Here is a 115,343-nt window from a genome sequence, read left to right as displayed (position 1 = left end):
AAATGGCTTTCATATATGTTCTTTGGGTTGCTAAGATTTTTAAATTAAGTTCATCAAATTTTGGCGCCACATTTTTAATATGTGAATCGGCAATAGTTTTTGTTATTTGAAAAGCTTTATCGTTGTTTAATTTTTCTATAACTGCTTTAACATCACCAGTTAATAATTCTTTTACTTTTTCAAAAGTTACTAATTGAGATTTTGTAAATATTTCATTAGCTAGACTTTCCGCATTTATGTTTTCTATAGAATTAGGTAAAAACTGTTTAGGATATTTTTTACTATAGATAGTAATTAACTGTTCAAAAACTTTTTGATCCACTTCAGGATTAAAATCTTTATAAAATTCACCCCAGCCATTTACTAAAGTATTTCTCCTATCGTTGAAAGCTTGTTCCCCTTTGGTTTCGTATAGTTTTTCTAATTGATATAACTTATATGCAATAGAGAGAATTTCGCCATTTCTGATAACGGTTTCATCCCAATAGGCTTTTGCTAAAGCATAATCTTTAATTTCTGCGTAATTTTTCTCAAAATCAGACAACAAATTTCCGTATTCTGTTTCCTTCCCTAATTTTAATACTTTTTCTTGAAATTCTCTCTCAAATTTTTGTTTGGCACCAATTGCATTCGCTTTTTTCAATCCTTTAATTTCTCCCATCCATTTTTTCCATGCATTGGCAATAGTGGCATTCTTAGCAGCATATTGAATTTTAATTGCATTGTCTTTTCGCATAAAGCCATCTTGAACCTTTAGCGTTACATCACGAAGCTCAATTTTTGTGGGGTCGATATTATTTACAATTTGTTCAACAGCATAAGAAGGCAGGTATTCTTGAGTAGTTCCCGGATACCCCAAAACCATAGTAAAATCATTTTCTTTTAAACCTTTGATAGAAATTGGAAAATAGTATTTAGGTTTATAGGGAACATTTTCTGTAGAATATTCCGCAGGTAGATTATTCTTGTCCGCATAAATTCTGAATAATGAAAAATCTCCAGTATGCCTTGGCCAAACCCAGTTATCAGTAACATCACCAAATTTTCCAATAGAGCTTGGTGGAGCGCCAACCAATCGGATGTCTTTATAGGTTTCGATTACAAAATTCAAATATTGATTTCCGTAATAAAAAGTCTTAATTAGGTTTTCTTGCCAGGTGTCTTTAGGCAATGTTTTTGTAAGTAACGCAATATTTTCCTGAATTTTCTTTTGTTTTTCCACTTCAGTTAATGAAGAAGTACCCTCTAAAACTTTTGTTGTAATATCATCAATACGCACCACAAAAGTGACCACCATTCCTTTGTTAAGCAATTCATCTTCCATTTTGTAGGCCCAAAAACCGTCTGTGATATAATCATGTTCAACACTAGAGTGATTTTGTATCGCATCAAAACCACAATGGTGATTGGTTAAGATAAGTCCTTTGTCTGAAATAACTTCGGCAGTACACTTGTTATCAAATTGCGGAACGCCATCTTTTATACTCGATTTGTTTATAGAATAAATTTGTTCAGTCGTAATTTTCATACCAAGGTTTTTCATTTCGCTTTCGTTCATTCCCTTTAATAAGGAAGGAATCCACATGCCACCTTGTTGCGCACTACTTTGAACAAATACAAGTAAAAGAAGTAATCTTAAAAATTTCATAGTCTTAAATATTTAGGGATCTATTATTTATTTATTGTTTTCAATTTGATTTAATATTATTTCGGTCGCGCCTTTATTCATCTGAACAAAAGTGGCACAAATATGGCCTTTTTCGTGGCGAATATCATCATTGGTAATTAAATTTGAAAAAGCATCATTCAATTCGTTTTGATTTTTAATAGAAACACAACCTTCTTGATGAACTAAAGCTATAGCTTCTGCAAAATGAGAATAGTTGGGTCCAATCACAATCGGAATTCCAAAAGTTGCGGGTTCTAGAAGATTATGAACTCCGGGATTTCCAAATCCACCACCAACATAAGCAATATCGGCGTAACTGTATATTTTGGTCAGGATTCCAATCGTATCAACAATTAATACATCATACAACATTAAATCTATAGTTGACTTTTCCGAAAACAAAATTGCTTTTTTTGTAATGGAATTTTTCAACTCTTGAATTTGTTTTGCTTTAATATTATGTGGGGCAATTATGAACTTTACTTTTTCATTACTTTTGTTAATATAATCTACCAATAAACTTTCATCTTTTGGCCATGAACTTCCAATGACAACGGTAGTGCTTTTGTTTTTGAAATTTTCAATAAAATCTAAAGAATTATCTCGTTCTAAAATAGAAACCACTCTGTCAAATCTTGTGTCTCCTGAGATTTTTACATTTTGATATCCTAATGATTGCAGTAATTTTTTTGAACTTTCATTTTGGACAAAAAAGTAATTAAAAGTTTTTAATGCACTTCTATAAAACCCACCATACCACTTAAAAAACGCCTGGTTTTCTCTAAAAACGCCCGAAATCAAATAGGTTTTGATGCCAAGATATTTTAATTCATTTAAATAATTCGGCCAATATTCATATTTGATGAAGAAAACCAAATCAGGGTGAACGAGTTCTAGAAATTGCTTCGCATTTGATTTAGTGTCCAAAGGTAAATAAACAGTAACATCAGCAATAGTATTATTTTTTCGAACTTCATAACCCGAAGGAGAAAAAAAGGTGACTATGATTTTATGCTTTGGAAATTGTACTTTAATTTTTTCCATCACCGGCAATCCTTGCTCAAATTCGCCTAAAGAGGCAGCATGAAACCAAATGGTTCTATCTTCTGGCTTGATTTTGCTCGCTAAAGTCTCAAAAACAGGAATTCTTCCCTCTACAAATAACTTTATTTTTGGGCTAAAAAGCGCCAACAATTTCAAAATCTGTGAAGCTAAATAAAGCAAAATAGTGTATAGCAAAAGCATCCTCAAAAATTTGTTGCGCTAAAATACGTTTCTTTTACCGAATAGGATATTCTACTGTAGAATTTATTACTTTTGCCACTTATATTTTAGTAGCATGAAAAAAATTCAAATGGTTGACTTAAAAAGTCAATACGATAAAATAGCAGTAACAGTTAATGCGTCTATTCAAGAAGTTTTAGATTCAACAACCTATATTAATGGACCAGAAGTTCATAAATTTCAAAAAAATCTCGAAGAATATCTTGATGTAAAACATGTTATTCCATGTGCTAACGGAACAGACGCATTACAAATAGCAATGATGGGATTGGGATTGCAGCCCGGAGACGAAGTAATCACAGCCGATTTTACCTTTGCCGCAACCGTCGAGGTAATAGCTTTGTTACAATTAACTCCCGTATTGGTTGATGTGGATATTGTTAATATGAATATTTCAATAGATGCAATAAAGAAAGCCATTACGCCAAAAACGAAAGCAATCGTTCCGGTTCACTTGTTCGGAAGAGCAGCAAATATGGAAGCTATTATGACAATTGCGGCAGCACACAATTTGTTTGTAATCGAAGATAATGCTCAAGCTATTGGTGCCAATTGCAAATTTTCTGATGGTACCAAAAAGAAAGCAGGAACTATCGGTCACGTAGCATCAACCTCATTTTTTCCTTCTAAAAATTTAGGATGTTATGGTGATGGTGGTGCAATTTTTACCAATGATGATGCTTTGGCACATACCATGCGTGGAATTGTAAATCACGGAATGTATATTCGTTATCACCATGATGTGGTTGGTGTAAACTCGCGTTTAGATAGCATTCAAGCGGCAGTTTTAAATGCTAAATTACCCTTTTTGGATGCCTTTGGAAAAGCACGTCAAGATGCGGCTCGTAAATATTCAGCAGCATTTGAAGGGCATAAAAACATTATCGCGCCAAGTATTTGTGCTATTTGTGACTGCCATGTTTTTCATCAATATACACTTCGAATTATTAATGCTGATAGAGATGCATTGATGCAACATTTATTAGATAAAGGAATTCCATGTGCTATTTATTACCCAATTCCATTGCATTCTCAAAAAGCCTATGCCGATACACGTTATAAGGAAGAAGATTTTCCGATAACCAATCAATTGGTTAAAGAGGTAATTTCCCTGCCTATGCATACCGAATTAGATGATGAACAAATTAAATTTATTACTAATAGCGTTTTAGAGTATTTTAATTAGGAGCTAGTTCCCGCTGCAACCTGCCTGTCGGCAGGCAGGTCGGGGCTAAATAATACATATGAATAAAGTTTTAGTAACAGGAGGTTTAGGGTTTATTGGTTCACACACGGTTGTTGAACTTCAAAATGAAGGTTTTGAAGTGGTTGTTATTGACAATCTCTCTAATTCATCTATTGAAGTACTTGAAGGCATTCATAGAATCACAGGAACAAAACCACATTACGAAAACATTGATTTAAGAGATAAATCAGCAGTTCAATATTTCTTCAAAAAGCACAACGATATTACTGGAATAATTCATTTTGCGGCTTCTAAAGCAGTAGGAGAGAGTGTTGAAAATCCTTTGTTGTATTATGAAAATAACATTAATTCATTAGTGTATATTTTGCAGGAACTAATACATTTAACACAGTCAAATTTTATTTTTAGTTCTTCTTGCACCGTTTATGGCCAAGCAGAAAAAATGCCAATTACCGAAGACGCCACTGTTCAACCAGCAAATTCACCTTATGGGAATACCAAACAAATTGGTGAAGAAATAATAACAGATGTTGCCAAAGTAAGCAATATCAATTCTATTCTATTACGCTATTTTAATCCAATTGGAGCACATTCTAGTGCTGAAATTGGAGAATTGCCACTTGGAATTCCACAAAATTTAGTGCCATTCATAACACAAACTGCATTTGGTTTACGAAAAGAGCTTTCGGTTTATGGGAATGATTATCCGACACCTGATGGAACTTGCATTCGAGATTATATTCACGTAGTTGATTTGGCAAAAGCGCATGTAATTGCATTACAACGGCTATTGAAAAAGCAAAATTTAGAGAACGTTGAAACCTTTAATTTAGGCACTGGAAGAGGAAGCTCGGTCATAGAAGTTATTAGTGCTTTTGAAAAAGTTTCGGGTCAAAAATTACCGTATAAAATTGTTGGTAGAAGAGAAGGCGATGTTATTGCTGCCTATGCCAATACCGATAAAGCAAATACTGTTCTTGGTTGGAAAGCCAAATCATCGCTTGAAGAAGCCTTGTCTTCTGCTTGGAACTGGGAACAAAAAATTAGAAGTTAAAACTCCTAATAGTTGGTTTAAAAAACGTCCTTGCCCAAACAGGGATGTTATTTTACTTGTTTACAGCCTCTTTTAATTTTTTTGTAGCCTTTTCTATTTTTTCAGCACTTTTTAGTTTTAAGCTGTCTACTTTGGAGTTGGCTTTGTCTTTCAAAGTATCTAGTTTAGCTTCAGCTTTTATCTTAGCTGAGTCAATAGAGGTTGTCACCTCTTTGGTTATAGCGTCTTTGGCTTCATCTAATTTTTCTTTTGTTTTGTCTTGGCAGCTGGCTAATAGAGCTACAAACGCTAGTGATAAGATTATTTTTTTCATATGTAGATACTATTTGTTTTTTTAAGGTTATATGGAATCGCTCAATTTTCATTGGTGTTTGCTTACGCAAACTTCTTGTTTATGGCGATTTCAAAATTGTATTTTTTAAATGTAGTAAGCCGAAATCGTTTCTATTTCTTTATCAATTTTATTGACCAATCCAACCAACACTTTCCCTGGACCCACTTCCGTAAAACTGGTGGCACCATCTTTAATCATTTGTTGTACTGATTGCGTCCATTTTACAGGTGCCGTCAATTGAATAATTAAATTTTTCTTGATTTCCTCGGCAGACGTGACAGCAGTGGCGGTCACATTTTGATATACTGGACAAATAGGAGTGGAGAACGTTGTTGCTTCAATGGCTGCAGCCAATTCCTCTCTGGCGGGTTCCATCATGGGTGAGTGAAAGGCACCCCCAACTGGTAATAACAAAGCGCGTTTAGCTCCAGCAGCTTTCATCGCTTCACAAGCTTTTTCTACAGCCGAAAATTCGCCCGAAATCACTAGTTGCCCCGGGCAATTATAATTGGCAGCTACAACAACACCATCAATAGACACACAAACCTCTTCTACAATTTTGTCGTCCAATCCTAAAACGGCTGCCATAGTTGATGGAGCAATTTCGCACGCTTTTTGCATGGCCAAAGCACGTTGTGAGACTAATTTTAATCCGTCTTCAAACGACAAAGCACCATTAGCAACCAAGGCAGAAAATTCGCCTAACGAATGTCCTGCAACCATATCTGGTTTGAAGTTATCTAGTGTTTTTGCCAAAATAACGGAATGTAAAAAAACTGCTGGTTGGGTAACTTTGGTTTCTTTTAATTCTTCAGCTGTTCCTTCAAACATGGTATCAGTAATTCGGAATCCTAGAATATCGTTGGCTTTTTCGAAAAGTTCTTTGGCTAAAGCCGAATTCTCGTATAAGTCTTTACCCATTCCGGTATATTGTGCTCCTTGTCCAGGGAAAACGTATGCTTTCATTAATACTGAATTTATTTCAGCATCTCTTCGATACTGAAAGGTTATTTGCTGTCTAAAAGTAAACAAAATTACTAATTTAAAACATACAATCAATAGTAGTAAACAGTTTGGTGTAATTTATTTTCTATTTTTTTTAAACACATAGAAACATAGATTTTCTGAATTTTAAAAGGCGTTGCACTTATATTAAGAAAATCATAGCTATCTGAACCCATGAAATGGGCTATATCACTCTTATTTTCTATGTTTCTATGTGTTTAATTTTTTTTAACTTATTCTTTAATAATTACACCCAACGGGTGTAGTGCTATATTTATGATTAATTGTAACTTTTTAATTAGTAAGCGACGTATAAGCATAAAAATATCAATCATGAAAAAAGCAGTACTTATTTTAATTCTTTTAGTTATTGGGTTCTTGTTATTTTATTTAAACTTGCCTGTTTTGCAATACGGTTTCTATGGAATAGGATTCATAACGTTATTGTTATTGTTTATTTATTTTTTCATTTCTCTTGGAATTAAAGTCGACAATTCTGGAAAGAAATTTACAATAGGTTCAAGACCTGGTAAATACTTGCTAATCTTGATGGGTTTGATTTTGGTATATCTAACCGTAATTCCATTATTTACTACGGCGACAATTTTTCACACGGGTAGTTATCAGAAAATGATTGGAAAGGTTGAAAATGGTCAAAAATTATCAAAACATATTGCTCCAATTTCATTAGATAAAATTCGTGTTGTAGATCAAGATTTGGCATATTTATTGGGTGAAAAAATCATTGGTTCACAACCTGCATTGGGAAGTCAAATTGAGTTAGGGAAGTTTTCTATTCAAAAAGTTAATAATGAACTCTATTGGATTGCACCATTATTGCACTCAGGATTTTTTAAATGGCTCAATAATAAAGAAGGAACTCCCGGATATGTAATGGTTTCGGCAACAAACGAACGCGATGTTAAGTTAGTGCAAGAAATAGACGGAAAACCATTGAGAATAAAATTCCAACCGAATGCTTATTTTCAAAGTGATATTCACCGACATGTTTATTTTAATGGATTTGCATCTGTTGGTCTAGCCGATTTTACTTTTGAGATAGATGAAAAAGGAAATCCTTTTTGGGTAATTACAACTTATACTAAAGAGATTGGATTTTCGGGAAAAAATACTACTGGAATTGTTGTAGTTGATGCTCAAACGGGCGCAATTCAAAATTATTCTATTCAAAACTCGCCAAGTTGGGTCGATAGAATTCAGCCAGCAGAATTTATCGAAGATCAATTGAACGATTGGGGAGAATATGTCAATGGATATTGGAATTTTTCAAACACCAATAAATTACAAATCACCGAAGGTTTGACTTTAGTGTATGGACAAAATGATAAATCCTATTGGTACACAGGATTAACCTCGGTAGGAAGTGATGAAAGTGCCGTTGGTTTTGTATTGGTTGATACACGAACCAAAGAAACTACCTTTTACAAACAAAGTGGCGCAACCGAATTTGCAGCTCAAAGTTCAGCAGAGGGCAAAGTTCAAGAAAAAGGATATAAAGCATCGTTGCCAATTCCCTATAATATCAATGGAATTCCAACCTATGTAATGACTTTGAAAGACGATGGCGGTTTGGTAAAAATGTATGCAATGGTAGCAATAAACGACTATACCATTGTTGGAGTTGGAAACTCGATGCGCGAAACGCTTACCTTGTTTAAAAGCGTATACAATATGGCTGGAAACAAAATTAATCCATCGAATGTTGCTTCTAAAAAGTCAATCTCATCGGTAATTAAAAGAATTCAAAGTGATGTAAAAAACGGTAATAGTTTCTACTATTTTACTATAAAAGATTACCCCAATATTTTTGTGGGTTCGTCACAAGTTTCTAACGAAATTCCAGTTACTGTTGTTGGTGATAGTGTCAAAGTTTCTTTTGATATTGATAACGAACAAGTAATTGATGTGACTAGTTTTGACAATTTGAATTTAAAATTGAAGTGATACCAATTTCCCCTATAAAATAGCCCAATATAACTGTTTTTTCGCAATTGCTTCCCCAGTTAGCTATTGCTCGTGTCTTATTCAAAACTAATTGCTTCACTAGTACGCTTGCGATTATTGTCCGTAGCACAAGCTTTGCCATAATTTGTGTGCATTGGTGAAATTTGGGTTTAATTCTTTTGTACTCATTCACTCCATTTTTTGTCATCAGAATATAAAAATTGACTATAAATTTTTTATGGAATTAAGGTAAAATTATAGTTACTTAAAAAATATTTTGTAACAATTTTCTTTTTTAAACGTCTTTTAAGTAATCATCAATCAAAAAAATCAAAAATCAAAATGAAATCATTATGTACCGCTGTTCTCGTTCTAGTATCCACCACCTTTTTTGCTCAAGAAACCGAGAAAAACAAAGAAAACACTAGTGTAAACGACACTATTAAAAACAAAAACATCAACGAATTGGAAGGTGTTACCATTTATGGCAACAAACGACAATACATTAAAGTTGAATCGGACAAAACTACCATCAGCATTAAAGAAAATCCAATGCTTAGCACCGGAAATGCTTTGGAAGCAGTAAAAAAACTTCCGGGTGTAATTACCTCTCCTAATGGTGGATTGACTTTAAATGGAAAAGGTGTTGCCATCTATATTGACAATGCTCCCAGCACTTTGACTGGTCAAGATTTGCAAAATTATCTTTCCTCGTTACCAGCAAATGCCATCGAAAAAGTGGAACTGATTTACAATCCAGGTGCAGCTTTTGATGCCAATGCCAGCGGTTCTATCATCAATATTATTACAAGTTCCAAAAGGTTGAAAGGAATAAATGCCAGTTTTAATCTCAATTACAATTTTAATAAATACCAAAAACCAAGCCCACAAATTCTTTTGAACGGCAAAGAAAAAGACTTGAGTTGGCAGACTATGCTTGGCTATAATTATATTGACAGCGAAAACAGAACAATTAGCGATCAAACCTTTACGGCTTTTTCGCCTGATATAGTAATGCGGCAAGAAAATTTTTCGGTAACAACACAACGAAATCTGTACTGGCGAACTGGAACAAATTATAAGCTTTCTAAAAAAAGTAATATTCTCTTAAATTATAATATGAATTTGGGCAATGATAGAAACGTTTTTGATGCCACTACCCAATCAGATGACATTGATTATCTAAATAATGGGGTAACTAAAACTAAAAACCAAAATCACGAACTGAGTATTCAATACAAAACAAAGCTAGACACTATTGGAAGAACGTTGGATGTCACAGGTTTTGGAAACTTGTTTCATAGAAATCCAATTTCAACTTCGGATGCAACAGATTTAATTTCGAATGAAAGTTTCTTTAACGATGGAAATTCTGATTTTGATTTAAAAAATTATTATTTGAAATATGACTTTACAATTCCATTTGAAAAATATAAGTTTTCGATTACCACAGGTGGGAAATACAATATTTTGAAAGTTGATAATATTGGCGATTATTTTATCAATAGCCCAACGGTAAACAGAATAGTTTTCGATTACAGCGAGAACAACTTAGCTTTTTATGCGGAAGCAAGAAAAAAAATCAAAAAATTCAATTTTACTTTAGGGCTTCGTTTTGAGGATTTTAATGTAGAGCGAATTTCGAGCACTGTTGACGGAAAAATTAAATTTAGAAATACGAATTTGTTTCCTAACATTAGCGCAATTTATGAAGTCAATGACAATATAAATGTAACGGCAAATTATTCAAAAAAAATCAATCAACCCAATTATTTCACTCTAGATCCCAACAACAGTTCTAGTTTTGATCAATACAATACTTCGCAAGGAAATATATTTTTAGACCCAACTTTTTTTGACAATTATGAGGTTAAAATTACCGCATTGCAATTCATACAACTTGGTGCCAATTTTACTCGAACCAAAGACAATAATTTATTTATTTTTAGTGCCGATGCCGATGCAACCGAACCTATAAGCAATCAAACCTTCCAACAATTTGATCGATTTGATACTTTTAGCGCTTACTTTAGTTTCCCAATTCCTTTAGATTATTTTTTCAAAGGAAAGGAAGAATTCCAAAAACGAATGAATTATATAGACAAGATGAATTACATTTTTGTAAACATCAATTATGTAAAAAACGACATTCGTGGATTTGACTTTCCTTATTCAAACGAAGCCATTTGGAGCTATTCAACACAAGCACAGTTTATTTTGCCTTGGGATATCAAAAACACCATTAGTTATTTTATACTTGACCGTGGAAATTGGGAAATCTATAAAATCACCAAACCAATTCAACAGTTTGACATTTCATTCAACAAAGAATTTATGAATAATAAACTCAAAGTTGGATTGCATTGTTTTGATGTTTTCAATTCAAACGAAATAAATGCTTTAGTTGGCGGGAATAACTTGAACACTAACTTCTATCAAAAACAGGACAGTAGGGTTTTTAGAATATCGTTGACGTATAATTTTGGAAACCTAAAACTACAAAAAGAAAACACCGATATTGAGGTTGAAAAAGTAAAAAGTGGTGGCGGTTTAGTTAAATAGAAATCAAAAATAGGGTTCTACTACGAAACTAGTGGATATTATAAATTAGAAAACATTTATAAAAAACAAAATTGCAACAATAAAACCATTAAGAAATTAAGTTTCATAAAGCCTTAATTAGCTTAATTCCTTAATGGTTTGTTATCTATCCTTATTTTTTAAAAAAACCCGTTCAAATAGTGTTAGAACTAAAAATATTCACAATCTCCATCAATTGATTTTTCAGTTCTGGGTTGATTATACCTTTTACAGAATCAAAGTTTTCATTAAAATTAGGCAACGAAAAACTGCCTTTCAAATCCGCACCTTGAAACGGAAATCTAATTTTCGCTATTTCCAAAACCGTGCTTCCACCTCTTGCTCCTGGCGAAGTAGCCAATAATAACATGGGTTTTTGCTGAAAGGTTTTATTATTTATTCTTGATGCCCAATCCAAAATATTTTTGAAAGCCGAAGCATAAGCACCATTGTGTTCTGCCAAAGAAATAACCAATAAATCGGCAGTTCCTATTTTATCGTAAAATTGTTGTGCCAATGGGTGAATACCGTTTTCTTTTTCTCGGTCAACAGAGTAAATAGGCATTTCATAATCATTCAAATCTAATAGTTCTACTGTTGCATTTGAAAATAAATTGGCGGCATAAACAGCCAATTGTTTGTTGATGGAATTCTTGCTTGACGAACCGCCAAACGCGATTATTTTTTTCATTTTACTTTTTATAAGTCATTTTATTGTTCCATCGGAACTTCCATCAGCAAAACTTCCGTATCCGAAGTAGCTTCAAAAGAAACTTTGTCAAAATCGGTTATGCCTAAACCATCGCGTTGTTCTAATTCTTGACCATCAACTTTTACGCTTCCTTTGATTACAAAAACATACAAACCGTTGCCTACTTTTTTTCGATTGTAATCGATAGTCGTTCCTTTGTCTAAATTACCCATGTGAAACCACGCGTCTTGATAAATCCAAACGCCAGCATCATCAGCATCGGGTGAAAGAATTTGTTGTAATTTGTTATGTCTATCCGAAGTGTCTAACGTAATTTGTTGGTAACGTGGCGCCACATTTCTAACTTTTGGAAACAACCAAATTTGAAATAATTTTGTATGGTGATCGGCATTCGGATTAAACTCGCTATGCTGAATTCCAGTTCCAGCACTCATCACTTGTATATCGCCAGTTTTAATGGTTTCGGCATTTCCCATACTGTCTTTGTGTGCCAAATCGCCTTCAAGTGGGATGGTAATGATTTCCATATTATCATGCGGATGGGTACCAAACCCCATTCCAGATGCAACAGTGTCATCGTTTAGAACGCGCAAAACACCAAACTGAACGCGTTCTGGATTGTACCAACTTGCGAAACTAAAACTATGATACGCATTTAGCCATCCGTGGTTGGCATGACCGCGCGTGTTGGCTTTGTGTAGAATTATATTTTTCATGGTGAATTTAATTAATTTGGATTAAAAAAATGTCCCGATTTAGTCGGGACGATTGTACTTTTTTAATGTTTATGACCTTTATGGTCATCATGGCCTTCTACTGGAAGAAGTTTAAAACTTGAAGCTATAAATTTGTTGTCTTTAACCTCACCAACCACTTCTGCTTTTCTAATTGTGGAACAAAATCCGTCTGCGGCATGAGCATCACCATGAGAATCCAGTTTGGTGCCTTCAACAAAATAAGATTTCCCGTCAATTCGAACAGCTAAATCACATCCTTTTTTGTCTTTCATACCAAATTGGCATTGACCACAAGATGCTTCTACAATTTGTGTTTTTGGTTTATCCTGAGCATTTGTAGCAATGCAAACAAAAAGGAATACGGTTAAAAAAATATTTTTCATAGTATTAAGGTTTTACGGTTACTAAACTAGCAGCTCTTTTAGCTTTTTTTACCACTTCTTCTATAGGAGTTTCAAGAGTGTCATAAGTTAGTGCAACACCCATTCTTCTATATGGTCTTGAAGTTGGTTTTCCAAAGATACGAAAATCTGTTTTTGGTAAAGCGGCAATTTCTGAAATTCCTGAATAGGTTGGATTAGTTGAGTTTTCGGAAGCTAAAATTACTGCACTAGCTCCAGCTTTTTCTAATGTGATTTCTGCTATAGGTAAACTCAAAATGGCACGCAAATGCAATTCAAACTCGTTGAAGTTTTGTGTTCCTGCCAGAGTAACCATACCCGTATCATGAGGTCTTGGAGAAAGTTCAGAGAAATAAACGCCTTCATCAGTCAAAAAAAACTCCACGCCAAAAAGTCCTGCACCGCCTAGAGCTTGAGTTACTTTTCGAGCCATTTCTTGAGCTTCTTGTATGTCTTTTTGGGAAACATTGGCTGGTTGCCAACTTTCCTGATAATCGCCACGCTCTTGCCTGTGGCCAATAGGAGCACAAAATAAAGTTGGATTATTGTTTTGAGTTACCGTCAATAACGTAATTTCTGAATTAAAATTTACGAAAGCTTCTACAATAACTTCCACAATATCGCCACGAGAACCTTCTTCGGCATAGTGCCATGCTTTTTCAATACTTGCACTGAGCGCAGTCGAGCTTGCACTGAGCGCAGTCGAAGTGTCGCCTTTTATAGTCGATTGTCCTTTTCCAGAAGAACTCATAAGTGGTTTAACTACACACGGAATGCCAACTTCAGTTACGGCTTTTTTCAGTTCTTCCAAAGATGTAGCATACCGATAATTGGCTGTTTTTAATCCTAATTCTTTCGATGCCAAGTCGCGAATTGCTTTTCGGTTCATTGTAAAATTGGCTGCTTTTGCCGATGGAACAACGGTTATTCCCTGCTTTTCGTAATCATAAAAACGTTCGGTACGAATGGCTTCTATTTCGGGAATAATAAAATCAGGTTGGTATTTGGCTACAATGCGGTCTAATTCCGAACCGTCTAACATATTAATCACTTCAAATTCGTGAGCGACTTGCATTGCAGGAGCGTTTTCATAACTATCTACAGCAATAATATATTGGCCAATTCGTTGTGCAGCAATTACGAATTCTTTTCCTAATTCTCCAGAACCGAGTAATAGTATTTTTGACATGATTTTATATTTTAAACACAAATTTCACAGATTTACACAAATAAAATCAGTGCAAATTTGTGAAATCAGTGTTGTTTTATTTTAAGCTAAAGCTTCCTTAATTCTTTTGAATGCTTCGGTTAGTAATTCTTCACTGGTGGCATACGAAATTCGGATACAATTTGGATTTCCAAAAGCGTCACCTGTTACTGTGGCAACATTGGCTTCTGATAATAAATACATCGATAAATCATCGGCGTTATTGATTAGTTTTCCTCCTAGAGTTTTTCCAAAGAAAGAGGAAACATCAGGAAAAACATAAAAAGCTCCTTCGGGAACATTAATTTTTAAACCCGGAATAGATTTGGTTAAACCAACCACTAAATCTCTACGGTTTTTGAAAGCAGTAACCATTTCGTTCAATACTTTCGGATCTGCATCAACGGCTGTGATAGTTGCTCTTTGTGCAATAGAATTTGCTCCAGATGTCACTTGTCCTTGCATCTTAGTACACGCTTTAGCAATAAATTCGGGTGCGCCAATATAGCCAATTCTCCAACCGGTCATGGCAAAAGCTTTGGCAACACCATTCACGGTAATAGTTCTTTCAAATAAACCGGGAATAGAACCGATGCTGCAAAATGTTCCTGAAAAATTGATATGTTCGTAGATTTCGTCTGAAACGATATAAATATGTGGATGCTTTTCTAAAACTTTACCAATTGCAGTTAACTCTTCCCGATTATAAACCGAACCACTCGGATTACAGGGCGAACTGAACCACATCATTTTGGTTTTAGGAGTGATGGCTTTTTCTAATTGTTCAGCGGTCATTTTAAAATCGGTTTCAACTGAAGTTGGTACTTCAATAGGAATTCCACCCGATAATTTAATAATTTCAAAATAGGAAACCCAATACGGTGCCGGAAGAATAACTTCATCTCCATCATTCAACATTACTTGAGCAATATTATACAACGATTGTTTGGCACCAGTTGAAACTACGATATTGGCTGGCTTGTATTCTAAGTTATTATCGCGTTTGAATTTTCGGCAAATGGCTTCTTTTAACTCTAAATAACCATCTACAGGAGAATAGGTGCTGTAGTTTTCATCGATGGCTTTTTTTGCCGCTTCTTTTATAAAATCAGGGGTATTAAAATCGGGTTCACCCAAACTCAAACTGATAATGTCTTTTCCTTGGGCTTTTAATTCTCTAGCTAAGGCAGCCATTGCCAGCGTTTGTGACGTTGATAAATTATTTATTCTATCCGATAATAGGTTGTTCATGTTGTGTTGTAATTAAATATTTTATCTTTTAAAATAAAAACCATTAAAGTATTAAGAAAATTAAGATTTTTGGTGCTTAATATTGCTTAATATCTTAATGGTTAAAAAATCTTCATTTAAAATTTTAGGCTAATTGAGGTTGTCTTCCCAATTCTTTTAAATGTTTGAAATGAGCAATAACAGCACTTCGCATTGTTCGGTATTCGTGATAAGGTAAATTACATTCTTTAGCAGTTTCTTTGACAATTTTCGCTATTTTTCCGTAATGTATGTGGCTAATGTTTGGATAAAGATGGTGTTCAATTTGATGATTTAATCCGCCAGTATACCAATTTACGAGCCAATTTTTGGGAGCAAAATTTACGGTGGTAAACAATTGATGAATAGCCCATGTATTTTCCATTTCACCTTCTTCATTAGGTTTCGGATTTGAAGCATCTTCAATAACATGTGCCAATTGAAAAACGATGCTCAAAATTAATCCTGCTGTGTAATGCATAACAAAAAAACCAATTAAAACTTTCCACCACAATACTCCTAAAATCATAGGAAGTACAATCCAAATCGAAAAATAAATAACTTTTGTAATTACCAAAGTCGTCCAAAGTATTTTAGGAGATTTAACGTCGCCATAAGATAATTTTCTTTTCAAATAAGCTTTCATCTGTTTAAAATCAGTTGTTAATGACCAATTGAAGGTCAATAATCCGTACAAAAAAACAGAATAATAATGTTGAAATTTGTGAAAACTATACCATTTTGCATCTTTTGTAAAACGGATAATTCTTCCCGCATCTAAATCTTCATCATGCCCATGTATGTTGGTGTAGGTATGGTGCAATACATTGTGTTGTACTTGCCAATTGTATACATTACCAGCCAAAATATATATAGTTCCTCCCATAAATTTATTAATCCAATTTTTATTAGAATAGGAACCGTGATTTCCATCGTGCATTACGTTCATTCCTATTCCTGCCATACCAATTCCAATGACGATAGAGAGTAAAATGAAAACCCAAAAAGGCATAGAAGTTAATGTAATTATTAAAAAGTAAGGAGTTAGGAAAACAGTAAACAAAATAATCGTTTTCAGGTGTAATTTCCAATTTCCAGTTTTTTGAATATTGTTTTCTTTAAAATAGTTATTAACTCTAGAATTTAGGGTTCTAAAAAATTTTAAACTATCGTTTTTAGAAAATACAGGTGTTGTGGTATCCATTTAAACTATTTTAATTTTTGTCCAAATATAATTATTATAATATTTAAAGATTATAAACAAATCATAATTATTAACCAAAAGCAGTATTTTTGTTCAAAATTCATTTTATGGAAGAAATTATCAAACAATTTCCTAATCTTACTGAAAATCAAATACAACAGTTTCAAAAACTCGAAGCGTTATATCAGGATTGGAATGCCAAAATTAATGTGATTTCCCGTAAAGACATTGATGCATTATATATCAAACACGTTTTGCATTCGTTGGCTATAGCCAAAATACAACCATTTGAACCCGGAACCTATATTCTTGATGTGGGAACTGGTGGTGGTTTTCCTGGAATTCCCTTAGCGATACTTTTTCCTGAAACCCGTTTTTATTTGATAGATGTTATTCTGAAAAAAATAAATGTAGTAAAAGCAGTTGCCGAAGCATTAGCATTAAAAAATGTAAAGGCCGAACAAATGCGTGCCGAAAACGTAAAAGGCGATTACGATTTCATTATAAGTCGCGCCGTAACCAATATGCCTGATTTTGTTTCATGGATTAAATACAAAATCAAAAAACAAAACAAACATCAATTACAAAACGGAATACTTTATTTAAAAGGTGGTGATTTAACAGAGGAATTAAAAGACTTTCCCAAAGCAAACGAATATAACATCTCTGAATTCTTTAAAGATGAATTTTTTGAAACCAAAAAAGTGGTGCATTTGCCGCTTAAATGTAAAGCATAAAAAAAGTCCTCTCATTTTTTCAGAATGAGAGGACTTTTTTAGTATTAATTCTTCACAATTTTCTTTGTCACATTTCCACTTTCATTTCCAATTGTAATGAGATAAACTCCTTTTGTCAAAGAAACAGGAATTTCAAATGTTCCATTGATATTGTTGTTTTTTGACTGATAAATGGTTTTGCCTAACATATCTGAAATTGAAACCGATGCATTGTCAATAGCATAGGAAGTATTTATTTCAATAGTATTTGAAACAGGATTTTTTATCCAAAGTGTTTCAAAAACAGGATTCACTGTAGTTAAAGTGCCATTTAAAATTTCATTCAAAGCAAAAGCTACATTATTTGCATTCAAAGTAACGTGATTTTCATTTACTGTTGGGATTAAAGATGCGGCAAAAGGTGTTGTTGTAGATGAAGTTATTGGCGAATATAAGTTGTTTGTATTTCCTACAGCCATAGCGCTCCAAGTTGGGATGAAAGTAAAATAGTCTGCATTGAGATTATCAAAAAATTGTGTTAAGATAGGGTCAGTTCCAAGTCCCTTTGAAAAACCAGTTATATCAAATCGTCCTCCTGGTGCAGTATCTAAGCCGGCTGTAAATGTTGGAGCTTTTGAATTGGCCAAACTTTCAAAACCAGTAATCCAAAAAAGCACAACATATTGTTGGCCTCTAAAACGACTTACTTGATTTGTTTGATTTGCAGCTGGTGTAAATCTTAAATTAATTATTGCTCGTTGTGTTGGCGTTATATTTAATGTATAATTCATTACTTCAAAATCTGGGCTGTAATTGTTTGCCCCATTTCCAGCTCCGTTTGAGATAGAAACATTTCTTGTATTAAGCGGAAAACCCATTGAGTTTAGCTCATTTTGGAATTCTGTTCTATAATTTGGAGCACCAGTGGGTAAAAGAGAATTTGAAGCGGTGTTAAATTCAAACAAACTACCCGTTTGTAAATGACCTTCCATATGATCAATTAGCATTTGTCTTGCAGCAGGACTTTTTATTAATCCGTTTACAACTGGTTGTACAGTTACATTTCCAAGTGGACCATAAGCTAAGTAATTGAATAAATGTTGAAATCCTATTGGAACATTAGCGCCTTGATGCGGTGAATCAAATGAAATAAAAAGTCGTGTATCATGATTAATATTATTCATTTCCATATAACGTAATGCATACCTCGAAATTAAACCACCCATACTAGGGCCAATAACCACGTTTTTTTGATTTCCTACTTTTTGAGCGTTTATTTGATTGATTAATGATACCAGCACAAAAGCGTTTCTTTGAATAAAATCTACACCACCATCGACTACTGTTGTGGTATTAGGTCTTGTGTATGTTGGAAAATTTAAAAGAACAATGTCAAATCCTTGTGTTCTTAAAAAATCAGCTAGATTTTGATTAGTTCCATAATTAAGTCCAGCATAAATAGCAGCAATATTTCTGCTATCACCAGGATCAAAACCATCAACTAGAAAGATAGGCTTGTCTAAAATGCCGTCAACAGTATCAGGAAAAATTTCATATTCTCCTTGCCCAAAAAAAGCTGTAGTTTCACCAAAACCTTGATAGGGAGTTGTTGCTGTGATTGTAGTTACTGCACTAGGTTGTAGGTTTTGCGAATTATCTTTATTGGCTGTTCCGTTATTTTGATCTTCAATAGTAATAATGAAAGACTCATAAACAACGTCACCAGTAGATAATATAATTTTACAATTTACAGTTTGTTTTCCATTTTCAGAAAAATTGATTTGGAAAGGAACATTAGTCGAAATTGTTTTCCAATTTTCATCTTTTTTTGCTTGAATAGCAATACTTGTAATATTTCTATTGGTGGTATTAAAAATCAAATTATCTTTTAAAACAAAAGTCACCTGACTGGATTTTGATTTTAGCGCAATAGGAGAAATTAAATTTAGACTATGTTTTTCAAAAACATTTTGAGCATTTCGTCTTAATTGAAATTGACGGTTTTCATTTAAAAATAAATCACCATTTTCAGAAGTAGTTTTACTGATTTTTTCAAAATCTGAAATTAAAATACTCAACGGAATTTGATTCTGAGCAAAACCAATATTGGCTTGTTCTCGAATAAAATCGAGTTTTGGCAATCGATTTAAAAAATCGGCACGTTGCATTTCATGATAAACCTGCATGAAATAATTTGCCGTTATTTCTGTTTTTCTTTGTTCTGTTGCATTTGAAATCCCAAAAACTCTGTCATAAAGAATCTTAGTTTCTGTTTTGTCTTTCAATAAATCATACGATTTGTCCTGTGCAAAGCTTAAAAGTGAAAAGAGAGAAAAAAGCAGTAGTGTAATTTTTAATTTCATAATCAGAATTATAATTTATTTTTAAGTTATCAAATATACAAAGAATCTATTTTCAATGGAATAAAAATTTTATGTAAAAGCTTGAAATTTAATACGATGGTTGAAAAAAAACCTATTCCCCCAAAAACGGATAACGATAATCTTCTGGAGTCACAAAAGTTTCTTTGATAGTTCTTGGTGAAACCCAACGCAATAAGTTTTGCATGGAACCCGCTTTATCGTTGGTTCCTGATGCTCTTGCACCACCAAAGGGTTGCATGCCTACGACGGCACCGGTTGGTTTATCATTAATATAAAAATTTCCAGCACTGTTTTGTAAAGCCAATGTTGCTTCTTCAATAGCGTAACGGTCTTGGCTGAATACTGCTCCAGTTAATGCATATTCTGAAGTGGTGTCAACTAATTCTAGTGTTTGTTTCCATTTGGCATCTTCATACACATAAATTGTCATTATTGGTCCAAAAAGTTCGGTTTCCATAGTAGCATACTTTGGATTGGTGGTTACAATAACTGTTGGTTCGATAAAATATCCTTTGGATTTATCATAATTTCCACCCACAATGATTTCGGCATCACTGTCTTTTTTGGTTTGGTCGATATACTTTGCCAATTTATCAAAAGATCCTTCATGAATTACAGCGGTAATAAAGTTTCCAAAATCTTCTGGCGAACCCATTTTCATTGATTTTACATCAGTAATCAATTGTTCTTTCACTGCGGGCCACAAACTCTGAGGAATGTAACCTCTTGATGCAGCCGAACATTTTTGTCCTTGAAATTCAAAGGCACCGCGAGTGATTCCGGTAACGACTTGTTTTACATTGGCACTGGGATGGGCTAAAACAAAATCTTTTCCACCTGTTTCGCCTACAATTCTTGGGTAGGTTTTGTAGGTATGAATGTTATTTCCAATTTTTTTCCAAATTTCTTTGAATACAAATGTTGAACCAGTGTAATGAACTCCAGCAAAATCTGGAGAAGCCAAAACGGTATCGGTAATCATTACTGGGTCACCAAAAACAACATTAATAACGCCATCAGGAACACCCGCTTCTTTGAAAACATCGATAATAATTTTGGCTGAGAACACTTGGCTATCACTTGGTTTCCATATAACCGTATTTCCCATTAAAGCAGCGCTTGCAGGAAGATTAGCAGCGATAGCTGTAAAGTTAAACGGGGTTATCGCATACACAAAACCTTCCAATGGTCGATATTCTACTCTATTCCAAACATCGGAAATTGATTTGGGTTGGTCGTTATAAATTTGGGTCATGAATTCTACGTTGTAACGTAAGAAGTCAATCAATTCGCATGAAGCATCGATCTCGGCTTGAAATATGGTTTTAGACTGGGCAATCATGGTTGCTGCATTGATTTTGGCACGGTAAGGTCCAGCGATTAATTCAGCTGCTTTCAAAAAGATAGCGGCTCTTTGTTCCCAAGCCATGTTTGCCCATTGTTTCCTAGCTTCAAGTGCTGCGCTAATAGCTTGTTCGATATGTGATTTTTCCGCAAGATGGTATGTTCCCACAACATGTTGATGATCATGTGGTGCCGTCATTTTTCTGGTATTTCCAGTACGGATTTCTTGGTTGCCAATATAGTTTGGAACATCAATAGTTTCGTTCCACATTTTTTTGTATGCTGCTAAGACTGCTGCTTTTTCTGGAGAGTTTGGGGTGTATGATTTTACGGGTTCATTAACCGCTTTTGGGACATGAAAAAATCCTTTTGGCATAATATATAAAGATTATTAAATTTGATAAATGAATGATCTTGTGGATTCTTTATTAAGAATTTCTAAATTTCACACAAAAGTACAAAGGAATTTTTGAATTTTTAATAAGAAGTAATTAAAGATTGCGTTGCTATTTGCAATGAAATTAATTCAATGCGAAAGGTGCGCTTAATTTAAATGTAGGCACAATCACCTTGAATATTTTGGTCGTAGTAAAATTTATCATATTGAAGTAACCACTCATGGCTCCAAAAGGAGACGATAATAGACAACCAGAATTATACGTATGTGTTTCTCCTGGCTTTAATACCGGTTTTTTCCCAATCACACCTTCACCGTCAACTATTTCAATATCATTTAAAGCATCTAATATTTCCCAATGACGGGTGTTTAATTGAACAGAATCTTTACTGTGATTTTCGATGGTAATTTCATAACTAAAGGCAAAATGAATCTTGTAGTTTTTAAAGTAAGTACCTTCAAAACTAGTTAAAACTGAAATTTTTATACCTCTTGTTATTTGAGTAACCATAATTAATGTTGTGAATCGGTGTCAAATTTACAAAAAATAGTGTTCAAGAAAATTATTTAGTGTTAATTTTTAGTTAGTTATATCTACTGAACTAGCAATTCCTTTTCCAATGATTCTATCAAAACGTTGATTGTTTTCTTTGTAATAAACTAAAACAATATAATTGTCTTCCGTTTGAAAAAAGTTTCCATCAATTGCATTTTCTTCATCAATTTTCCCGTTGCTATCAGCAATTACATATTGAAAATTGACAAAACCTTGTTTAATCAGTAGTGCTTTTTCATAGATGCCTTTTTCTGCATTGTATTCCATTTTATTTTCTTCTCCTATAGCAAAGTTGTTGAACATGCCATTTACATAAATGGATTTTTTAGCATAAAATGAAGGTGCTGAAAGCGAGAAGAATATCCAAGCATAATCGGCTTCAATCTCGCTGTTCTCTCGTCCAATATTTTTTACCACATAATTTCCGTTAATATCGGGATAAAAGGTATATGGTGAATTTGCCCGTGATTGTGACGGGTAAAGGTAGGCATTATAGAGTCCGCCTTTAGTATCTATTCGCGCTATTGTGTTGTTTGCAGCTAGTATATTTTTGTTTTCAAAAAATAAAAATTCATTTCCAGCCCAGAATTGAGTTTCTTTATCGTAACGGTAAATTAAGTCATTACCAATCGTAAATTGAGGTTTTATATTGGTAATTGCGGTATCAAATTTTCCGTTTTGTAATAACATTACTTTTACATTTTGCAATGGACTTTGGAAAGTTATAACTGCCGATTTTATTGAAAATTCGACATTGTGCTTTTTTTCAACAACAGTAACGTTTCTAGCTCTTCTTATTTGCATTGGAACCGAAACTAATTCTTCATAAAGGATAAACTTTTTAGTAAAAACAATGTTTTTATCATCGTCTAAAATTTTAATCATATAATTTCCACTAACTCTAAATTGGGTAAGTCTGTTGGGAAAGCTTATCCGATAATGAGAATACAATTGTAGTGTAGTTAATGAATTAGTATAATCTTGAATTCGTTGGTCGTCAAATCCATTTAAATATTCTTGTTTTGCTAATTGAGACGGCTTCCAATCGTAATCACAATGTGTTAACGTATAAAAATAATTCGCTTCTGTTCCATACAAATCATCAAAAACGAATTGAAAAGAATCACCCAATCTAAAAATTGGAATGGCATTTTGGCCATTTTGAAGAAAACTAACAGTTTTGAATTGGTAGGGTGGAATAATTTCTTTTTCAACTTGAGAGAAAATAAATCCTGAAATAAAAAGTAAAACAAAAGCAACAAAGTTTTTCTTAAACATAGTTATAATTTTTTTGAACTGTAAATGTAATAATTTATTGGAACACTAATTCTACCTTAATACAGAACATAAACGTTAAAGATTTCCAAATAATATATTGGAATTAAAAGATTCAATTAATTTCACAATAAATGTAATAAAAATCCGTTATTCATTCTACAAACTAAAATAATAAAATTAATATGAATTCAATTTTAAAAACACTCTTCTTATTTTTTTTAGTTCCAATTGCAGTTTTTGCACAAGAACTAAAACCTACAGATTTAATTCCTTTTGATCCCAACGTAAAAAAAGGAACCCTAAAAAATGGACTAACTTACTACATCAGAAGAAACACGAAACCCGAAAACAAAGTTGATTTGCGTTTGGTAATCAATGCAGGTTCCATTCTCGAAACCGACGAACAACAAGGATTGGCTCATTTCATGGAACACATGTGTTTCAATGGGACAAAGCGTTTTCCAAAAAATCAATTGGTGGATTATTTACAAAGTATCGGAGTAAAATTTGGGCAGCATTTAAATGCCTACACAAGTTTTGATGAAACGGTTTATTTTCTTCCAATCCCATCGGATAATCCAGAGAAACTAGAAAAAGGATTTCAAATTTTAGAGGATTGGGCCTTTAATGCCAATTTAACTCCAGAAGAAATTGACAAAGAAAGAGGAGTTGTGCTTGAGGAATATCGTCTCGGACTTGGTGCCGATAAAAGAATGGAAGACATGTATATTCCGAAAATGATGTACAATTCCCAATATGCCAATCGTTTACCAATAGGAAAAAAAGAAATTTTAGAAAACTTCAAATATGATAAATTGATAAGTTTTTATAAAGATTGGTACCGACCCAATTTGATGAGTGTAATTGTTGTGGGTGATATTGATGTGGCAGCTATGGAGAAAAAAATTAATGACCATTTTGAAAGCTATCAAAACCCAAAAAATGAAAAACCCAGAAAAACTTTTGATGTGCCAAATCACAAAGAAACTTTTGTATGTATAGAAAGTGATAAAGAAGCAGCTCAAACACAGGTTCAATTACTTTATAAGGACTATGGTACTCGAAAAATTAAAAAAACTATAGCCGATTTAAGAGATGTTGCAATCGAAGCATTATTTACAACGATGTTGAACAATCGATTGAACGAATTAACAAATTCACCCACACCTCCTTTTACTTATGGTTTTACTTATCACGGTGAAACATTTGCAAGGAATAAAGAAGCATTCCAGTCTTTTGCCATGATAGATGAGAAAAAACAAATAGAAGCTTTAAAGGTTTTGGTTTCTGAAAATCAAAGAGTTAAAAAATATGGCTTTAATACAAGTGAATTTGAAAGAGCTAAAAGTGATCTCATGTCAAGAGCAGAAAATCAATATAAAGATAAGGACAAAACAGAGTCTGAAAATTTTGTTTGGGAATGTCAATCAAATTTCTTGAACCAACAACCTATGTCAGGAATAGCTTGGGATTATGAATTTGGTAAAAAACTCATGCCAACGATTACTTTAGCCGAAGTAAACAGTTATATTAAAGACTACATAAAAGAAGATAATAGAGTAGTAGTTATTACTTCACCCGAAAAAGAGGGATTGAAAAAAGTAACCGAGCAAGAAGTATTGGCAGCTATTGCTGTAAATGCTAACGATTTGAAACCCTATGAAGACAAAGCAGTTGCCGCCAGTTTGTTGCGCAATCCAGTAAATGCGGGTACCCTAGTAAAAAAAGAAACTAATGATAAAATTGGAACGACCACTTTAACTTTATCAAATGGAGCCAAAGTAACCTACAAGAAAACCGATTTCAAAAATGATGAAATTCTTTTGGAAGCATTAAGTTTTGGTGGATCAAATTTATATACCAACGATGAAATGAAAAAGGTTCAATTTGCTAACGGTGGATTAACCGAAGCAGGTTTTTCGGGATTAGACCAAAATGATATTGACAAATTTATGGCAGGGAAAATAGCCACTGTATCGCCATATATTAGCAACACAACAGAAGGTTTTAGAGGAAGTACTACTCCAAAAGATTTAGAATATGCCTTTCAGATGTTATATGCTTATTTTACAGATTTAAACTTTGATGCCTCTGCTTTTGAAGGTTACAAACAAAAACAATCGAACTTTTTTGAAAATATGATGTCTCAACCGAGTTTCTATTTTCAACAAGAATTTTACACTTATTTGAATAAAGAAAATCCAAGATGGAACGGCATAGTTCCTACCGCTGAAAAGTGGGCTGAAGTAGATTATCAAATGGCTTATAACAAATACAAAGAACGTTTTGCCAATGCTGGAGATTTTGAATTTTTCTTCGTAGGAAATGTTGACGATGCCACAATGCAGGATTTTTCTAAAAAATATATCGCATCTCTTCCTTCAAATAATGTTAAGGAAAGTGCTAAAGATTTAGGTTATCGATTGTTGAAAGGAGATATCAAAAAAGTAGTCAAAAAAGGGAAAGATCCAAAAAGCAATGTGACTATTATGTTTTATGGCGATGCCACTTACTCTCCAAAAGAAGCTATAGCTATGACAGCACTTGGCGAAGTATTAACCATTAAATTGATTGAAGAATTAAGAGAAAACGAAAGTGGTGTTTATGGTGTAAGTGCTCGTGGCAGTATGAATAAAGTGCCTTACGGTTCCTATAATTTCAATATAGGATTTCCTTGCGGACCTGAAAATGCCGAAAAATTAATTGCATCTGCTTTGGCTGAATTGGATAAAATAATCAAAAACGGGCCAGAGGAAAAAGATGTTAATAAATACAAAGAAGCCGAAGCTTTGGAGTATAAAAAGAAAATGAAAGAAAACCGGTATTGGATGACTAATTTCACTAAATCTTTTACGAATGGTTCAAGCCCTGACGATATTTTAGTTGCTTCTGAGAATGTGAAGGCAGTAAGCGCAAAAGAAATTCAGGATGTGGCTGTGAAATATTTATCAAAAGATAAAACCATCGGTATTTTAATGCCTGAGTAGGTTTTTGTGATTATATAAAAGCCAACATGCTGTAAAAGTGTGTTGGCTTTTTTATTTAAAACAAACAGGAATAATTTCTCCTTTGGCTAAGCAGTATTTCTCCACTAATTCAGGTGAAATTTTGTTGGTATAATCTTCCTCGACTACTTTAAAACCAATACTTCTTAGCTTGTCAAAATAATCTCTTCCATAAACGCGAACGTGGTCGTATTGTCCAAATATTTTGGCACGTTCTTTTTGGTCAACAATCGTATCGTCTGAAAAAGTGGTGGCTCTAGATAAATCCTGCGGAATTTGAAAAATCCCCATTCCGCCTGGCTTTAAAACACGATACAATTCCTGCATGGCTTTGGTGTCATCTGGTATGTGTTCTAAAACATGGTTGCAAAAAATAATATCATAGGCATTATCGTCAAAAGGTAAATTACAAATATCTGCTTTTACATCAGCCAAGGGCGAAAGTAAATCGGTTGTGGTATAGTCAATGTTGGTTTGCTTTTTGAAACGTTTGTAAAACTCTTGTTCGGGCGCAAAGTGGAGAACTTTTAATGCTGAATTCGTCTCAGCATTTCTTAACTTTATTCTTTTATTTTTTGAGATAGGAGAATCTGAAACAAGTTCATTAGAATCTGAAACAAGTTCATTAAATTCTGAAACAAGTTCATTAGATTCTGAAACAAGTTCATTAGATTCTGAAACAAGTTCAGAATAAAAAAAATCGGTTTCATTTTGCAAATACAACCACAATAAACGATGTCTTTCTAACGAAAGTGTACTTGGCGATAGCACATTGTTTCTTTGGGTTCCATAACCATAGGGCAAAAACATCCGAAAACTTTTACCGTCAATTGGGTCAGTATATCGACTTCCTTTTAAAAAAAATGTCAATATTGGTCGAACCACGATACTTAATCGAATGAGTATTGGTCGAGGAATGGTATTTAGGATAAATTTAAACACAGATTTCACAGATTTCACAGATTAAATTAGAGAATAACTCGTTTATATTTTAAACTGTCCTCACCAAAATTGATTAATAATCCTAATTTATTTTTTGAAGCAGCTAAATAATTTAATGTTTGTTTTATTTCACTACTTGATAAACTTTCAATAGCTTTTAATTCTAAAATGATTTCATCAAAAACAGTAAAGTCTGAAAAATAATATCTAGGAAGTATAATTTCTTTATACTCAATATTATATTTTTTTTCTCTTTCGTATTTTATATTATTCATCTTAAACTCATATTCCAAGGCATCTCCATATACATTTTCACTATGTCCTTTGCCTAAAATTTTATGGACTTCCATACACAGGCCAATTATTTTATATGTTTCCTCTTTTAAATAAAAATCTTCCATTTACAATCTGTGCAAATTTGTGAAATTTGTGTTTCTAAACTCCTCTTCCTCATTACTGACAATTCCCAAAGCTTTATAAACATAATCAAAAGTGGAGAGCAACTCTGGTTTTCCATCAATTAGCGCCACATTATGTTCAAAATGAGCACTTGGTTTTCCGTCGGCAGTGAGGATTGTCCAGCCGTCTTTGAGTTGTTTTATGTTTTTGGTTCCCATATTAATCATGGGTTCAATGGCAACAACCATGCCTTCTACAAATAGTTTTCCTCTTCCTCGTTTGCCATAATTGGGCATTTCGGGATCTTCGTGCATTTTTGTTCCTAGTCCGTGACCAACAAGTTCGCGAACCACTCCATAACCATTTGACTCACAATATTTTTGAATTGCATTACCTACATCTTCCACACGATTTCCAATTTTGAATTCACGAATTCCAACGTAAAGACTTTCTTTGGTCACTTGAAGTAGTCTTTTAACCTCGGGCGCAACTTCTCCAATTTCAAAAGAGTAAGCATGGTCGCCATAAAATCCGTTTTTCAAAACACCGCAATCTACCGAGATTACATCGCCTTCTTGCAGCGGATTATTATTAGGAATACCATGAACGACTTGAGCATTCGGACTCATACAAAGTGAGTTTGGAAAACCGTATAATCCTAAAAACCCTGGCTCAGCACCATGATCTCTAATAAAAGTTTCGGCTAATTTATCTAAATATAATGTGGTTACGCCAGGTTTTATTTCTGAAGCAATCATGCCTAATGTTTTGGAAACAATTAAAGCACTTTCGCGCATCAATTCAATTTGTTCTCTTGTTTTTTGTATTATCATTTGCTTTAATATCAGTCGGCAAAAATAACTATTTTACAACTATCTATTCAGGATTTGCCATGATTTTAAATAGCTCGGCATTTGAATTAAAGTACCGATTTTCAATAGTTAGTTGGGAAATTTGTACGTTGACTAAATTATTTTCTCGTGTATTGATTAAAAATAAAGAGCTTTCACCAAAAGTAAACAAGCGCTCTTCGGAGTTTAACATCGTTTGGTTGTCTTTAACAAGATCGTCAATAAGTTTTTTTTGTTTTTCGAGAGATGCAATTTCAGTTTGTTGCGCGATTATTTTATTGGTTAATTGAACCCTTTCGAGGTCAAGATTGAATTGTGCATCTTGCATTTTGAATTTTGTAATTTTCAAACTTCCTCTTTCTTTTCTCAAGAATAATGGAAAATAAAAATTAAGTCCCACTTTATAATCTTGAAATTTATATTCATCAAAGGCACTTGGTTCAGATAGATAAGAATAACCAAGATCAATTTTAGGCAAGAGCATATTGGCTTTTAATTTTCTTTCGACATCGAGCATTTGAATTTTATTTTCCAATGCATTTATTCTTGGATGATTTGTGATGGATTGATTGGCAATCATTAATTCATTGGTGCGCAAAGTTTCTTTCACGGTAAGTAATAAATTTTCCTCAGGAATAATACTATCCTGTAATTCCATAGGAATATTGTTTTCTAGCCACAAATAGTTGGAAAGTTCTAGCTTTGCTTTCGCTAATTTTAATTGACTGTCTTCTAAACTTAATTTTCTATTTCTCACGATGATTCCTGCTTCAACACTATCTATAGCAGGTTTATCACCTTCTTTAATTAAATTTTCTATTCCTTTATATCGTATATTGGCATTAACTAGGTAGGTTTCATACATTTTTACTTCATTGAAATTTCTTTTCCAATTAAAGTAAGCGATAGATGCATCATAGAGCACCGCGATTGCCATTAAATTTCGCTCAGCTTGACTAAGACTTACTTGTATCTTGGCTTTTCGTAAATCGGCCATTCTTTGATTAATAAATAATCCTTGACCAATGGGAACATTAATTCCCAAAGAAGTCAAACCTTGATTGGGCATTGTATTTTCGGGATTTAAAAAAACTCCTTCACTGTTATCAAACCCAGCTTTTATTTCAATTCCATACCAAGTTGGGATTTTAAAGCTACTGTTTAAAATAGAATAGTATTCGCTGTCTTTGAATTTTTTTTGTTCAAAATCAACTTCAATTTTAGGGTCAAAGCCACCACGAGCCATCATCATATTTGCTTGTGCTTGACTAATTTCAAGATTGGCACTTTTGACCAACGGATGGTATTTTTTTACGTATCCTAAATACTCATTGAAAGTGAGTTCTTTTTGAATTACATTTTGTCCAAAAAGACTAAAGCTGATAAAGAAAAGTATGTAAAAAAGTTGTTTCATTATTTTTTATCTTTTGTTCCCGTTTCTTTAGGTTGATAATAATTTGGTGGGAATCCGTTGAGAGTTCGCCATAATTCAAACCATACCGGAACATTGTCTAATAAAGCTAATGTTTGTGCGCCTGAGCCAATACTCACTTGTTTTGGCCATGCTTCCTCTTCTGAGTCTGGTGCAATAAGAACTCTAAACTTTCCGTTTGAACTAATAAAGTTTTCTACTGCAACAATTTTACCGCCAAAAGTACCGTAACTCATTCCTGGCCAGCCAGAAAAAACTACAGTAGGCCAACCATCAAACCAAACCCTTACTTTTTCCCCTTTGTGCACTAACGGTAAATCGGTTGGTGATACATAAGTCTCAACTGCAATATCATATTTTGAAGGCATTATACTTACTATTTGTGTCCCTTCTTTTATAGTTTCGCCTAGTCCAGATTGCAATGCTCTGTTTACATAACCGCTTTGGGGTGCTTTTATATAATACATTCCATTTCGGATTTGATAATTCACAACTTGGTTTTTCAACTTATTTACCTGCGCTTCGGTGTCAAATTTATTGCTCAAAGCGGTGAATTGATCACTTCTTGCTTTTTGCTCTTTTTCATTATACTCAGCACTAATTCTGTTGATTTCAACTTTGGCATTAATTAGTTCGTTTTTACTGGTTAATAATTTGTTTTCTTGGGTAATTATTTTAGCATCAGCGTCTTGTAATTTCAATCTTTTTTCTTCTACATCAGTCATAGGTTTTAAACCTTCTTTGTTCAATGCAATGGCTCGATTATACTGCGTGTTTGCAATTTTTACTTGTGTTTTCACCGCTACTAAATCGATACTATCACTGGTTACTTTTAAAACGCCTTGACGAATTTTGTTTTGAGCTTGCTGTAGTTTTAAATTGCGTTCTCTTTTTATTGCTTCTATCTGAGATTCGAGTGTGGTAACTTTATCGGCATAAGAAATTTGAGACATTTCTTTAGCTTTCATTTGGTTTTCGGTGTTCTTAACCAAATCAGGATCAAGATAATCTTCTTTCGTTTCTGAAATAAATAAAATAGTATCACCTTTGTTTACATAATCACCTTCTTTTACATACCATTTTTCAATTCGTCCTGCAATTGCGGTATGAATAGTTTGTGGTCTTTGATCTGGTTTTAAAGTTGTTACTGCTCCAGAACCAGAAATATTTTGTGTCCAGGGTAGAAATAATATAATTAAGCATAAAATAGACACACCAATAATTATTTTATTTAAAATTTTGTAATGAGGTCTTTCACTTAAATATTTTACAGTGCTATACTTTTCAATATTTTCTGTTATAGGATTTTTATTAGAAATATTAAGCATAATTAAATCGTTTTAGTATCGTTAATTATTGTTCCTTCTGTCATAGTAATTGTTCGTGTACATTTTTCTTTCCAATAGGAATTTTTTGACGATACAATCAATGTCCATTTGTTTTCCTTAGCTGTTAGGAAATCTATTACTTCTTTTGCTATTTCTGTGTCCATTTTGTCCAATGCTTCTTCGAAGAAAAGTATTTTTGGATTATTAATAATACTTCTTGCTAATAGTATTTTTTGTGCATTTGATGAAGATAATTGTTTTCCTTCTGGAAGTATTTTTGTGTCTAATCCATTGGGCAAAGATTTAATAAAAGAACCCAGTTTTACACTATCGATCGCCCATTTTATTTGGTCTTGTGTAATTGATGGATTTTTAAAGGTAATGTTTTCTAGTATGGTACCTTCAAAAGGAGTTTCTCCAGTAAGAATTGTTCCAATTTGTGAACGATATTGTTCCAAATCAATTTTTCGGTAGGTGTCGTCATTGATAAATAGCGATCCGGAGACAGGGTCTAATAATCCGCAAAGTATCCTAATCAAGGTAGTTTTACCAGAACCGTTGTTTCCATCAAGTAGTATTTTTTCTTCGTTTTGTATTTTTAAATTGATGTCATTCAATATATAATCGGGTGAATCAGAAAATTTATATTTAATGTTTTCTGCTTCAAGAGTTATGTTATTGTAACAAATTTCATTTGTGGTATCTTGAGAAACTTCTATTTGAAGATCGGTGATTTGCCCAATCTTTTCAACAGCTGTTAATACATCATAAAATGTTTCCAATCCAACAACTATTTTTTCCACCGAATTTATTACTAATAAAATTATAATTTCTGCCGCCACGAATTGTCCAATATTCATTTGTTGATTTAAGACCAAAAAACCACCAATTAGTAGCAAACCCGCCGTAATAATTACTTTAAACACGATAAGTTGTGTGTATTGTCTTTTGATAATGGAAAAATGCCTTTCACGATATTTTAGGTATTCACTCACTAATTTGTCGTTCTTTTTTAATGCAAATTCATAATTGTTTTTTTTGCGGAAACTAAAATTATTTCTTGCAATTTCTTGAAGCCATCCAACAACTTTATATTTGTATTTTGATTCTTTCATGCTTGTATCAAGCCCCGATGCAAATGAAAATTTAAAAATGATATACAATAATGAAATTAATACAAGTCCGAAGAATATAAAAACAGGATGGTATAAGGAAAGAAGAATAATTCCAAATATGATTTGTAAAAGAGCTGTGGAAAAATCGATTAACAACTTTGAAGCTCCTTTTTGAATGGTTATGGTATCAAAAAAGCGATTGGCTAATTCTGGAGGATATTGATTGTAGTATTCCTCAAATTTTATTTTAGGTAATCGGTAGCTAAACTCAAAAGAGGAACGAACAAATATTTTTTGTTGTAAATTTTCGGTTATTCTTAGTTGCATGATGGATAAAATACCTACTAAGGCTACACCAATAATAACAATCACCACAAGCACGATCCAGGAAACACTTACCCTGCCTGATTGAATTAAATTGATAATTGCTTGAATGCCTAAGGGTAAAGATAAACTCACTAACCCAGCAAAAATGGCATAAAAAAACACTTGTAAAATATCTTTCCTATCTAACTTTAATAAATTTGTTAAACGGTTTAACGGCGTTAATTTCATGATTACGAATTTAAAGTTTTGGTAACTAAATTTATATAAAATTCAGTTGGTGAAACATTTTGATTGCAGTTCGTTATTGTTTTCAAATGATTTTTTAGAAAATGCTGATGCAAAGCACCTTCAACAATAGACGAAGCCAAACTTTTTGAAAAAGTATAATCAGAGTTTACAGCTTCAATCATTTGTACTAATCTATTGATGACTCTTTTGTATATTAGAAAAAATCCTTCTTTATTTTCTTCATCAACTTCTTTAGTAAGCAATGTTTTAGTAAATTCTGCAATAATGATTTTGTTAAGTAAAGACTCATTTATATGTTCAGTAGAAGAGTCGTCTTCTATTTTTTCTGTAACTATCGCGATAGCTTTTCTTAGTTTCTCTATTGGGTTTTCGATATTATTTGTTGAAAAAACCAATCGATATTCTATCCAACCCCAATACCAAGAGGAAAGGTATACAAGTAGTTTGTGTTTACTTTCAAAATACCGATAAATGGAACTCTCATTGGAACCAATTCGTTCTCCTAATTTTTTGAAAGTGAAATTTTCAAATCCAATGTCATCAATTAAAATGATACTTTCTTGAATAATTTTTCTTCCAAGACTTGATGTCTCTGGGTCTTTGACATAAATTTTGTCATTGACTTGTATTTTTAATGATAATAATAAATCGTTCATATTTTTAGTTAGTCATTTGTTGATGGATGAAAATCGTGTTTCTCTTTTTTCTTTAAATCAAAATTGTATAAAAGTGTTAAGTTAAAGAAATCGCGTCCTGTTTCATCATTAATTTTATAATCAAATTGATGGATATAACCTGTTTGTATGGCTATATTTTCAGAAAACTCATATCCACCTCCAATGAAAAGTCGGTTTCTTTCAAAAAAAGGTTCGTTGTCGGTAAAGAAAATTTCATTCCAAGCCGACAGATAAAAAGTTTTAGGTTCTATTTTTTTTCCTTGTAATGGAACCACAGCTGATAATCGATACCTAAATCTATTTCGGTATCCGTATGAAGTAAATCGTTGTTCCGCTCGGTATCGATGTTCAAAAACGATATAATCGAAAGGGTTTTTTAAATTGACTTGAGCCCAAGTTCGAATTTCATTGTTTTGCATTGGCTTTTCAAAATTCCCGCCTTCGCTATAGGTATTGTAATCTCCAATTCCTGTTGTAACTGAAAAATTTGGTTTTATTTTATAGGTTGCACCCACTTTTATTTCATAATAATGAAATTGATTATAAAATGATAGACTCCGAATTTGTCCTTCCGAAAAAACACTCCATTTTGGATTTATTTTCATAGTAACATTTAGAATATTCCAGGAACCAAGGCCATTTTGTGCAAGCGACTTGCAAACAATAAAAAGAAATAAAACACAAACATTTTTTTTCATTTTTATGAAACTGTTTTATTTGGTTTTATTGTTTTCATTTGTATTACATCCACTAAAAATGCAAAAGCCATTGAGAAATAGATGTAACCTTTTGGAATTTCAAAATGAAATCCTTCGGCAATTAGCGAAACGCCAATCATCATTAAGAAACATAATGCTAATACTTTAAACGATGGGTGTTTTGAAATAAATTGACTAATAGGTTTTGAAGCGACCAGCATGATTAGAACTGTCACAATTACAGCGGTATACATGATCCATAATTCCTGAACCATGCCTACTGCGGTTATAATTGAGTCTATAGAAAATACCAAATCCAAAATGATCACTTCTCCTAATAGTTTGCCAAAACTGCCTTTTTTTGGTAATTCTGTTTCGGGAGTTTTGAGGGCTTCTGTTTTATGATAGATTTCTTTGGTACTTTTATAAATCAAGAACAAACCTCCAATAATTAGAATGAGTCCTTTTCCTGAAAAATCTACATCAGCTATCGTAAATAATGTTTTGTCTAATTTTAATATCCATGAAATTAATGCCAGTAAACACAATCGCATTACCATTGCTAATCCAATTCCCCAATAACGAAGTTTGTTTCGTTGGCTTTCGGGTAATTTATCTGCTAAAATGGAAATAAATATAATATTGTCTATTCCTAAGATAACTTCTAAGGCAATAAGTGAAAGTAAAGGAATAAGTGATTCAATCATTATGTTTAATTTAAAGTATTATTTTAAAGCCAAAATTCAGGTTTTCTAAATCTCGTAATTCTGGTTTTATTTGATTCTTTCTTAGGTCTAGATATTGAAGATGGTCGAGACCTTTTAACTCTTTGGGTATTTCTTTAAATTTATTGTTGTTTAAAAATAGCGTTTCTAAACTCGTTAACTTAAAAATATTTTTTGGTAACTCCTTTAAGTTATCGTTTTCTAAATGCAATACTTTTAGATGAGTCAATTGGCTTATTATTTCAATGTTTTCGGAAAGTTTTAAATTTTTTTCATCATTTAAATAAAGCACTTCTAAGTTTGACAATTCTTTAATAGATTTTGGTAGTATTTTAAAATCATTCCCGCTTAAGTCAAGAACTTTCAGATTTTTTAAAAGTCCAATTTCATTAGGGATTTCTTCTAGGTGATCGTTTTTTAAACTTAAAAATTCTAGGTTAACAAATCTGGACCAATCCGTATTGTTTACGTTTATCTTTTGATTACTTAAATCTAGTCGATATACTTTTTCTGGATTTTTTAGTGCTTCTTCAATTGTATTGTACTCTTTTTTAATTTGTGTTGAATCGATAGTAACTTGACTAACTACCAACTGCGTATATAAAGCGGAAATCATAATAAAAAATGATATTGTAGTTTTCATGACTATTGATTTTGATTAATTAATTGCAAATATAATAGTAATACTATCAAAAAAGAAAATTTAACTTTTATTTATATCTTTTTTGTTTTCTCAAAATGAGTTTTATCATGTTTTTCGTTAATTTAGAACCCTACCTTTGAAATAAAAATTTTAGTTATGAGCAAATATGTAACTGCAGCCGAAGCTGTAAAAGTCATCAAATCAAACGATAGAGTTTATGTGCAAGCCGCCGCGGCAACGCCTTCCATTTTAACCAAAGCTTTAGCAGAACGCGCAGCTGAATTGCGCAATGTTGAGGTTTGTCATTTGCATACCGAAGGCGAGGCACCCTATGCCAATCCGGATTTAGCCGAAAGTTTTCACGTCAATTCTTTTTTTATTGGTCCCAATGTGCGTCATACGCTTGCCGCTGGAAACGGTTCTTATACTCCAGTTTTTCTAAGTGAGTTACCCAATTTGTTTAGGAAGAATGTCTTGCCTATTAATGTGGCTTTTATTCATGTTTCACCTCCTGATAAACATGGGTATTGTTCGCTTGGAGTTTCTGTCGAAGCTACTGTAGCGGCTATTGAAAACGCGAAAATTGTCATCGCCCAAGTCAATCCACAAATGCCGAGAACTTTTGGCGACGGAATATTGCACGTTTCCGAAATTGACTATATGGTGGAAGTTGATGTGCCAATTTATGCCCATGAAGTGGTTCCTTTTACAAAAGAAGAAGAGAAAATAGGAGGATTTATTGCCTCTTTAATTGAAGATAGAAGCACGTTGCAAATGGGAATTGGTTCTATACCTGATGCCGCATTAAGTAAACTAAAAAATCACAAAGATTTAGGAATACATACTGAAATGTTTTCCGACGGTGTGATTGATTTGATCGAAAACGATGTTATCAACTGCAATTACAAAGGCACTTTACGAGGTCGAGTTTTAGCTACTTTTTTAATGGGTTCCAAACGATTGTATGATTATGTTAACGATAATCCGTTTATCGAAATGAAGGAATCATCTATGGTTAATGATACGGCACGCATTCGTAAAAACTCCAGAATGGTAGCCATCAATTCCGCTATAGAAGTGGATGTAACCGGACAAGTTTGTGCTGATTCTATTGGAGCCAAAATGTACTCTGGAGTAGGCGGACAAATGGATTTCATTCGTGGAGCTTCTTTAAGTGATGGCGGAAAAGCCATTATTGCCCTGCCATCAATAACCAAAAGAGGCGAAAGCCGAATTGTTCCTTATCTTAAACAAGGCGCAGGTGTGGTTTCCACTCGTTCTCATGTGCAATACATCATTACCGAAAATGGCATCGCCGATTTATATGGCAAAACCTTGAAACAACGCACAGCCGAAATGATTAGGATTGCACATCCTAACCATCAGGAAAGTATTGAAAAAGCGTATTATGAAATGTTGAAATAAACCAATACGGAATTTAGGGGTTAAATTTTTTGTTTTAGGTTGCATGTAATTGCGTTATTATTTTATTTAATTTTACCACTGTCTAAACAGCAATACAAATGCAACCTTCTAATAATCAAATTACAATTATAAAAGATTTTTTTTCAAAACAACCCGTTTTGAAGGCCTATCTGTTTGGTTCCTATACTAAAGGGAGTTCAACTGAAAATAGTGATATTGATTTGTTAGTGGAGTTAGATTATAGCCAACCCATAGGGTTAGAGTTTATCCAAATGCAATTAGACTTACAGCAACTACTCTCTAAAAAAGTAGATTTGGTTTCAGCCAGAGGATTGTCAAAGCACATGCAACCTATTCTTGATAAAGAAAAACAACTTATTTATGCTCGATAGATTAGGCGATAAAGTACGACTTCTACTTTTCTAAATACCTTATAATAAATCTAAACCCCTTAACCAAGGGGCTTTTTTTATAATCGTACCAATAAAGAATACCCTGTCATTACAGCGGGTTTTTCAACGCCCATCAGTTCAAGGATGGTAGGAGCAAGGTCGCCCAGAACACCAATAGCGTGGATTTGCAAAACCCGTCCCCGTCGGCTCGAATTTGTTCAACTCCAGAGAACCGATTTGCAACCCGATGCAATAAAAAAGGTAAAATTATTGTTTCGAAACAAATAATGTTATTACTTTGTAGCTACTTTAAATAAAATCAAAAAATGGAATTAACAGTAATCAACATAGGAAACTCTAAGGGAATTAGATTTTCAAAAACCATCTTGGAACAATATAACATTAGTGATAAAGTAGAATTAATTTTGGAAAAAACACAAATAGTAATAAAAGCGAAAACAGAGCCAAGAAAAAATTGGGAACAAGCTTTTATGCAAATGCATAAAAATGGAGACGATCAACTTTTGATAGATGATGTTTTTTGCGATGAATCTTTAGAAGAATGGAAATAAAACAATATGAAATTATACTTGTAAATCTTGATCCTAGCATAGGAAGTGAAATGAAAAAAATCAGACCTTGTGCAGTTATTTCTCCAAATGAAATGAATAAACATTTACAAAATGTAGTTATAGCGCCAATTACCAATACTTCAAAATTTTACCCAACTCGTTTAGAGCTTAAAAATAAGGAAGTTACAGGTTGGGTTGTATTAGATCAGATAAGAACAATTGATAAAACTAGAATTATAAAAACAATAAGTAAGTTATCGCCAAAAGAAACTATACAAGTTAAACAAATATTGAAAGAAATATTTGTTGATTAAATAAAAAACTCCCCCGCTCACAATTCCTTCCCCCTCTGCGAAGCATCCTGACTTAGTAGCCAAAAAAAATCCGTTTAATCCGCGAAATACGTGGCAAAAAACCATTGCGTACTTTGCGTAAAACTTTGCGCTACCCTAACTGCCGTCAGGCAGGCAAATCACATAACATAACAACTAATGAGATTCCTACGGAATGACAACTAGGCGCGTAACTTTCTGCCGACAGGCATGCTGGCGAAGCAATGACAAGTTAGTGCTTAACGTAATGACATTCTCCGAGCGTCAACTTCTCGGCAAATAGGCAGTCGAGTGCTTTTTTTATAATCGTACTAATAAAGAATGTCCCGTCATTACAGCGGGTTTTTGAACGCCCATCAGTTCAAGGATAGTAGGAGCAAGGTCGCCCAAAACACCATCGCGCACCGGCAGGTGGTCTTTGTCAACCAAAATAATCGGTACAGGGTTGGTGGTATGCGCCGTGTTTGGAGAACCATCGGGGTTGATCATCGTTTCACAATTGCCATGGTCGGCAATGATGATGGTGGTGTAATTGTTTTCTAATGCTGCTTCAACTACTGCTTTCACACATTTGTCAACCGCTTCGCAAGCTTTAATTGCAGCAGCCATAACGCCGGTATGTCCAACCATATCGCCATTTGCAAAGTTGAGGCAAACAAAATCCACTTTCCCTTCTTTAAGTTCGGGAATCAGCGCGTCTTTGAGTTCATAGGCGCTCATTTCGGGTTGTAAATCATAGGTAGCCACTTTGGGAGAGTTTCTTAAAATTCGGGTTTCACCCTGAAAAGGTTGTTCTCTTCCGCCCGAGAAGAAGAACGTAACGTGTGGGTATTTTTCAGTTTCAGCAATACGAATCTGTGTTTTGTTGTTTTTTTCCAAAACTTCACCAAGAGTTTCGGCGATGTTGTCTTTGTCATAAATAACGTGAACGTTTTGATAGGTATCATCATAATTGGTCATGGTAACATAATACAAATTCAGTTTGTGCATGTTGAATTCGTGGAAATCTTTTTGAGAAAGGGCTTCGGTCAATTCTCTTCCTCTATCGGTTCTAAAGTTGAAGAAAATCACCACATCGTCATTTTGAATGGTGGCAATGGGTTTATCAAATGTGTCAACAGCGGTTAAGGGTTGGATGAATTCATCGGTAACTTTTTCGGCATAACTATCGGCGATGCTTTGCACCAAATTAGTGGTGGGTGTGCCAGTACCATTTACCAGTAAATCATAAGCCAACTTAACTCTTTCCCAGCGTTTGTCTCGGTCCATAGCATAATACCGACCAATAACAGAGGCAATTTTAACCGAAGTATTTTGAATATAGTTTTCTAAATCTTGAATATATGTTTTTCCTGATTTTGGGTCTACATCGCGACCATCTGTAAATGCATGAACGAAAACTTTGTTTAAACCAAAGTCCTGCGAAGCATCTATCAAACTGCGCAAATGCGAAGTATGCGAATGCACACCACCATCAGAAACCAATCCTAAAAAGTGAACTGCTTTGTTGTTATTTTTGGCATAATTAAAGGCATCAATTAGCGGTTGTTCTTGGCTCATGGTTTTGTTTTTTACAGCCAAATTGATTTTGGCCAAATCCTGATACACAATTCTTCCGGCACCAAGATTCATGTGACCTACTTCAGAGTTTCCCATCTGACCTTCGGGTAAACCTACATTTAAACCATCGGTTCTTAGTTGTGCGTTGGGATATTGAGTGTAGAGCCCTTTTATAAAAGGAACATTAGCATTATCAATGGCAGAAACTTTTGGGTCAGGAGATTTTCCCCAACCGTCTAAAATCATTAGAATTACTTTCTTGTTCATCAGGAAATATTTTGAACAAAGGTACGGCTTATAATTAGTTTTAGAAATGGATTTTCTCCTTAGGTTTGGTGAAAGTTTTGGAAAGGCTTGAATTTTTTAACGAGTTGTAGTCAATAAAATAGCGAATGCTTATTGAAAAGATATGATCTAATACACTATCATTTAAATTTGATTTTAAATTATCTAAATAGTTTTTTTCTAAAGTAGTGCCAAATTCAGAAATGAAGGAATTGTTTCGGTATAAAATAGAAATTTGACTACCAGGGGCAAACCACCAAGAGTAGGATAAATCTAGATTCCAAGTGGAAAAACTGATATCATTATTAGTTGTATAAATTGGGTTTATTTGCAAACTTCCATCATCCAATAATGTATAATACCTGTTGTATTCAGCATAGGAAAGATAGTGTCTTACAGATAAATTGATATTCATAACTTCATTGATAGTATATTTACTCGTTAATGAATTTGAAAAAGTAGTTCGGTCTCTTCTTCCCATATATATTTCATTGAGAGAGGTGTCATCATCTACATATCCTATGTTGTTTTTTTGAACGTTATAAGAAAAACTATAAATCAATGAAATGTGATCATTAAATCGATACCGTGGACTCACGAAAAAGTTGTAACCAATGCGTCCTTTTTCATCAACAAATCCAATAGATGGATTAAAGTCTAAAGCAAATTTTCGGTTATAATTAGACGAAAAATAAAAAAAGCTATTAAAACTTTTTGGAATAGCTAAAAACCTCTCATTATTATCACTTCTTGGCTCATAAAAATCATATATTGTTACAGGTCTTATATTTATGCCAAAATTAAAGAAGTCATTTTTTTTAGAGGTAAAATTAGATTGTAAACTAAGGTTAGCTCCTTGAATTCTGGTAGTTCTATTATCAAATTCGGAATACGCATTAAAATACACCCCAAAAGAATTAAAGATTTTGGTTGGATTTAAAATACGATAACTGGCATTACCATAATAGGATTGATAATGACTTTGAAAATTAATTCCTAAATCGTTGTTATCCCAATCTTCTGAGACGTATTGAGCACCACCACCATATCTGTATTTGCCTTTTGTTTTTGCTAAATAAATAGAGGTATTATAGCCTTTTTTATTTTCTAATGATTGATAATCATTAACATAACTATATTTATAGTCGCCGCTTACCTTAAATGAGTTTGATTTAGTGTTTAAATCGTAAGCCAAAGCGGTAACATTAGCATCTCTAAAATCGCCATTTCGCGTCACATTAGTATTAATTAACGAAATAGAGGAGTTTTTTCTAAAACGCTGATCCAAAACAAATACATTATAATTGGCAATAGGTTCTGTTGTCACAAAACGTGTTTCTCCTGTTTCTATATTTCTTATTTCATCAACAGTTTTATTTGTTATAGCATTAAGAATTCCAATTCCCAAACCATTTTTGGTTCTTCCGGATATTTTCAAAGCATTTAATAGATTGACAACTGAGGGATTTTCAACATACACTTCATTGGCATTGAGCTCGGAGTTTAAGGAAGGATTACCACCAATTCTTCGTGAATATACCAAATCACCAATATTAAAAAGTTCAGTGCCTTCCGTAAAAAAAGGGCGGTTTTCACTAAACTGTTGTTCAAATGGTCCGAGATTTAATTCCACTCTATCAAAAGCAGTTTGACCAAAATCGGGAACAAGAATAGCATCTAAGGTAAAAGCATCGTTGATTCCGTATTTGATATCCAACCCACCTTTAAATTCTCCAGTCGTTTTTTGACTATCATTAGCATTTATGTATTGAGAAGAATAGGGAATAAAAAACAATCGGGTTGGAGTTTTAATGTTTTCTATACCTTCAAGTATTCCGGCTTGATTGGCTTCGTTATTGATGTTATTGTTGATTAAATTCCATGTAAACTGTTGCCTGTCTCGTATGATTTCTCTATAAAAATTTATTCCCCAGGTTTGCTTTGCATCCGAAGGAAAGCGTAAAGCTGCATAAGGTATTTTCATTTCTATAACCCAACCTTTTTCGGTAATGGTTGTTTTACTATCCCAAATGGCATTCCAAGAAAAATCTTCGCCATTATTTTCGGTATATACGCAATCCATTTGAACACCAGCAGCACTAACAAAAAAGCGAAACTCTTGTTGTCCGTCATTGTATCCGTTTATTAGAACGCCAAAATGATCAGCAGTAACAAAATTGTCTCTTAAAGCTAACTCTTTTCCAATTTTTGAAGGCTCATTATCACTTAAAGTGGCAGCAATGTATAGTGCTTCATTTGTGTATATTATTTTTACTTCAGACTTTCTTTCTGATTTTTCGGGTTTCCCGTTGTCTGGATTTGTCATCAAAAAATCTGTAGCAATTTCAGCATCTTTCCATGATGCTTCGTCAAACTTTCCGTCAATTACTATTTTTTCTGAAGTGAATTTTGTGTGAAGTGTCTTTTTCGGATTTTGACTAAACAAAGTGCCTGTAATGAGGAATACAATACAAATAGAATATATAGAATATTTGGGCATTGGGGATTTGGTTAGTCGAGCAAAATTAAATATTAATTTGGTTTATGCAACTCAGTTTAAGATAAAATCATTCACACACAATAACTTAAAAAAGATTAATATTATCTTAATAAAGGCAAAAATATTTTTATTATATAAAATTTATTTTATGTTTGCACGACCAAATCTAACGATTAAAACCTATTTACTCTATGAATTATAAGTTTTTACCTATGTTTTTTGTTCTTTTGCTGATGTCGTTTACGAATCTTCCAAGCAACGAAAACTCCAAAAAAAATAGTATTGTTGTAGAAGCTAAATCAGTTTCAAAAAATGTATCTATTTACAATCAGTTAGATGCCAATTCTTTTGCATTGCCAAGTTTTGAAAGCTTTACCCTTGCTTTGGATGGATTTTATATTCTTAAAGAAAAAGGGCTAATTAAAAAAAATATTTTAACACTTGTCGATTTTAGTTTGTCTTCAAATACTAAAAGAATGTGGGTGATTGATTTAGAAAAAAACACCGTTTTGTTTCAAACATTAGTGGCTCATGGAAGAAATACAGGCGAAGAATTTGCTAAAGAATTTTCAAACAGAGCAGAGTCTTACCAAAGCAGCATAGGGTTTTATGCCACAGCTGAAATTTATAATGGTAAACACGGAATGTCCTTAAAACTTGATGGTTTGGAAAGAGGATTGAATGACAAAGCAAGAGAAAGAGCTGTAGTAATTCACGGTGCTGACTATGTTTCTGAGTCATTTATTAAACAAAACAAAAGATTAGGAAGAAGTCAAGGTTGTCCTGCTGTTCCAGTAGAACTGAATGCAAAAATAATAGAGGTAATTAAAGATAAATCTTGTTTATTCATATATCATCCTTCTGCCAAACAAGAAATTTTAGCAAAATTAATTTCTTAGGTTCTGCTTAACTAAATGGTTTTGTTTGTTTTATAATTCCGAAAGTTTTCAAATAATATTTTCCCAAAAAAAATTTGCATCAAAGCAAAGTTATTCTTTATATTTGCACTCACAAAATGCGGAAGTAGCTCAGTTGGTAGAGCTCCAGCCTTCCAAGCTGGTTGTCGCGAGTTCGAGCCTCGTCTTCCGCTCTAAACCTCAAATGAAAGTTTGGGGTTTTTTTATTTTCCTAAAAAAGCTAAATCCGTTTCAGGTTCTACTTCTATTGAAGTATTATTTTGTTTGAAAACTCTAGCGGTTAAATTTCCTTTTAGGATTATTTTTTCGCCAGTAACTTGCAGCCAACTACCTTCGCGCAACCCTACAACTGGAATAGTGTTAAAAGCATGAAATTCTTTTATTCTCGTTTCGCGTGTTTCTCCCATGTGTTTGCTTTGCAAGTCAGCATCGAGATAATGTGGGTTTAAATTAAAAGGTAGTAAGCCCAACGTTTTAAAACTCGGAGGATAAATAATGGGCATATCATTGGTAGTTTGCATGGTCAAACCAGCAATATTACTTCCAGCACTAGAACCCAAATAAGGTGTGCCATTCTCAACCACCTGTTTTAAGCGTTCCATTACTTGATTTTGATACAACTGAGTTACCAATAAAAAAGTATTACCTCCACCGGTAAAAATGCCATGTGCATTTTCAATAGCATGAATTGGGTTTTCAAATTCGTGCAACCCTTTTACGGTTTTATTAATTTTGGCGAAAGCCAAACGAACGATTGCCGTATAATCATCATGCGATATTCCACCCGGACGAGCATAAGGAATAAATAGTATTTCACTACAATCTTTAAAATGGATTTCCAAAGTGGGTACTAAATATTCTAAATAGTTTCCACCATGAAGGGTTGAGGTGCTGGCAATTAACATTTTTTTCATTTTGCAGGATTTGCTTTTTAATATCAATAAGTTTAACAAAAGATTATATGCTTTTAGGAATCTAATCCGCTATTTTTACAACGTAAATTTAGAATAATGAAGTTACTTATAGTTATGTTCTTGTTTTTATTTTTTGTACCAACTTTTGTTCAAAGTCAATCATTATCCTTATTAAAAGGTAAAATAACTTCTCAAATTAAGGAACTTAACGATATTTATGTAAGCAATCTTCGTTCAGAAACAAATACAGTTACTGATAAAAATGGAAACTTTTCAATGTTTGTAAAAGTGGGTGATACGATACAGTTTTCGGGTTTGCAAGTGGATACCAAAAAAGTAATGATGGATGAAAACGATATTACAAAAAAGCTCTATGTAATAAATCTAAAAGCAAAAGTAATTCCACTTAAAGAAGTAGAAATAAAACTTTATCCAAATATCAATGCGGTTTCATTAGGAATTTTAGACAAACCCGCCAAAAAGTATACTCCAGCTGAACGAAAATTGAAGACTGCATCCAATTATTACCCAACGGCAGATGCCGGTTTAATGATGGGAGGTTCAATAGGTTTAGACCCAATTATTAATGCGATTACTGGTAGAACTGCGATGCTGAAAAAAGAACTCCAAATCGAGAAAAAAGAATATTTACTTCAAAAAATAGAACACCTATTTAAAGAAGAATATTTTACAGATAATTTAAAAATCCCTAAAGACTATGTTAGAGGTTTTTGTTATTATGCTGTTGAAGACCCAAAATTAATTGAGGCTTTAAACTCAAAAAACAAAATGATGGCGCGCTTTATTTTTTCCGATGTTGCAACGAAATATTTAGAATTGTTAACTACAAAATAATTAGTTTTATTACTTTTAAAGAATGACAAGAAGTTTTAAATTCTCTTTTTTGCTGTTAATTTTTATAATGCTGACTGCTGCAAGCTTTCATCGTTTTTACACCGCTATTTTTCAAATAAATTATGTGGCTGAGAAGAAAATGGTTCAAATTACTACTCGAATTTTTCTTGATGATTTTAATGATGCTTTAAAAAATAAATATCATAAAACCACTTTTTTAGGAACAGATAAAGAAACGCATGACGATATTAATTTGATGAAAAAGTATGTGTCGGAAAAGTTTAAATTAACCGTAAATGGTAAATTTGAAACCATGAATTATTTGAGCAACGAGAAAGAGGATAATGTTCTTATTTGTTATTTTAAGATTAATGATATTTCAAAATTAAAATCACTTAAAATTGAAAACTCGATTCTTACAGAAGTTCACCCGGAACAGCAAAATATTATACAGTTTAACAATAATGGTTCTAAAAGCAGTCTTCTTTTGTCGGGCGAAACAACAAAAGGAATGTTAAAATAATTTTCTTACTATTATATCCATTAAATTAATTTTACTTTTACTCCATATATCTCTAGTTTATGAAATTAACACCTACTTTATTTTCTTCTTTATTTTTAATCACAGCTAGTTTTACTCAAGCTCAAGAAACAACCAAAACGACAAAAACAGAGGAACGGAATCCAGATAAATTCAAACAAATGTACGATTTGTTTGCAACACCCAATATGTATCGTACTGCTTCTGGTGCACCCGGACCAGAATATTATCAGCAACAAGCCGATTATAAAATTGATGTCGAATTAGACGACAAAAACCAAAAATTGTACGGTACTGAGACTATCACCTATACGAACAATGCCAAAGAATCATTAGACTATTTATGGGTACAATTAGATCAAAATGAAAAAGCAAGAAATTCTAATTCTCCTCTAGTAGAAAGTAATAAATTAGATACAGCTTTTTCAGGGCAATCATTTTCAAGAAAATATTTAGAGGAAGATTTTGATGGTGGTTTTAAGATTGAATACGTAAAAGATTCACAAGGAAAGGCAATGCAATACACCGTGAATCAAACAATGATGCGAATAGAATTGCCAAACGTTTTAAAATTTGGCGAAAAAATTTCTTTCTCGATAAAATGGTGGTATAACATCAACAATTATACGATTGATGGTGGACGTTCGGGTTATGAACATTTTGAGAAAGACGGAAACAACCTCTATGTTATTGCACAGTTTTATCCGAGAATGGCGGTCTATAATGATGTAGAAGGTTGGCAAAACATGCAGTTTTGGGGTTCGGGCGAGTTTGCTTTGCCTTTTGGAAATTTTGAAGTAAATATTACCGTTCCAGCCGATCATATTCTAGAAGCTACAGGAACATTACTGAATAGAAGTGAAGTTTTTACTGTTGAACAGGTAAAAAGATACCAGTTAGCCGAGCAATCTTTTGATAAACCTGTAATCGTGGTAACTCAGGCAGAGGCCGAAGCTAGAGAGAAAGGATTTTCAACCGCTAAAAAAACATGGAAATTTAAGGCGGAAAATGTGCGCGATTTTGGAATTTCTACCTCAAGAAAATTTATTTATGATGCGATGGCTGTTAAAACAGGAACTACTACAGCAATGGCAATTTCTTTGTATCCAAAAGAAGGAAATCCGCTTTGGGAAGAATATTCAACACGAATTGTAGCACACACTTTAAAGAGCTATTCCAGTTATACTTTTGATTATCCTTATCCAAAAGCCATTTCTATCAATGCTAGAGATCAAGGAATGGAATATCCAATGATTTGTTGGAATTTTGGACGTCCTGATGAAAACGGAAAGTACACCGATCAAACCAAATACGGAATGCTAGGAGTGATTTGTCACGAAATTGGACATAACTATTTTCCCATGATTGTAAATTCAGATGAACGCCAATGGACTTGGATGGATGAAGGATTGAATAGTTTTTTAGAATATTTAGCTGAAATATCTTTTGACCCTAATTTTCCAACTCGAACAGGACCAGCAAAAAATATTGTTCCTTATATGAGTGGTGATCAAAAAGGATTAGAGCCAATTATGACCAACTCGGAAAGTATTCGTCAGTTTGGAAACAATGCTTATGGGAAACCTGCAACAGCATTGAATATTCTACGTGAAACCATAATGGGACATGAGTTATTTGATTATGCGTTTAAAACCTATGCCAATCGTTGGAAATTTAAACATCCTACACCTGAAGATTTTTTTAGAACAATGGAAGATGCTTCTGCAGTTGATTTGGATTGGTTTTGGAGGGGTTGGTTTTATACTACCGATTATAATGATATTGGAATTAAAGAAGTGAAAAAATATTTTGTAAGTAACGAACCATCAAAAGAAGTAGCTGATTTTATGACGAAAAGACGCCGACGTGATTCTAAACAAGGCGCAATGGTATATATGGTATCGGAAGGAAGTGAAGATTATAAACCAGAAATGAACAAACCCTTTAAGATTGTTGATTATAAAGTTTTAGATGAATTTGTAAATCAAAATTTTTCAGCAGAAGAAAAGGCAAAATTAAAAGAGCCAAAGTTTTTTTATCAAGTGACTTTTAATAAACCCGGAGGATTAGTAATGCCCATAATTGTAGAACTTACTTTTGAAGATGGAACAACAGAAAATCATTATTTTCCAGCTCAAATTTGGAGAATGAATGATCAAGAAGTGAACAGAACTTTTGCAACTCAAAAGGCCATTACTAAAATTCAAATCGATCCAAAATTAGAAACAGCTGACATCGATACTTCAAATAATTCATGGCCAAAAACTATTGAAAAATCAAAATTTGACTAACAGAAGTTTGTAACTTTGCAACTCATTTAGATAAACAATACAATTATGTTTGGAATTGGCGGTGGTGAACTACTATTCATTATTTTCATAGCATTAATGCTTTTCGGATCTGATAAAATTCCAGATGTAGCTAGAACTATGGGTAAAGCAATGGCACAATTTAAAAATGCCACTAACGAAATTAAGAGTGAAATTCAAAAAGGAGCAGATGCCAATGTAATAGATACTTCATTAAAAGATTTGACTTCTTCTTTTTCTTCAGAAGTAGAAAAAGTGAAAGAAGGTTTAGACTCTAATTTGACCAATCCAGTTCAAAAAGCTACTCAAGATATCGAAGATTTGACAGGTCCAATAAAAAGACAGTTGTAATGCTCGAAAAAATCATCCATTTAGATAAAGAGTTTCTTGTTTTCTTAAACGGATTGGGGTCAGAACGCTTTGATGGATTATGGTTAATCATAACAAAACAAGTATATTGGACACCAATTTTTTTACTATTTTTTTATCTTCTACAGAAAAAAGTAGGGTGGAAAAACTTTGGATATTATGTCCTTTTTACTGCAGTTTTAATACTTCTTTGCGACCAAACGGCCAATCTTTTTAAAAATGGTTTTCAACGGTTACGACCTTGCAATGATGAAGAAATTAAGGGAATTATCAGAATTGTAAAGTCTAGTAGTTCGTTCAGTTTCTTTTCGGGTCATGCGACAAACTCAATGGCAACAACCGTTTTTACTTTTATGATTTTGAAGAAATACTATAAACACGTTTACCTCTTGTTTTTATTTCCTTTAATCTTTGCCTATAGCCGAATTTATTTAGGATTGCATTTTCCAACCGATATTTTGACGGGTTATGCATTTGGAGCTACTTTTGGGTTTATTTGCTATAAAATTTATCAAAAATATATTTTTAAGAACGCTTAGCGGTTTAATTTATTTGTGGTTTGTCGAGTAATGTGATTATAATAAAAGACAAAAATAAAATTAGTGTCAGAGTAATGAATACAAACTTGGCTTTTAATTCCCTTTTGAAAATATTTTTCAAAATGCTTTTAAGAATAAGAGACCATGTTCCACAGAGTAGAACGGCTACGAAGGCGTAAAATACAATAATTCCGATTGATAAGTTTTCGAAGTAAAATTTCATATTGTAAATTAAATAACCCTCGAAACCGTCAAACCGTCACGAATAGGTAATAAAACAGTTTCAACTCTTACATCATCTTTCAGTATTTGATTGTATTCCAATAAAATTTGGGTGGTAATATCTCCCTGTTTTACTTCTTCCAAAACTTTTCCACTCCACAAAACATTATCGGAAAGAATGATGCCTCCTTTGTTCATCATCGGAACTATCAAGTGAAAATAGTTGATGTAATTTTCTTTATCGGCATCAATAAAAACCAAATCGTATTTTTTGTTCAGTGTTGGAATAATAGCTAAAGCATCCCCTAAATGTTGAGTTATTTGGTTTGCCCAATTGGTTTTATCAAAATAATTGCGCTGAAAATCTACTAATTCTTCTTCGTTATCAATCGTGTCAATAGTACCGTTTTTGGCTAATCCTTCTGCAAGACATAGTGTGGCATATCCCGTGTAGGTTCCAATTTCTAATATGTTGTTCGGATGAATAATTTTTGAAAGCATACTCAAAACTCTGCCTTGAAAATGACCACTCAACATGCGTGGTTGCAAAATTTTTTGATGGGTTTCTTTATTCAATTGCGCCAATAATTCGGGTTCATTTTCGGAATGATTGGTTACATAAGTGTCTAATTCGTCGGAAATGAAGTTCATTTTTTTATTTTGAATTTAAAAGTATTTTTTTTAATTTTTTAGGATTTTGAAGGTTATTCCAAAATAAATAAACTACAATTTCTGTTGGCTTAACTTTGTAAAAGAAACTCACATTTTCGTGAATAAAACCTTTTCTAAAATCAGGATTAGATTCCCATTTCTCAAAACAATTTGGATTGTTTTCAATGATATTCATTGTTCTTTCAACTTCTAATATGAAATCCTAAGCGATTTTTATATTCCAAAGTTCTAAAATGAATTCAATGTTTTTGTTATATGATTTTTTTGCAAGTAGAGTCCAAATTAGCGTCATTTTCCGAAATAAATGGCTTTACTTTCTTTTACAATCTTTGTATAAGGTTCGGTTAATCCTTCTTTATAGTCATTTTCACTAATCTCAAGAAGCTCATCAATAATACCGTCTGTTGTTCCTTCATCTTTATAATAGTTATCAAAAACAGAAGAAACAATCTTTAGTATTTTTTCATCTGCACTTTCAACTTGTTGTTGGATTTTATTTTTTAATTCAGGAAGTCCCATTTTGCAAAGTTTTGAAAAACAAAGTTATAAAAATTATTCATAATACTCATTACCTTTGCGTCATGGAAATCAAGAAAAAAGACATCCGAAGTTTAACCAAAGAGCAATTACGCGATTTTTTTGTGGCCAATGGTGACAAAGCTTTTCGTGGCAATCAAATATATGAATGGTTGTGGAGCAAAGCTTCTCATAACTTTGAAGATATGACCAATGTTTCTAAAGAAACCCGAACAATGCTCGAAAACAATTTTGTAATTAATCACATTAAAGTGGATACGATGCAACGTAGTGAAGACGGAACCGTAAAAAATGCGGTTCGTTTGCACGATGGTTTGATTGTGGAAAGTGTCTTGATTCCAACAGAAACCCGAACAACAGCTTGTGTTTCTAGTCAAGTAGGATGTAGTTTAGATTGTAATTTTTGTGCAACCGCACGTTTAAAAAGAATGCGAAATCTTGAACCGGGAGAAATCTATGACCAAGTTGTTGCCATTGATAGAGAAAGTCGTTTGTATTACAACCGACCACTTTCGAATATTGTTTTTATGGGAATGGGAGAACCGTTGATGAATTACAATAATGTGATGAAAGCGATTACTATGATTACATCTGAAGAAGGGTTAGGAATGTCTCCAAAACGCATTACTGTTTCTACATCGGGTGTTTCTAAAATGATTAAAAAGATGGCTGATGATGAAGTAAAATTCAAACTGGCTGTTTCGTTGCATTCTGCTATTGAAGAAACCAGAAATCACATCATGCCTTTTACCAAAAACTTTCAATTGCCCGAATTGAAAGAAGCGTTACAGTATTGGTATCAAAAGACTAAAAGCAAAGTTACCTATGAATATGTAGTTTGGAAAGGAATTAACGACGATAAAGCTTCGATTGATGCCTTGGTCAAGTTCTGTAAATACGTTCCGTGTAAGGTCAATTTGATAGAGTATAATCCAATTGATGATGGTGGACCTGACTGCCGTCAGGCAAGTTTTCAACAGGCTTCAGACGATACAATCAATAACTACATAAAAGAATTAACAAAAAATGATATTGTTGCCAAAGTTCGCCGAAGCCGAGGAAAAGATATTGATGCAGCTTGCGGTCAGTTAGCTAATAAATCATAATTTTATAATTTCCTTTAGTTTTATCACTTGTAAGCGATTTCAAATTAATTATCTTTGAAATCGATGAACATCACTTCACAAATAAAAAAACCAATCCAGACAGAGATGGAGCTTTTTGAAAAAAAGTTCTATGAATCAATGACTTCAAAGGTAGCGCTTCTTAATCGAATTACCTATTATATTGTGAATAGAAAAGGAAAACAAATGCGACCAATGTTTGTTTTTTTAGTTGCCAAATTGCTTTCCGATACTAATGAAGTAAATGAACGAACCTATCGAGGTGCTAGCGTTATCGAATTAATTCATACGGCTACGTTGGTTCATGATGATGTGGTAGATGACAGTAACAGGCGTCGCGGCTTTTTCTCAATCAATGCGTTGTGGAAGAACAAAATTGCGGTCCTTGTCGGCGATTATTTATTGTCAAAAGGATTATTACTTTCAATAGACCACGGCGATTTTGATTTACTCCGAATCATCTCTGTAGCTGTACGAGAAATGAGCGAAGGGGAATTATTGCAGATTGAAAAAGCACGTCGATTGGATATTGTAGAAGATATCTACTATGAAATTATCCGAAAAAAAACAGCCACTTTAATAGCGTCTTGTTGCGCACTTGGAGCTAAATCGGTTTCAGAAGACGAAGCGTTGGTTGAAAAGATGCGTCTGTTTGGAGAACTCATTGGAATGGCATTTCAAATTAAAGATGATTTGTTCGATTATACAGATGATGCTATCGGAAAGCCAACAGGAATCGATATTAAGGAACAAAAAATGACTTTGCCTTTAATTTACGCTTTAAATAATTGTTCGAGTAAAGAAAAAAGTTGGTGCATTAACTCGATCAAGAATCATAATAAAGATAAAAAACGTGTCAAGGAAGTCATTCAATTTGTAAAAGACAAAAACGGCTTACAATACGCCGAACAAAAAATGGCCCAATTCCAGCAAGAAGCACTTCAAATTCTAGAAAAATTTCCCCAATCGGACTATAGAGATTCACTTTCACTTATGGTAAATTACGTTATCGAAAGAAAAAAATAATTTTTTTTAAAATTATTTCATTTGTAAAGCGTTGATTTATTGGTGTTTTTCATTTTCAAATTTTCAATCCGATATTTTTTCAAATTACCATGCAACCATTTTTCAACCAATCTCGTCTATGCAAATAGAAGTCTTAATCAATATCAAAAATCAATGACAGTTTCAATGTCAATTTTTTAAATTGAATTTTGACATTGCAATTGAATTTTGACATTTACTATGAAAATAATCAACTTACATCAAGAAGAAAAAGAATTAATTGAATTGGCTGTCGAAAATAATCGACATGCACAACATAAATTATATTCTAAATTTTCCCCAAAAATGTTGAGCGTTTGCCGACAGTACATAAAGGATTTGCATTTGGCTGAAGACGTGATGATTACCGCTTTTATGAAATCGTTTACCAATCTAAAAAACTTTGAACATAAAGGAAGTTTTGAGGGTTGGATACGAAGAATAATGATTAACGAATGCATATCCTATATCCGAGTTCAGAAAAAAGTAACGTTTATTGATGACGAGAATTATTTCGAAGAACGGCATAACGACATTGAAAGCCAATTCGCTGTTGAAGATATTCAATTTCTAATTGACAATTTACCCGACGGTTACCGAATGGTTTTTAATCTTTATTGTATCGAAGGATTCAAACATCAGGAAATTTCCTCAATGCTCGGTATCAATGAAGGAACTTCCAAATCGCAGTTGTCTCATGCCCGCAAAATGCTTCAAGACACTATTATTAAATTAAAAAATTACAGTAATGGAACAGAATAATGTTGAAAACCAAATAAGAGAAAAGTTGAATGCCAGAGAAATTCAACCTTCACCTCAAGCTTGGGACAGATTAGATGCTATGCTTACTATAGCCGAAGAAAAAAAAACAAAGCGTTCTTTTTTTCTTTCCTTTTCTTTTATTGGAATTGCTGCCAGTGTTTTGGTTTTCGTAACACTTGGTTTGCTTTTGTTCAATCAAAACACTACCAAAATCAAAACTCAAAACGCAGTTGTTGGAACAGAAATTAAAAAAGACAACGTAGAAATTCCAAATTCCAAATTCCAAATTCCAAGTACTAAAGATAAACAAGAAAATGAAGAAGTAGCAACTTCGGATGTTCAACCAACAACCGACAACCGACAACCGATAACGAATCATCAAGGGGTTTCAATCAATAATCAAGAAATAATAATTCAAAAAACGAACAGTAATCAAAATCAAATCATCAAAGAAAAAAAAATAGAATATGTAATAACTGAAGATGTTGCGTTAAAAGACTTACCAAAAATCGAAACAAGAAAAGAAATTGTTGTTCAAGGGTATAACAATGCTAAATCAGACGAAGCGCTTTTAGCCGGTTTAGATAAAGTTGCCAAACAATCCACCAACCAAAAATCAGGGGTAAAAGTCGATGCTAAAAATTTACTTTCTCAAGTAGATGGCGAAGTGGAACAAACGTTTAGAGAAAAAGTTATTACCAAAATAAACAAGAATTATAAAGAAGTTAAAGTGGCTCTGGCCAACAGAAATAACGAATAACGAATCATTAATCAAAAATAAATCACAAACATCATGAAAAATTTTATTATTTATTTAGCCATAACTGCATGCCTAATCGCAAGTAAATTATCTGCACAAGAAACTTTTGAAGACCGTGTCAAAGCTATTTCCGACAAGATTGAACTTATTACCAAAGAAGAAAAATCGGCTTTAAAAATCGAATTGGAAGCCGTGAACAAAGAATTGGAAGCAGGCACCATTACCAAGGCTCAAGCCGATGAGAAAAAAATGAAATTGGCTGAAACGCGTTCTAAAAATATCGAAACCCGAATAGCTCAAGCCCAAGACGAATTGAAAGAGTTGGTTAAGCAAAAAGTAGATGGGAAAATCAATGATAAATACGGGTATGTTTATGGAATCCGAATTAAAGTAGATAAGAAACAAGATTCCATTAGAAAAAGTAGAGGCGAAAGAAGAACTACATCTCAATTTGTTTTCGCAGCCGGAGTAAACAATTTAGTTACGGATAGAGCAGTGGCTCATTCCGATTTCAGATATTGGGGTTCGCACTTCTATGAATGGGGTTTTACTTCGAATACACGACTTTTTAAAAACGATAACTTATTGCATTTGAAATACGGAATGTCATTAATGTATAATAATTTACGTCCAACAGATAATCGCTTATTCGTAGTAAACGGAAATCAAACTAATTTGGAAACCAGTACGGTAAATTTGAAAGACTCGCGATTCAGAAATGTGTATTTAACCGTGCCGCTTCATTTAGAATTTGATTTTACAAAGGCTAAAGACAAAGACGGAAAGAAAATTTTCAGAACCCATGAAAGCGTTCGTTTCGGAATTGGCGGTTACGCTGGTTTTAGAGTAAAATCGAAACAAAAATTATGCTATGAAATTGATGGTAATGAATTCTCTTCTAAAGAAAAAGGAGATTTCAATGTGAATGATTTTATTTATGGAGTTAGCACTTATATTGGGTATAAAGAAACAAGTTTGTATTTGAAATACGATTTAAATCCGTTGTTTAAAAACAATGCTATCGACCAAAATAACATCTCTCTTGGTGTAAGATTCGATTTTAATTAAAATTAATTTCTTATATGTCACACTGAGCGTCTACCTGTCGGCAGACAGGCAGTTTAAGTGTTGTTGGGTAAGTATTTAACACTGTCAGAGTTTAAAACCCTGACAGGGTTTTTAAATAGAAAAACTTTGTAACTTTAAACCCTTAAACAATTTTAAACTAAAGATTTGATATCTAGAGAAACCATCGATAAAGTTTTTGAAACTGCGCGGGTGGAAGAAGTCATTGGCGATTTCGTCCAACTAAAGCGTGCCGGAAGTAATTACAAAGGATTGAGTCCGTTTTCGGATGAACGTTCTCCTTCGTTTATGGTATCGCCTGTGAAACAAATTTGGAAAGATTTTAGTTCGGGTAAAGGCGGAAGTGTGGTGACTTTTTTAATGGAGCATGAGCATTTTACCTATCCGGAAGCCATTCGGTTTTTGGCCAATAAATACAATATCGAAATAGAAGAAACCGAAACGTCTCAAGAAGATAAAATGGAGGCCAATGAAAAAGAAAGCATGTATTTGGTTTCTGAATTTGCCAAAACCTATTTTCAAGAAACACTTTTAAATTCTGAAGAAGGCAAAGCCATTGGATTAACCTATTTTAAAGAAAGAGGATTTACCAATCAAACTATTGCCAAATTTGGATTAGGTTATTCACCCGAAACATGGGACGCTTTTACAAAAGAAGCACTGTCTAAAGGGTACCAATTAGAATTTTTAGAAAAAGTTGGATTAACCATCACTAGAGAAGACGGCAAACATTTTGATCGTTTTAAAGGAAGAGTGATGTTTCCCATTCAAAGTTTGTCGGGTAGAAATTTAGGATTTGGAGGTAGAATTTTAACCAATGATAAAAAAGCAGCCAAATACCTCAATTCACCTGAGAGCGAAATCTATCATAAAAGCAAAGTGCTTTACGGAATTTTTCATGCCAAACAAGCCATTGCCAAACAAAATAATTGTTATTTGGTGGAAGGATATACTGATGTAATTCAATTGCATCAAGCCGGAATTGAGAATGTCGTTGCTTCTTCGGGTACCGCTTTAACTCCCGATCAAATTAGATTAATTAATCGATTGACCAAAAACATCACGGTACTTTTTGATGGTGATGCTGCTGGACTTCGAGCTTCCATTCGTGGTATCGATTTGATTTTGGAAGAAGGAATGAACGTAAAAGTGTGTACTTTCCCTGATGGCGATGATCCCGATAGTTTTGCTCGAAAAAATTCGTATGAAGATTTGGTTTTTTATTTAGAAAATAATGCCAAAGATTTTATTCAGTTCAAAGCTTCATTATTGATGAATGAAGCGAATAATGACCCAATCAAAAAAGCCGATTTGATTCGCGATATGGTGGTGAGTATTTCTAAAATTAATAACACAATAAGTAGAGAATCTTATATCCGAGAATGTTCAAGAATAATGGATGTTTCGGAACAGGTTCTTTTAAATACTTTAAAACAAATTGATGTAAAGAACAAAGATGACTTAAATAAAAAGTTAAAGCAGAGCCAAAATGCTGATGGAATTCGTAAAGTAGAAGACAATCCTAATGATATAAAAGTTGTTTTTGAAGTAGATATTAAATTTGAATTAGAACGTAAGATTATCGAAATGCTATTGCTTTATGGTTCTCAAGAAGCTGATTTTGATGATTTTATTTTGAAAGCGAATGAAGAAGGTGAAATGATAGAAGAGAAAGAAACCAATACTGTTAGAGTTCATCAACGGATTTATTTGAGTTTACATGAAGACGAAGTTGAATTGGCTAATCCTTTATTCAAAGAAATCTACAACGATTTGATTGAATATTATAATCAAAACGAGTCATTTAATATTGAACATTATTTGATGCAATTATCGCCAGAACATTCCCAAGTAGTTACCGATATTTTGATGTTAGAAGAAAAAGAGTTACTTCATAACTGGGAGGCAAAAAATATATATGTAAAAAGTAAAAATCAAAATGTAAGTCAATATGTTTCTGAAACTATTGTTTCGTTGAGAGAATACCTAATCAATAAATTAATTATGGATTTGATGAATAGTTACAGTGCAAATGAAGCTGAAAATGATTTAGAAGAACTAAAAGCAACCATCAATGATTATAACAAGTTAAAAGTAAATCTGACCAATAAAATAGGTAGAATACGATCAACTTATCTGTAAAAAAAACACACTTTTGTCATTCCGACGAAGGAGGAATCACATTATGATAGCTTTTGTATATGAGATTCCTTCTTCGTCGGAACGACAAATAATAACACTACGTATCTTTTAAACAAAAAAATCCTGCTTAAACTAAACAGGATTTTTTATTTGATAAGTGGTACTATTAATAAAACTCTGCTCTGTTATCTTGAATATCAGCATCGTTTTTCAACGCTGGCATAACTCTTCCTGAGTAGTTTGTTACTTGTTGTTTTATTTTTGTAACATACTCATCATATTTCTGAATTTTTGGCGCTTTTGTTACCGCTTTCGTATTTACTACAAATACACCAGCATTTCCTTCAATAGGTTTTGAAAGCTGACCAATTTTAGAAGTAAATGCATTTCCCACTACTTTAGGTTCAAAACCGGCACCAGGAACGTTTGGATTTTCGATAGTTAAATCAATAGCATTCACTACAGTTACTTTATTAGTAGCAGCGATAGCATCTAAAGACGCACCTTTCATTTTGGCAATAATTTTAGCAGCTTTCTTTTTGTTTTTCAATATGTTTTCAACCTGTGGTCTTGCTTCATCTACAGACATTAACCCTTTTCCATTAATGCTTTTTAGTTTAGCAATGACGTGACCAACATTTACAACTTCAAAACGTTTTACGCTCCCAATTTTGGTATCGCCTTCAAAAGCCCATTTCACGATTTGTCTTTGATTGCTTATAGATCCAAAACTTTCGTCAATAGCTTTTACTCTCACTGCAGGATTTGAAGTTAACTTCTTTTGTTTTACTAAAGCAGCAAAATCTTTATTTGCAGCGTCCATTTCAAATTTAGTTGCTTCTGTATAAGTTTTGTCATTTGTAGCTTCAGATGGTTGAATTTTTTGAGCAATGGTTGCTAATTTAACAGCATCTTGTTTGTCAGTTACATTAATAATGTGGTAACCAAATTGCGTTTCTACCAATCCAATTTTTCCAACGGGATTATTAAAAGCAAAATCATTAAACGGTTTAACCATTTGCCCAGGAGCAAAATAGCCTAAATCACCACCTTGGTTAGCAGATGAATCATCCGAATTTGACATGGCTAACATCATAAACATTCCGGGATTAGCTAACGCTTGAGCTAACAAACCATCTGCTTTAGCTTTGGCTTGTTCTTTAGTTCTTTTTTCTTTTTTGTTTGGAACTTGTGTTCCTTCCCAACTAATTAAGATATGACTTGCTTTTACTTTTGCACCCGATTTTCTGCCTAAAGATTTTGATATACAATAGTAGTTCTCTTTCATATAGGGACCAAAAACTTCTCCAGTAGGTAAGTTAAACAATTGATCTGCAAATGCAGCAGGTAAATCTTGTTTAGCAATGTAAGTAGAATCAAAAGGAACATCTGAATTTGCATTTACAAAATCACCATTGTTTGTTACCAATTTGAAACCTTGAATAGTATCATTTTTACCATCTTTAAATTCTACATGTGTAGTTAGTAATTTATCAATGTTAGATTTAATTTCAGCTTCATCCTGAGCAGATGGTTTTTCTTGAATTAAAACATAATCCAATTCACGTGACTCTTCCGATTTGAATTTTTTCTCCTTGGTTTTCATGTAAGCAAGGATTTCATCATCGGTTACTTTTACATCGCTATCTTTTATGGATGCATATTGCACCATGACAAAGTCAAAGTTAACTTTATTGGTTTCGGATTCGTATTTGAATTTTCCTTCGCTTGCAGTAGTATACATAGCACCTTTTACCAAAGAATTATAGATTTGATATTTTGCGTTTAACTCAGCATTTTTCTCTTCCTCTCTTAACATTTTTATCCCTTCTGGAATTGCTTTGAAATAATCCTTAAACTTGTTTAAATCAAATTTACCTACTGCATTCAAAAACGATGGGTTTTGAGCATATCGTTGGTCTGCTTTCAACACTTCAAGAATGTGTTTTTCACCTACTCTGATGCCAAGTTTTTCAAATTCAGCTGCAAGTAACGCTATGTTTACTTCTTGACTCCAAACTTGATTTGAAGCTTGCATAGAAGTCATGTTCTGACCTTGAGCATTTTTTTCTGTATTTGCAACTTTAACTCTAAATTCGTCAAAAGAAATATCTTTGCCATTTACAGAACCTACATCAGTAGAGACGCTTTTCATTCCACTGTTAAATAAATCTTGTATTACAAAAGCCAATAAAGCAAAACCGATTGCTAATAAAAGTAATCCCGAACGATTTCTAATTTTTGATAAAACTGCCATTTCTATTTTTTGTTAATTTTATTTCAGTTTGCGAAAATACAATTATATGTCTAATAACAAAACACACAACCTCATAATTTCGTTTAAATGTGGAATTTTTACGAGAAATTAATCCATTACGGTCATTTTTACTAATTCGATTTTCTTATTTGTCGCTTCTTCAATGATAAATTGAAAGTTACCGATGTTAATTTGATGTCCTTTTTGTGGAATTTCTTTAGAAAAATCTACAATGAATCCACCTAAAGTTCCATAAGAATCATTTTCAGGGATATTGAGTTTGTATTCTTCGTTGAGGTATTCTACGTCTAGTCGTGTCGAAAAAAGGTACGTTACTTCATCTACTTTCGTTTCAATTAATTCTTCGTCGGAATCGTGTTCATCTTCAATTTCTCCAAACAGTTCTTCGACAATATCTTCTATAGTTACAATTCCAGAGGTGCCGCCATATTCATCCAAAATCACAGCGACACTTTTTCGTTTTTTGGTTAACAAATTCATAGCATCTTTGATTAAAATTGTCTCTGGAACAAATTCGACAGGAATCATAATAGACTTAATACTTCTTGGTTTTTTAAACAATTCAAATGAATGAACATAACCCACAATATCGTCAAGTGTATTAATATAAATCAGAATTTTAGAATATCCAGTTTTAATAAAAAGGTCTCTTATATCGACCACAGAGCTATACAAATCAACGGCAACCAGTTCAGTTCGCGGCGTCATAATATCTCTAGCTTTCACTCCCGAAAATTCCAAAGCATTTTGAAAAATCTGAATTTCTGAGTCTACAGTTTCGTGGTCTTGAACAGAATTCATTTGTTCAGAAATATAGTTACCTAATTCTACTTTGCTAAATGAAAGATTAATTTGGTCGCCTTCTGTTTTGAAGAATTTTCGCAATACAAAATCCGATATCCAGATCAAAAATGAAGAAATGTAATAAAAAAGTTTGTAGAAAAAATAGGCTGGTACTGCAAAAATTTTGATAAAACTGTTGGCATAAATTTGAAAAAATACCTTTGGCAAAAATTCCGAAGTCATCAAAACAATCAACGTTGAAATCGTCGTTTGTAACAATAAATTAGAAAAAGGAGTGAGAGTAAGGCCTACGCTTTCAAACCAACGCATTAACAAATCGCCCATAAAAAAGCCATAGACAACCATTGAAATATTATTGCCAACAAGCATGGTGGCAATGAATTTAGATGGTTTTTGAGTAAGTTTTGTTAAAATTTTAGAAATAAAATCATCTTGTTTTTTCTCAATTTCAAGATAAATTTTATTTGAGGAAACAAAGGCGATTTCCATTCCAGAGAAAAAAGCGGAAAGTATCAAGCATAGAATGATTACTCCGATTTCCATGAATTAGGGTTTTTTATTTCTTTCTTCAAATTTTTTAGCAAATCTTCTTCTAAAGAAAAAAAGAAAAAGACAAACAGCAGCAAACATGCCGCTGATAGTGTAGCTTTGATGAGAGCTCCATTCTACGAATGCATTAATTGTAAATAGAATTCCAGCAAGTAAATAAGCGTATTGGGTAAATTTTAAATAGTTCATAGTTATTATTCAGATTGAATTTCTCCTGATATTTTTTGTGAATTTACTTTTTTGAAATCTTTGCTAAAATCAATTCCTTCTCCATAAGAAACTCCTTTAGATGAGGTAAATTTAAACTTTTTTTCGGTATAAAACCATTCATTCTTTTGGTCGTAGTACAATTGCTCCGTTTCAAGCATTTCACCGTTTTGATTCGATATTTTTACGTTGTTTTGCAAATCGATTAGATTGGTAGTTTTATGTGATACTGCATACTTGGCGTCAATATAGGTTTGCTTGCCGTTTTTATCAAAGAGTGTTAAATGGATTCCTTTTGGGAATTCGGTAAATGGGTATTCTACAGTGGCATAATCCAACATTTTTGGACTAATAAGAGTAGCGGTAATTCTGCCAGAATCGGTATATTTTAAATTGATTGCATCGGCATCACCACTTGGGGAAAAGGCTGCAAAACCCATTTTCTGAACATCACGAAAATTGCTTTCGCAAGCCATTATTACTAAGCTAAAAAAAGTTAAAAATAAAAAGACGCTATTTTTAGTTAAAAATTTCATTACTTGACAGGAAAGGTAATGGTTTCATTAATCCAACATCCAATGGTTATGGTTTTTCCATTCATTTTGGCTTTAGATATTTCCGATGGTGAAAGTGTTTTTTGAGCAAAATCTTCTACCATTTTATCAGCAGTTGGTTTTAATCGTGGCTCAACAATTCCCGCTTTTTGAGCTGTTTGAATTGCGAGATAATAAACCGCTTTTTTTTCAAAATCGGTTTTTCCACAGTCATTAGATCCGTTACCATAAAGTTGAGCTAAAAACAAATAAGCTTTCCCCATTTTCGGGTCAGCTACCAATGCTTTGTTTAAATATTCCTTTGATTTAGGGAAATCGTTAGCCAATAAGCCAGTTGCAAGAGTGTAAAATAATTTGGCTTTTTCTGTTGGATTGTTTTGTAATTCTGCTGATTCGTTATAGAATTTAATGGCTTCTGGAAATCTTCTTTGTTTGATATTTGCCAACGCCATGAAATACGCTGATTGTTGAGTTACTTTGATGGAATAAAGCTTTTCAGCTAAAGTTTGAAAGATAGGTTTGGCAGCACAATTACCAGAAAGACTAACTAAAGCAGAAGTTATCCAATCATTATTCTCTATATTTTCAGCATAGTTTTTAGTATAAAAATCTGCTAAATTTTCACAAGTTGCGATGTCTTTAATTAATTCATCTATAGCTCTCTGAGCAGTTTTATACTCTATATTTTCAGGTTGCAATCCTTTTAGTTTATTAAGAATAGTATTGAGGGAAGTATATTTTGCTAGAACTAAATTTGGAGTAATTTTTTTATCACCATCATTAAATCTTTCACAACACATACTAAAATAGGTATATATAGCATTGGCATCAGTTACATTTTGGGATGCTTTGGCAAAACCACTATCTAATAAAGAAAAAATTTCTTCTTTGGAATCAATTTTATTTGTGACTAAAGCCATAGCCTTTTTAATTTCAAAATCTGGAATGGCTACTGGGAAGTTCGTATTGTATTGGTCATAAAGTTTTACGATATCGCGAACTGATTTTTCTTTTTCTTCTTGGCTTGCTTTGTCAATTTTGTACTGTAAAATTTGAATTCCATCAATATAAATGGCTTCTGTTTCTTTCGGACAATTTTTCCGAACGTCATTCCAAATATCATATGATTCAGTTATTTTTTTTGCTTGAAGGAATTCCTGATAGGCCTTTGTTTTTGAAGTACAATCTATTTTTTGAGCATTACTATGGGTAACAAACAAAATTCCAAGTAAAAATATAATTACCTTCATAATGTAAAAGTTTTAGTCGTATTTACGTTTCACAAACCATTTATCACTTAAAGATAAACCTACGCTAATGTTGACGTAGTTTTCCTCTACTAAGTTATTATATTTTGTGCCACGTTTGCCAATTTCAAGACCAATATTTATGTTCGAAAAAGTTCCACCTAAAGGCAGTCCTAATCCAAAAGTACCTGCAAAATCAGTAATTGATTTGTTTTGAAGTACTAGACCAGTATTTTCATAACGTAAACCACCACGATATACAACTCTTTTGTAATACTTAGAAAAGGAATTGTAATTAGGAATATAATAGCCACCTAAACTATAACGAATAGAATTTTCAAAAACGGAATCTTCTATATCATTAAAACGATTTGACATCACACTGTTCTGAATAAAACTAATTTCACCACCAATTAACCATTTTTTAACTTGACCAAAGCCAGAACCTATAGAAAGTTTTGACGGGAGTTTAATTGTAGTGTCCTCTATCGGTATTGATTGTATTTCAATTACTCTTACTGCACTTGTGGATAAAAGTTCTATAACTTGAATATCACGAGTATTCCCTAGTGTTAGTTTTGACTCTGGGGTATAAGACAAACTGCTAAAAAAAGTATTTTTTGAGTTTATTTTAGTCTGATATGTTAATCCAAAATCAAAATTCACACCACTTAAGTCAGAAGTGTTATTTTCTCTAGAGCCGTATTGCAAATCAGATTGATATTCCAAATTACTGGTTTCGATCGACCCGAAGTTGTATTGAATATCGGCGCCAATGTTTATTTTCTTTGTAAGCTGATATCCAATACCAACGAAAACTTTGTTAACGCCACCAATTCCATTATATCGTGAAAACTCACTGCGTATAATAGTATTGTTGCTATCTCTAATGTCAGTTACATTTCCTATTTTATACCCAACAGAAGAATATGGCATAAGCCCAAAACCTATACCTAGTTTTCCAACCGGTAACCCAACAACCAAATAGTCTAGTGATGTTCTTCTGGATTTAGCTTCCTGTGTTTCAGTAATGGATTTTGTATTGGCATAGGTTCCACCAATACTAAAACCGGTCAATTTTAAACTTGCAAAATGAGCTGGATTTTGAATATTTATGTGGATACTATCTGGAAAAACTGAGATACTCCCCATGGAGCGGTTTTCAACTGTGCCTTTAAATTTAATATCACCAATTCCGTAAAATGAATAAGGAGAGGATGTGCCTTCTTGTGCAAAAATTGCCAATGAAAAAAGTAAACAGATGTTTACTATAATATTTTTAATCATTTTTGATTGTATTGAAATGTTTGGTTCAAACTTTCAAGCAGAAAATTTGAATTGGCAAATATGGTATTTTTTAATCTCTTAGCCAAAAAATCTGAGTCACCACCCGTTAAAATTATGATAAATTTAGCGTATTGAGTTGCGTAAAGTTCAATAAAGCCATCTATTTCAAAAGCCACACCATTAATTACTCCAGAATGAATAGATTCTTGAGTGGAATTTCCAATAAAGTTATCAGGATATTTTTTATTTAGTAAGGGCAATTTTTCTGTTTGATGATGTAACGATTCATAACGCAATCGAATTCCAGGAGAAATAGCACCACCATGATAATTGTCGTTTTCATCAATAAAATCGTAGGTTATGCAAGTCCCAAGATCAATAATTAATCGGTTTTGATTTGGAAATTGAAGTGTTGCACCAGTTGCTAAAACCATTCTGTCGATACCTAATGTAGTTGGCGTAGCATATAAATTGTTGAAAGGGAATTTAGTTTGATGTGTCATAAAATGGATTTCAACTCTGTGTTTTAGTGTTAAAAAAGCTTCTTCCGAAATAGTTCCAACACTAGAAATAGCTACATGTTGAATTTTATCAAACCGATTTAGAATATTTTCTACTTGAAAAATCAGTTCCTCTTGCGTAAAAATAATAATTTCAACCATCTTATTTTGTTCAAAGACAGCAGCTTTGATTCGGGTATTTCCAACGTCTATAGTTAAAAGCATAATACTATTTTGAAGTGTCAAAGTTACGAATAGTTTTTTTTTAGCATTTGTTTTGGATAAATTAAAAATCGTCCTATATTTGCACCCGCATTAAAAAGGTACCTTAGCTCAGTTGGTAGAGCAATGGACTGAAAATCCATGTGTCCCTGGTTCGATTCCTGGAGGTACCACTTAAACCCATCGCTGAAAAGTTGATGGGTTTTTTGTTTCTAAGAATCTAATTCCCAATCTTTTTCTAAAGTAATGATTTTTTAAAAATTGCATTTAACACAAAAAAGTGCTGTTAATTGTAAATTTTTCACTAAAATTGACAGTTTTTATAAAGAAAATTAAACTATTCAAAACCAAACTAAAACGATAAAAAATGAGTGAAACAGCAGTAAAAACAGGGCATCCAAAAGGACTTTGGGTATTATTTGGAACAGAAATGTGGGAAAGGTTCAACTTCTACGGAATGCGAGCTATCTTAACCTTGTTCCTCGTAAATTCTTTGATGATGAAGGAAGAAGATGCTTCTTTAATTTATGGAGGTTTCTTAGGACTTTGTTATTTAACACCTATGTTGGGCGGGTTCATTTCTGACCGTTTTTTCGGAAATAGAAATTGTATTTTATTGGGTGGATTAATGATGGCATTGGGACAATTTTTATTGTTTTTTAGTGCTTCTGTATTTGGTTCAAATATTAGTTTGGCAAACACCTTAATGTGGTCAGCATTGGGAATTATCATTTTTGGTAATGGATTTTTCAAACCAAATATTTCAAGTATGGTAGGTAGTTTGTATCCTAAACAAGAAAAATCAAAGCTAGATACTGCCTTTACTATTTTCTATATGGGAATTAATTTAGGTGCTTTCTTAGGTCAATTAATTTGCCCAATTGTAGGTGATGTAAAAGATGCCGATGGAATTAGAGACATTCACGCATTTAAATGGGGATTCCTAGCAGCCTCAATGGCAATGTTAATAGGAACAGCCGTGTTCTACTTCTTAAAAAACAAATATGTAATTACTCCAGAAGGAAGACCTCTTGGTGGTTTGCCAAAACATAATATTTCTGATGATTATGAAGAAGGTGAATCTCAAAAAGCTGTTTTCTCTCAAAAAGCTTTGCTTGGAGCTGTTGTTTCTTTCTTCGTTTTAGGAGCTATTTTTCACTACGTAGTCGATCAAAACTGGATATACACTGTAATCTATTCAAGTGGTATTACATTAGCTGGATTAATTATCTCCGATTCCTCTTTAACTAAAGTAGAAAGAGATAGAATTTTGGTTATTTATATTGTTGCCTTCTTTGTGATTTTCTTCTGGGCTGCATTCGAGCAAGCAGGTTCTTCATTAACTTTTATTGCCGACAATCAATGCGACAGAAACTTCTTTGGCTACAACATGCCACCATCGATGGTACAAATTTTTAACGGGTTATTTGTTGTTGCTTTTGCAGTTCCGTTTAGCATGCTTTGGGATTATCTAAGAAGTAAAGGCAGAGAGCCAATTTCTCCTGTTAAACAAGCCGTTGGTTTAGCATTGATTGCCTTAAGTTATTTTATCATTGCTTATAATGTAAAAGATTTGGGTAATAGCGGATTATTAGCTATCAAATGGTTAATCCTTTTATATTTAATTCAAACCGCAGCAGAATTGTGCTTATCTCCAATTGGCTTGTCATTAGTTGGTAAACTATCTCCAAAACGTTTCTCTTCTTTATTGTATGGAGTGTTCTTTTTATCAAACGCATCAGGATACGCATTAGCTGGTACTTTGGGTTCTATCTTACCAGCAACTGGAGATAAGTTTAAAAAAGCCTCTGAACTTGGAGTTGATTTGCAGGCTGTTCTTGATAAAAAAATCACACCAACAGCTGAACAATTAAAAGTTTTGGCAGACAATCAAATTTCTGACCATTATCCTAATTTTGCTGGTTTTGAAATTCATAACCTTTTTGAATTCTTTATGGTGTTTGTAATTCTTACCGGACTTGCAGCTGTAATTCTGATGGCATTAACGCCTAAGTTGAAAAAAATGATGCATGGCGTTCGCTAGTCATCTTTAAAAATAATTTTATATCTTTCAAACCTCCAATTTGCCTTGGAGGTTTTTAAATTTTAAACACAAATGGAACAAAATCTGACTTTAGATCAAATTCAAAATTTTAAGGGTAAATACCCAAAGCAATTGTGGTATTTATTTTTCTCAGAAATGTGGGAACGTTTTTGTTTTTACGGCATGCGTGGTATGTTAGCCGTTTTTATGGTTAACGTATTGGTAATGGATGAAAAAACAGCTAACCTGCAATATGGCGCAACGCAAGCTTGGGTATACGCTTTTACGTTCATAGGAGGATTATTTGCTGATAAAATTTTAGGGTTAAGAAAGTCACTTTTTTGGGGAGGAATCCTGATGATTATTGGAAGTGTTATTCTTGCTATCGATCCCAAAAATTTCTTTTTTATAGGTATTGGATTTACCATTGTTGGAACTGGTTTTTTTAAGCCAAATATTTCATCCATGGTAGGGCAATTATACAAAGAAGACGATCCAAGAAGGGATGCTGGTTTTTCTTTCTTCTACATGGGAGTTAATCTCGGAGCTCTTATAGGAGGATATATTTGTATCGCTGTAGCAGAAGGCTCTTTATGGCAATCATTAGTTCCTGAAAATCTTCGTTGGAATGTTGGATTCGGATTTGCCGCTGTTGTAATGATAATTAGCCTCTTAACCTTTACCCAAACACAAAAAAGTCTTGGGATAATTGGATTATCACCTCTAAAAGATGTATTGGATTCAAAAAGAAAACAATTAGAAATTGTAACTTATTTGGGTTCGCTATTAATCATTCCGGTAATTATTGTAATGGTTGCCAATACGATTTATACCGATTATTTTATGATGATAATTGGGCCTGCATCCATACTGTATTTGTTTTATGAAATGAAGAATTTCTCAGCTGTAGAAAACAAAAAATTATTGGCTGCATTAGTATTTATTATTTTCTCTATTTTCTTTTGGGCATTTTTTGAACAAAGTGGAGGTTCTTTGAGTTTATTCGCAGCAAATAATTTGAATAACGAAATTTTAGGGGTTCAATTAAGTCCAAATGGAGTTAATAATTCTGCTAATTCATTTTTTGTAATAGGATTTGCAGCCCTAGTTGGATTGGTTTGGTTGTGGATGGCTAAAAGAAAAATTGAGCCAAATACTGTGATCAAATTCGGACTGGCATTCTTATTTCTTGCCGCCGGTTTTTGGATTTTCTATTACACTAAGTTCTTTGCCGACTTAAACGGAAGAACTTCATTAGGGATTTTTACCTTCGGTTGGTTCATCATTACATTCGGGGAGTTGTGTCTATCACCAATTGGGATGAGCGCCATGACCAAATTATCGCCACAAAAGACGCAAGCAGTTATTATGGGTATGTGGTTTTTGGCTAGTGCTTACGGACAATATTTCGCAGGATTGTTAGGGGCGAACATTGCAGAAGCCTCCGAAAATGCAACCAACAAGGATAAATTAAATGTATATGCTGATGGATATTACCAATTAGCTATATATGCTTTGATTGCTGGAGTGATTTTATTACTGATTTCTCCACTCGTTAAAAAACTAATGCAAGGCGTTAAATAAACCAATTTATATGAATCAAAATTCAACCGATCAGTTTTTTAAAAGTACTGTTTTAGGGCATCCTTCAGGATTATTCGTTTTGTTTTTTACAGAAATGTGGGAACGATTTTCATTCTACGGAATGCGCTCTTTGTTAATCTTATTTCTAACATCATCTGTAGTTGATGGAGGATGGGCTTGGACCCGAGAAAATGCTTCAGCATTGTTTGGGTCGTATGTTGGATTAGTCTATTTATCAACCATGCTTGGCGGTTATTTTGCGGATAAAGTTATTGGATTCCGTTGGGCAGTAATGCTTGGGGCATTACTAATGACTATGGGACATGCTGCTATGGCAGTTGAAACTCATTTTTCAATTTACTTAGGTTTGGTTTTACTAGTTTTCGGAAACGGATTTTTCAAACCCAATATGGTTTCTATTATTTCTGAAATGTACAAAGACCGACCTGAGAAAAAAGATGGAGCGTACACCTTATTTTACATGGGTGTTAATGCCGGAGCATTTTTTGGGATTTTACTTTGTGGGTATTTGGGAGAAAAAGTAGGCTGGGGCTATGGTTTTGGTTTGGCCGGAATTTTTATGTTTTTCGGAATGATACAATTTTGGTTGTCTCAAAGCATCTTTGGCGACATCGGACTAAAACCGAATAAGGAAAGCAAAGCAATAAAAGAAGCTTTAGATGATGATAAAAGAAATCCCTTTACGGCTTGGCAATTAATTGTTATTGGCATTTCGGTTACCTTAGGTTTACTATGGATAATCAATGCGCCAGCATCTAAAATATCAAAAGGGGAAATCGATGTCTTTGCATTTTTGGGAAGTAATGGAAATGCAATTGCAATTTTGACTGCCTTAGTTCTTTTTATCATTTTATTGATTTATCGATTTACACAATATTCTAAAATCACTAGAGAAAAATTAGTGGCAGTGACCTTTTTTGCTTTCTTAGCAATCTTCTTTTGGGCCATATTTGAACAATCACCTAATAGTTTAACTATTTTTGCAAAGGATTATACCGATAGGGTTTTACAAGGAAGTTGGAGTACTATTTTCCTAGTTGTCAATTCTTTGATTACTATTTTACCTTTAGCTATTATTACTTGGTTAATGTTGAAGATGTTTAAACAAACGTTTAAAAAATATGCTGTTGCTAGTTTAATTTTGAGTTTAAGTTTTATTATCATCTGGAGTATTGCTATTTGGATGTTGCTTAAAGATTTTTATACTGCTGGAATAGTATCTTTTTCAGATAGCACACTAGTATTATTGAAAATTGATAAAGTATCAGTGCCTCTTACCGAAGTTCCCGCAACGTGGTTTTCTACTTTAAATTCTTTGTTTATTATATCTTTGGCACCTTTATTTTCTAAATGGTGGGAAAGTAAGTACAATCCAAGAGCCAACGTAAAATATGGAATTGGAATGTTGTTTCTTGGCATAGGAATGGCTTGTGTTGCAATAGGAGCCACAGGAATTGAACCAGGAGCAAAAACGGCATCAGTAAGTATGATTTGGCTTATTTTAGTATACCTTTTTTACACGATGGGAGAATTGTGTATTTCACCCGTTGGATTGTCTTACGTAAGTAAATTAGTGCCCGCTCGAATGATAGCATTTATGTTTGGAGTTTGGTATTTAGCGGTAGCCATAGGTATGAAAGGAGCAGGAATTTTTGGCGAAAATATAGATGCCATAGCCAATGAGCATGGGTTAAGTTATTTCTTTTGGCTATTAACAATTATTTCTGTGGCAGTTGCCTTATTGTCTATACTAATGTCACCAATAATTAAAAAATTCATGCATGGTGTCAGATAGATGACATTTATTTGGCATTCTTTTTGTTATATTTGAAAAAAATTTAGAACAATGAAAAAAATAGCAATTACTTTATTTTTAGTCTTGGGTTCCTTAACAATACAAGCACAAGAGCTAACATGGCAAACGGATATGAACAAAGCTTTAGAGATTTCTAAAAAATCTAAAAAGCCATTATTTTTATTTTTCACAGGAAGTGATTGGTGCGGATGGTGCATACGTTTACAAAAGGAAGTATTCAAAACACCAGAATTTGCAAAATGGGCAAAAGACAATGTCGTTCTTGTTGAATTAGATTTTCCAAGAAGTACACCACAACAGCCCGAAATTAAAAAACAAAATGCAGAATTGCAACAAACTTTTCAAGTACAAGGTTATCCAACAGTTTGGTTCGTAAGTGGTTCAAAAAAAGCCGGAAAAATTAATCTTGAAAAAATAGGAAGTACAGGGTATCTTGCCGGTGGACCATCAGCATGGTTAGCTGCCGCTGATAAAATTTTAGCGAACAAACCCACAAAAACGGCTTATACAACAAATTAAAGCTTATAAAATCCCTTTTCATTAGTATTGTGAAAAGGGATTTTTTCTTTTCTGCAGGTTGCTTCCCATAACCGAATATAACTCTTGTAATTAGATCCGTCAACGATAACTTCTTTTGGCTTGTAAACGTTAAGTAAGCGTTGAATGTTTAATTTTGGGGATTGTATTATTACTATAATATCAGGGTTTATTTTCTTAGGAAAAATACACATGCTATCAATAATCAACACTTTTTGGTTTTTGAAATACATGAAATTTTCTAATTTTTTTTTATTTGTGATTTGACAAAAATTACCAACTAAATAGGATTGTATTACTAAATCGTTTGTAGTGTTTTCTAATAGACTATCATTACTATATACGGTTACACCGTCACCGTTTCTTTCCGTAATTAGTGTGTTTTTCTTGTAATTGAACACAATTAATTCTTCCTTGTTTAAGGTTTCCTTTTTTTGAAAAATAAAGATACTTTGTAAAAGGATTACACTCAAAAAAACGAAAACAAGTTGCTTAAATTCAGGCTTTTTAATCCAAAGAATCACTAGAATAATAACGAGATAAGAACCGATAAGCATTTCTTTTGAAAACGAAATGTTTTTTATGACAAAGCTGTCGATTGAAGCTACCAAATGAATAATTTCATTAAGAAGTTTAATCAGAAATTCAATTGGCACGGCAATAAAAACAGGAACAGTTTCAAAAGTGGCAATTAATATAGCAACAACTCCAACGGCCATTATTATTCCCAATAAAGGAAGAATAAGCAAATTAGTTATAAAAAATAATCCAGGGAATTGATGGAAATAGTAAATACTTAATGGCATAGCACCAATTTGAGCGGCAAAGGAAACGGTAATAATATTCCAAATATATTTAATAATCTTGTTTTTTGGCGACCAAATGTTCGACAAAATAGGTTGTAACCAAAGGATAAAAAACAATGCGAGATAACTTAATTGGAAACCAACATCAAACAAAAAAGAAGGTTTAAATAATAAAATCAAGAGCATTGAGACCAGTAACGTGTGATAAATAGTAACGGTTCTTCTTAAATGAACCCCAATTGCAATAAATGAAAACATTGTGGTAGAACGTACTATTGACGGAGATAAACCAGCCAAAACAGCAAAAGCCCAAAGCGATACAACGATAATCAATAATTTAAATAGTGAACCTTTTCTTGAGTTTCCGATTGGTTTTAGTAGAAAGGTAATAAAGAGTAAAATGAATCCTACATGTAATCCAGAAACAGATAAAACATGTACCGCACCAGCATATTGATAATCTTTAAGTGTTTCGGGTGAAATGTCTTGTTGTTGCCCTAAAATTAATGCATTTAGTACATTCAGTTCTTCTTTCGAAATATCAGAATGTTCTAAGTTTGAGATAATAGTTTCCCTAAAATTGGAAAAACTTGCCCATAAGCTTGACTCATAATTTTCAACTGTAATTTGTTTATGTTTAGTATAAACCTGAGCATATATTTCTTGATTTTCGAGATATTTTCCATAATCAAACAAATTAGGGTTTTGTGGATTTCTATTTTTAAAAATGGTTCCATTTACTTGTAGCAGTTCTCCAATTTTTAGATTTGTAATCCTATTTGCCTTAGAAATATTTAAAATAATTTTTCCAAAACTGCTCTGTCCATCAAGTATTTTTATTTGGCCAACATAGCGGTTGTTTTTTGCATTGTTTTTTAATTTTTCAACCAATAATAAATGCATCTTATGAGGTTTTTCATAATCTTTAATTTGATTGATATAATGGCTTTGGCTTCGGTTTTCCTTATGAATTAAAGCTGTAGAAATTCCCGTTAAGATTGAAGTTAAAACAACAAAAAAGCCAAAAACATAGCTAATAGAATTATGCTTTTGACTGTAAAAATAAAACACAAATAATCCGATTAGATTAAGTGTTACTGCGATAAATACGAATACAGAATTACTACTCACTATTCGAAATAAAAGTATCCCAAATAGAAATCCAATAAAAATCTTCGTTAACGGAAACTGTACTATTTTCACATAATATAATTACGCAAAAATTCAGTTAATTGTGGGAGGGAAATTATTCTATAATTCTGTTAATCTGTTTAAATGTTCTCTCGTAATACGATTCTTTTAACGAGGAGATAATCACACCACTTTGGGTTGAAGAATGGATGAACTTTATATCATCTCCGTTTATCTCTACAATCATGCCAACATGGTTTATCCTTTTTTGACCTCTATTAATAAAGAAAATTAAATCGCCTTTTTTAGCTTCACTTATGTTTATTTGAGTTCCAACCTCTGCCATATCATGTGAAGAACGAGGAAGTAAGATGTCAAACTTACTGAATGTTGCATACATTAATCCGGAACAATCAAAACCGTTTGTTGTTGTTCCTCCTCCACGATATACGATTCCTAAATTATCAGAGGCAACATTTATAAGCTGCTTAACTATATAGCTTTCATTTTCAGTATCAATAAAAATATCATCTTCATTTTTATCGTTAAGATATTTTTTTTTTCTAGAATCGGGTTTCTTTGGGTCAGTAATAGAATTTTTTACGGTATCATTTGAAACCAAATAAAGAATTTCATTTTTTTTATTTAAAATAGAATCAAACAAACCATTTGCCGCAAATGTACTGCCTGAGCAAACAATCGAGAGAATGACTATTTTAAGTATGTTTTTCATTTATTTATATATAAAAACAAATATACTTTTTTTAAAACTAAAAACAACTAATTCAGTTCTTTTAAGATTAATTTGGCTGTTTTTTCACTTGCACCTATACCGCCAAGTTTTGATTCTAAATCGTCATATTTTTTTAACAAAGCTTCTCTATGTTTACTATCTAATAGTTTTGAAAGCTCTATTTTTAGGTTTTTAGAATTGAATTTTTCTTGAATTAGTTCAGTAACCACTTCTTCATTCATAATTAAATTCACTAACGAAATATATTTAAGTGTAATGATTCTTTTAGCAATTTGGTAGGATGCCCAGCTTCCTTTATAACAAACTACTTCTGGAACTTTAAATAAAGCAGTTTCCAGAGTTGCAGTTCCTGATGTCACCAAAGCAGCGGTTGCGGTACTTAATAAATCATAAGTCTTATTTGAAACGAATTTTACGTTTTTATTGTTTAAGAATTGTTCATAGAAATGATATTCCTGACTTGGAGCACCAGCAATTACAAATTGATACGCTGGAAAATCACTAACAATACTAAGCATAACACTGAGCATTTTTGAAATTTCTTGTTTTCTGCTTCCGGGAAGTAAAGCAATGATGGGTCTTTCGTCTAGATTGTTTTCTTTTCGAAATAAAGTATTTTCTTTTTTTGATCGATTATGAATTGCGTCAATTAGTGGATGACCTACAAATTCAACTGGGAAGTGATGTTTTACTTCAAAAAAATCTTTCTCAAAAGGAAGAATTACAAATAATTTATCAAAATCTCTTTTTACGGCTTTTATGCGATTTTCTTTCCAAGCCCAAATTTGTGGTGCAATATAGTAGTGCGTTTTTATCCCTCTTAATTTAGCCCATTTGGCAATCCGCATGTTGAAACCAGGATAGTCAATAAAAATAATCACATCGGGACTAAACTTTTCGATATCCGCTTTACAAATTTTTATATTATTTAAAATGGTTTTTAAATTCATCACAACTTCGGCAAAACCCATAAACGCTAATTCTTTATAATGCTTTACCAAAGTTCCTCCTTCACTTTGCATTAATTCGCCACCCCAAAAACGAATATCAGCTTTTGCATCTTCTTTATAAAGTGCTTTCATCAAGTTAGAACCATGTAAATCTCCCGAAGCTTCGCCAGCAATGATATAATATTTCATTTTACGTATGTTTATTTGATATTAGTGTAAAATGCAGTCGCTAATGCTCGTGTCATTTTTTGCTTGTTTATTTTTTTTGGTAAAAAATGCAGTCGCTAACGCTCGTGTTATAGTTATAAATTAAAAATCCCAAGAATTCAATTGCTGAATGGCATGATGAGCTGTTAAATCATACTGAACCGGAACAATAGAGATGTATCCATTAGAAAGTGCCCATTCATCGGTGTCTTCGCCCTTGTCTTGGTTGACAAATTCTCCAGTTAACCAATAATAATCTTTGCCATAAGGGGTTTTTCTTTTGTCGAATTTTTCCATCCAAATAGCTTTCGCTTGGCGACATATTTTAATTCCTTTGATTTCGTTGGATTTTAACTTTGGAAAGTTAACATTCAAAATCGTGCCTTCGGGTAATCTCTTGTTTAATACTTCCACAGCAATTTTTTTGATAAAGGGTTTTATTTGCTCAAAATCAGCATTCCAATCATAATCCAAAAGCGAAAAACCAATAGCTGGAATTCCTTCAATTCCTGCCTCCACAGCAGCGCTCATCGTTCCCGAATAAATAACGTTTATTGACGAATTGGAGCCGTGATTCACACCTGAAACACATAAATCAGGTTTCATTTTCAACAATTCGTTAACTGCCAATTTTACACAATCAACAGGAGTACCAGAACAACTATATTCTGTAATTGCTGCATTTTCTGTAGAAATTTTATTTAAATACAGAGTACTGTTTATAGTAATAGCATGTCCCATGGCACTTTGTGGACTGTCTGGGGCAACTACAATAACATTTCCAATTTCTGACATAACCGCGATAAGCGCACGTATTCCTGGAGCATTTATTCCGTCGTCATTGGTAATTAAAATGGTTGGTTTGTCGGGCATATTTTTAAATTAGATACTATAGCATAGTTTTTGTGTGTTAATGCTGCAGGCAAAATTAAACTATTTTTAAGATTTTATAAGCTGCATTTTAATAACTTTGAGCCAGTATGCCATGCAAATCAATGGCATTAGTGATTTTTAACAAAAATTTATCGGAACAACAAATTCTTAAATTATAATTTTGTCTACTTTAGACCAATAATTAATGAATAAAATACTTCAATTTATGAAAAGGAACTATAAAATACTTCTGGTAATAATAGCTTTAGCTATTGGTTTATGGAGTTTTATACCAAAAGAAAAATCTTCTGACCCAGAGAAAGATAAAATGCTGATTGAATTATTAACCTTTGTTATCGAAAAAGGGCATTATAATCCAGCGAAAATTGACGATACATTTTCAAAAGGAATCTATAAAGATTACATTAATGCATTAGATCCATCAAAACGATTCTTTTTACAATCGGATATTGATGAATTTGCTAAATATGAAACTCAAATTGACGATCAAATTATCAATAAAGAGTTGACTTTTTTTGATTTGACGTATTCTCGTTTAATGAAAAGAATGGAAGAATCTAAAGGATATTACAAAATAGCTTTAGATAAACCTTTTGATTACAAAAAAACGGAATCTATCAATACAGATTATGAAAAGTTACCTTTTGCTGTAAACACGCAAGAGTTAAAAGAAAGATGGCGTTTGCAAGTGAAGCTTTCAACGTTATCTTCTTTGGTTGAAAAACAAAAGTTGGAGGAAGATTTGGTTAAGGATAAAAGCAAAACGCTAGACGAAAAACTGAAAACGTATAGAGAATCAATGGGAGATAAAATCACTCCTGAACTAGAAAAGAAATTTATTGCTGATACAGAGAAAAAGAAAAATCAAGCACCAAAATCGTATGAGCAGTTAGAAAAAGAGACGAGAGAAAGTACGTTAACTTCCTTGAATGACAATTTTAATTTTATTAAAGATTTGGATAGAGAAGATTGGTTTTCTATTTATGTAAATGCCATAGCATCGCGTTTTGACCCACACACTTCTTACTTTGGAGCAAGTGAAAAAGAGAAGTTTGATGTAAGTATGAGTGGTAAATTTGATGGAATAGGTGCTCGTTTACAGAAGAAAAATGATTTTACTGAAATCACCGAACTAATATCGGGTGGGCCAGCATGGAGAGGGAAACAACTTGAAGCGGGCGATACTGTTTTGAAAGTTGCTCAAGCTGATGCTGAGCCAGTTGATGTAGTTGGAATGCGTTTGGATGATGTTGTTAAGAAAATAAAGGGACCAAGAGGAACGGAAGTTCGTTTAACCGTAAAAAAACAAGATGGAACAATAAAAGTAATCAGTATCGTCAGAGATCAGGTAGAGGTTGAAGAGACTTACGTAAAATCGAGTGTTGTAGAGAAAGACGGATTCAAATACGGAATTATTTATCTGCCTAAATTCTACATTGATTTTGAAGATCAAAACAGTCGTGATGCCGGTAAAGACGTAGCTATTGAAGTAGAGCGTTTAAAAAAAGAAGGCGTTCAAGGAATCGTGATGGATGTTAGAGATAATGGTGGTGGTTCGTTAAAAACGGTAGTAGACATTGCTGGATTGTTCATCAGTCAAGGACCAATCGTTCAGATTAAGTCGGCAGCTGGAAAAAAAGAAGTATTGTTTGACAGAGATGCCAAAGTGCAATGGGATGGTCCATTGGTAGTTATGATTAACGAATTTTCAGCTTCGGCTTCAGAGATTTTAGCTGCAGCAATTCAAGATTACAAACGTGGCGTAGTTATAGGAAGTAAACAATCTTACGGAAAAGGAACGGTTCAAAATGTTATCGATTTGAATCAGTTTGTTCGCGGAAGTACTTATGGTGATTTAGGGGCATTGAAAACGACTACTCAAAAATTTTATAGAATAAATGGTGGTTCTACACAGTTAGAAGGAGTAAAAAGTGACGTTGCTATTCCGGATCGCTATTCGTATCTTAAAATGGGTGAAAAAGATATTGAAAATGCCATGCCTTGGGATAAGATAGATGCAGCGGATTACAAAATTTGGGACAAACAAAACAATTTTGATTTAGCCATTCAAAAAAGTAAAGAACGAATGAGTAATAACGCTCAGTTGAACCTGATTGATGATAATGCTAAATGGTTAGACCAGCGAAATAAAGAGACTGTTTATAGTTTGAATATTGATAAATTTAAAGCAGAACAAAAAGCATTGGATGAAAAAAACAAAAAATACAAACCAATTTTAGATTATAAAAATGCTTTTGATTTCAATTCACTTCCTTATGAAGTTGAAGAAACTAACAAAGATTCAGTGTTAAAAGAGAAGCGCGACAGATGGCACGAAAGTTTATCAAAAGACATTTATATTGAAGAAGCAATTCATATTTTGAATGATTTGCAAACAGAGAATACCAAAGGATTAACTACAAAAGTTAAGAAGGATAAATTAGTAAAATCATAATTTGATTGTGTTTTATTTTAAAAAAGGAAAGCCACCAATTGGTGGCTTTCCTTTTTTTATCGTAATCGATTCAATTACCATTCATTTACTTTATTGGCATCCATTTTCAAAAAGATAAAAAGTAAAATGGTAAACCCCCATAATCCAGAACCTCCATAAGAGAAGAACGGAAGCGGCACTCCAATAGTTGGGAAAATTCCAGCAACCATAGCAATATTTACAAAAAAGTGTATGAATAAAATTCCGGCAACGCAATAGCCGTAGACCCGACTGAACTTTGTTTTCTGGCGTTCCGCCAAGTAAATAATTCGCATTATCAAACCAACAAAAAGTGAAATTACAAGAATGGAACCTAGAAAACCCCATTCCTCACCAACAGTTGTGAAAATATAATCAGAATGTTGCTCTGGTACAAATCCACCTTTAGTTTGGGTTCCCTCAAGATATCCTTTTCCAAATAAACCACCAGATCCAATGGCAATTTCTGATTGATTGGTGTTGTAACCGATACCTTTCATATCTACTTCTTTTCCGAGCAGAATATTGAAACGATCACGATGATGCTGTTTAAAAACATTTTCAAAAACATAATTAACCGAAAAGGCAAATCCACTTACTGAAATAAAAATTATGGCGCTGGCAATCCAATTACGATTAATGATTCTGCTTCTCAAGTAAATTAAAATTATAACCAATAAAGCAATGCCGGATAAAACTAAAGGTTTAATAATTAAGGCAAGAACAAAAAGAAGTAATGCTATAAATCCTGTCCATAAGTACCATGAAGGCAAGCCTTCTCTATAAAGTACCAAGATAAAAACACTAAAAATCAAAGCACTTCCGGGGTCATGTACTGCAATCATTGCCATTGGGAGGAAGATTATTCCAAGTGCCTGAATCTGTCTGTTTATATCTTTTAGATTAATTTGGACATCACTCAAATATTTAGCTAATGCTAAAGAAGTTGCCGCCTTTACAAACTCAGATGGTTGTAATCCAAAGGAGCCAAAAGAATACCAATTGGCTTGTCCTTTGACAGTTTTCCCAAATACAAATAAACCAGCTAAAGCTAATAATCCGATAATATAAATAACACTTGAGAATTTTTCATAAAATTTTCCGTCTACAGAGAGTACAATAAATATCAACGGAAAGGAAAGTACAATGAACAAGAATTGCTTACCATAAATTTGTGAGATATCAAAGATGGAAGTCTCATCGGGAACAGAAGATAATGAGGATGAATAAATATTGAGCCAACCTAAAATTACCATAGTAATATAGATGCCGATGCTGATCCAGTCCAAATTATTTGTTACACTTTGATTTTTCATTTACTTAGGAGATTAATTTCCCTGTGAGTCTTTTTGTTTAATTTGTGGTTTTTCAGATTTTACTTCTGGTTTTATTGTTGGTGCTTTTACACCCGAATCAATTTTAGATTTAAGCGTATCCACAATTGGTTTTGATAAGTATTTATTGTATTCCGCTTGTAAACTTCCTTCCAACATTCTTTTTTCTAAATCGGTTCTTGTAATTTTCTTTTTGATGTATTTTTCAATCATTAAGCTGGTAATCGGACCAGCCCAACGTGATCCCCAATATCCGTTTTCAACAAATACTGCAATCGCAATTTTTGGATTATCTTTTGGAGCAAATGCCACAAAAATAGAGTGATCTTGAAGTTTTACTCTTTTTCCGTTGATTTTCGCAAAGTTCTCGGCTGTTCCGGTTTTTCCGCAAATTTCGATACCCTCAACATTTAATCCGTGTGCGGTTCCTAAATTATAAACGTCGAATAATCCGCTAATCATCGGTTCAAAATATTTCTTATTTACCGTTGTAACATGTTTAGTTCTAAATTTCTTATCGATAACACTGCCTTTTATTTTTTTAATAATATGAGGTGTGTAATAGTATCCTCTATTGGCAACAGTTGCAATCATATTGGCTAACTGAATTGGTGTCATCAGAACTTCGCCTTGTCCAATGGCATTTGAAACGATAGTTTTACTAGACCAGCCCCAACCAGGATACATTTTTTTGTAAGTTTTAGAAGTTGGAAGACTGCCCTTTTTTCCTGTAGGTAAATCATAACCCATAAATTGACCTAAACCAAAACTTTTTAAGTGATTGCTCCATACGTCAACCCCTTTTGGTGGATTTCCATATTTGTCGATTGTTTTCATGTAGGAACTCGAAAAGAATGTATTACATGACTCGTATATTCCTCGGTGTAGTTGTAAACCTCCACCATGACAGTGACACTTCATAAAACGTCCTGGAGCATAACTAAAACCATGACGACAGAAAAAAGTCGAAGTCTCGTCTATAGCGCCTTCTTGTAAGGCTACTAAACCTGTTAATATTTTAAAAGGTGAACCTGGCGTATATTCAGCTAATAAACCTCTGTCATAAAGCGGCTTTGCAATAGAATCATGATAAAGCATCGTGTAGTTTTTAGAACGTTGTCTTCCAACTAAAATGGCAGGATCATATGACGGAGCCGTAATCAAAGCCAAAATTTCTCCAGTTTTAGGTTCAATAGCCACAATTCCGCCACGCTTATTGATCATTAATTCTTCACCATATTTTTGAAGTTCAGCATCAATAGAAAGCGTAATGTCTTTTCCTTGCACTGCTATAGTGTCAAATTTCCCTTCTTTATAAGAACCAATTTCCCGATTGTACTTGTCTTTCTGAATGTACTTTACACCTTTTACACCTCGCAAAAAGTCTTCGTAACTTTCTTCAACACCTTGACGCCCAATTAAATCGCCACTATTGTAATATTTATTTTTTTCGATTATTTTGTCATTTACCTGAGTAATAAAACCGAAGACGTTAGCGCCGTAAGCTATCTGATAATCTCTAAGAGCACGTTTTTGAATATAAAAGCCATTAAATTTTCTTTCTATTTCCTGAAAAGCCGCATACTCTTTTTTGTTAAGTTGCGACAGGAAAACCGAAGGAAGTCTTGGACTGTATACTTTTGCTTTAGCAATTTTATTAATGAATTCTTCTTTTGTGATTTTAAGTAATGAACAGAATTCAATAGTGTCTAGCGTTTTGACATCTTTTGGGATAACCATAATGTCATAGGAAGGTTGATTGGCAACTAATAGTTTGCCATTTCGATCATAAATATAACCCCGTTCTGGATAGTCGTAACTAATTTTAATCGCATTGTTATCTGATTTTAACTTTAAGGTAACGTCAATTACCTGAAGATAAAAAAGCCGTAATACAAGTAAAATTGTGGCAATGAAAATAATTGTAGGCAACAAAACTTTTCTCATCGTTTGCGTGGCTTAATGATGTAGATTATGATAATGCATGTGAGAATTGTGAAAATCGTACTAAAAACAGTTCGTACTAAAATATCCCAAAGAAAAGTAATTTTGAAAACTTCAAGTACAAACAGTACAAAGTGATGTAATACAACAGCAATCAATAGAAATGAAAATCGTTCCGGAGTTAATACATCATTAAGTTTAACAGTTTGATATTCGTAACTTAAACCAAAAGAAAATTTAAATATAGCGGGTCTGTAATAGGCAAGTACTAAACAAGCTGCAGCATGAACGCCACCAGAATTCCAAAACATATCCATTAGTAATCCTAAGAAAAAACTAGCTACTAATAAACCGCTTTTGTTTCCGTTTACAGGATAAAGAATAATGAAAAGTATGTATGGAAATGGATTTATAAAACCAAAAAGATCAATCCTATTGAATAGGAAAACCTGTGCTGCAAGCAAAAAGATAAAGCGGGCGATATTAGCTAATAATGCACTATTCATCTTTCTTACCTTGATTTTCTAAATTTTCAATTTCTTCAGCGTCTTTTTGTTTAATAATATACACATGACCTAAATTAGTCATATCATTAAATAACTTAATATTTAGCGTATAATAATTAGTTTCTTCGTCAGTGTATACATTTTCAATAGTTCCGATACCAATATTTTCAGGGAAGATGGTAGATTGTTCCCCAGTAACGATAGTGTCGCCTTTTCGAACGCTTGCCAAACGAGGTACATCAATCAGCTGAACATAACCAGTGCTTTTTCCGTTCCAGTTTAGTGTGCCAAAGTGATTTGATTTTTTAATCTTCGCATTGATTTTTGAATTCACATTCAAAATGCTGATAACTGTTGCAAAATTTTTAGAGGTGTTATCAATGATTCCAACAATTCCGGCGCTGTTAATTACACCCATATTTGGTTTTATACCAGAAGCCACACCTTTATTAATTGTCAGGTAATTTTCGAGAGTGCTATAGGTATTCCGAATTACTTTAGCTACAATAATATTGGTTTTTTTAACTCCTTTAATCGAATCAATCTGAGGGAGTTTTGTGGTATCTTTTAAATTAAAAAGAATCGATTTTAAACGCGCATTTTCTTGGGCTAATTCTTCATTTTGAGCTTTTAAACCGAAATATTCATCAACAGCATTAACCCTTTGATAAATTCCACCCGTAAAGAAATTGGCAGAGCTAATAATTTTACTTTTGTGATAAGAATGCGACTGGATGGTTAACGAAAGGGATATTATCAAAAGCAGCAAAAACAGTAAGCGATTACTGTTTTTTAGTAAAAAATTAAAAATTTGCTGCATCGTAAAAAATTAAAATTTTTAAAAAAAATAAAATCTCAAAATCCAAATTCCAAAGCAACATCTTAAAATCTCTATATTGGAATTTGCAATTTATTTTATTTGGAATTTATTTAATAAGTATGCTTCTGAATTTTGGTATGTTTTTAAGCGCCATTCCTGTTCCTCGAACTACAGCTCTTAATGGATCTTCTGCAATATAAACCGGTAAATCTGTTTTTTGAGAAATACGCTTGTCTAATCCTCTTAACATTGAACCTCCACCAGCAAGATAAATTCCGGTGTTGTAAATATCTGCAGCTAATTCAGGAGGTGTTTGCGATAACGTCTCCATAATAGCATCTTCGATCCGTTGTATCGATTTGTCTAATGCTTTAGCGATTTCTCTATACGATACCTCTACTTGTTTTGGCTTTCCAGTTAATAAATCTCGCCCTTGAACGGACATGTCATCTGGAGGTGTTTCTAAATCGTCTGTAGCTGCTCCAATAGTAATTTTGATTTTCTCTGCCGTGCTTTCACCCACAAATAAGTTGTGTTGCGTTCTCATGTAATACACGATGTCATTTGTAAAAACGTCACCTGCAATTTTAACCGATTTATCACAAACAATTCCGCCAAGCGCAATTACTGCAATTTCTGTAGTTCCTCCACCGATATCAACAATCATGTTTCCTTTTGGTTGCATTATATCGATACCAATTCCAATTGCTGCAGCCATCGGTTCATGAATTAAGTATACTTCTTTTCCGTTTACACGTTCACAACTTTCTTTTACTGCACGCATTTCTACTTCTGTTATTCCGGATGGAATACAAACTACCATTCGAAGTGCTGGTGTAAACATTTTTTTCTTTAGGGCCGGAATGCTTTTAATGAACATGCTAATCATTTTTTCAGACGCATCAAAATCGGCAATAACCCCATCTTTTAAAGGACGAATGGTTTTTATATTTTCATGAGTTTTCCCTTGCATCATGTTGGCTTCTTTTCCAACAGCAATAATTTTCCCCGATATTCGATCTCTAGCAACAATTGAAGGGCTATCAATTACAACTTTATCATTGTGTATTATTAGAGTATTTGCGGTACCAAGGTCAATAGCGATGTCCTCAGTCATGAAATCAAAAAATCCCATAGGTTTTTGTAGGGTTTAATGTTTATAAAATTTTAACGCACAAAGTTAATCAAATTAATGTTTGAAATGACGTGTTCCGGTAAATACCATTGCAACTTTATTTTCGTTACAAAAATTAATACTCAATTCATCTTTTATTGATCCACCAGGTTGAATAACAGCAGTTATACCTGCGTTGTACGCCATTTCGACACAATCCGGAAAAGGAAAAAAAGCATCACTTGCCATCACGGCACCATTCAAATCAAAACCAAAAGTTAATGCTTTTTCAATCGCTTGTTTTAAGGCATCTACTCTGGAAGTTTGACCCGTTCCTGAAGCTACTAATGTACTGTTTTTTGCAAATACAATGGTGTTTGACTTCGTATTTTTACAAACTTTTGAAGCGAATAATAAATCGTCAATTTCCTGCTCGGTCGGAGCCTCATTTGTCACGATTTTTATATCTTCTTTTGAGTCGGTAATCGTATTTCTGTCCTGAACTAACAATCCGTTTAAACAAGTTCTCACCTGACTATTTGGCAAATCCACTTCGTGCTGAACTAATATTATCCTGTTTTTCTTTTCAGATAAAATTGCCACCGCTTCTTCATCAAATTCAGGAGCAATCACAACTTCACAAAAAAGCGAATTTATTTCTTTGGCTGTCGCCGAATCTATGGTGGAGTTAGCAATCAAAACCCCACCAAAAGCGGAAGTTGGATCACAGGATAAAGCTGCCAAATAAGCATCTTTGATGTTTTTTCTTGTGGCCAAACCGCAAGCGTTGTTGTGTTTTAAAATGGCAAATGTTGGTTCATTGTTTTTGAACTCTAAAATCAGATTTACCGCTGCATCAACGTCTAGTAAATTGTTATACGATAATTCTTTGCCGTGTAATTTGGTAAACATGTTATCAAATTCGCCAAAGAAAAATCCTTTTTGGTGTGGATTTTCTCCATATCTCAATATTTGACCATCGGCTATACTAGTTTTAAAATACGATTCATCTGTATTGAAATAGTTGAAAATTGCTGTGTCATAATGCGAAGAAACATGGAACGCTTTTGTTGCTAAAAGTCTTCTTTGTTCTAATGTTGTTTCGCCGTTTTGTGAAGAAATCAAATCTAACAACATGTCATATTCATTGACTGAAGCTACAATAACAGTATCTTTAAAGTTTTTTGCGGCTGCTCGTATCAATGAAATACCACCTATATCTATTTTCTCAATAATATCTGCTTCATTTGCTCCTGAGGCAACTGTTTTTTCAAACGGATATAAATCGACTATTACCAAATCAATTTGCGGGATTTCAAATTCTCGCATTTGTTGCACATCCGTTTCGTTGTCTTGACGGTTTAAGATTCCCCCAAAGATTTTCGGGTGCAACGTTTTTACCCTTCCGCCAAGAATTTCAGGAAAAGAAGTAACATCCTCTACAGGTACTACAGGAATGCCCAAATTAGTAATAAACTCCTCTGTTCCTCCAGTTGAATAAATAGTAACGTTTTGTTCCTGTAGTTTGCGAACGATTGGCTCCAAACCCTCTTTTGAAAAGACAGAAATCAGCGCCGATTTGATAGTTTTTGTAGTACTCATTGTGTAGTTGTATTTAAACTCACAAAAGTAGTTTTTTTGAATCTCAACATGATTCAGATTTTCAACTTTTTTGTAACAATATTCATTTTTTTTACACCAATAATCCAATCAATAAAAAAATAGTGATATTCATTATTTTTTATAGAAATTTACCAAATCAAATAATTAGCAATACATGTTACTCTACTTAAGACTGCTTAAAGAAAGTTTTGCTTTTGCAATGAATGCATTACGCAATAATAAATTGAGAACGATGTTGTCTTTACTCGGGGTCACCATTGGAATTTTTTCAATTATCGCTGTTTTGGCAGCAGTGGACTCTTTAGACAGAAAAATAAAAGCAGATTTAAGTACATTAGACAAGAATACCATTTATTTAACCAGTCAATCATTTGGACCAAGTGATATTCCACGTTGGAAAAGAGAGCAATTTCCAAACGTTAAATATGAAGAATATCAATTTTTAAAAATCTCTTTGTCTAATGTTGAAAACTCTTGCTTTCAATACTTCTCAAATTCACAGAACATAAAATTCGAATCGAAAACGATATCAAATGTAAATGTTGTTCCGGTAACTTTTGAATTTGTTGATGTTCAAAGAATGGAATTTGCCCAAGGGAGATTTTTTAATGAATTGGAGTCAAACTCAGGCAAACAAGTTGTAATTGTTGGTTTTGATATTGCAGAACAACTTTTTGAAAATGCTGATCCTATTGGAAAAACGGTTCGAATATATGGAAAACGTTTTACCGTTATTGGAGTAACAAAAAGGAAAGGGTCAGGTATGGATATTGGTGGTGGTGATGATACTTCAGCCTTCTTTCCATCTAGTTTTCTTAGAAGTTTGTATGGAGATAATAATCCAAATGTTTTGCCAGTAATTGTAATTAAACCAGAAAAAGGAGCAGACATGGCTGCGTTGAAAGGAGAAATTTCTCAAAAGCTACGTAATTTAAGAGGTGTAAAGCAAGGAGAGATCGATAATTTTTTCATCAACGTACTATCAGGATTTACAGATTTGATTGATGGCGTGATTTCTAACATGAAATTCGGAGGTTGGATTATCAGTTTATTTTCTCTTTTGGTTGGAGGCTTTGGAATAGCAAATATTATGTTTGTTTCTGTTAAAGAGCGAACCAATTTAATTGGAATTCAAAAGTCATTAGGTGCCAAAAATAAGTTTATTCTTTTCCAATTTTTGTTTGAAGCGGTTATTCTTTGTGTTATTGGTGGAATTGTAGGATTGCTTTTAGTTTGGATAACGGCACTCATTTTAACCAAAGTATTAGATTTTGATTTTGTACTGGGTCTAGGAAATATTATTCTTGGAACTAGTTTAGCTGCATTTATAGGATTGATTGCAGGAATCCTTCCAGCTATTTCTGCTTCGAAATTAGATCCTGTGGAAGCAATTAGAAGCGGAATGTAATTATAGTGAATACGTTGTAAAATAAAAAACTCCGCAATTGCGGAGTCTTACTTTTTTAAACAATCTCTAATGTTTTGGCTTTATTAACAAGGTCAACTAAGTTCGTTACATTAAGTTTCGTCAAAAGGCGAAGCTTGTAAGTACTAATGGTCTTTTCGTTAAGGGCTAAAATTTTAGCAATTTCATTGTTTTTTTTGCCATCACTTAGGAAGCGAAGTACTTCAATTTCTCGATTAGAAAGCTTGCGATACAAACGTTCCGATTTGTTTTGTTTAGCAATCAATGCTAAACTTTTCTTGATCTCGTCATTTAGAATAATTTGCCCATGACTTACTTTGACAATAGCAATTCCTAAATTTTCAAGCTTTGATGTCTTATGAACATAACCTGCACAACCTGCTTTAATGGCGTTTGGTGCGTAGATCTGCTCAGACAAGCTACTAAAAACGATAACTTTAGTTTTTGGAAAATTTTTAATGATAGACTTAAGTTCATAAATACTTTTTAATCCTTCAAGCTCTAAATCGATAATTAAGACGTCAATTTCTTTGTTTCTTAAAGCATCTGGAACCATAAAAAAGTTTCCTACGTTTGAAACGATGTTTATCTCAGGATGATCCTTAAAATAAGCTTTCATTCCGAAGTGTACTACGGGAAAGTTATCGGCAATACATACATTTATCATAATTGTGGTTTTTGATAAAAATTAATAGAAGTTATTTACAAAGTTAAATAAATATATTCAAAAGTTGTTATTATTTTACACAATTTTTGCATTCCATGGGTATCAAACACAAGGGAATTGGGTTCATTTTATGTTGATTTATAGCATTCAATTTACTGTAAATCTCAAACACTTCTTTTTCTCTTCCCATGAAGTTTTCTGCTTTTTTATTCTTTTCTGCTTCGAGCATTGCCCATTCTAATTCATCATAACTTGCTCCTATTTGTTCCTCATCGGTTCTTGAATCGCCAAACAAACCGTCGGTTGGAGCAGCATTTTGAATTGATTCAGGGATTTTTAAATAGGCACCCAACGCATATACATCACTTTTCATTAAATCCGCAATCGGACTCAAATCGACTCCGCCATCGCCGTATTTAGTATAAAACCCAACGCCAAAGTCTTCGACTTTATTTCCTGTTCCAGCAACTAACAATCCTTGAATTCCCGCAAAATAATACAAAGTAGTCATCCGTAATCTTGCTCTTGTATTTGCCAATGCTAAATCTAATTTTGTATTATCATTACTACTAGGTACATTGCTTTTAAACGTTTCAAAAACGGTTGTCAAATCAGACGCAACACTGCTCACATTTGGAAAACGCTTTTTTAATTGCTCAATATGTTCTCTTCCTCGACTTACTTGCGAGTTATGCTGATGAATTGGCATTTCTAAACATAAAGTTGTTAATCCTGTTTGCGCACATAAAGTTGAGGTTACTGCCGAGTCTACGCCTCCCGAAATTCCGATGACAAAACCATTTACATTTGCATTTTGCGCATACTCTTTCAACCATGAAACAATCAACGTGTTTACTTCCCCTACCTTAATAGTGCTTTTTTTTGCCATTTGTTATGAATTTTTTTAGAAACTGCAATGTATATTTGCAAAAGTAAAAAAATCATAAGATTTTTAAGTTGGTTTATGGATTAAATATCATATAAAATGAAAAAATATCTAGTTTTTCTTTTGATTGTTGTTGCTTTTTTTTCTTGTGATAAGAAATCGAAAGTAGAAAAAGCGGTTGAAGAAATTCCGTTAGAACTAAAAGTATATCGTTTTGACAAAGCCTTTTTTGAAACACCTCCAAATGAGTTGCCAAACTTAAAAGCGGAATATCCTTTTTTCTTTCCTAAAGGAGTTTCGGATAGTGTTTGGATCGAAAAAATGCAAAATCCACAATGGAGAGAGTTGCATCAAGAAGTAGAGAAAAAATACAATGATTTTGGAAAACAGACTTCAGAAATAGAAGACTTATTTAAACATATAAAGTATTATTTTCCTAAAGCTACAATGCCCAAAGTCTATACTGTTATAGCGGAAATGGATTATAATAACAAAGCTATTTATGCTAATGATAAATTAATTATTGCGTTAGAATTATATCTTGGATCCCAGCATAAATTTTATGAATTTCCAAAGTATTTGGAACAAAATTTTGAAGAAAGACAAATGATGCCCGATATTGTTACGAGTTTTTCTCTTGGAAAAATTCCGCCTCCAATAGAGAAGACCTTATTAGGTGAAATGATTTATTACGGCAAACAGTTATATCTTAAAGATGAGTTATTGCCCGAATACAATGATGCCGAAAAAATAGGGTATCTGCCAGAACAAATAATATGGTGTCAGGAAAACGAAAGCTACATTTGGCGCTATTTTATTGAAAAAGAATTATTATACAGTACCGATTCTAAATTGCCTAATCGGTTTACCAATTTGGCCCCTTTTTCTAAATTTTATTTAGAAATTGATAACGAATCTCCAGGCAGAGTTGGGCAATGGACTGGCTGGCAAATTGTCCGTTCGTATATGCAAAATAATGAAGTTACGTTGCAAGAAATGCTAAAAATGGATACTAAAGAACTATTTGAAAAATCAAAATACAAACCCAAAAAGACCGATGAGTAAAACGATAACTTCTGAAATAAAGTTCCTAGTTGAATTAGATGAAAACCGAGTTCCCGAAAAACTAACTTGGTCAGCACAAGATGGTGGTGTAGAACTTGAAGAAGCCAAAGCAATGATGCTTTCTATTTGGGACGGCAAAGTTCAAGAAACACTTCGTATTGATTTGTGGACCAAAGACATGCCAGTTGATGAAATGAAACTCTTTTTTCATCAAACCTTAGTGGCGATGGCTGATACGTTTCAACGTGCCACACAAGATGAAAAAATGGCGGACACCATGAAAGATTTCTGTGATTATTTTGCTGAGAAATTGGAATTAAAATAATAGTTCCTACATTTGGCAAACTAATTTTAACAATCCAATTATGAAATTTTTTTTAAAAGGAGTGCTTTTAGCTTCTGCATTTCTACTTTTTTCTTGTAGCAGTAGTGATGATGGTGGGTCAAATGGTGACTGTGATTCTGACATTACTTTTTTGCAAACAGGTAAAACACTTAAGTACTCCATTTCTCAATTCGGATTTCCGGCTGGAGGAATGAAACTGGAATTTGGTGGCTGTAACGGAAACGGTGTTTTTTCGGTGACAAGAAGGTTTTTTGATGTCAATAATGCGCAAACAAGCTCGCAAGTTGATAAAATAAAAATCAATGGAGCCTATATGGAAATTGATGTTGCCAATACAACCGAGGTTTTTTGGGAAAGACTTTTCAAGAAAAATGCTCAATTAAATGACGTTTGGAGTGATACCAGAGCCGATGGAACTGTATATACTCGTGAAATTATTGATATGGATTCAATTGTTACAGTGCCTGCAGGAACATTTAATTGCAAAGTTTATAAGCAGACTTCCTCAACTGCGATCGGAGAAAATTATATTTTTTGGAACGATGAGGTTGGTGAAATTATGGAAGAATCATTATTACTGACATTGAAACTAACAGAATACAACTAATAAAAAAGCGGTCATTTGACCGCTTTTTTATTTAAAATGTATATCCGATTCTAAATGAAAATTAATAGCAATTTATTGTCAACTTGAACTCCAATGCCTAAACCAAGTTCGCTTCTTAAACTCATTTCATTTGACAATCGGGTTTCGTAAAGTAACCAAACGTTAAGAATTTCGAAAATTGAATTTTCAACAGAAATAATTTTTTTGGGAAAATGCAAATGTTAAAATGAGCAAAATGGTTAATTTGAAAAATTTTCCTTATCCAATTATTAAAACTCATTAAAACTTTTAAAAACCTCCTCGTTCACGCTATCTATATAACCTAAAACAGTATCTCTACCAATACTTTCAGTAGCCGAGGTCACAAAATGCTGAGGCATTTCTTCCCAGTTATTAGCTAGTAGTGCTTTTCGGTACCCAGCAATGTTCGAGTCAATTTTACCTTTACTTATTTTATCGGCTTTGGTAAAAATGATACAAAAAGGAACTTCTATTTCTCCCAAATAGGTGATGAATTCCAAATCAATTTTTTGAGCTTCCAGTCTAATATCAATTAAAACAAAAGCACAAACCAATTGTTCTCTTTTCTCAAAATAATCAGTGATAAACTCCTGAAAAACTTCTTTGGTTCTTTTCGAAACGCGAGCATAACCATAACCAGGTAAATCAACTAAAAACCAATTGGAGTTGATTTTAAAGTGATTTATTAACTGCGTTTTTCCCGGTTTTCCCGATGTTTTTGCCAAATTTTTATGATTGGTCAGCATGTTGATTAAAGAGGATTTACCAACATTAGAACGACCAATAAAAGCATATTCAGGCAAACGTTCAAGTGGACATTTGCTTACATCTGAATTGCTGATTATAAATTCGGCAGTGTTAATTTTCATAATTATTTTAAAAATAAAAGCCCTTTAAAAGGACTTTTTGATTATAAGTGGGCTTTTTTCAACCATTTATGAAGCAATCGATTAAACTCATCGGGATGCTCCATCATCGCTGCATGTCCGCATTTTTCAATCCAATATAATTTTGAATTTGGCATCAACTTATGAAATTCTTCTGCTACTTCAGGAGGAGTAACTTGGTCATTTTCACCCCAAATAAGACATGTTTTAATATGCATTTTTGGCAAATCTTTTGCCATATTATGACGAATAGCACTTTTGGCAATGGTCAAGGTTTTTATCACTTTTATTCTATCATTTACAACTGAAAACACTTCGTCAACCATTTCTTTTGAAGCTACTTTTGGGTCATAAAAAACTGCTTCTGCTTTTTTCTTGATATATTCGTAATCGCCACGTTTCGGGTAACTATCTCCCATAGCACTTTCGTATAGTCCGGAACTTCCCGTCAGTACGAGTCCTGCAACTTTCTCAGGATATACTTTGGCATGATACAAAGCAATATGTCCACCAAGAGAATTTCCCAAAAGAATTACGCGGTCAAAACCCTTAAAATTGATAAAGTCTTTCACATATTTTGCAAAAGCCTTGACATTAGTTTTTAATATGTTTTGAGAATAAAGGGGTAACTCTGGAATGACTACTTTGTAGCCATGAGTAGAGAAATAGTTTGCAACTCCATTAAAGTTACTTAATCCACCCATCAATCCGTGAAGGACTACTATTGGCGTGCCTTCTCCGGCTTCAAAATACGAGTATCGCCCTTCTTTAATATGTTTTCCTTCCATGTTCTTTTTTTGACTTTTACATCGGCAACAAATATATGATTTTATACATAACAACCCATTCATGTTTGGTTTATTTAATGTTATAATCAAGAATTTATCTACACTCTTCAGATTCTTATAAAGCATTCAATATCAACAAGAATGAAAATAGTTTCAACACAAATTGAGAAAACTAAAATTTTAAAGATACATAATTATGACCCTATTTACTGTCATTTTTCAGGATTTAGCAATGGTCTTAGATAAATACTAATGCAAGGTTTTGCTGAGTTTTTAAACGAAAATGGGTTGAAATGGTAAAACTTATTAACAAAGTGGTATTATGTGGTAAATTGTGGTAAATTATTTTATATTTTTGCTCATAACGAAACCAAAACCAATTGAATACCATAATCGGAACATATGAATGTAAAGTTGATGCTAAAGGAAGATTGATGATTCCTTCAGCGTTGAAGAAGCAACTTGCCAGTTCTATTCAAGACGGCTTTGTCTTGAAGCGTTCCGTTTTTCAACCTTGTTTAGAATTGTATCCAATGACAGAGTGGAATTTGATGATGCAAAAAATCAACAAATTGAACCGCTTTATAAAGAAAAATAATGATTTCATTCGACGTTTTACCGCCGGTGTAAAAGTGGTAGAGGTTGATGATTTAGGAAGATTGTTAATTCCAAAAGATTTGGTGGCTTTTAGTAAAATATCAAAAGACATTGTACTGTCTTCAGCAGTGAACATCGTTGAGATTTGGGATAAAGAGTTGTACGAAAAGTCAATTGCCGGCGATGATATTGATTTTGCTGATTTGGCTGAAGAGGTAATGGGAAATACTAATGATGATGGAGACTGCATATCATAACCCTGTTTTACTGAAAGAAACTGTCGATGGATTGAATATCAAACCTGATGGAATTTATGTAGACGTGACGTTTGGTGGTGGCGGACATTCTAAAGAGATTTTAAAACGATTAGGACCAAACGGAAAACTATTCGGATTTGATCAAGATGAAGATGCTTTTACAAACGCTTTTGCTGACGAAAGATTTGTATTAATCCCAGAAAACTTTAGGTATATCAAGCGCTTTTTGAGGTTTCATGGTGTAAAAAGTGTTGACGGAATTTTGGCGGATTTAGGTGTTTCATCGCATCAATTTGATGTTCCAGATAGAGGTTTTTCTACTCGATTTGATGCTGATTTGGATATGAGGATGAGTAAAAAAAATGAATTGGATGCCTTCAAAGTAGTGAACGAATACGATGAAGTTCATTTAAAGAAAGTTTTTTCAGATTACGGAGAGTTGAAAGTGGCTCCAGCAATAGCTAGAACAATTATAGAAGCAAGAGAAAATAAAGCGATTGCCACAACAGATGATTTAAAAATGGTATTGTCAAAATACTTGCCAGAGCAATTCAAAAATAAAATTCTGGCTCAAATCTATCAAGCGATCCGAATTGAAGTAAACCAAGAAATGGATGTATTAAAAGAGTTTTTAGAACAATCTCTTGAAATATTAAAACCTGAAGGAAGGTTAAGTGTGATTTCGTATCACTCGCTCGAAGACAGATTAGTTAAACGTTTTATGAAAAACGGATTATTTGAAGGAGAACCAGAACGTGACTTTTTTGGGAATTTTTCAGTTCCGTTTAAAAGTATAGAAAAATTAATTGTGCCTAGCGAAGCGGAAATAAAAAGGAACAACAGGGCAAGAAGTGCAAAACTAAGAGTTGCTGAGAAAAAATAGAACATGAAAAAAGGCGTATACGGCATATTAAAAGCGAGGTTTTTGGTGAATGAAGATGCCACTAGAAACTGGCGTTTTATAGTTTTCCTTTTCATTCTAGCGCTCTTAATGATTGCTAATACACATCGTTTTGAGCAAAAAGTTTTTCGCATAACCGAATTGACCAATGAAGTAAAAGAATTGAGGTCAGAATTTGTAGACAAACGCTCCGAGTTAATGAAGTTAAAAATGGAATCGACTGTTTCAGAAAAAATGGAAGAAAGAAAAATTTTCCCATCGTCAGTTCCTCCACAAAAAATAAAAATAAAAAAACCAGTAGAAAAAAGTTTCTTTCAAAAATTATGGCAGTAGAAGATAAACATATCTCTTACCGAATTTATTTAGTTGCATGCTGCATCTTTATAATGGCGGCATTAATCACTTTCAATTTGACCAAGATTCAATGGTCTCAAGGTGATTACTACAGACAATTAGCGAAAGAACGAACCGTAAGAAACTTTATTATTCCAGCCAATAAAGGAAATATTTATTCTGCTGACGGTAGCTTGCTCGCAACATCGATTCCGAATTACAACATACGATTTGATGCTGTGGCGCCAAAAGGAGATTCTTTCGAAAAAAATGTGAAGCCATTATCCGATTCATTATCGAAAATGCTCGGCAAACCAAGCTCTTTTTATCACACGCAATTGCGTATAGCACATACCAATAAAAACAGGTATTTATTAATTGCACGTGATTTGAGTTATACCGAATATATCAAAATTAAAAGCTTCCCACTTTTTAATTTGGGCGCGAACAAAGGCGGAATGATTACCGAACAGGAAACGGTTCGTGAACATCCAATCGGGAAAATTGCTGAAAGAACCATTGGTTACGATCGTATTGACGAAAATGGAATGCGTGTTGGTAAAGGAATTGAATGGTCGTTTAGAAAATACCTGAACGGAAAAGATGGCAAAGTCCTAAAACAAAAAATCGCCAAAGGCCAATGGAAACCTATTCGCGATGTAAATGAAGTGGATCCGCAAGATGGCTATGATGTGATTTCTACAATTGACGTTTACATACAAGACATAGCGCACCATGCTTTGTTGAAACAAATAAAAGAATTCAAAGCTGAACACGGTTGTGTGGTTGTAATGGAAACCAAAACGGGAAAAATTAAAGCGATTTCCAATTTAGGGAAGTTAAAAGAAACCGATTCAACTTATTTTGAAACCGAAAATTATGCAATAAAAGAATCTCACGAACCTGGTTCAACTTTCAAATTGGTGGATATGATTGCTTTGCTTGATGATCATAAAATTGACACTAGTAAAGTTTATGATTGTAAAGGAGGAGTAATAAGTTACCCTTCCTTTAAAGGTAAAAAAGTAAGAGACTCTCACGAAGGAGGTTGGGGTCGTATTTCATTAGCAAAAGGATTTGAAGTTTCTTCAAATACTGTTATGGTTCAGGCCGTTTACGAAAATTATAAAAATAACCCAAAAGAATTTGTTGACAGAATCGACAAAATGGGTTTAAATAAACCTTTAGGATTACCATTTCAAGGAGAAGGCAAACCTTATATTCCACAACCTGGTGATAAACATTGGAGTGCTATATCGTTGCCATGGATGGCTTATGGCTATGGGGTTTCTGTAACACCTTTACAAACGTTGACTTTGTATAATGCTATTGCCAATAATGGCGAAATGGTTAAGCCACAGTTCGTTTCTGAAATAAAAGAGTGGAATAAAATCATCAAAAAATACGACAAGCAAGTTATAAATTCTAAAATCTGCTCCGATGAAACTACCAAGAAATTGAAAGCCATTCTGCAGAATGTAGTTAAAAAAGGAACAGGTTCAAAACTGTATTCTAAAGATTTCTCTATGGCTGGTAAAACCGGAACAGCGCAAGCCAATTATGGAAAAAATGGTGGAAATGACAAACATTATATTTCCTCTTTCGTTGGTTTTTTTCCCGCAGATAACCCTAAATATTCTTGCATTGTTGTGGTTCACAAACCAAATACTACGGGCAATAATTATTATGGTGCCGATGTTGCCGGACCTGTTTTTAAACGCATTGCCCAAAAGATTTTTACCGATTCTCCATCAACAAATGAAATAAAAAATCTAAACAAGAAAACACAAAAACAAGAACTAGCTTACAATCAATACGGTATAAAAGCATCGTCAGAAATCAAGTTTATTCCAAACTTAAAAGGAATGAGCGGAATGGATGCGGTGGCGCTGCTAGAAAACTTAAAGTTAAAAGTAAAAGTTATCGGCGTTGGTAAAGTAAAAAAACAATCGATTCCAGCTGGAGAATCATTAAACAAAAACAAAACAATCATACTCGAATTATCGTGATTATTTTAAAAGACATATTATATAAAGTTGCTATCGAAGCGGTTAAAGGTTCGACAGAAATGTCTATCAATAAAATTGAATTCGACTCTAGAAAAGTAGTTCAGAATGATGTTTTTGTCGCCATCAGAGGAACTGTTTCTAATGGGCATGAATTTATTGAGAAAGCGATTAATCTTGGTGCTACCGTAATTGTTTGTGATACACTACCAGAAATTATTAGCGCCGGAGTTACCTATATTCAAGTAAAAGACACTAATTCGGCTCTAGCATTTTTGGCAGCGAATTATTATGGAAATCCATCACAAAATTTAAAGCTAATTGGGATTACAGGAACTAACGGTAAAACAACCATCGCTTCTTTATTGTACCAATTATTTCAAAAAGCAGGGTATAAAGTGGGCTTATTGTCAACCGTGAAAATCATGGTTAATAGTATAGAATATAAAGCTACCCACACAACTCCAGATTCATTGACAATAAATTATTATTTGGCCGAAATGTTCGAAGCAGGTGTTGAATATTGCTTCATGGAAGTGAGTTCACACGGTGTTCATCAAAAAAGAACAGAAGCATTGCATTTTGCAGGTGGTGTTTTTACCAATTTGTCACACGATCACTTAGATTATCATCCAACATTTGCGGATTATCGAGATGTAAAAAAATCTTTTTTTGATCATTTACCAAAGTCCGCCTTTGTTTTAACCAACATTGATGATAAGAATGGTTTAGTCATGATTCAAAATACTGTCGCACGGAAACTAACCTATGCTCTAAAATCTTACGCCGATTACAAAGCACAAATTTTAGAAAACCAACTATCTGGATTGTTGCTAAAGATTAACGAAAGTGAAGTTTGGGTTCGTTTAATAGGAACTTTTAATGCCTATAATTTATTAGCTATTTATGGTACTGCAGTAGAATTGGGAATGGATAAGTTAGAAACTTTAAGATTATTATCTGAATTAGAAAGTGTTTCTGGTCGTTTTCAATTTATCGTTTCTAATGATAAAATCACGGCTATTGTCGATTATGCGCATACTCCAGATGCTTTAGAGAATGTACTAAAAACCATCAATGATATTCGAACCAATAACGAACAATTGATAACTGTTTTAGGTTGTGGTGGCGATAGAGACAAAACAAAAAGACCAATTATGGCGAACATTGCCACGTCTATGAGTAATAAAGTAATTATCACATCTGATAATCCAAGAACGGAAGATCCTATCGATATTATATCTGATATGGAAGCGGGTGTTGAACTCCAAAATCAAAGAAAAACATTGTCAATTGTTGATAGAAAACAAGCCATAAAAACTGCTTGTCAGTTGGCAAGTACAAATGACATTATTCTAATTGCTGGAAAAGGGCACGAAACCTATCAAGAAATTAACGGCGTGCGACAGGATTTTGACGATATGAAAATTGTAAAAGAAATTTTAGAACAACTGAACAAATAATTAAGTAAAGTTCCGAGTTGCGGGTTTAAAGTTTAAACTCCCAACCCGAAGCTCCCAACCCGAAACTATAAAATATGTTATACTACTTATTTGAGTACCTAGACAAAACAATGGATATTCCTGGGGCAGGAGTTTTCCAATACATTACTTTTCGTTCCGCTTTAGCATTGATACTTTCACTGATGATTTCTACCATTTATGGAAAGAAAATCATCACTTTCTTGAGAAATCAACAAGTTGGTGAAACGGTTAGAGAGTTAGGATTAGCTGGTCAAACTCAAAAAGCAGGAACGCCAACAATGGGTGGATTAATCATCATCGTTGCTACCTTGATTCCCGTTTTGTTGTTAACCAAATTAAATAATATTTACATCATTCTTTTGATAGTAACCACATTATGGATGGGAACTATAGGGTTTATTGATGATTATATCAAAATTTTCAAGAAGGACAAACAAGGTTTAAAAGGTATTTTTAAGGTAATTGGTCAGGTTGGTTTAGGGGTAATTGTAGGTTCGGTATTGTATTTCAATCCAACGGTTACTGTCAGAGAAAGATCAGCAACTCCAATATCTTTTAATCAAACTGAAAATGTAATTACAGAAACCCCAGCCGAAATTAAATCGACAGTAACCACAATTCCATTCACAAAAAACAATGAGCTAGATTATGCCAAAATCATCGAATGGACAGGTGAAGGGTATGAAAATTGGGCATGGTTGGTCTTTATTCCCATCGTAATTTTCATCATTACTGCCGTTTCAAATGGAGCGAATTTAACTGATGGAATTGATGGATTGGCAGCGGGAACTTCGGCTATTTCTGTACTCGCACTTGCGATTTTCACTTTCGTTTCGGGTAATATGATTTTGTCCAATTATTTGAATATCATGTACATTCCAAATTCTGGAGAAATGACGGTTTTTATTGCCGCTTTTGTCGGATCCTTAATCGGATTTCTTTGGTATAACTCCTATCCCGCGACCGTATTCATGGGTGATACAGGAAGTTTGACTATTGGTGGAATCATTGCGGTATTGGCTATTTCAGTTAGAAAAGAAATGTTATTGCCTGTATTGTGTGCCATCTTTTTTGCAGAGAATTTATCGGTTATCATGCAGGTTTCTTATTTCAAATATACCAAAAAACGATTTGGTGAAGGAAGACGGATTTTCCTGATGTCGCCATTACACCATCACTATCAAAAGAAAGGCTATCACGAAAGTAAAATTGTAACGCGTTTTTGGATTGTGGCAATTTTATTGGCTATAGTTTCTATTGTGACTTTAAAATTGAGATAATGCAACGGTTGGTAATACTTGGTGGAGGGGAAAGCGGTGTTGGAACAGCCATTTTAGGGAAGCAACAAGGATACGATGTTTTTGTTTCTGACTTTGGAAGAATAAAGGACAACTATAGAGAAGTTCTTAAACTTTATGAAATTAAATGGGAAGACGAAACCCATACAGAAAATCTGATTTTGAATGCAGATGTGGTTATGAAAAGTCCAGGCATTCCCGAAAAAGTAGCAATAGTAAAAAAGTTGATAGAAAAGGGAATTCCAGTGATTTCAGAAATAGAATTTGCAGCGCCATTTACAACAGCAAAAACAATCGGAATTACAGGCAGCAATGGTAAAACAACGACAACGATGTTAACCTATCATTTGCTAAAAGAAGGTGGGTTAAATGTAGGATTAGGAGGGAATATAGGGAAAAGTTTCGCCTGGCAAGTAGCTGAAGAAAAGTACGATTATTATGTATTAGAATTGAGTAGTTTTCAATTAGATGGAAACATAAAATACAGACCAGATATAGCAATACTAACAAATATAAGTCCAGATCATTTAGATCGATACGAATATAAATATGAAAACTATATCGCATCAAAATTTAGAATAACGATGAACCAAACTGAAGAAGATTACTTCATATATGATGCAGATGACAGCGCCATTTCAGAATGGTTAAAACAAAACAAAACAAAAGCCCAATTAATTCCTTTTTCATTAACAAAAACATTTGAAAACGGAGCCTTTATAAAAAACGACACTATGGATATTATCATCAACAACGAGGAATTTGAAATGAAAACTGGAGAAATTTCTCTAGAAGGAAAGCACAATATGAAAAACGCTATGGCGGCAACATCGGTTGCTCAACTGATGAAAATCAGAAAGGAGACCATTCGTATGAGCTTGTCCAATTTTCAAGGGGTGGAGCATCGTTTGGAAAAAGTGCTTAAAATTCAGAATGTGCAATACATTAATGATAGTAAAGCGACCAATGTAAATGCTACATTTTTCGCTTTAGATAGTATGACCGCACCAACCGTTTGGATCGTTGGAGGTGTTGATAAAGGAAATGATTACAGCGAAATAATGTCTTTGGTAAGAGAAAAAGTGAAAGCCATAATTTGTCTTGGTGTTGACAATAAAAAAATTATTGATGCTTTTGGTAATGTAGTTGATATGATGGTTGAAGTAAACAATATGCGTGATGCTGTGATAACTGCAAAACATATTGCAGAAAAAGGAGATGCCGTTTTATTGTCACCAGCTTGCGCCAGTTTTGATTTATTTCAAAACTATGAAGACAGAGGAAATCAATTTAAAGCAGCCGTACAAAATTTGTAAAAATTTAGATGCTAGTTTCGGGTTTCGAGTTACACTTGAACCCGAAACCCGAAACTCGCAACCCAAAACATATTCATAATGAAAGAACTACTAAACAGTTTAAAAGGAGATAAAGTCATCTGGGCATTCGTTGTCTTGTTGGCACTATTTTCGTTTATGCCTGTTTTTAGTGCAAGTAGCAATTTGGCCTACATGCGTCATGGTTCTGGTAATGCTTTCACCTATTTGCTTAAACATGCTGCACAAGTATTGGTTGGTTTCTTTATTCTATACAAGGTGCATAAAGTTCCGTATCATTATTTTAAAACCATTTCCAAAATTTTATTACCTGTTGTTTGGGGCTTGTTAATTTATACATTGCTCAAAGGAACTATTATAGATGGTGCCAATGCGAGTCGGTGGATTCAGATTCCCTTTATAGGCATAACCTTTCAAACATCAACTTTAGCATCAATTGTATTGTATGTTTTTGTTGCCCGTTATTTGTCTAAAAAAAGAGAAATGCCTATAACGTTTAAAAACTCCCTTTGGGAATTATGGACACCTGTTTTTGTTACGTTAATTTTTATTCTTCCAGCTAATTTTTCTACAGCAGCCTTAATATTCTCAATGGTAATTATGTTGGTTTTCATTGGAAAATATCCGTTGAAATATATCGGAATCATACTCGGAGCCGGAATAATTGGATTAACATTTTTCATCCTAGTAGCCAAAGCGTTTCCCGATGCTTTTCCAAACCGCGTAGATACTTGGATTAGCCGAATAGATAATTTCACTAGTGACAAACCCGATGAAGATGATTACCAAATAGAGAAAGCGAAAATCGCTATTGCCTCCGGTGGTCTTTATGGTCTGGGACCGGGAAAAAGTGTTCAAAAAAACTTCTTGCCACAATCTTCTTCCGATTTTATCTATGCCATTATTGTAGAAGAATATGGATTAGTTGGTGGATTATGCGTTTTAGGATTATACCTTTTGTTATTATTCCGATTTGTAGTAGCAGCACACAAAGCCAATTCGCTTTTCGGAAAACTCGTAGTGGTTGGATTGGGTTTTCCCATTATTTTTCAGGCATTGACCAACATCGCTGTTGCAGTTGAATTGCTGCCCGTAACCGGACAAACCTTACCATTAATTAGTAGTGGCGGAAGTTCTATTTGGATGACGTGTATCGCCCTTGGAATTATTTTAAGCGTGACCAAAAAAGATGAAGAAATAGCAGAAGAACAAGCAGAAAAGCAAAAACGTGAGGATGCTTTACAAAAGCTAATCGATAAACAATTAAAGGAAGACGAAGCAGCGGAGTTGGAAGATTTTTCAATTGTGGATGCTGCTAATCCGATGAATGTTGTTTTAAATAAAAAGTAAAATGAGCAAACTAAAATTCATATTAAGCGGCGGCGGAACCGGTGGACATATCTACCCAGCCATTGCTATTGCCAATGAATTAAAATTGCGTTTTCCAGATGCTGATTTTCTTTTTGTGGGTGCTAAAGACAAAATGGAAATGCAAAAAGTTCCTCAAGCAGGTTATAAAATTGAAGGACTTTGGATTGCAGGTTTACAACGAAAGCTTACAATGCAAAATTTGATGTTTCCATTGAAATTGATCAGCAGTTTAGCGAAAGCTCGAAAAATAATTAAACAATTCAAACCCAATGTTGTAATAGGAACAGGAGGATTTGCTAGCGGACCATTATTGCAAATGGCAAATAGTATGAACATTCCAACACTAATTCAGGAGCAAAATTCCTATCCCGGAATTACCAATAATTTGTTGAGCAAAAAGGCCAATTCGATTTGTGTGGCCTATGAAAATTTAGAGCGCTTTTTTCCGGCAGCTAAAATTGTTTTTACCGGCAATCCTGTGCGTCAAGATTTATTGAATGTTGAAACGAAAAGACAAGAAGGAATTAACTATTTCAAATTGGATGCTAAAAAGAAAACCCTATTAATTCTCGGCGGTAGTCTGGGTGCCCGAAGAGTAAACCAATTAATTGAAAAAGAATTAGATTTTCTAGTAAAAACTGGTGTTCAGGTATTTTGGCAATGTGGCAAATTGTATTATGAAGACTATAAAAAGTATAATTCAAAAAATGCGCAACCCGAAACCCACAACCCGCAACTCGTAACTGTAGTTTCATTTATTGACCGAATGGATTTGATTTATGCAGCTGCCGATTTTGTGATTTCGCGTGCAGGAGCATCATCGGTCTCAGAGTTATGTTTGGTAGGAAAACCAACTATTTTTATTCCATCACCCAATGTAGCCGAAGATCATCAAACCAAAAACGCTAAGGCAATTGTCGATAAAAAAGGAGCAATCCTTCTAAAAGAAACCGAGTTGGATGAAAAATTTGAAACAGTTTTCACTGATTTAATTTCTAATGAAAATTTACAGCATGAATTAAGCCAAAACATAAAAAAATTGGCAAAGCCAAATGCCACAAAAGATATAGTGGAACAAATAATAAAACTAATTAAATAACAAATCAAAAACTTTGCGCCTTTGTGCCTTAGCAGCAAAATAAAAACCATAATGAATCATTTTAGTAAAATTAGTAATCAAATAAAATAAATCCCTTTCCGTTTCGGCTCCCCTCTCCTTTGGAGAGGGGTTGGGGGTGAGGCAAATGAACCTAAACCAAATACATAACGTCTATTTCATCGGAATTGGTGGCATCGGAATGAGTGCCTTGGCTCGTTATTTCCAGAACATTGGCAAGAATGTTGCAGGTTACGACAAAACGCCAACCATGCTCACAGAGGAATTAATTAAAGGCGGCATGTCAATTCATTTTGAAGATGCTATTAGCTTAATTCCAACTGATTTTTATGTCGAAAATACTTTGGTGATTATCACACCGGCAGTTCCAATAACACATTCAGAATGGAATTATTTTATAGAAAGAGATTACGTAGTCAAGAAACGGGCGGAAGTTTTGGGCATTATTACTAAAGATACTTTTTGTTTTGCCGTTGCCGGAACACACGGGAAGACCACAACATCAAGTATTCTTGGACACATTTTATATGAGAGCGGAGCTGATGTTACTGCTTTTATAGGTGGCATTGTAGAGAATTATAATTCCAATTTAATCGGTGAAGGTAAAACAGTAACTGTAGTAGAAGCAGACGAATTTGACCGTTCGTTTTTGCAATTGCATCCAAATATTGCCTGTGTGACTTCAATGGATGCCGACCACTTGGATATTTATGGAGATGCCACTGCGATTGAAGAATCTTTTAGAGAGTTTGCGGATAAAGTTGAAGATAAAAACAAAATGTTTGTTCCAAAAGGATTGCCGTTAGAAGGATTAACCATCGGAATAAATGAAAACGCCACTTTCAAAGCGTTTAATATCCGAATTGAAAATGGTTATTATGTTTTTGATGTGCAAACGCAGTCTGAAACAATCGATAATTTAAAATTTGGTTTGCCTGGAAGACACAATTTAATGAATGCCTTGATGGCTTTAGCGATGGCTAAGACTTATGGTACCCCGACCGAGTCCATTGCTAGAGCCCTGGCATCATTTAAAGGAATTCAGCGTAGATTTTCGTATCAAATTAAAACAGATAATTTGGTATACATTGATGATTATGCTCATCATCCAACTGAAATTAATGCGGTACATCAAGCGGTTCGAGAGTTGTATCCAAATGAAAAAGTATTAGCAATTTTTCAACCACATTTATTCAGCAGGACTAAAGATTTTGCAGACGATTTTGCCAAAAGTTTATCACAATTTGACGAGATTTTATTATTAGATATCTATCCAGCACGAGAATTACCCATGGAGGGAATTTCTTCAAGTTGGCTGCTTTCAAAAATAGAAAATTCAAGTAAAAAATTAGTTTCAAAAAGCGATGTAATTCCGTCAATTTTAGCAAGTAAAGCCAAAATAATTGTAACAATCGGGGCAGGTGATATTGGTGAATTAGTTCCTAACATTAAACAAGGGTTGTTATGAAAATTTTCACTTGGACAAATATTCGATTAGCATTGATGATTGCAGTCGTTATCTTCCTGTTTTCGTTCACTTCTTATCGAAATGCGATGCGCAAAATCAAGAAAACAGAGGTTGTTTTTGTGGGAGAAAATGTACTTTTTTTGAAGTCTGAAATGGTTAATAAATTGTTAATAGAAAAAAATCAAGACCTAAAAACAATCAATAAAGTTGATTTAGATTTGAAGAAATTGGAAGCTTCTGTCGACAAACAAGAATTAATCCAAAAAGCAGATGTTTTTGTCAGTGTTGATGGTGTTTTAAAAGCGGTGGTGAAGCAAAAAACACCAGTAGGAAGAGTGTTTGATGAGTCGGGTTCTTTTTACATTGACAATGAGGGAAATAAGATGCCGTTATCAGATAATTATTCAGCGAGAGTGCCACTACTATCGGGGGAAATTACAGTAGTTAAGAAGGAAAAATTATCTCAAGTTCTAAGGATAATTAATGAAGATGATTTTTTGAAAAAAAATATCATCGGTATGCAAGTTTTGCCTAACGGTAGCTTGATTATGGCGAACAGAAATTATGATTTTCAAATTGATTTCGGGCGGACTATTAACATTGAGAAGAAATTTAGAAATTATAAAGCATTTTTTCAGAAGGCAGTTTCGGATAGTACCTTGAAAAAATACAAAAGGATTAACCTGAAGTTTACTAAGCAAGTAGTTTGCATTAAATAGAAGATTATGGAAAAAGAGAATATTGCAGTAGGATTAGACATTGGAACAACCAAGATTGTTGCCATGATTGGCAAGAAGAATGAGTATGGCAAGTTGGAAATTTTGGGTGTTGGAAAATCCAAAAGTCTAGGTGTGGCTCGTGGCGTTGTGAATAATATTACTCAAACCATACAATCAATTCAGCAAGCAGTTATTGAGGCAGAAGCAAACTCAGGCTATAAAATTAACGATGTCGTGGTTGGTATTGCTGGGCAACACATTCGAAGCATTCAGCATACAGATTATGTGATTAGAACCAATCCTGAAGAAGTAATAAGCGGAAGAGATATTCAATTGTTAATTGATCAAGTAAATAAATTGGCAATGCTTCCTGGAGAAGAAATTATTCATGTATTACCACAAGAATTTAAAATTGACGGGCAATCTGAAATTAAAGAGCCAATCGGAATGTACGGTGGAAGATTGGAAGCGAGCTTTCATGTGGTTGTTGGTCAGGCATCCTCTATCAGAAACGTGGGACGATGTATTCAGAGTTCAGGAATTGAATTATCTGGATTGACTTTAGAACCTTTAGCTTCGGCTGATGCAGTGTTGAGCCAGGAAGAAAAAGAAGCTGGTGTTGCTTTGATTGATATTGGCGGAGGAACAACAGATTTAGCCATTTTTAAAGATGGAATTATTCGTCATACCGCTGTAGTTCCTTTTGGTGGAAACGTGATTACAGATGACATCAAAGAAGGTTGTTCAATCATTGAAAAACAAGCCGAATTATTAAAAACAAAATTTGGTTCAGCATGGCCTGGTGAAAATAAAGACAACGAAATCGTTTCGATTCCAGGATTACGCGGAAGAGACCCAAAAGAGATTTCATTAAAAAACTTGTCTAAGATTATTCATGCTCGTGTAGTTGAGATTATTGAGCAGGTTTTCACCGAAATAAAAGCGTACGGACATGAAGACCCACGCAAGAAACTGATTGCCGGAATTGTATTGACTGGCGGAGGTTCACAATTGAAACACATCAAACAGTTGGTCGAATACATCACCGGAATGGATACGAGAATTGGGTATCCCAACGAACATTTGGCAGGCAATTCAAGCGAAGAAATTTCAAGTCCATTATTTGCAACAGCAGTTGGATTAGTAATGAACAGTATCGAAAACAATTCGAATAGCGCTTATAAAATTGAATTAAAAGAAGTTATAGTCGAAGCTCCGAGACAGGTTGTTTTTCAACAAACAATAGTGGAAGAAAAAATGGAAACGGTCTCCGATGCCATAGAAGAAGAAATTAATCTTGAAACAGAAACTACTGAAAACAAAATTAAAAGATCATTTTTTGACCGTTATGTGGAAAAGATTAAAGATTTTTTAGATAACGCTGAGTAAAAGTGATGATTGGTCATTTTCCTGCCTTTCGGCAGACAGGTTGGTGATCAGAAGGCACTGGAAGATAAAAACAGAATTTAGAATATATAATACCTAATAAAACCAAGAAGTATGATAAGCAACTCAGAATTTGGAAACATCTCATTTGATTTACCAAAAAATCAATCAAATGTGATTAAAGTAATCGGAGTTGGTGGCGGCGGAAGTAACGCTATCAATCACATGTTCAAACAAGGAATCAAAGGCGTTGATTTTATTGTTTGTAATACCGACTCACAAGCACTTCAAAATAGTCCAGTACCTAATAAAATTCAATTAGGAGTTTCCTTAACAGAAGGACTTGGAGCTGGTGCAAACCCTGATGTTGGTCAGCAATCAGCCATAGAAAGTATTGGCGACATCGAAAAAATGTTGGATACCAATACAAAAATGGTTTTCATAACAGCAGGAATGGGAGGCGGAACCGGAACCGGAGCTGCTCCAGTAATCGCTCAATTGGCCAAAGAAAGAGGCATTCTTACCGTTGGAATTGTCACAAAACCGTTTCAATTTGAAGGAAAAGTGCGGTATGAACAAGCATTGTTAGGCGTTGAAAAGTTAAGAAAACAAGTAGATTCTTTGATTGTTATCAATAACAATAAATTGAGAGAAGTATACGGAAATTTAGGTTTTAAAGCCGGGTTTTCAAAAGCTGACGAAGTTTTGGCTACTGCTTCACGCGGAATTGCGGAGGTAATTACGCACCATTATACTCAAAATATTGATTTAAAAGATGCTAAAACAGTATTATCCAATAGTGGTTCAGCAATCATGGGTTCTTCTACTGCAACTGGTGAAAATCGTGCAAAAGAAGCTATTATTTCAGCTTTAGATTCTCCATTATTGGATGATAATAAAATCTCAGGAGCCAAAAACGTATTGTTGCTTATCGTTTCAGGTTCTAGTGAAATTACTATTGACGAAATTGGAGAAATCAATGACCATATTCAATCAGAAGCCGGACACGGTGCTAATATTATTATGGGTGTTGGAGAAGATGAAACACTAGGTGAAGCTATTGCGGTTACTATTATTGCTACTGGTTTTAATGTAGAGCAGCAAAACGGAATTGTAAATACAGAAGCTAAGAAAATAATTCACTCATTAGATGGTGAACATAAATTAGAGCGTGATTTGACGCAAAAACCAGTTGAAGTTTTCCAAGCGATTGATACTAAGGTAAAAGAAGAAAAAATTATTTTCGAGTTAATCGAAGATGACTCGAGCGAAAGCGTACAGGTGCAGCTAAATCCTGCGGCCATAACTTCTATCGACGAAAACGAATTGATTGCTATGAATCATTTTATCAGAAACCTTGACGTGACTTTTGAAATCATTTCACCAATAAATGATATCGATTTCAAAGTAACAACTCCAGAGGTTAAAGACTCGAGCGTTAGCGAACAGGTGAAGCAAATGAAAGTTGTTGCCCCAGTTATCGATGAGAACCTGAAACAAGTTCAGGTTGAAGAAGAACAAATCACTTTTACTTTCGATATGCCGGCAATGCCAACTTTTGAAAGGGTTGCGGACATTGAAAAAATTGAAGCTGTAGAAGAAAGCAGAATCGTTTTTGATTTGTCTGAATCTCCAAATGATATTGAAGTGAATCAGCCAGTACAATTTGTGCCAATGACCGAACTTAACGAAGAAGGAATTATCAAGTATTCTTTGGAGGAATATATGGAGTTAGAAAATGACTTGTTGAATTCAAAACCAGTGGCTGCAGCTATTGTTGAAGAGCCAATCGCTGAAGAGTTGAAGTTAACAATGAAAGTGGAAACTACCGAAAAACCAACTTCAATTGTAAGCCATTTTGAAGATATTTCGCCAGTCGAAATGACTATCGAGGAAACCTTGAAACACAGAGCAGACGATAGAAGAAAGAAATTAAAAGAATTCAATTATAAATTCCATAACAATCCTTCAAAAATTGAAGAAATGGAAAAAGAACCAGCCTATAAAAGGCTTGGTTTAGATTTGTCAAATACTACGAATACCGATACAAACTCAAGAATGTCTATAGGAACGGATAGCAACGATGATGTGCAGTTGCGTTCTAACAATTCTTTCTTACATGATAATGTGGACTAGTCTAAAGATTAACTCAAAATCCTTAACCCGAAAATCATTGTGATTTTCGGGTTATTTTTTTACCTTAGCAATTAAATTCAACGTGTATATCATGAGAACAAGATTACCTCTATTCTTTTTATTGGCATTTTCGACCAATTTTTTTGGTCAGATAGGATTTGATGAAAACATTGTCACAGGTTATTCTTATTCTACTGTTTGGGCACAGGTGGTCAAGACTGCTGATCTTGATGGCGATGGGGATTTAGATGTCATTGCTTATGGAAAAGGCTTAAACTGGTATGAAAACATTGATGGTTTAGGAAATTTTGGAGAAAAGAAAATCATCTCAGCGGAAATCAGCAATTCTTCGGAGAACCAGATATTATATACTGCAGACTTCGACAACGATGGCGATATTGATTTGATGGGTTCAAGAGACAATAATCTAACGGTATATGAAAACAGCGATGGACTGGGGTCTTTTACAGTTATGCGGCTTTTTACGTTGGGTGCATCCTACCCTGCATTATCAGCAATGCCTATAGATATGAATGCCGACGGCAATATGGATATTTTGGTTTTTTACACCAACGGAGGCGGCGCATTCCAAGGTTGGATTTCGTGGTTCGAAAATGACGGTACCGGAACTTTCGCAGCACAGCAAATTATCAATAATAACAGTAATGATTTAATTTACGGCTCACATTTATTCGCCGATGATATGGATGGCGACGGCGACCCCGACATCATCCTCGGATATAGAAACTACAATAAAATTGCATGGTTTAAAAATAATGGAAACGGTACCTTTAACGCACCAAACACAATATCTACTACTGCTAGCGGAATAAACTCTGTTACAACAGCGGACGTTGATAACGATGGCGATAAGGATATTGTTGTTACACAGCCAACTGACAACCAGGCGGTCTGGTATAGAAATTTAGACGGGTTAGGTACCTTTAGTAATGAAAACGTATTTACTTCCAATGCCACAGCTACCAAAGCAGTTTTTGTAGGCGACATCAACAATGACAACCTTAATGATATTATTTATACCGGTACAAACGAAATAGGATGGATTGCCAACAACGGTTCAGTTAATTTCGGAAGCACACAAGTCATTACAAATAAAGCTTATGACGTACGCTATGTAATAATGGCCGATTTAGATGGCGATGGAATAAAAGACCTCATTTCGGCATCTTTTGCTGATGACAAAATAGCGTGGTATAAAAACCTCGGGAATACCAATTTTGGCAGTCAGGTAGTCATAGCGCGTAGAATAGATAGTCCAAATAATGTTTATGCGGGTGATTTTGACGGCGATAATGATATTGATATATTGGTAAACTCTATTTATGATTCCAAATTAACTTGGTTTGAAAATGTAAATGGAATTGGTTTTTACGGAAAAGAACATCTTATCTACGAGAGTGTAACTACTGGTAACATTATGCCGTATTCCTATCCTGCCGATTTTGATGGAGATGGGGATTTAGACATCGTGACAGTAAGGAATTCGATATTGTTCTGGTACGAAAACGACGGGCAAGGAAATTTTAATGTCGAACACCTAATCGACTCTACCAGTTCAGCAACGATCATCCGTTCAGCAGATATAGATGGCGATGGTAAAAACGATATAGTATGCGGGGTTTATAGTGCTGATCAGTTATCATGGTACAAAAATATTGGATCAGGCAACTTCAGCACTGAGCAGGTAATTGCAAATCTGAGCGGTACTAATGGTGCTCTGACTTCACTCGAAATAGCAGATATGGATGGGGACAACGACATGGATATCATTGCGTCGTCATACACCTGGACTATGTGGTATTATAAAAATACTAATGGTTTAGGAGCATTTACACTTGTAACTAATCTTACATTTAGATCGAACATGGCGGTGTATCCGGCCGATATAGATGGTGATGGCGATAAGGATATTGTGGCTGTAAGCTCTTTGGGCGGTGGTGGTTTTGATGCAGTAGTTTGGTTTGAAAACACAACCGGGCTTGGGAATTTCAATACCAAGCATCCAATTTCAACATTGTCAATCCATGGGGAGTCAATCCATGCGGCTGACATTGATAATGATGGTGATATGGATGTTATAACTGGTGGCGGAACTACCACTGAACCACAATTTGCATGGTATCCTAATAACGGCAATGGTACGTTTGGGACGAGGCAAATCATCCAGAACCTTTTGAATCTCACAGATGGTGAATGTGTGACTACTTCCGATATTGACAACGACGGCGATTTGGATATTATAACAACATTTAATTACTCACCAAATTCGACTATTGGGAAAGCTTCTGTATTTGAGAACCTGGGACTTTTGGGCAATACAATACAAGGAAGAGTAGTGATTGATTCCGATTCCAACGGATGCTCTGGCGATGACATCAAGGGAAGTAGTCTTATGGTAATTTCAGATAACGGAGCCCATAGTTTTTCTACCTTTACAGATCAAAACGGATCGTATCATGTGGCTACTACAGCAGGTAATTTTACAACGTCAATTACCTCACAGCTCCCAGACTATTTTGTTTCCAATCCAGCCTCATTTGCCATTAATTTTACTGGTCTTAATAATCCGGCGGCGATAGGCAATTTCTGTGTGGCACCTGTTGGTGTAGCAAACGATTTGGATATCACAGTATATCCGTTAAATATTCCACGTCCCGGATTCACTTCACGTTATCGCGTAATTTACAGAAACAAAGGTACAATATCCTTAAACGGTACTGTGAATTTTGAGTACAATAATATGAAAATAGCTTTCGCGAGTGCAAGCCAGAACATTTCAGCACAAACCGCAAACAGCCTAGCTTTTGATTTCACTAATCTACAACTTTTTGAAACAAGAACAATTGATGTAAACTTTACGGTTTTCTCTCCGCCTGTAACCAATTTAAATGACCTACTTTTCAGTATGGTGACCATACACCCTGTCTCTGGAGATAATAGCCAGGAGGATAACAGTGCTACGTTGAATCAAAGAGTAATAGGTTCCTATGACCCAAATGACATTACGTGTCTTGAAGGCAATCAGGTGCTAATTGCTGATGGTGATGAATACCTTCATTACATCATCCGTTTCCAAAATACGGGGACAGCAAACGCCATAAACGTAAGGGTAGAAAATATTTTGGACAGTAAACTGGATTGGACCTCAATGCAGCTCGAAAGCTTGAGCCATAGCGGCAGAGTAGAGATAAACGATGGAAGTGAGGTCAAGTTTATCTTTGATAACATCCATCTTCCGGCCAGTACGATAGATGAGCCACGGTCGCACGGTTTCATTACATATAAGGTAAAGCCACGAAGCAATGTTGCTGTTGGGGATATTGTCAATAACACGGCTGATATCTTTTTCGATTTCAATCCGGCAATCGTCACTAATATCGCTGCTACCCAGTTTGTAGATGTATTGTCAGTTGCGGAAAACGACGCCAATAAATTTACAATCTACCCAAACCCAACAACCGGATTGTTAAACATCGAGGGAAACAAAATGATTGATAAATTGACCTTAATTGATATTAACGGAAGAATCCTTAAGGAATTTCCTTTTGATACCCCAACATCAGTTGCGCAATTAGATATAACCGATTTGACAAGAGGGATTTATTTCCTGAAAATTAGTTCAGATCAAGTCAATGTCAATATGAAAATCATCAAAAGATGACCCACTTCAATACAATTTCCAATGTGAATGACTTGGTCCACTAAGATTAAATCCTAACCTGAAAATTTCATTGAAATTTTCAGGTTATTTTTTTTACCTTCGTGAAACTTATAATAGTTTCAAAATCTGTTAATCTAAGTATATAATATTATAACAATTTAAATTATGAGTTTATCAACCCAAGTAATGGACGAAATGAAAAATGCAATGCGTGAAAAAAACACTATTGCTTTAGAAGCGCTTCGTGCCATTAAATCAGAGCTTTTATTAGCGCAAACTTCATCAGGATCTAAAGAAGAAATCTCCGAAGCTGATGAAATCAAAATATTGCAAAAGTTGGTAAAAATGCGAAAAGACAGTGCCTCAATTTTTACCGCACAAAATCGTCCTGATTTAGCGGAACCTGAATTAGCTCAAATTGCTATTATAGAAAAATTTCTTCCAGCGCAACTTTCAGAAGTTGAAGTTGAAGCCATTGTTGCTAAAATTATTGCAGAAACTGGAGCATCAGGAATAGCTTCAATGGGGAAAGTAATGGGATTAGCTTCAGCACAACTTGGTGGAACTGCAGAAGGAAAAACCATTTCGACCATTGTAAAAAAATTATTAACGTAATTTAGATTGTTGGATTGTTAGATTATTTAAAAATCTAAAAATCCAATAATCCAATAATGGCCTCGTAGTTCAACTGGATAGAATATCAGATTTCGGCTCTGAGGGTTGGGGGTTCGAACCCCTCCGAGGTCACGAATAAAACAAAACAGCGAATAAAAAAGCAAAGTTCACTTTAGCTTTTTTATTCGCTGTTTTGTTTTTCAAAGCGGAGCTTTGAGGGAAGTTGCGCAGCAAAATCCCTTATATTTTCAAAGCGGAGCTTTGTCTGGCAAGACGGAGTCACCCCTGCCGGAGTCAAAAAAAGCTCAAAATATAATGAGCATTTTTTATATCTTTCCAAAATGGAAATTATTTTTATTCTAGTAATAGTAGCAATTGTTGGTGCTAGCTTTCTTTACACTTTAATGTTTTTCATTAGTTTGATGGATGACGTGAGCATTTATTTATTTAACAAACCGCTCTACATTCATTTTTACCTTAATTCCAAAAAATTAGTTCCAGAACAGGAATATATCCTTGGACAAAAATTTCAATTTTATAAAAAACTTACCGATAAACAGAAAAATTACTTTCACCACAGGATTGCCTGTTTTACCGATAAGTATCAATTTATACCTAGAGAAGATTTTAAAGTAACTATGGAGGCAGAAACCCTTATTGCTGCTACTTATGTAATGCTAACGTTTGGAATGAGACGTTATTTAGTTGATGCTTTTGATAAAATAATTATTTATCCCGAAGAATATTTATCGACTCAAACTCAGGATTATTTCAAAGGGGAATTCAATCCAAGAATGAAAGCCGTAGTTTTTTCATGGAAGGATTTTATAGAAGGTTACGAAATTGATAATGACAATTTAAATCTTGGAATTCATGAGTTCTCTCATGTTGTACATTTTCATAGTATGAAAAATAATGATGCGAGTTCCTTAACTTTCAGAAAATACTACACGCAACTTAGTAAAGAAGTAAATCATCCGCCAAATAGAGAAAGACTAATTGAATCGGATTATTTCAGGATTTATGCCTACACGAACCGCTATGAATTTGTTTCTGTAATCATTGAGCATTACTTTGAGACCCCAAATGAGTTCAAAAGAAAATTTCCAGAATTATTTCAAAATGTTAGCCGAATGTTAAACCACAAACCGTAACAGTACCTTCGTAAATTTATTAACTATTCAAATAAAAAATCCGTCTGATCAATAAGATGAGACGGATTAATTTATTTAAAATAAGTATAATTATTCTTTAACTATTTTCTTAACCAAAGTTCCTTTGTCAGAAGTTATTCTTAACATATATACACCTTGTGAAATATCAGAAATGTTAATTTGAGTTTCGGTTGTATTAGCAACTTTAATAGTTTTGATGCTTCTTCCATTGATATCAATTAATTCTATATTTTCAATAGAAGCATCCATAGAATTGGAAATGTTTAAGATATTTTTAGTTGGAATGGGGAATACAGAAAATTGTGAATCCAAGTTATTATAATTTATTCCTAAAACTTCAGTCACAGTAAAATTATCAATGATTAAAGCATGTGTTCCAGTTGCAGTTATTGGAGAGAAGTTTCTGAATCCAAAGTAGTACACACCTGTTGTAGGTGGAGTAAAATTAACTGTTTTTTGAGTGAATGCAGCAATATTTAATCCCGTTTCAGATAATAAAACTGTAGTTTGCGCAGCACTAGTTTGCGCATTACCAACAGTAAAATCTAGACTTCCTGTTGTTGTTGCAGCATTTTGGAAGTTACTTACATAATAAGTTATTGTAACATTACTTCCAGCCGTTAAGTTCACTCCTCTAGAAAACATCCAGTTATTAGCTGCTGCTGTATTAGGAGTAATTGAAACTACAGATGAAGTACCATCTTGCACTAAAGCACCAGCACCATAATTTCCTGAAGCCCAATCGCCGATTGCAGGGACCAAAGGATTTGGAACTGCCCATCCAACAAATGCTAAAGTCTCTTGTTCAAAACTTGTGTTGTATGGAGGAGTTGAAGGAGTGAAAACAGTATTTAAAGCATATGGACCATTCCAAGCACTAAAAGTAGCCCCTCCGCAATTTTTTCTAATGTATACATCATATACACTACTAGCAGAAAGTGAGGTAATTGTATACGGAGAACCAGTGATTCCGGTTAATACAGTACCAGCTGTTACTGGGTCAAAATTGTAA

General features: G+C 33.7%; 99 protein-coding genes and 3 tRNA genes (2 of these 102 cut by a window edge). 50 read left to right on the top strand and 52 right to left on the bottom strand.

Annotated features, from left to right (window positions below; all coding sequences use genetic code 11):
* Together ACIQ2L_RS01030 and ACIQ2L_RS01025 are read right to left on the bottom strand one after the other, a co-directional pair.
* Positions 1 to 1,648, bottom strand: partial view of a S46 family peptidase gene (locus ACIQ2L_RS01030; protein ID WP_396155568.1) — the 5' portion only. It extends 500 nt beyond the left edge of the window; 1,648 of the gene's 2,148 nt are visible here — the first part of the coding sequence; its start codon is at positions 1,646 to 1,648; its stop codon lies off the left edge, out of view.
* 27 nt (positions 1,649 to 1,675) lie between these two features.
* Positions 1,676 to 2,914, bottom strand: a complete 1,239-nt coding sequence (locus tag ACIQ2L_RS01025; RefSeq protein WP_396155566.1) for a 3-deoxy-D-manno-octulosonic acid transferase — start codon at positions 2,912 to 2,914, stop codon at positions 1,676 to 1,678.
* A gap of 94 nt (positions 2,915 to 3,008) precedes the next feature.
* On the opposite strand from ACIQ2L_RS01025, the gene ACIQ2L_RS01020 reads away from it, so the two are divergent.
* Both ACIQ2L_RS01020 and galE read left to right on the top strand, forming a co-directional pair.
* A complete protein-coding gene (locus ACIQ2L_RS01020) occupies positions 3,009 to 4,139 on the top strand; it encodes a DegT/DnrJ/EryC1/StrS family aminotransferase (protein ID WP_396155564.1) in 1,131 nt (376 codons plus the stop codon).
* 58 nt (positions 4,140 to 4,197) lie between these two features.
* Positions 4,198 to 5,214: a UDP-glucose 4-epimerase GalE gene (galE, locus tag ACIQ2L_RS01015; RefSeq protein WP_396155562.1), complete on the top strand. Its 1,017-nt coding sequence runs from the start codon at positions 4,198 to 4,200 to the stop codon at positions 5,212 to 5,214.
* Positions 5,215 to 5,266: 52 nt separating this feature from the next.
* On the opposite strand, the gene ACIQ2L_RS01010 is transcribed toward galE, so the two are convergent.
* Together ACIQ2L_RS01010 and fabD are read right to left on the bottom strand one after the other, a co-directional pair.
* Entirely contained in the window at positions 5,267 to 5,527 is a 261-nt protein-coding gene (locus ACIQ2L_RS01010) for a hypothetical protein (protein ID WP_396155560.1), read from the bottom strand.
* Between the two features lie 105 nt (positions 5,528 to 5,632).
* A complete protein-coding gene (gene fabD, locus ACIQ2L_RS01005; RefSeq protein WP_396155558.1) occupies positions 5,633 to 6,514 on the bottom strand; it encodes an ACP S-malonyltransferase in 882 nt (293 codons plus the stop codon).
* A 372-nt stretch (positions 6,515 to 6,886) separates the two neighbouring features.
* Here fabD and ACIQ2L_RS01000 point away from each other — a divergent pair, with 372 nt between their 5' ends.
* Together ACIQ2L_RS01000 and ACIQ2L_RS00995 are read left to right on the top strand one after the other, a co-directional pair.
* Positions 6,887 to 8,518, top strand: coding sequence for a hypothetical protein (locus tag ACIQ2L_RS01000; RefSeq protein ID WP_396155556.1), 1,632 nt, complete (start codon positions 6,887 to 6,889; stop codon positions 8,516 to 8,518).
* Positions 8,519 to 8,860: 342 nt separating this feature from the next.
* On the top strand, positions 8,861 to 11,080 hold the full coding sequence (locus ACIQ2L_RS00995; RefSeq protein WP_396155554.1) for a TonB-dependent receptor domain-containing protein: 2,220 nt from the start codon (positions 8,861 to 8,863) through the stop codon (positions 11,078 to 11,080).
* Between the two features lie 172 nt (positions 11,081 to 11,252).
* Here the strand turns inward: ACIQ2L_RS00995 and ACIQ2L_RS00990 are convergent, their stop codons facing one another.
* From ACIQ2L_RS00990 to ACIQ2L_RS00965, 6 genes are all read right to left on the bottom strand, one after another.
* Entirely contained in the window at positions 11,253 to 11,789 is a 537-nt protein-coding gene (locus ACIQ2L_RS00990; RefSeq protein WP_396155552.1) for an NADPH-dependent FMN reductase, read from the bottom strand.
* Between the two features lie 20 nt (positions 11,790 to 11,809).
* Positions 11,810 to 12,526 carry a pirin family protein gene (locus tag ACIQ2L_RS00985; protein WP_396155551.1) on the bottom strand — a complete coding sequence of 239 codons (717 nt, stop codon included), beginning with the start codon at positions 12,524 to 12,526 and terminating at the stop codon, positions 11,810 to 11,812.
* Positions 12,527 to 12,588: 62 nt separating this feature from the next.
* On the bottom strand, positions 12,589 to 12,930 hold the full coding sequence (locus tag ACIQ2L_RS00980) for a DUF6370 family protein (protein ID WP_396155549.1): 342 nt from the start codon (positions 12,928 to 12,930) through the stop codon (positions 12,589 to 12,591).
* Positions 12,931 to 12,934: 4 nt separating this feature from the next.
* A complete protein-coding gene (gene purT / locus ACIQ2L_RS00975; RefSeq protein ID WP_396155547.1) occupies positions 12,935 to 14,137 on the bottom strand; it encodes a formate-dependent phosphoribosylglycinamide formyltransferase in 1,203 nt (400 codons plus the stop codon).
* Positions 14,138 to 14,218: 81 nt separating this feature from the next.
* Positions 14,219 to 15,406 (bottom strand): pyridoxal phosphate-dependent aminotransferase, encoded by a 1,188-nt coding sequence (locus tag ACIQ2L_RS00970; protein ID WP_396155545.1) that lies wholly within the window; start codon positions 15,404 to 15,406, stop codon positions 14,219 to 14,221.
* A gap of 124 nt (positions 15,407 to 15,530) precedes the next feature.
* Positions 15,531 to 16,628 carry a fatty acid desaturase family protein gene (locus tag ACIQ2L_RS00965; protein WP_396155543.1) on the bottom strand — a complete coding sequence of 366 codons (1,098 nt, stop codon included), beginning with the start codon at positions 16,626 to 16,628 and terminating at the stop codon, positions 15,531 to 15,533.
* Between the two features lie 107 nt (positions 16,629 to 16,735).
* Between ACIQ2L_RS00965 and rsmG the strand changes: the two genes are divergently transcribed.
* Positions 16,736 to 17,365, top strand: coding sequence for a 16S rRNA (guanine(527)-N(7))-methyltransferase RsmG (gene rsmG / locus ACIQ2L_RS00960; protein WP_396155541.1), 630 nt, complete (start codon positions 16,736 to 16,738; stop codon positions 17,363 to 17,365).
* A gap of 44 nt (positions 17,366 to 17,409) precedes the next feature.
* Here the strand turns inward: rsmG and ACIQ2L_RS00955 are convergent, their stop codons facing one another.
* From ACIQ2L_RS00955 to ACIQ2L_RS00940, 4 genes are all read right to left on the bottom strand, one after another.
* Positions 17,410 to 19,707, bottom strand: a complete 2,298-nt coding sequence (locus ACIQ2L_RS00955) for a T9SS type A sorting domain-containing protein (protein ID WP_396155539.1) — start codon at positions 19,705 to 19,707, stop codon at positions 17,410 to 17,412.
* Positions 19,708 to 19,819: 112 nt separating this feature from the next.
* Complete coding sequence (pruA, locus tag ACIQ2L_RS00950) at positions 19,820 to 21,448, bottom strand: L-glutamate gamma-semialdehyde dehydrogenase (RefSeq protein WP_396155537.1); 1,629 nt, start codon at positions 21,446 to 21,448, stop codon at positions 19,820 to 19,822.
* A gap of 145 nt (positions 21,449 to 21,593) precedes the next feature.
* Positions 21,594 to 21,980, bottom strand: a complete 387-nt coding sequence (apaG, locus tag ACIQ2L_RS00945; RefSeq protein WP_396155536.1) for a Co2+/Mg2+ efflux protein ApaG — start codon at positions 21,978 to 21,980, stop codon at positions 21,594 to 21,596.
* Positions 21,981 to 22,049: 69 nt separating this feature from the next.
* On the bottom strand, positions 22,050 to 23,303 hold the full coding sequence (locus tag ACIQ2L_RS00940; RefSeq protein ID WP_396155534.1) for a DUF5103 domain-containing protein: 1,254 nt from the start codon (positions 23,301 to 23,303) through the stop codon (positions 22,050 to 22,052).
* A gap of 182 nt (positions 23,304 to 23,485) precedes the next feature.
* Here ACIQ2L_RS00940 and ACIQ2L_RS00935 point away from each other — a divergent pair, with 182 nt between their 5' ends.
* Positions 23,486 to 26,290 carry a M16 family metallopeptidase gene (locus ACIQ2L_RS00935; protein WP_396155532.1) on the top strand — a complete coding sequence of 935 codons (2,805 nt, stop codon included), beginning with the start codon at positions 23,486 to 23,488 and terminating at the stop codon, positions 26,288 to 26,290.
* 51 nt (positions 26,291 to 26,341) lie between these two features.
* Here the strand turns inward: ACIQ2L_RS00935 and ACIQ2L_RS00930 are convergent, their stop codons facing one another.
* The 10 genes from ACIQ2L_RS00930 to ACIQ2L_RS00885 are packed head-to-tail and all read right to left on the bottom strand — an operon-like array spanning position 26,342 to position 35,694.
* Complete coding sequence (locus ACIQ2L_RS00930; RefSeq protein ID WP_396155530.1) at positions 26,342 to 27,259, bottom strand: class I SAM-dependent methyltransferase; 918 nt, start codon at positions 27,257 to 27,259, stop codon at positions 26,342 to 26,344.
* 17 nt (positions 27,260 to 27,276) lie between these two features.
* Positions 27,277 to 27,651 (bottom strand): GxxExxY protein, encoded by a 375-nt coding sequence (locus tag ACIQ2L_RS00925; protein WP_396155528.1) that lies wholly within the window; start codon positions 27,649 to 27,651, stop codon positions 27,277 to 27,279.
* Entirely contained in the window at positions 27,652 to 28,482 is an 831-nt protein-coding gene (gene map, locus ACIQ2L_RS00920; RefSeq protein ID WP_396155526.1) for a type I methionyl aminopeptidase, read from the bottom strand.
* Positions 28,483 to 28,525: 43 nt separating this feature from the next.
* A complete protein-coding gene (locus tag ACIQ2L_RS00915) occupies positions 28,526 to 29,914 on the bottom strand; it encodes a TolC family protein (RefSeq protein WP_396155524.1) in 1,389 nt (462 codons plus the stop codon).
* A complete protein-coding gene (locus tag ACIQ2L_RS00910; protein ID WP_396155522.1) occupies positions 29,914 to 31,260 on the bottom strand; it encodes an HlyD family secretion protein in 1,347 nt (448 codons plus the stop codon). Before ACIQ2L_RS00910 ends, ACIQ2L_RS00915 begins: the two co-directional genes overlap by 1 nt.
* 2 nt (positions 31,261 to 31,262) lie before the next feature.
* Positions 31,263 to 32,930 (bottom strand): peptidase domain-containing ABC transporter, encoded by a 1,668-nt coding sequence (locus ACIQ2L_RS00905; RefSeq protein ID WP_396155521.1) that lies wholly within the window; start codon positions 32,928 to 32,930, stop codon positions 31,263 to 31,265.
* Between the two features lie 2 nt (positions 32,931 to 32,932).
* Positions 32,933 to 33,607, bottom strand: a complete 675-nt coding sequence (locus ACIQ2L_RS00900) for a TetR/AcrR family transcriptional regulator (protein ID WP_396155519.1) — start codon at positions 33,605 to 33,607, stop codon at positions 32,933 to 32,935.
* 8 nt (positions 33,608 to 33,615) lie between these two features.
* Positions 33,616 to 34,326: a DUF2490 domain-containing protein gene (locus ACIQ2L_RS00895; RefSeq protein ID WP_396155517.1), complete on the bottom strand. Its 711-nt coding sequence runs from the start codon at positions 34,324 to 34,326 to the stop codon at positions 33,616 to 33,618.
* Between the two features lie 2 nt (positions 34,327 to 34,328).
* A complete protein-coding gene (locus ACIQ2L_RS00890; RefSeq protein WP_396155515.1) occupies positions 34,329 to 35,033 on the bottom strand; it encodes a TerC family protein in 705 nt (234 codons plus the stop codon).
* A 10-nt stretch (positions 35,034 to 35,043) separates the two neighbouring features.
* Positions 35,044 to 35,694, bottom strand: a complete 651-nt coding sequence (locus ACIQ2L_RS00885) for a leucine-rich repeat domain-containing protein (protein ID WP_396155513.1) — start codon at positions 35,692 to 35,694, stop codon at positions 35,044 to 35,046.
* 156 nt (positions 35,695 to 35,850) lie between these two features.
* Here ACIQ2L_RS00885 and ACIQ2L_RS00880 point away from each other — a divergent pair, with 156 nt between their 5' ends.
* The 4 genes from ACIQ2L_RS00880 to ACIQ2L_RS00865 all read left to right on the top strand — a co-directional run bounded on the left by ACIQ2L_RS00880 (position 35,851) and on the right by ACIQ2L_RS00865 (position 38,397).
* Positions 35,851 to 37,119: an acetyl-CoA hydrolase/transferase family protein gene (locus ACIQ2L_RS00880; protein WP_396155512.1), complete on the top strand. Its 1,269-nt coding sequence runs from the start codon at positions 35,851 to 35,853 to the stop codon at positions 37,117 to 37,119.
* Between the two features lie 98 nt (positions 37,120 to 37,217).
* Entirely contained in the window at positions 37,218 to 37,511 is a 294-nt protein-coding gene (locus ACIQ2L_RS00875) for a nucleotidyltransferase family protein (protein ID WP_396155510.1), read from the top strand.
* Between the two features lie 326 nt (positions 37,512 to 37,837).
* Positions 37,838 to 38,083: an AbrB/MazE/SpoVT family DNA-binding domain-containing protein gene (locus ACIQ2L_RS00870; protein WP_396155508.1), complete on the top strand. Its 246-nt coding sequence runs from the start codon at positions 37,838 to 37,840 to the stop codon at positions 38,081 to 38,083.
* On the top strand, positions 38,074 to 38,397 hold the full coding sequence (locus ACIQ2L_RS00865; protein WP_396155506.1) for a type II toxin-antitoxin system PemK/MazF family toxin: 324 nt from the start codon (positions 38,074 to 38,076) through the stop codon (positions 38,395 to 38,397). The genes ACIQ2L_RS00870 and ACIQ2L_RS00865 overlap by 10 nt, the downstream gene beginning before the upstream one ends.
* Positions 38,398 to 38,715: 318 nt before the next feature.
* On the opposite strand, the gene gpmI is transcribed toward ACIQ2L_RS00865, so the two are convergent.
* Both gpmI and ACIQ2L_RS00855 read right to left on the bottom strand, forming a co-directional pair.
* The gene (gpmI, locus tag ACIQ2L_RS00860; protein WP_396155504.1) at positions 38,716 to 40,242 is read right to left on the bottom strand and encodes a 2,3-bisphosphoglycerate-independent phosphoglycerate mutase; all 1,527 of its coding nucleotides are present in this window, start codon (positions 40,240 to 40,242) and stop codon (positions 38,716 to 38,718) included.
* Positions 40,243 to 40,282: 40 nt separating this feature from the next.
* Positions 40,283 to 42,760, bottom strand: coding sequence for a DUF5916 domain-containing protein (locus ACIQ2L_RS00855; RefSeq protein ID WP_396155503.1), 2,478 nt, complete (start codon positions 42,758 to 42,760; stop codon positions 40,283 to 40,285).
* Positions 42,761 to 42,951: 191 nt separating this feature from the next.
* On the opposite strand from ACIQ2L_RS00855, the gene ACIQ2L_RS00850 reads away from it, so the two are divergent.
* Together ACIQ2L_RS00850 and ACIQ2L_RS00845 are read left to right on the top strand one after the other, a co-directional pair.
* On the top strand, positions 42,952 to 43,659 hold the full coding sequence (locus tag ACIQ2L_RS00850) for a murein L,D-transpeptidase catalytic domain family protein (RefSeq protein ID WP_396155501.1): 708 nt from the start codon (positions 42,952 to 42,954) through the stop codon (positions 43,657 to 43,659).
* Between the two features lie 118 nt (positions 43,660 to 43,777).
* Positions 43,778 to 43,850, top strand: a tRNA-Gly gene (locus tag ACIQ2L_RS00845).
* Between the two features lie 30 nt (positions 43,851 to 43,880).
* Here ACIQ2L_RS00845 and pepE read toward each other — a convergent pair.
* The gene (gene pepE, locus ACIQ2L_RS00840; protein ID WP_396155499.1) at positions 43,881 to 44,591 is read right to left on the bottom strand and encodes a dipeptidase PepE; all 711 of its coding nucleotides are present in this window, start codon (positions 44,589 to 44,591) and stop codon (positions 43,881 to 43,883) included.
* Positions 44,592 to 44,687: 96 nt separating this feature from the next.
* Between pepE and ACIQ2L_RS00835 the strand changes: the two genes are divergently transcribed.
* Genes ACIQ2L_RS00835 through ACIQ2L_RS00815 form a run of 5 tightly spaced genes read left to right on the top strand, consistent with a single transcriptional unit; the run spans position 44,688 to position 49,204 of the window.
* Positions 44,688 to 45,446 (top strand): hypothetical protein, encoded by a 759-nt coding sequence (locus ACIQ2L_RS00835; RefSeq protein WP_396155497.1) that lies wholly within the window; start codon positions 44,688 to 44,690, stop codon positions 45,444 to 45,446.
* Positions 45,447 to 45,495: 49 nt separating this feature from the next.
* Positions 45,496 to 45,969 (top strand): DUF6702 family protein, encoded by a 474-nt coding sequence (locus tag ACIQ2L_RS00830; protein WP_396155495.1) that lies wholly within the window; start codon positions 45,496 to 45,498, stop codon positions 45,967 to 45,969.
* A 59-nt stretch (positions 45,970 to 46,028) separates the two neighbouring features.
* Positions 46,029 to 48,278 (top strand): M1 family metallopeptidase, encoded by a 2,250-nt coding sequence (locus ACIQ2L_RS00825; protein ID WP_396155493.1) that lies wholly within the window; start codon positions 46,029 to 46,031, stop codon positions 48,276 to 48,278.
* 45 nt (positions 48,279 to 48,323) lie between these two features.
* Entirely contained in the window at positions 48,324 to 48,647 is a 324-nt protein-coding gene (locus ACIQ2L_RS00820) for a twin-arginine translocase TatA/TatE family subunit (protein ID WP_396155491.1), read from the top strand.
* Positions 48,647 to 49,204 carry a phosphatase PAP2 family protein gene (locus ACIQ2L_RS00815; protein ID WP_396155489.1) on the top strand — a complete coding sequence of 186 codons (558 nt, stop codon included), beginning with the start codon at positions 48,647 to 48,649 and terminating at the stop codon, positions 49,202 to 49,204. Before ACIQ2L_RS00820 ends, ACIQ2L_RS00815 begins: the two co-directional genes overlap by 1 nt.
* A gap of 231 nt (positions 49,205 to 49,435) precedes the next feature.
* Here ACIQ2L_RS00815 and ACIQ2L_RS00810 read toward each other — a convergent pair whose 3' ends face one another.
* The 3 genes from ACIQ2L_RS00810 to ACIQ2L_RS00800 all read right to left on the bottom strand — a co-directional run bounded on the left by ACIQ2L_RS00810 (position 49,436) and on the right by ACIQ2L_RS00800 (position 50,617).
* Entirely contained in the window at positions 49,436 to 50,077 is a 642-nt protein-coding gene (locus ACIQ2L_RS00810; RefSeq protein ID WP_396155487.1) for an O-methyltransferase, read from the bottom strand.
* A 4-nt stretch (positions 50,078 to 50,081) separates the two neighbouring features.
* A complete protein-coding gene (locus ACIQ2L_RS00805; RefSeq protein ID WP_396155485.1) occupies positions 50,082 to 50,273 on the bottom strand; it encodes a hypothetical protein in 192 nt (63 codons plus the stop codon).
* Positions 50,274 to 50,386: 113 nt separating this feature from the next.
* On the bottom strand, positions 50,387 to 50,617 hold the full coding sequence (locus tag ACIQ2L_RS00800; protein ID WP_396155483.1) for a hypothetical protein: 231 nt from the start codon (positions 50,615 to 50,617) through the stop codon (positions 50,387 to 50,389).
* Positions 50,618 to 50,679: 62 nt separating this feature from the next.
* Between ACIQ2L_RS00800 and rlmN the strand changes: the two genes are divergently transcribed.
* From rlmN to dnaG, 6 genes are all read left to right on the top strand, one after another.
* The gene (gene rlmN / locus ACIQ2L_RS00795; RefSeq protein WP_396155481.1) at positions 50,680 to 51,741 is read left to right on the top strand and encodes a 23S rRNA (adenine(2503)-C(2))-methyltransferase RlmN; all 1,062 of its coding nucleotides are present in this window, start codon (positions 50,680 to 50,682) and stop codon (positions 51,739 to 51,741) included.
* Positions 51,742 to 51,804: 63 nt separating this feature from the next.
* Positions 51,805 to 52,785 carry a polyprenyl synthetase family protein gene (locus ACIQ2L_RS00790; RefSeq protein ID WP_396155479.1) on the top strand — a complete coding sequence of 327 codons (981 nt, stop codon included), beginning with the start codon at positions 51,805 to 51,807 and terminating at the stop codon, positions 52,783 to 52,785.
* A 219-nt stretch (positions 52,786 to 53,004) separates the two neighbouring features.
* The gene (locus ACIQ2L_RS00785; protein WP_396155477.1) at positions 53,005 to 53,565 is read left to right on the top strand and encodes an RNA polymerase sigma factor; all 561 of its coding nucleotides are present in this window, start codon (positions 53,005 to 53,007) and stop codon (positions 53,563 to 53,565) included.
* Positions 53,552 to 54,325, top strand: coding sequence for a hypothetical protein (locus tag ACIQ2L_RS00780; protein WP_396155475.1), 774 nt, complete (start codon positions 53,552 to 53,554; stop codon positions 54,323 to 54,325). The genes ACIQ2L_RS00785 and ACIQ2L_RS00780 overlap by 14 nt, the downstream gene beginning before the upstream one ends.
* Positions 54,326 to 54,358: 33 nt before the next feature.
* A complete protein-coding gene (locus tag ACIQ2L_RS00775) occupies positions 54,359 to 55,393 on the top strand; it encodes a hypothetical protein (protein WP_396155473.1) in 1,035 nt (344 codons plus the stop codon).
* A 165-nt stretch (positions 55,394 to 55,558) separates the two neighbouring features.
* Positions 55,559 to 57,553 carry a DNA primase gene (gene dnaG / locus ACIQ2L_RS00770; RefSeq protein WP_396155471.1) on the top strand — a complete coding sequence of 665 codons (1,995 nt, stop codon included), beginning with the start codon at positions 55,559 to 55,561 and terminating at the stop codon, positions 57,551 to 57,553.
* A 166-nt stretch (positions 57,554 to 57,719) separates the two neighbouring features.
* On the opposite strand, the gene ACIQ2L_RS00765 is transcribed toward dnaG, so the two are convergent.
* The 7 genes from ACIQ2L_RS00765 to ACIQ2L_RS00735 form a co-directional block, all read right to left on the bottom strand.
* A complete protein-coding gene (locus ACIQ2L_RS00765) occupies positions 57,720 to 59,810 on the bottom strand; it encodes a peptidylprolyl isomerase (protein WP_396155469.1) in 2,091 nt (696 codons plus the stop codon).
* 108 nt (positions 59,811 to 59,918) lie between these two features.
* Positions 59,919 to 61,178, bottom strand: a complete 1,260-nt coding sequence (locus ACIQ2L_RS00760; RefSeq protein WP_396155467.1) for a hemolysin family protein — start codon at positions 61,176 to 61,178, stop codon at positions 59,919 to 59,921.
* Positions 61,179 to 61,181: 3 nt separating this feature from the next.
* Entirely contained in the window at positions 61,182 to 61,373 is a 192-nt protein-coding gene (locus tag ACIQ2L_RS00755) for a hypothetical protein (protein ID WP_396155465.1), read from the bottom strand.
* 5 nt (positions 61,374 to 61,378) lie between these two features.
* The gene (lptC, locus tag ACIQ2L_RS00750; RefSeq protein ID WP_396155463.1) at positions 61,379 to 61,927 is read right to left on the bottom strand and encodes an LPS export ABC transporter periplasmic protein LptC; all 549 of its coding nucleotides are present in this window, start codon (positions 61,925 to 61,927) and stop codon (positions 61,379 to 61,381) included.
* A complete protein-coding gene (locus ACIQ2L_RS00745) occupies positions 61,927 to 63,195 on the bottom strand; it encodes a tetratricopeptide repeat protein (protein WP_396155461.1) in 1,269 nt (422 codons plus the stop codon). Before ACIQ2L_RS00745 ends, lptC begins: the two co-directional genes overlap by 1 nt.
* Before the next feature lie 12 nt (positions 63,196 to 63,207).
* On the bottom strand, positions 63,208 to 64,479 hold the full coding sequence (locus ACIQ2L_RS00740; protein ID WP_396155459.1) for a hypothetical protein: 1,272 nt from the start codon (positions 64,477 to 64,479) through the stop codon (positions 63,208 to 63,210).
* Positions 64,476 to 65,204, bottom strand: coding sequence for a type III pantothenate kinase (locus ACIQ2L_RS00735; protein WP_396155457.1), 729 nt, complete (start codon positions 65,202 to 65,204; stop codon positions 64,476 to 64,478). The genes ACIQ2L_RS00740 and ACIQ2L_RS00735 overlap by 4 nt, the downstream gene beginning before the upstream one ends.
* A 97-nt stretch (positions 65,205 to 65,301) precedes the next feature.
* Here ACIQ2L_RS00735 and ACIQ2L_RS00730 point away from each other — a divergent pair.
* From ACIQ2L_RS00730 to ACIQ2L_RS00710, 5 genes are all read left to right on the top strand, one after another.
* Positions 65,302 to 65,374: transfer RNA gene (locus ACIQ2L_RS00730), tRNA-Phe, on the top strand.
* A 194-nt stretch (positions 65,375 to 65,568) separates the two neighbouring features.
* Positions 65,569 to 67,245 carry a peptide MFS transporter gene (locus ACIQ2L_RS00725; RefSeq protein WP_396155455.1) on the top strand — a complete coding sequence of 559 codons (1,677 nt, stop codon included), beginning with the start codon at positions 65,569 to 65,571 and terminating at the stop codon, positions 67,243 to 67,245.
* A 72-nt stretch (positions 67,246 to 67,317) separates the two neighbouring features.
* The gene (locus ACIQ2L_RS00720) at positions 67,318 to 68,829 is read left to right on the top strand and encodes a peptide MFS transporter (protein ID WP_396155453.1); all 1,512 of its coding nucleotides are present in this window, start codon (positions 67,318 to 67,320) and stop codon (positions 68,827 to 68,829) included.
* 10 nt (positions 68,830 to 68,839) lie between these two features.
* Positions 68,840 to 70,645, top strand: a complete 1,806-nt coding sequence (locus ACIQ2L_RS00715; protein WP_396155451.1) for a peptide MFS transporter — start codon at positions 68,840 to 68,842, stop codon at positions 70,643 to 70,645.
* A 51-nt stretch (positions 70,646 to 70,696) separates the two neighbouring features.
* Entirely contained in the window at positions 70,697 to 71,185 is a 489-nt protein-coding gene (locus tag ACIQ2L_RS00710) for a thioredoxin family protein (RefSeq protein WP_396155449.1), read from the top strand.
* Here the strand turns inward: ACIQ2L_RS00710 and ACIQ2L_RS00705 are convergent.
* The 4 genes from ACIQ2L_RS00705 to surE all read right to left on the bottom strand — a co-directional run bounded on the left by ACIQ2L_RS00705 (position 71,182) and on the right by surE (position 75,924).
* Entirely contained in the window at positions 71,182 to 73,140 is a 1,959-nt protein-coding gene (locus ACIQ2L_RS00705) for a ComEC/Rec2 family competence protein (protein ID WP_396155447.1), read from the bottom strand. The two genes, ACIQ2L_RS00710 and ACIQ2L_RS00705, sit on opposite strands and share 4 nt — an antisense overlap.
* A 115-nt stretch (positions 73,141 to 73,255) precedes the next feature.
* Positions 73,256 to 73,873 carry a C40 family peptidase gene (locus ACIQ2L_RS00700; RefSeq protein ID WP_396155445.1) on the bottom strand — a complete coding sequence of 206 codons (618 nt, stop codon included), beginning with the start codon at positions 73,871 to 73,873 and terminating at the stop codon, positions 73,256 to 73,258.
* 47 nt (positions 73,874 to 73,920) lie between these two features.
* Positions 73,921 to 75,033, bottom strand: a complete 1,113-nt coding sequence (gene lpxB / locus ACIQ2L_RS00695) for a lipid-A-disaccharide synthase (protein WP_396155443.1) — start codon at positions 75,031 to 75,033, stop codon at positions 73,921 to 73,923.
* Between the two features lie 120 nt (positions 75,034 to 75,153).
* Positions 75,154 to 75,924 carry a 5'/3'-nucleotidase SurE gene (gene surE, locus ACIQ2L_RS00690; RefSeq protein WP_396155441.1) on the bottom strand — a complete coding sequence of 257 codons (771 nt, stop codon included), beginning with the start codon at positions 75,922 to 75,924 and terminating at the stop codon, positions 75,154 to 75,156.
* A gap of 205 nt (positions 75,925 to 76,129) precedes the next feature.
* On the opposite strand from surE, the gene ACIQ2L_RS00685 reads away from it, so the two are divergent.
* Complete coding sequence (locus ACIQ2L_RS00685) at positions 76,130 to 78,400, top strand: carboxy terminal-processing peptidase (protein ID WP_396155439.1); 2,271 nt, start codon at positions 76,130 to 76,132, stop codon at positions 78,398 to 78,400.
* A 74-nt stretch (positions 78,401 to 78,474) separates the two neighbouring features.
* Here the strand turns inward: ACIQ2L_RS00685 and rodA are convergent, their stop codons facing one another.
* The 6 genes from rodA to purH form a co-directional block, all read right to left on the bottom strand.
* Positions 78,475 to 79,734: a rod shape-determining protein RodA gene (gene rodA, locus ACIQ2L_RS00680; protein ID WP_396155437.1), complete on the bottom strand. Its 1,260-nt coding sequence runs from the start codon at positions 79,732 to 79,734 to the stop codon at positions 78,475 to 78,477.
* Positions 79,735 to 79,746: 12 nt separating this feature from the next.
* Positions 79,747 to 81,699, bottom strand: a complete 1,953-nt coding sequence (mrdA, locus tag ACIQ2L_RS00675) for a penicillin-binding protein 2 (RefSeq protein ID WP_396155436.1) — start codon at positions 81,697 to 81,699, stop codon at positions 79,747 to 79,749.
* Positions 81,696 to 82,202 (bottom strand): rod shape-determining protein MreD, encoded by a 507-nt coding sequence (locus ACIQ2L_RS00670; protein ID WP_396155434.1) that lies wholly within the window; start codon positions 82,200 to 82,202, stop codon positions 81,696 to 81,698. The genes mrdA and ACIQ2L_RS00670 overlap by 4 nt, the downstream gene beginning before the upstream one ends.
* Positions 82,195 to 83,022, bottom strand: coding sequence for a rod shape-determining protein MreC (gene mreC / locus ACIQ2L_RS00665; RefSeq protein ID WP_396155432.1), 828 nt, complete (start codon positions 83,020 to 83,022; stop codon positions 82,195 to 82,197). The genes ACIQ2L_RS00670 and mreC overlap by 8 nt, the downstream gene beginning before the upstream one ends.
* Before the next feature lie 106 nt (positions 83,023 to 83,128).
* Positions 83,129 to 84,157, bottom strand: coding sequence for a rod shape-determining protein (locus tag ACIQ2L_RS00660; RefSeq protein WP_121312631.1), 1,029 nt, complete (start codon positions 84,155 to 84,157; stop codon positions 83,129 to 83,131).
* Positions 84,158 to 84,211: 54 nt separating this feature from the next.
* The gene (gene purH, locus ACIQ2L_RS00655) at positions 84,212 to 85,738 is read right to left on the bottom strand and encodes a bifunctional phosphoribosylaminoimidazolecarboxamide formyltransferase/IMP cyclohydrolase (RefSeq protein WP_396155430.1); all 1,527 of its coding nucleotides are present in this window, start codon (positions 85,736 to 85,738) and stop codon (positions 84,212 to 84,214) included.
* Positions 85,739 to 85,913: 175 nt separating this feature from the next.
* On the opposite strand from purH, the gene ACIQ2L_RS00650 reads away from it, so the two are divergent.
* Entirely contained in the window at positions 85,914 to 87,167 is a 1,254-nt protein-coding gene (locus ACIQ2L_RS00650; RefSeq protein ID WP_396155428.1) for an ABC transporter permease, read from the top strand.
* Positions 87,168 to 87,222: 55 nt separating this feature from the next.
* On the opposite strand, the gene ACIQ2L_RS00645 is transcribed toward ACIQ2L_RS00650, so the two are convergent.
* Together ACIQ2L_RS00645 and nadE are read right to left on the bottom strand one after the other, a co-directional pair.
* Complete coding sequence (locus ACIQ2L_RS00645) at positions 87,223 to 87,852, bottom strand: LuxR C-terminal-related transcriptional regulator (protein WP_396155426.1); 630 nt, start codon at positions 87,850 to 87,852, stop codon at positions 87,223 to 87,225.
* Positions 87,853 to 87,922: 70 nt separating this feature from the next.
* Positions 87,923 to 88,741: an NAD(+) synthase gene (nadE, locus tag ACIQ2L_RS00640; protein WP_396155424.1), complete on the bottom strand. Its 819-nt coding sequence runs from the start codon at positions 88,739 to 88,741 to the stop codon at positions 87,923 to 87,925.
* A gap of 96 nt (positions 88,742 to 88,837) precedes the next feature.
* On the opposite strand from nadE, the gene gldB reads away from it, so the two are divergent.
* Genes gldB through ACIQ2L_RS00625 form a run of 3 tightly spaced genes read left to right on the top strand, consistent with a single transcriptional unit; the run spans position 88,838 to position 90,756 of the window.
* Positions 88,838 to 89,803 (top strand): gliding motility lipoprotein GldB, encoded by a 966-nt coding sequence (gene gldB / locus ACIQ2L_RS00635; protein WP_396155422.1) that lies wholly within the window; start codon positions 88,838 to 88,840, stop codon positions 89,801 to 89,803.
* Positions 89,796 to 90,128, top strand: coding sequence for a gliding motility protein GldC (gene gldC / locus ACIQ2L_RS00630; RefSeq protein ID WP_396155421.1), 333 nt, complete (start codon positions 89,796 to 89,798; stop codon positions 90,126 to 90,128). The genes gldB and gldC overlap by 8 nt, the downstream gene beginning before the upstream one ends.
* Positions 90,129 to 90,168: 40 nt before the next feature.
* A complete protein-coding gene (locus tag ACIQ2L_RS00625) occupies positions 90,169 to 90,756 on the top strand; it encodes a hypothetical protein (protein WP_396155419.1) in 588 nt (195 codons plus the stop codon).
* A gap of 269 nt (positions 90,757 to 91,025) precedes the next feature.
* On the opposite strand, the gene yihA is transcribed toward ACIQ2L_RS00625, so the two are convergent.
* A complete protein-coding gene (yihA, locus tag ACIQ2L_RS00620) occupies positions 91,026 to 91,646 on the bottom strand; it encodes a ribosome biogenesis GTP-binding protein YihA/YsxC (protein WP_396155418.1) in 621 nt (206 codons plus the stop codon).
* Positions 91,647 to 91,687: 41 nt separating this feature from the next.
* Complete coding sequence (locus ACIQ2L_RS00615) at positions 91,688 to 92,452, bottom strand: alpha/beta fold hydrolase (protein ID WP_396155416.1); 765 nt, start codon at positions 92,450 to 92,452, stop codon at positions 91,688 to 91,690.
* A gap of 380 nt (positions 92,453 to 92,832) precedes the next feature.
* Here ACIQ2L_RS00615 and mraZ point away from each other — a divergent pair, with 380 nt between their 5' ends.
* The 17 genes from mraZ to ACIQ2L_RS00530 all read left to right on the top strand — a co-directional run bounded on the left by mraZ (position 92,833) and on the right by ACIQ2L_RS00530 (position 114,310).
* Positions 92,833 to 93,306, top strand: a complete 474-nt coding sequence (gene mraZ / locus ACIQ2L_RS00610; protein ID WP_396155414.1) for a division/cell wall cluster transcriptional repressor MraZ — start codon at positions 92,833 to 92,835, stop codon at positions 93,304 to 93,306.
* On the top strand, positions 93,281 to 94,189 hold the full coding sequence (rsmH, locus tag ACIQ2L_RS00605) for a 16S rRNA (cytosine(1402)-N(4))-methyltransferase RsmH (protein ID WP_396155412.1): 909 nt from the start codon (positions 93,281 to 93,283) through the stop codon (positions 94,187 to 94,189). Before mraZ ends, rsmH begins: the two co-directional genes overlap by 26 nt.
* A 3-nt stretch (positions 94,190 to 94,192) precedes the next feature.
* Positions 94,193 to 94,540 (top strand): FtsL-like putative cell division protein, encoded by a 348-nt coding sequence (locus tag ACIQ2L_RS00600; protein WP_396155410.1) that lies wholly within the window; start codon positions 94,193 to 94,195, stop codon positions 94,538 to 94,540.
* Entirely contained in the window at positions 94,531 to 96,549 is a 2,019-nt protein-coding gene (locus ACIQ2L_RS00595) for a penicillin-binding protein (RefSeq protein ID WP_396155408.1), read from the top strand. Before ACIQ2L_RS00600 ends, ACIQ2L_RS00595 begins: the two co-directional genes overlap by 10 nt.
* Positions 96,546 to 98,009: a UDP-N-acetylmuramoyl-L-alanyl-D-glutamate--2,6-diaminopimelate ligase gene (locus ACIQ2L_RS00590; RefSeq protein ID WP_396155407.1), complete on the top strand. Its 1,464-nt coding sequence runs from the start codon at positions 96,546 to 96,548 to the stop codon at positions 98,007 to 98,009. Before ACIQ2L_RS00595 ends, ACIQ2L_RS00590 begins: the two co-directional genes overlap by 4 nt.
* A gap of 74 nt (positions 98,010 to 98,083) precedes the next feature.
* Complete coding sequence (gene mraY, locus ACIQ2L_RS00585) at positions 98,084 to 99,310, top strand: phospho-N-acetylmuramoyl-pentapeptide-transferase (protein WP_396155405.1); 1,227 nt, start codon at positions 98,084 to 98,086, stop codon at positions 99,308 to 99,310.
* A complete protein-coding gene (murD, locus tag ACIQ2L_RS00580; RefSeq protein ID WP_396155404.1) occupies positions 99,310 to 100,644 on the top strand; it encodes a UDP-N-acetylmuramoyl-L-alanine--D-glutamate ligase in 1,335 nt (444 codons plus the stop codon). The genes mraY and murD overlap by 1 nt, the downstream gene beginning before the upstream one ends.
* Positions 100,645 to 100,722: 78 nt before the next feature.
* Positions 100,723 to 102,012, top strand: a complete 1,290-nt coding sequence (locus ACIQ2L_RS00575) for an FtsW/RodA/SpoVE family cell cycle protein (RefSeq protein WP_396155402.1) — start codon at positions 100,723 to 100,725, stop codon at positions 102,010 to 102,012.
* Position 102,013: 1 nt separating this feature from the next.
* Complete coding sequence (gene murG / locus ACIQ2L_RS00570; protein WP_396155400.1) at positions 102,014 to 103,132, top strand: undecaprenyldiphospho-muramoylpentapeptide beta-N-acetylglucosaminyltransferase; 1,119 nt, start codon at positions 102,014 to 102,016, stop codon at positions 103,130 to 103,132.
* Positions 103,133 to 103,277: 145 nt separating this feature from the next.
* A complete protein-coding gene (murC, locus tag ACIQ2L_RS00565) occupies positions 103,278 to 104,618 on the top strand; it encodes a UDP-N-acetylmuramate--L-alanine ligase (protein WP_396155399.1) in 1,341 nt (446 codons plus the stop codon).
* Positions 104,615 to 105,337, top strand: coding sequence for a cell division protein FtsQ/DivIB (locus tag ACIQ2L_RS00560; protein ID WP_396155397.1), 723 nt, complete (start codon positions 104,615 to 104,617; stop codon positions 105,335 to 105,337). The genes murC and ACIQ2L_RS00560 overlap by 4 nt, the downstream gene beginning before the upstream one ends.
* Positions 105,338 to 105,343: 6 nt before the next feature.
* Positions 105,344 to 106,726: a cell division protein FtsA gene (ftsA, locus tag ACIQ2L_RS00555; protein ID WP_396155395.1), complete on the top strand. Its 1,383-nt coding sequence runs from the start codon at positions 105,344 to 105,346 to the stop codon at positions 106,724 to 106,726.
* Between the two features lie 111 nt (positions 106,727 to 106,837).
* The gene (gene ftsZ, locus ACIQ2L_RS00550) at positions 106,838 to 108,859 is read left to right on the top strand and encodes a cell division protein FtsZ (protein WP_396155394.1); all 2,022 of its coding nucleotides are present in this window, start codon (positions 106,838 to 106,840) and stop codon (positions 108,857 to 108,859) included.
* Between the two features lie 91 nt (positions 108,860 to 108,950).
* The gene (locus ACIQ2L_RS00545; RefSeq protein WP_396155393.1) at positions 108,951 to 112,541 is read left to right on the top strand and encodes a T9SS type A sorting domain-containing protein; all 3,591 of its coding nucleotides are present in this window, start codon (positions 108,951 to 108,953) and stop codon (positions 112,539 to 112,541) included.
* A gap of 165 nt (positions 112,542 to 112,706) precedes the next feature.
* Positions 112,707 to 113,156, top strand: coding sequence for a GatB/YqeY domain-containing protein (locus ACIQ2L_RS00540; RefSeq protein ID WP_396155391.1), 450 nt, complete (start codon positions 112,707 to 112,709; stop codon positions 113,154 to 113,156).
* Between the two features lie 58 nt (positions 113,157 to 113,214).
* A tRNA-Arg gene (locus ACIQ2L_RS00535) sits at positions 113,215 to 113,288 on the top strand.
* A gap of 209 nt (positions 113,289 to 113,497) precedes the next feature.
* The gene (locus tag ACIQ2L_RS00530) at positions 113,498 to 114,310 is read left to right on the top strand and encodes a zinc-dependent peptidase (protein WP_396155389.1); all 813 of its coding nucleotides are present in this window, start codon (positions 113,498 to 113,500) and stop codon (positions 114,308 to 114,310) included.
* 90 nt (positions 114,311 to 114,400) lie between these two features.
* On the opposite strand, the gene ACIQ2L_RS00525 is transcribed toward ACIQ2L_RS00530, so the two are convergent.
* Positions 114,401 to 115,343, bottom strand: partial view of a T9SS type A sorting domain-containing protein gene (locus ACIQ2L_RS00525; RefSeq protein ID WP_396155387.1) — the 3' portion only. The gene runs 731 nt beyond the window's last position; only the last 943 of its 1,674 coding nucleotides appear in the window; its start codon lies beyond the right edge, outside the window — the gene reads right to left on this strand; it ends in the stop codon at positions 114,401 to 114,403.

Origin of the sequence: Flavobacterium sp. (genome assembly GCF_044369455.1) — a bacterium.
Classification (GTDB): domain Bacteria; phylum Bacteroidota; class Bacteroidia; order Flavobacteriales; family Flavobacteriaceae; genus Flavobacterium.
This window is presented reverse-complemented; position numbering and strand designations above follow the sequence as displayed.

What these genes read in the sequence shown, in the direction of transcription:
- rsmH (WP_396155412.1), top strand. Translation starts at nt 93,281, where the DNA reads ATGATGATGGAGACTGCATATCATAACCCTGTTTTACTGAAAGAAACT.
- ACIQ2L_RS00835 (WP_396155497.1), top strand. Translation starts at nt 44,688, where the DNA reads ATGAAGTTACTTATAGTTATGTTCTTGTTTTTATTTTTTGTACCAACT.
- ACIQ2L_RS00980 (WP_396155549.1), bottom strand. Translation starts at nt 12,930, where the DNA reads ATGAAAAATATTTTTTTAACCGTATTCCTTTTTGTTTGCATTGCTACA.
- lpxB (WP_396155443.1), bottom strand. Translation starts at nt 75,033, where the DNA reads ATGAAATATTATATCATTGCTGGCGAAGCTTCGGGAGATTTACATGGT.
- ACIQ2L_RS00650 (WP_396155428.1), top strand. Translation starts at nt 85,914, where the DNA reads ATGTTACTCTACTTAAGACTGCTTAAAGAAAGTTTTGCTTTTGCAATG.
- ACIQ2L_RS00760 (WP_396155467.1), bottom strand. Translation starts at nt 61,178, where the DNA reads ATGGAAATCGGAGTAATCATTCTATGCTTGATACTTTCCGCTTTTTTC.
- ACIQ2L_RS01025 (WP_396155566.1), bottom strand. Translation starts at nt 2,914, where the DNA reads ATGCTTTTGCTATACACTATTTTGCTTTATTTAGCTTCACAGATTTTG.
- yihA (WP_396155418.1), bottom strand. Translation starts at nt 91,646, where the DNA reads ATGAAAATTAACACTGCCGAATTTATAATCAGCAATTCAGATGTAAGC.
- ACIQ2L_RS00740 (WP_396155459.1), bottom strand. Translation starts at nt 64,479, where the DNA reads ATGATTAAAAATATTATAGTAAACATCTGTTTACTTTTTTCATTGGCA.
- ACIQ2L_RS00625 (WP_396155419.1), top strand. Translation starts at nt 90,169, where the DNA reads ATGAAATTTTTTTTAAAAGGAGTGCTTTTAGCTTCTGCATTTCTACTT.
- ACIQ2L_RS00925 (WP_396155528.1), bottom strand. Translation starts at nt 27,651, where the DNA reads ATGGAAGATTTTTATTTAAAAGAGGAAACATATAAAATAATTGGCCTG.
- ACIQ2L_RS01020 (WP_396155564.1), top strand. Translation starts at nt 3,009, where the DNA reads ATGAAAAAAATTCAAATGGTTGACTTAAAAAGTCAATACGATAAAATA.
- ACIQ2L_RS00575 (WP_396155402.1), top strand. Translation starts at nt 100,723, where the DNA reads ATGAAAGAACTACTAAACAGTTTAAAAGGAGATAAAGTCATCTGGGCA.
- fabD (WP_396155558.1), bottom strand. Translation starts at nt 6,514, where the DNA reads ATGAAAGCATACGTTTTCCCTGGACAAGGAGCACAATATACCGGAATG.
- ACIQ2L_RS00810 (WP_396155487.1), bottom strand. Translation starts at nt 50,077, where the DNA reads ATGAACTTCATTTCCGACGAATTAGACACTTATGTAACCAATCATTCC.
- rsmG (WP_396155541.1), top strand. Translation starts at nt 16,736, where the DNA reads ATGGAAGAAATTATCAAACAATTTCCTAATCTTACTGAAAATCAAATA.
- ACIQ2L_RS00855 (WP_396155503.1), bottom strand. Translation starts at nt 42,760, where the DNA reads ATGCCCAAATATTCTATATATTCTATTTGTATTGTATTCCTCATTACA.
- ACIQ2L_RS00700 (WP_396155445.1), bottom strand. Translation starts at nt 73,873, where the DNA reads ATGAAAAACATACTTAAAATAGTCATTCTCTCGATTGTTTGCTCAGGC.
- purT (WP_396155547.1), bottom strand. Translation starts at nt 14,137, where the DNA reads ATGTCAAAAATACTATTACTCGGTTCTGGAGAATTAGGAAAAGAATTC.
- ACIQ2L_RS00915 (WP_396155524.1), bottom strand. Translation starts at nt 29,914, where the DNA reads ATGAAACAACTTTTTTACATACTTTTCTTTATCAGCTTTAGTCTTTTT.
- ACIQ2L_RS00910 (WP_396155522.1), bottom strand. Translation starts at nt 31,260, where the DNA reads ATGCTTAATATTTCTAATAAAAATCCTATAACAGAAAATATTGAAAAG.
- ACIQ2L_RS00685 (WP_396155439.1), top strand. Translation starts at nt 76,130, where the DNA reads ATGAATAAAATACTTCAATTTATGAAAAGGAACTATAAAATACTTCTG.
- ACIQ2L_RS00595 (WP_396155408.1), top strand. Translation starts at nt 94,531, where the DNA reads ATGGCAGTAGAAGATAAACATATCTCTTACCGAATTTATTTAGTTGCA.
- ACIQ2L_RS00850 (WP_396155501.1), top strand. Translation starts at nt 42,952, where the DNA reads ATGAATTATAAGTTTTTACCTATGTTTTTTGTTCTTTTGCTGATGTCG.
- ACIQ2L_RS00815 (WP_396155489.1), top strand. Translation starts at nt 48,647, where the DNA reads ATGCTCGAAAAAATCATCCATTTAGATAAAGAGTTTCTTGTTTTCTTA.
- ACIQ2L_RS00780 (WP_396155475.1), top strand. Translation starts at nt 53,552, where the DNA reads ATGGAACAGAATAATGTTGAAAACCAAATAAGAGAAAAGTTGAATGCC.
- gldC (WP_396155421.1), top strand. Translation starts at nt 89,796, where the DNA reads ATGAGTAAAACGATAACTTCTGAAATAAAGTTCCTAGTTGAATTAGAT.
- lptC (WP_396155463.1), bottom strand. Translation starts at nt 61,927, where the DNA reads ATGAAATTTTTAACTAAAAATAGCGTCTTTTTATTTTTAACTTTTTTT.
- ACIQ2L_RS00825 (WP_396155493.1), top strand. Translation starts at nt 46,029, where the DNA reads ATGAAATTAACACCTACTTTATTTTCTTCTTTATTTTTAATCACAGCT.
- ACIQ2L_RS00880 (WP_396155512.1), top strand. Translation starts at nt 35,851, where the DNA reads ATGAGCAAATATGTAACTGCAGCCGAAGCTGTAAAAGTCATCAAATCA.
- ACIQ2L_RS00875 (WP_396155510.1), top strand. Translation starts at nt 37,218, where the DNA reads ATGCAACCTTCTAATAATCAAATTACAATTATAAAAGATTTTTTTTCA.
- ACIQ2L_RS00725 (WP_396155455.1), top strand. Translation starts at nt 65,569, where the DNA reads ATGAGTGAAACAGCAGTAAAAACAGGGCATCCAAAAGGACTTTGGGTA.
- ACIQ2L_RS00890 (WP_396155515.1), bottom strand. Translation starts at nt 35,033, where the DNA reads ATGATTGAATCACTTATTCCTTTACTTTCACTTATTGCCTTAGAAGTT.
- apaG (WP_396155536.1), bottom strand. Translation starts at nt 21,980, where the DNA reads ATGGTTACTCAAATAACAAGAGGTATAAAAATTTCAGTTTTAACTAGT.
- ACIQ2L_RS00735 (WP_396155457.1), bottom strand. Translation starts at nt 65,204, where the DNA reads ATGCTTTTAACTATAGACGTTGGAAATACCCGAATCAAAGCTGCTGTC.
- ACIQ2L_RS00765 (WP_396155469.1), bottom strand. Translation starts at nt 59,810, where the DNA reads ATGGCAGTTTTATCAAAAATTAGAAATCGTTCGGGATTACTTTTATTA.
- ACIQ2L_RS00755 (WP_396155465.1), bottom strand. Translation starts at nt 61,373, where the DNA reads ATGAACTATTTAAAATTTACCCAATACGCTTATTTACTTGCTGGAATT.
- ACIQ2L_RS00790 (WP_396155479.1), top strand. Translation starts at nt 51,805, where the DNA reads ATGAACATCACTTCACAAATAAAAAAACCAATCCAGACAGAGATGGAG.
- ACIQ2L_RS00540 (WP_396155391.1), top strand. Translation starts at nt 112,707, where the DNA reads ATGAGTTTATCAACCCAAGTAATGGACGAAATGAAAAATGCAATGCGT.
- mraY (WP_396155405.1), top strand. Translation starts at nt 98,084, where the DNA reads ATGTTATACTACTTATTTGAGTACCTAGACAAAACAATGGATATTCCT.
- ACIQ2L_RS01000 (WP_396155556.1), top strand. Translation starts at nt 6,887, where the DNA reads ATGAAAAAAGCAGTACTTATTTTAATTCTTTTAGTTATTGGGTTCTTG.
- ACIQ2L_RS00955 (WP_396155539.1), bottom strand. Translation starts at nt 19,707, where the DNA reads ATGAAATTAAAAATTACACTACTGCTTTTTTCTCTCTTTTCACTTTTA.
- ACIQ2L_RS00745 (WP_396155461.1), bottom strand. Translation starts at nt 63,195, where the DNA reads ATGAAGGTAATTATATTTTTACTTGGAATTTTGTTTGTTACCCATAGT.
- ACIQ2L_RS00600 (WP_396155410.1), top strand. Translation starts at nt 94,193, where the DNA reads ATGAAAAAAGGCGTATACGGCATATTAAAAGCGAGGTTTTTGGTGAAT.
- murC (WP_396155399.1), top strand. Translation starts at nt 103,278, where the DNA reads ATGAACCTAAACCAAATACATAACGTCTATTTCATCGGAATTGGTGGC.
- ACIQ2L_RS00995 (WP_396155554.1), top strand. Translation starts at nt 8,861, where the DNA reads ATGAAATCATTATGTACCGCTGTTCTCGTTCTAGTATCCACCACCTTT.
- galE (WP_396155562.1), top strand. Translation starts at nt 4,198, where the DNA reads ATGAATAAAGTTTTAGTAACAGGAGGTTTAGGGTTTATTGGTTCACAC.
- rlmN (WP_396155481.1), top strand. Translation starts at nt 50,680, where the DNA reads ATGGAAATCAAGAAAAAAGACATCCGAAGTTTAACCAAAGAGCAATTA.
- pruA (WP_396155537.1), bottom strand. Translation starts at nt 21,448, where the DNA reads ATGCCAAAAGGATTTTTTCATGTCCCAAAAGCGGTTAATGAACCCGTA.
- nadE (WP_396155424.1), bottom strand. Translation starts at nt 88,741, where the DNA reads ATGGCAAAAAAAAGCACTATTAAGGTAGGGGAAGTAAACACGTTGATT.
- ACIQ2L_RS00720 (WP_396155453.1), top strand. Translation starts at nt 67,318, where the DNA reads ATGGAACAAAATCTGACTTTAGATCAAATTCAAAATTTTAAGGGTAAA.
- murG (WP_396155400.1), top strand. Translation starts at nt 102,014, where the DNA reads ATGAGCAAACTAAAATTCATATTAAGCGGCGGCGGAACCGGTGGACAT.
- map (WP_396155526.1), bottom strand. Translation starts at nt 28,482, where the DNA reads ATGATAATACAAAAAACAAGAGAACAAATTGAATTGATGCGCGAAAGT.
- ACIQ2L_RS00970 (WP_396155545.1), bottom strand. Translation starts at nt 15,406, where the DNA reads ATGAACAACCTATTATCGGATAGAATAAATAATTTATCAACGTCACAA.
- gpmI (WP_396155504.1), bottom strand. Translation starts at nt 40,242, where the DNA reads ATGAACAAGAAAGTAATTCTAATGATTTTAGACGGTTGGGGAAAATCT.
- ACIQ2L_RS00895 (WP_396155517.1), bottom strand. Translation starts at nt 34,326, where the DNA reads ATGAAAAAAAATGTTTGTGTTTTATTTCTTTTTATTGTTTGCAAGTCG.
- mreC (WP_396155432.1), bottom strand. Translation starts at nt 83,022, where the DNA reads ATGCAGCAAATTTTTAATTTTTTACTAAAAAACAGTAATCGCTTACTG.
- gldB (WP_396155422.1), top strand. Translation starts at nt 88,838, where the DNA reads ATGAAAAAATATCTAGTTTTTCTTTTGATTGTTGTTGCTTTTTTTTCT.
- mrdA (WP_396155436.1), bottom strand. Translation starts at nt 81,699, where the DNA reads ATGAGAAAAGTTTTGTTGCCTACAATTATTTTCATTGCCACAATTTTA.
- purH (WP_396155430.1), bottom strand. Translation starts at nt 85,738, where the DNA reads ATGAGTACTACAAAAACTATCAAATCGGCGCTGATTTCTGTCTTTTCA.
- ACIQ2L_RS00870 (WP_396155508.1), top strand. Translation starts at nt 37,838, where the DNA reads ATGGAATTAACAGTAATCAACATAGGAAACTCTAAGGGAATTAGATTT.
- ACIQ2L_RS00670 (WP_396155434.1), bottom strand. Translation starts at nt 82,202, where the DNA reads ATGAATAGTGCATTATTAGCTAATATCGCCCGCTTTATCTTTTTGCTT.
- rodA (WP_396155437.1), bottom strand. Translation starts at nt 79,734, where the DNA reads ATGAAAAATCAAAGTGTAACAAATAATTTGGACTGGATCAGCATCGGC.
- ACIQ2L_RS00785 (WP_396155477.1), top strand. Translation starts at nt 53,005, where the DNA reads ATGAAAATAATCAACTTACATCAAGAAGAAAAAGAATTAATTGAATTG.
- ACIQ2L_RS00800 (WP_396155483.1), bottom strand. Translation starts at nt 50,617, where the DNA reads ATGGGACTTCCTGAATTAAAAAATAAAATCCAACAACAAGTTGAAAGT.
- ACIQ2L_RS00985 (WP_396155551.1), bottom strand. Translation starts at nt 12,526, where the DNA reads ATGAAAAATATAATTCTACACAAAGCCAACACGCGCGGTCATGCCAAC.
- ACIQ2L_RS00900 (WP_396155519.1), bottom strand. Translation starts at nt 33,607, where the DNA reads ATGAACGATTTATTATTATCATTAAAAATACAAGTCAATGACAAAATT.
- ACIQ2L_RS00905 (WP_396155521.1), bottom strand. Translation starts at nt 32,930, where the DNA reads ATGAAATTAACGCCGTTAAACCGTTTAACAAATTTATTAAAGTTAGAT.
- ACIQ2L_RS00865 (WP_396155506.1), top strand. Translation starts at nt 38,074, where the DNA reads ATGGAAATAAAACAATATGAAATTATACTTGTAAATCTTGATCCTAGC.
- ACIQ2L_RS00885 (WP_396155513.1), bottom strand. Translation starts at nt 35,694, where the DNA reads ATGAAAACTACAATATCATTTTTTATTATGATTTCCGCTTTATATACG.
- ACIQ2L_RS00935 (WP_396155532.1), top strand. Translation starts at nt 23,486, where the DNA reads ATGAATTCAATTTTAAAAACACTCTTCTTATTTTTTTTAGTTCCAATT.
- ACIQ2L_RS00645 (WP_396155426.1), bottom strand. Translation starts at nt 87,852, where the DNA reads ATGATAAATGTATGTATTGCCGATAACTTTCCCGTAGTACACTTCGGA.
- surE (WP_396155441.1), bottom strand. Translation starts at nt 75,924, where the DNA reads ATGCCCGACAAACCAACCATTTTAATTACCAATGACGACGGAATAAAT.
- murD (WP_396155404.1), top strand. Translation starts at nt 99,310, where the DNA reads ATGCAACGGTTGGTAATACTTGGTGGAGGGGAAAGCGGTGTTGGAACA.
- ftsA (WP_396155395.1), top strand. Translation starts at nt 105,344, where the DNA reads ATGGAAAAAGAGAATATTGCAGTAGGATTAGACATTGGAACAACCAAG.
- ACIQ2L_RS00775 (WP_396155473.1), top strand. Translation starts at nt 54,359, where the DNA reads ATGAAAAATTTTATTATTTATTTAGCCATAACTGCATGCCTAATCGCA.
- ACIQ2L_RS00805 (WP_396155485.1), bottom strand. Translation starts at nt 50,273, where the DNA reads ATGAATATCATTGAAAACAATCCAAATTGTTTTGAGAAATGGGAATCT.
- ACIQ2L_RS00560 (WP_396155397.1), top strand. Translation starts at nt 104,615, where the DNA reads ATGAAAATTTTCACTTGGACAAATATTCGATTAGCATTGATGATTGCA.
- pepE (WP_396155499.1), bottom strand. Translation starts at nt 44,591, where the DNA reads ATGAAAAAAATGTTAATTGCCAGCACCTCAACCCTTCATGGTGGAAAC.
- ftsZ (WP_396155394.1), top strand. Translation starts at nt 106,838, where the DNA reads ATGATAAGCAACTCAGAATTTGGAAACATCTCATTTGATTTACCAAAA.
- ACIQ2L_RS00965 (WP_396155543.1), bottom strand. Translation starts at nt 16,628, where the DNA reads ATGGATACCACAACACCTGTATTTTCTAAAAACGATAGTTTAAAATTT.
- ACIQ2L_RS00820 (WP_396155491.1), top strand. Translation starts at nt 48,324, where the DNA reads ATGTTTGGAATTGGCGGTGGTGAACTACTATTCATTATTTTCATAGCA.
- ACIQ2L_RS00940 (WP_396155534.1), bottom strand. Translation starts at nt 23,303, where the DNA reads ATGTTTAAGAAAAACTTTGTTGCTTTTGTTTTACTTTTTATTTCAGGA.
- ACIQ2L_RS00545 (WP_396155393.1), top strand. Translation starts at nt 108,951, where the DNA reads ATGAGAACAAGATTACCTCTATTCTTTTTATTGGCATTTTCGACCAAT.
- ACIQ2L_RS00660 (WP_121312631.1), bottom strand. Translation starts at nt 84,157, where the DNA reads ATGGGATTTTTTGATTTCATGACTGAGGACATCGCTATTGACCTTGGT.
- ACIQ2L_RS00715 (WP_396155451.1), top strand. Translation starts at nt 68,840, where the DNA reads ATGAATCAAAATTCAACCGATCAGTTTTTTAAAAGTACTGTTTTAGGG.
- ACIQ2L_RS00530 (WP_396155389.1), top strand. Translation starts at nt 113,498, where the DNA reads ATGGAAATTATTTTTATTCTAGTAATAGTAGCAATTGTTGGTGCTAGC.
- ACIQ2L_RS00990 (WP_396155552.1), bottom strand. Translation starts at nt 11,789, where the DNA reads ATGAAAAAAATAATCGCGTTTGGCGGTTCGTCAAGCAAGAATTCCATC.
- ACIQ2L_RS00710 (WP_396155449.1), top strand. Translation starts at nt 70,697, where the DNA reads ATGAAAAAAATAGCAATTACTTTATTTTTAGTCTTGGGTTCCTTAACA.
- ACIQ2L_RS00615 (WP_396155416.1), bottom strand. Translation starts at nt 92,452, where the DNA reads ATGGAAGGAAAACATATTAAAGAAGGGCGATACTCGTATTTTGAAGCC.
- ACIQ2L_RS01010 (WP_396155560.1), bottom strand. Translation starts at nt 5,527, where the DNA reads ATGAAAAAAATAATCTTATCACTAGCGTTTGTAGCTCTATTAGCCAGC.